The organism is Pseudochrobactrum albidum, from assembly GCF_051851455.1.
GTDB lineage: Bacteria > Pseudomonadota > Alphaproteobacteria > Rhizobiales > Rhizobiaceae > Pseudochrobactrum.
In genome coordinates this window covers 1-115,343 of record NZ_JBPVTR010000019.1, presented here as the reverse complement: position 1 = coordinate 115,343, position 115,343 = coordinate 1, and the positions used below count along the sequence as shown (strand labels likewise).

At 51.2% G+C, this 115,343-nt stretch carries 103 protein-coding genes, 2 tRNA genes and 2 pseudogenes (1 of these 107 running past the window's edge); 72 read left to right on the top strand and 35 right to left on the bottom strand.

Annotation, left to right across the window (positions count from 1 at the left end; all coding sequences use genetic code 11):
- The 16 genes from ACSTTO_RS04150 to ACSTTO_RS04075 form a co-directional block, all read left to right on the top strand.
- Positions 1-392: the 3' portion of a recombinase family protein gene (locus ACSTTO_RS04150; RefSeq protein WP_439271885.1), read on the top strand. Its footprint begins 985 nt before the window's first position; 392 of the gene's 1,377 nt are visible here — the last part of the coding sequence; the start codon falls outside the window, past its left edge; it ends in the stop codon at positions 390-392.
- Positions 361-768, top strand: a complete 408-nt coding sequence (locus tag ACSTTO_RS04145; protein WP_439271884.1) for a hypothetical protein — start codon at positions 361-363, stop codon at positions 766-768. Before ACSTTO_RS04150 ends, ACSTTO_RS04145 begins: the two co-directional genes overlap by 32 nt.
- A gap of 233 nt (positions 769-1,001) precedes the next feature.
- Positions 1,002-1,550: an RNA polymerase sigma factor gene (locus tag ACSTTO_RS04140; RefSeq protein ID WP_439271883.1), complete on the top strand. Its 549-nt coding sequence runs from the start codon at positions 1,002-1,004 to the stop codon at positions 1,548-1,550.
- A 196-nt stretch (positions 1,551-1,746) separates the two neighbouring features.
- Complete coding sequence (locus tag ACSTTO_RS04135) at positions 1,747-2,040, top strand: hypothetical protein (RefSeq protein WP_439271882.1); 294 nt, start codon at positions 1,747-1,749, stop codon at positions 2,038-2,040.
- A complete protein-coding gene (locus ACSTTO_RS04130; protein WP_439271881.1) occupies positions 2,037-2,948 on the top strand; it encodes an ATP-binding protein in 912 nt (303 codons plus the stop codon). The genes ACSTTO_RS04135 and ACSTTO_RS04130 overlap by 4 nt, the downstream gene beginning before the upstream one ends.
- On the top strand, positions 2,945-3,517 hold the full coding sequence (locus ACSTTO_RS04125; protein WP_439271880.1) for a hypothetical protein: 573 nt from the start codon (positions 2,945-2,947) through the stop codon (positions 3,515-3,517). The genes ACSTTO_RS04130 and ACSTTO_RS04125 overlap by 4 nt, the downstream gene beginning before the upstream one ends.
- Before the next feature lie 12 nt (positions 3,518-3,529).
- Positions 3,530-5,194, top strand: coding sequence for a DEAD/DEAH box helicase (locus tag ACSTTO_RS04120; RefSeq protein WP_439271879.1), 1,665 nt, complete (start codon positions 3,530-3,532; stop codon positions 5,192-5,194).
- Positions 5,191-5,385 (top strand): DUF6511 domain-containing protein, encoded by a 195-nt coding sequence (locus tag ACSTTO_RS04115; RefSeq protein ID WP_439271878.1) that lies wholly within the window; start codon positions 5,191-5,193, stop codon positions 5,383-5,385. Before ACSTTO_RS04120 ends, ACSTTO_RS04115 begins: the two co-directional genes overlap by 4 nt.
- The gene (locus ACSTTO_RS04110; RefSeq protein WP_439271877.1) at positions 5,385-6,134 is read left to right on the top strand and encodes a PD-(D/E)XK nuclease family protein; all 750 of its coding nucleotides are present in this window, start codon (positions 5,385-5,387) and stop codon (positions 6,132-6,134) included. The genes ACSTTO_RS04115 and ACSTTO_RS04110 overlap by 1 nt, the downstream gene beginning before the upstream one ends.
- Positions 6,131-8,308, top strand: coding sequence for an AAA family ATPase (locus ACSTTO_RS04105; RefSeq protein ID WP_439271876.1), 2,178 nt, complete (start codon positions 6,131-6,133; stop codon positions 8,306-8,308). The genes ACSTTO_RS04110 and ACSTTO_RS04105 overlap by 4 nt, the downstream gene beginning before the upstream one ends.
- Positions 8,305-8,661, top strand: a complete 357-nt coding sequence (locus ACSTTO_RS04100) for a hypothetical protein (protein ID WP_439271875.1) — start codon at positions 8,305-8,307, stop codon at positions 8,659-8,661. The genes ACSTTO_RS04105 and ACSTTO_RS04100 overlap by 4 nt, the downstream gene beginning before the upstream one ends.
- Positions 8,648-9,133 (top strand): crossover junction endodeoxyribonuclease RuvC, encoded by a 486-nt coding sequence (locus ACSTTO_RS04095; RefSeq protein WP_439271874.1) that lies wholly within the window; start codon positions 8,648-8,650, stop codon positions 9,131-9,133. Before ACSTTO_RS04100 ends, ACSTTO_RS04095 begins: the two co-directional genes overlap by 14 nt.
- On the top strand, positions 9,130-9,414 hold the full coding sequence (locus tag ACSTTO_RS04090; RefSeq protein ID WP_439271873.1) for a DUF6378 domain-containing protein: 285 nt from the start codon (positions 9,130-9,132) through the stop codon (positions 9,412-9,414). Before ACSTTO_RS04095 ends, ACSTTO_RS04090 begins: the two co-directional genes overlap by 4 nt.
- Positions 9,404-9,778: a DUF6362 family protein gene (locus tag ACSTTO_RS04085; protein ID WP_439271872.1), complete on the top strand. Its 375-nt coding sequence runs from the start codon at positions 9,404-9,406 to the stop codon at positions 9,776-9,778. The genes ACSTTO_RS04090 and ACSTTO_RS04085 overlap by 11 nt, the downstream gene beginning before the upstream one ends.
- Positions 9,779-9,907: 129 nt before the next feature.
- A complete protein-coding gene (locus ACSTTO_RS04080) occupies positions 9,908-10,492 on the top strand; it encodes a phage tail protein (RefSeq protein WP_439271871.1) in 585 nt (194 codons plus the stop codon).
- Between the two features lie 177 nt (positions 10,493-10,669).
- On the top strand, positions 10,670-11,920 hold the full coding sequence (locus ACSTTO_RS04075) for a DNA modification methylase (RefSeq protein ID WP_439271870.1): 1,251 nt from the start codon (positions 10,670-10,672) through the stop codon (positions 11,918-11,920).
- Here the strand turns inward: ACSTTO_RS04075 and ACSTTO_RS04070 are convergent.
- Positions 11,905-12,186: a DUF3489 domain-containing protein gene (locus tag ACSTTO_RS04070; protein WP_439271869.1), complete on the bottom strand. Its 282-nt coding sequence runs from the start codon at positions 12,184-12,186 to the stop codon at positions 11,905-11,907. The two genes, ACSTTO_RS04075 and ACSTTO_RS04070, sit on opposite strands and share 16 nt — an antisense overlap.
- A 117-nt stretch (positions 12,187-12,303) precedes the next feature.
- Here ACSTTO_RS04070 and ACSTTO_RS04065 point away from each other — a divergent pair, with 117 nt between their 5' ends.
- The 19 genes from ACSTTO_RS04065 to ACSTTO_RS03975 all read left to right on the top strand — a co-directional run bounded on the left by ACSTTO_RS04065 (position 12,304) and on the right by ACSTTO_RS03975 (position 29,695).
- Complete coding sequence (locus ACSTTO_RS04065) at positions 12,304-12,867, top strand: hypothetical protein (protein ID WP_439271868.1); 564 nt, start codon at positions 12,304-12,306, stop codon at positions 12,865-12,867.
- Positions 12,833-14,584: a phage terminase large subunit family protein gene (locus ACSTTO_RS04060; protein WP_439271867.1), complete on the top strand. Its 1,752-nt coding sequence runs from the start codon at positions 12,833-12,835 to the stop codon at positions 14,582-14,584. The genes ACSTTO_RS04065 and ACSTTO_RS04060 overlap by 35 nt, the downstream gene beginning before the upstream one ends.
- A gap of 7 nt (positions 14,585-14,591) precedes the next feature.
- On the top strand, positions 14,592-14,813 hold the full coding sequence (locus tag ACSTTO_RS04055) for a DUF6148 family protein (protein ID WP_439271866.1): 222 nt from the start codon (positions 14,592-14,594) through the stop codon (positions 14,811-14,813).
- Positions 14,806-16,371 (top strand): phage portal protein, encoded by a 1,566-nt coding sequence (locus ACSTTO_RS04050; RefSeq protein ID WP_439271865.1) that lies wholly within the window; start codon positions 14,806-14,808, stop codon positions 16,369-16,371. The genes ACSTTO_RS04055 and ACSTTO_RS04050 overlap by 8 nt, the downstream gene beginning before the upstream one ends.
- Positions 16,304-18,289, top strand: a complete 1,986-nt coding sequence (locus tag ACSTTO_RS04045; RefSeq protein WP_439271863.1) for a prohead protease/major capsid protein fusion protein — start codon at positions 16,304-16,306, stop codon at positions 18,287-18,289. The genes ACSTTO_RS04050 and ACSTTO_RS04045 overlap by 68 nt, the downstream gene beginning before the upstream one ends.
- A 25-nt stretch (positions 18,290-18,314) precedes the next feature.
- Positions 18,315-18,647 (top strand): DUF2190 family protein, encoded by a 333-nt coding sequence (locus tag ACSTTO_RS04040; RefSeq protein WP_439271862.1) that lies wholly within the window; start codon positions 18,315-18,317, stop codon positions 18,645-18,647.
- A gap of 2 nt (positions 18,648-18,649) precedes the next feature.
- The gene (locus tag ACSTTO_RS04035; protein WP_439271861.1) at positions 18,650-18,961 is read left to right on the top strand and encodes a head-tail joining protein; all 312 of its coding nucleotides are present in this window, start codon (positions 18,650-18,652) and stop codon (positions 18,959-18,961) included.
- On the top strand, positions 18,958-19,401 hold the full coding sequence (gene gpU, locus ACSTTO_RS04030; RefSeq protein ID WP_439271859.1) for a phage tail terminator protein: 444 nt from the start codon (positions 18,958-18,960) through the stop codon (positions 19,399-19,401). The genes ACSTTO_RS04035 and gpU overlap by 4 nt, the downstream gene beginning before the upstream one ends.
- A 39-nt stretch (positions 19,402-19,440) precedes the next feature.
- A complete protein-coding gene (locus ACSTTO_RS04025) occupies positions 19,441-19,833 on the top strand; it encodes a phage tail tube protein (protein ID WP_439271858.1) in 393 nt (130 codons plus the stop codon).
- A 10-nt stretch (positions 19,834-19,843) separates the two neighbouring features.
- Complete coding sequence (locus tag ACSTTO_RS04020; protein WP_439271857.1) at positions 19,844-20,221, top strand: hypothetical protein; 378 nt, start codon at positions 19,844-19,846, stop codon at positions 20,219-20,221.
- A 114-nt stretch (positions 20,222-20,335) separates the two neighbouring features.
- Positions 20,336-22,237, top strand: a complete 1,902-nt coding sequence (locus tag ACSTTO_RS04015) for a tape measure protein (RefSeq protein WP_439271856.1) — start codon at positions 20,336-20,338, stop codon at positions 22,235-22,237.
- Complete coding sequence (locus tag ACSTTO_RS04010) at positions 22,234-22,815, top strand: DUF2460 domain-containing protein (RefSeq protein WP_439271855.1); 582 nt, start codon at positions 22,234-22,236, stop codon at positions 22,813-22,815. Before ACSTTO_RS04015 ends, ACSTTO_RS04010 begins: the two co-directional genes overlap by 4 nt.
- Complete coding sequence (locus ACSTTO_RS04005; RefSeq protein ID WP_439271854.1) at positions 22,812-23,675, top strand: phage/gene transfer agent baseplate hub protein; 864 nt, start codon at positions 22,812-22,814, stop codon at positions 23,673-23,675. The genes ACSTTO_RS04010 and ACSTTO_RS04005 overlap by 4 nt, the downstream gene beginning before the upstream one ends.
- A complete protein-coding gene (locus tag ACSTTO_RS04000; RefSeq protein ID WP_439271853.1) occupies positions 23,668-24,162 on the top strand; it encodes a C40 family peptidase in 495 nt (164 codons plus the stop codon). Before ACSTTO_RS04005 ends, ACSTTO_RS04000 begins: the two co-directional genes overlap by 8 nt.
- Positions 24,155-27,901 (top strand): glycoside hydrolase/phage tail family protein, encoded by a 3,747-nt coding sequence (locus ACSTTO_RS03995; protein WP_439271852.1) that lies wholly within the window; start codon positions 24,155-24,157, stop codon positions 27,899-27,901. The genes ACSTTO_RS04000 and ACSTTO_RS03995 overlap by 8 nt, the downstream gene beginning before the upstream one ends.
- A gap of 46 nt (positions 27,902-27,947) precedes the next feature.
- Positions 27,948-28,628, top strand: a complete 681-nt coding sequence (locus ACSTTO_RS03990) for a DUF2793 domain-containing protein (protein ID WP_439271850.1) — start codon at positions 27,948-27,950, stop codon at positions 28,626-28,628.
- Between the two features lie 7 nt (positions 28,629-28,635).
- Positions 28,636-28,884: a hypothetical protein gene (locus tag ACSTTO_RS03985; protein WP_439271849.1), complete on the top strand. Its 249-nt coding sequence runs from the start codon at positions 28,636-28,638 to the stop codon at positions 28,882-28,884.
- Position 28,885: 1 nt separating this feature from the next.
- Positions 28,886-29,311 carry a hypothetical protein gene (locus ACSTTO_RS03980; protein WP_439271848.1) on the top strand — a complete coding sequence of 142 codons (426 nt, stop codon included), beginning with the start codon at positions 28,886-28,888 and terminating at the stop codon, positions 29,309-29,311.
- Positions 29,312-29,398: 87 nt separating this feature from the next.
- Positions 29,399-29,695, top strand: a complete 297-nt coding sequence (locus ACSTTO_RS03975) for a hypothetical protein (RefSeq protein ID WP_439271847.1) — start codon at positions 29,399-29,401, stop codon at positions 29,693-29,695.
- Here ACSTTO_RS03975 and ACSTTO_RS03970 read toward each other — a convergent pair.
- Entirely contained in the window at positions 29,692-30,633 is a 942-nt protein-coding gene (locus ACSTTO_RS03970; protein ID WP_439271846.1) for a COG2958 family protein, read from the bottom strand. The two genes, ACSTTO_RS03975 and ACSTTO_RS03970, sit on opposite strands and share 4 nt — an antisense overlap.
- An 83-nt stretch (positions 30,634-30,716) precedes the next feature.
- Between ACSTTO_RS03970 and ACSTTO_RS03965 the strand changes: the two genes are divergently transcribed.
- Positions 30,717-31,166 (top strand): lysozyme, encoded by a 450-nt coding sequence (locus ACSTTO_RS03965; RefSeq protein ID WP_439271845.1) that lies wholly within the window; start codon positions 30,717-30,719, stop codon positions 31,164-31,166.
- Here the strand turns inward: ACSTTO_RS03965 and ACSTTO_RS03960 are convergent.
- The 4 genes from ACSTTO_RS03960 to mads1 are packed head-to-tail and all read right to left on the bottom strand — an operon-like array spanning position 31,148 to position 38,696.
- Entirely contained in the window at positions 31,148-33,898 is a 2,751-nt protein-coding gene (locus ACSTTO_RS03960) for a DEAD/DEAH box helicase (protein ID WP_439271844.1), read from the bottom strand. The two genes, ACSTTO_RS03965 and ACSTTO_RS03960, sit on opposite strands and share 19 nt — an antisense overlap.
- Positions 33,899-33,900: 2 nt before the next feature.
- Positions 33,901-35,661 (bottom strand): site-specific DNA-methyltransferase, encoded by a 1,761-nt coding sequence (locus ACSTTO_RS03955; RefSeq protein WP_439271843.1) that lies wholly within the window; start codon positions 35,659-35,661, stop codon positions 33,901-33,903.
- Between the two features lie 10 nt (positions 35,662-35,671).
- Positions 35,672-38,515 (bottom strand): SNF2-related protein, encoded by a 2,844-nt coding sequence (locus ACSTTO_RS03950; protein ID WP_439271842.1) that lies wholly within the window; start codon positions 38,513-38,515, stop codon positions 35,672-35,674.
- Entirely contained in the window at positions 38,490-38,696 is a 207-nt protein-coding gene (gene mads1 / locus ACSTTO_RS03945; protein WP_439271841.1) for a methylation-associated defense system helix-turn-helix domain-containing protein MAD1, read from the bottom strand. Before mads1 ends, ACSTTO_RS03950 begins: the two co-directional genes overlap by 26 nt.
- 314 nt (positions 38,697-39,010) lie before the next feature.
- Here mads1 and ACSTTO_RS03940 point away from each other — a divergent pair, with 314 nt between their 5' ends.
- Complete coding sequence (locus ACSTTO_RS03940) at positions 39,011-40,204, top strand: DUF6538 domain-containing protein (protein WP_439271840.1); 1,194 nt, start codon at positions 39,011-39,013, stop codon at positions 40,202-40,204.
- Between the two features lie 76 nt (positions 40,205-40,280).
- On the opposite strand, the gene ACSTTO_RS03935 is transcribed toward ACSTTO_RS03940, so the two are convergent.
- The 8 genes from ACSTTO_RS03935 to ACSTTO_RS03900 form a co-directional block, all read right to left on the bottom strand.
- Positions 40,281-41,774, bottom strand: coding sequence for a mannitol dehydrogenase family protein (locus tag ACSTTO_RS03935; protein WP_439271839.1), 1,494 nt, complete (start codon positions 41,772-41,774; stop codon positions 40,281-40,283).
- Between the two features lies 1 nt (position 41,775).
- Entirely contained in the window at positions 41,776-42,546 is a 771-nt protein-coding gene (locus ACSTTO_RS03930; RefSeq protein ID WP_439271838.1) for an L-iditol 2-dehydrogenase, read from the bottom strand.
- Entirely contained in the window at positions 42,543-43,541 is a 999-nt protein-coding gene (locus tag ACSTTO_RS03925; RefSeq protein ID WP_439271837.1) for an ABC transporter ATP-binding protein, read from the bottom strand. The genes ACSTTO_RS03930 and ACSTTO_RS03925 overlap by 4 nt, the downstream gene beginning before the upstream one ends.
- 21 nt (positions 43,542-43,562) lie before the next feature.
- Positions 43,563-44,396 carry a carbohydrate ABC transporter permease gene (locus ACSTTO_RS03920; RefSeq protein ID WP_439271836.1) on the bottom strand — a complete coding sequence of 278 codons (834 nt, stop codon included), beginning with the start codon at positions 44,394-44,396 and terminating at the stop codon, positions 43,563-43,565.
- A 1-nt stretch (position 44,397) separates the two neighbouring features.
- Positions 44,398-45,270, bottom strand: a complete 873-nt coding sequence (locus ACSTTO_RS03915) for a carbohydrate ABC transporter permease (protein ID WP_439271835.1) — start codon at positions 45,268-45,270, stop codon at positions 44,398-44,400.
- A 138-nt stretch (positions 45,271-45,408) separates the two neighbouring features.
- Positions 45,409-46,725, bottom strand: a complete 1,317-nt coding sequence (locus ACSTTO_RS03910; RefSeq protein ID WP_439271834.1) for an ABC transporter substrate-binding protein — start codon at positions 46,723-46,725, stop codon at positions 45,409-45,411.
- Positions 46,726-46,935: 210 nt separating this feature from the next.
- Complete coding sequence (locus ACSTTO_RS03905; RefSeq protein ID WP_439271833.1) at positions 46,936-47,883, bottom strand: sugar-binding transcriptional regulator; 948 nt, start codon at positions 47,881-47,883, stop codon at positions 46,936-46,938.
- An 11-nt stretch (positions 47,884-47,894) separates the two neighbouring features.
- Entirely contained in the window at positions 47,895-48,542 is a 648-nt protein-coding gene (locus ACSTTO_RS03900) for an HAD family hydrolase (protein ID WP_439271970.1), read from the bottom strand.
- A gap of 176 nt (positions 48,543-48,718) precedes the next feature.
- Here ACSTTO_RS03900 and ACSTTO_RS03895 point away from each other — a divergent pair.
- Positions 48,719-49,377 (top strand): annotated as a pseudogene (locus ACSTTO_RS03895) (IS1595 family transposase).
- A gap of 244 nt (positions 49,378-49,621) precedes the next feature.
- Positions 49,622-51,931 (top strand): Tex family protein, encoded by a 2,310-nt coding sequence (locus tag ACSTTO_RS03890; protein WP_439271832.1) that lies wholly within the window; start codon positions 49,622-49,624, stop codon positions 51,929-51,931.
- A gap of 168 nt (positions 51,932-52,099) precedes the next feature.
- Here ACSTTO_RS03890 and ACSTTO_RS03885 read toward each other — a convergent pair whose 3' ends face one another.
- Positions 52,100-53,341 (bottom strand): ROK family transcriptional regulator, encoded by a 1,242-nt coding sequence (locus tag ACSTTO_RS03885; RefSeq protein WP_439271831.1) that lies wholly within the window; start codon positions 53,339-53,341, stop codon positions 52,100-52,102.
- Positions 53,342-53,531: 190 nt separating this feature from the next.
- Here ACSTTO_RS03885 and ACSTTO_RS03880 point away from each other — a divergent pair, with 190 nt between their 5' ends.
- From ACSTTO_RS03880 to ACSTTO_RS03860, 5 genes are all read left to right on the top strand, one after another.
- Positions 53,532-54,770 carry an extracellular solute-binding protein gene (locus tag ACSTTO_RS03880; RefSeq protein WP_439271830.1) on the top strand — a complete coding sequence of 413 codons (1,239 nt, stop codon included), beginning with the start codon at positions 53,532-53,534 and terminating at the stop codon, positions 54,768-54,770.
- A 144-nt stretch (positions 54,771-54,914) separates the two neighbouring features.
- Positions 54,915-55,796, top strand: coding sequence for a carbohydrate ABC transporter permease (locus tag ACSTTO_RS03875; protein WP_439271969.1), 882 nt, complete (start codon positions 54,915-54,917; stop codon positions 55,794-55,796).
- A complete protein-coding gene (locus ACSTTO_RS03870; RefSeq protein WP_439271829.1) occupies positions 55,796-56,641 on the top strand; it encodes a carbohydrate ABC transporter permease in 846 nt (281 codons plus the stop codon). Before ACSTTO_RS03875 ends, ACSTTO_RS03870 begins: the two co-directional genes overlap by 1 nt.
- Positions 56,642-56,709: 68 nt before the next feature.
- Positions 56,710-57,633: a carbohydrate kinase family protein gene (locus ACSTTO_RS03865; protein WP_439271827.1), complete on the top strand. Its 924-nt coding sequence runs from the start codon at positions 56,710-56,712 to the stop codon at positions 57,631-57,633.
- A 4-nt stretch (positions 57,634-57,637) separates the two neighbouring features.
- Entirely contained in the window at positions 57,638-58,708 is a 1,071-nt protein-coding gene (locus tag ACSTTO_RS03860) for an ABC transporter ATP-binding protein (RefSeq protein ID WP_439271826.1), read from the top strand.
- A gap of 122 nt (positions 58,709-58,830) precedes the next feature.
- Here the strand turns inward: ACSTTO_RS03860 and purU are convergent, their stop codons facing one another.
- The 5 genes from purU to ACSTTO_RS03835 all read right to left on the bottom strand — a co-directional run bounded on the left by purU (position 58,831) and on the right by ACSTTO_RS03835 (position 63,642).
- Positions 58,831-59,715, bottom strand: a complete 885-nt coding sequence (gene purU, locus ACSTTO_RS03855; RefSeq protein WP_439271825.1) for a formyltetrahydrofolate deformylase — start codon at positions 59,713-59,715, stop codon at positions 58,831-58,833.
- Positions 59,716-59,922: 207 nt separating this feature from the next.
- Positions 59,923-60,651: an SIS domain-containing protein gene (locus tag ACSTTO_RS03850; RefSeq protein WP_439271824.1), complete on the bottom strand. Its 729-nt coding sequence runs from the start codon at positions 60,649-60,651 to the stop codon at positions 59,923-59,925.
- Positions 60,648-61,820: an N-acetylglucosamine-6-phosphate deacetylase gene (gene nagA / locus ACSTTO_RS03845; protein ID WP_439271823.1), complete on the bottom strand. Its 1,173-nt coding sequence runs from the start codon at positions 61,818-61,820 to the stop codon at positions 60,648-60,650. Before nagA ends, ACSTTO_RS03850 begins: the two co-directional genes overlap by 4 nt.
- A complete protein-coding gene (locus ACSTTO_RS03840; protein ID WP_439271822.1) occupies positions 61,820-62,848 on the bottom strand; it encodes an SIS domain-containing protein in 1,029 nt (342 codons plus the stop codon). The genes nagA and ACSTTO_RS03840 overlap by 1 nt, the downstream gene beginning before the upstream one ends.
- Entirely contained in the window at positions 62,845-63,642 is a 798-nt protein-coding gene (locus ACSTTO_RS03835) for a GntR family transcriptional regulator (RefSeq protein ID WP_439271821.1), read from the bottom strand. Before ACSTTO_RS03835 ends, ACSTTO_RS03840 begins: the two co-directional genes overlap by 4 nt.
- Positions 63,643-63,907: 265 nt before the next feature.
- Between ACSTTO_RS03835 and ACSTTO_RS03830 the strand changes: the two genes are divergently transcribed.
- Positions 63,908-65,047, top strand: coding sequence for an alpha-hydroxy acid oxidase (locus ACSTTO_RS03830; protein ID WP_439271820.1), 1,140 nt, complete (start codon positions 63,908-63,910; stop codon positions 65,045-65,047).
- A 23-nt stretch (positions 65,048-65,070) separates the two neighbouring features.
- Here the strand turns inward: ACSTTO_RS03830 and ACSTTO_RS03825 are convergent, their stop codons facing one another.
- Entirely contained in the window at positions 65,071-65,532 is a 462-nt protein-coding gene (locus tag ACSTTO_RS03825) for an Lrp/AsnC family transcriptional regulator (protein WP_439271819.1), read from the bottom strand.
- Positions 65,533-65,785: 253 nt separating this feature from the next.
- On the opposite strand from ACSTTO_RS03825, the gene alr reads away from it, so the two are divergent.
- Positions 65,786-66,973 carry an alanine racemase gene (alr, locus tag ACSTTO_RS03820; protein ID WP_439271818.1) on the top strand — a complete coding sequence of 396 codons (1,188 nt, stop codon included), beginning with the start codon at positions 65,786-65,788 and terminating at the stop codon, positions 66,971-66,973.
- A gap of 54 nt (positions 66,974-67,027) precedes the next feature.
- On the top strand, positions 67,028-68,284 hold the full coding sequence (locus tag ACSTTO_RS03815) for a D-amino acid dehydrogenase (protein WP_439271817.1): 1,257 nt from the start codon (positions 67,028-67,030) through the stop codon (positions 68,282-68,284).
- A gap of 59 nt (positions 68,285-68,343) precedes the next feature.
- On the opposite strand, the gene ACSTTO_RS03810 is transcribed toward ACSTTO_RS03815, so the two are convergent.
- Positions 68,344-69,057 (bottom strand): autoinducer binding domain-containing protein, encoded by a 714-nt coding sequence (locus ACSTTO_RS03810; RefSeq protein ID WP_439271816.1) that lies wholly within the window; start codon positions 69,055-69,057, stop codon positions 68,344-68,346.
- 401 nt (positions 69,058-69,458) lie between these two features.
- Here ACSTTO_RS03810 and ACSTTO_RS03805 point away from each other — a divergent pair, with 401 nt between their 5' ends.
- Positions 69,459-70,721 (top strand): TIGR03862 family flavoprotein, encoded by a 1,263-nt coding sequence (locus ACSTTO_RS03805; RefSeq protein WP_439271815.1) that lies wholly within the window; start codon positions 69,459-69,461, stop codon positions 70,719-70,721.
- On the opposite strand, the gene ACSTTO_RS03800 is transcribed toward ACSTTO_RS03805, so the two are convergent.
- The 4 genes from ACSTTO_RS03800 to ACSTTO_RS03785 form a co-directional block, all read right to left on the bottom strand.
- Entirely contained in the window at positions 70,688-71,302 is a 615-nt protein-coding gene (locus ACSTTO_RS03800) for a class I SAM-dependent methyltransferase (protein ID WP_439271814.1), read from the bottom strand. The genes ACSTTO_RS03805 and ACSTTO_RS03800 overlap by 34 nt on opposite strands.
- Positions 71,303-71,311: 9 nt before the next feature.
- Positions 71,312-71,974 (bottom strand): RluA family pseudouridine synthase, encoded by a 663-nt coding sequence (locus tag ACSTTO_RS03795; RefSeq protein WP_439271813.1) that lies wholly within the window; start codon positions 71,972-71,974, stop codon positions 71,312-71,314.
- Positions 71,975-72,107: 133 nt separating this feature from the next.
- A complete protein-coding gene (locus ACSTTO_RS03790) occupies positions 72,108-72,653 on the bottom strand; it encodes a DUF924 family protein (RefSeq protein WP_439271812.1) in 546 nt (181 codons plus the stop codon).
- A gap of 157 nt (positions 72,654-72,810) precedes the next feature.
- Positions 72,811-74,142, bottom strand: a complete 1,332-nt coding sequence (locus tag ACSTTO_RS03785; protein WP_439271811.1) for an MFS transporter — start codon at positions 74,140-74,142, stop codon at positions 72,811-72,813.
- Between the two features lie 453 nt (positions 74,143-74,595).
- On the opposite strand from ACSTTO_RS03785, the gene ACSTTO_RS03780 reads away from it, so the two are divergent.
- Positions 74,596-76,641 (top strand): TonB-dependent receptor domain-containing protein, encoded by a 2,046-nt coding sequence (locus ACSTTO_RS03780; protein WP_439271810.1) that lies wholly within the window; start codon positions 74,596-74,598, stop codon positions 76,639-76,641.
- A 46-nt stretch (positions 76,642-76,687) separates the two neighbouring features.
- On the opposite strand, the gene ACSTTO_RS03775 is transcribed toward ACSTTO_RS03780, so the two are convergent.
- Positions 76,688-78,247 carry a D-aminopeptidase gene (locus ACSTTO_RS03775; RefSeq protein WP_439271809.1) on the bottom strand — a complete coding sequence of 520 codons (1,560 nt, stop codon included), beginning with the start codon at positions 78,245-78,247 and terminating at the stop codon, positions 76,688-76,690.
- Between the two features lie 342 nt (positions 78,248-78,589).
- Here ACSTTO_RS03775 and ACSTTO_RS03770 point away from each other — a divergent pair, with 342 nt between their 5' ends.
- The 8 genes from ACSTTO_RS03770 to ACSTTO_RS03735 all read left to right on the top strand — a co-directional run bounded on the left by ACSTTO_RS03770 (position 78,590) and on the right by ACSTTO_RS03735 (position 91,139).
- On the top strand, positions 78,590-79,669 hold the full coding sequence (locus ACSTTO_RS03770; protein ID WP_439271808.1) for an HlyD family secretion protein: 1,080 nt from the start codon (positions 78,590-78,592) through the stop codon (positions 79,667-79,669).
- Positions 79,666-82,458, top strand: coding sequence for a ribosome-associated ATPase/putative transporter RbbA (rbbA, locus tag ACSTTO_RS03765; RefSeq protein WP_439271807.1), 2,793 nt, complete (start codon positions 79,666-79,668; stop codon positions 82,456-82,458). The genes ACSTTO_RS03770 and rbbA overlap by 4 nt, the downstream gene beginning before the upstream one ends.
- Position 82,459: 1 nt before the next feature.
- Positions 82,460-83,572 carry an ABC transporter permease gene (locus tag ACSTTO_RS03760; protein WP_439271806.1) on the top strand — a complete coding sequence of 371 codons (1,113 nt, stop codon included), beginning with the start codon at positions 82,460-82,462 and terminating at the stop codon, positions 83,570-83,572.
- A 63-nt stretch (positions 83,573-83,635) separates the two neighbouring features.
- On the top strand, positions 83,636-84,859 hold the full coding sequence (locus tag ACSTTO_RS03755) for an acetate/propionate family kinase (RefSeq protein ID WP_439271805.1): 1,224 nt from the start codon (positions 83,636-83,638) through the stop codon (positions 84,857-84,859).
- Positions 84,852-87,242, top strand: a complete 2,391-nt coding sequence (locus tag ACSTTO_RS03750; RefSeq protein ID WP_439271804.1) for a phosphoketolase family protein — start codon at positions 84,852-84,854, stop codon at positions 87,240-87,242. The genes ACSTTO_RS03755 and ACSTTO_RS03750 overlap by 8 nt, the downstream gene beginning before the upstream one ends.
- A gap of 92 nt (positions 87,243-87,334) precedes the next feature.
- A complete protein-coding gene (locus ACSTTO_RS03745) occupies positions 87,335-88,270 on the top strand; it encodes a ribose-phosphate pyrophosphokinase (RefSeq protein WP_439271803.1) in 936 nt (311 codons plus the stop codon).
- Complete coding sequence (locus ACSTTO_RS03740; RefSeq protein WP_439271802.1) at positions 88,264-89,622, top strand: MBL fold metallo-hydrolase RNA specificity domain-containing protein; 1,359 nt, start codon at positions 88,264-88,266, stop codon at positions 89,620-89,622. Before ACSTTO_RS03745 ends, ACSTTO_RS03740 begins: the two co-directional genes overlap by 7 nt.
- Positions 89,619-91,139 carry a thymidine phosphorylase family protein gene (locus tag ACSTTO_RS03735; protein WP_439271801.1) on the top strand — a complete coding sequence of 507 codons (1,521 nt, stop codon included), beginning with the start codon at positions 89,619-89,621 and terminating at the stop codon, positions 91,137-91,139. The genes ACSTTO_RS03740 and ACSTTO_RS03735 overlap by 4 nt, the downstream gene beginning before the upstream one ends.
- A 70-nt stretch (positions 91,140-91,209) precedes the next feature.
- Here ACSTTO_RS03735 and ACSTTO_RS03730 read toward each other — a convergent pair whose 3' ends face one another.
- On the bottom strand, positions 91,210-92,493 hold the full coding sequence (locus ACSTTO_RS03730; RefSeq protein ID WP_439271800.1) for a solute carrier family 23 protein: 1,284 nt from the start codon (positions 92,491-92,493) through the stop codon (positions 91,210-91,212).
- 398 nt (positions 92,494-92,891) lie between these two features.
- On the opposite strand from ACSTTO_RS03730, the gene ACSTTO_RS03725 reads away from it, so the two are divergent.
- Positions 92,892-92,967: transfer RNA gene (locus ACSTTO_RS03725), tRNA-Thr, on the top strand.
- A gap of 207 nt (positions 92,968-93,174) precedes the next feature.
- Here ACSTTO_RS03725 and ACSTTO_RS03720 read toward each other — a convergent pair.
- Positions 93,175-93,894, bottom strand: a complete 720-nt coding sequence (locus ACSTTO_RS03720; RefSeq protein WP_439271799.1) for a hypothetical protein — start codon at positions 93,892-93,894, stop codon at positions 93,175-93,177.
- A 225-nt stretch (positions 93,895-94,119) separates the two neighbouring features.
- Here ACSTTO_RS03720 and ACSTTO_RS03715 point away from each other — a divergent pair, with 225 nt between their 5' ends.
- Together ACSTTO_RS03715 and ACSTTO_RS03710 are read left to right on the top strand one after the other, a co-directional pair.
- Positions 94,120-94,584, top strand: coding sequence for an Rrf2 family transcriptional regulator (locus tag ACSTTO_RS03715; RefSeq protein ID WP_439271798.1), 465 nt, complete (start codon positions 94,120-94,122; stop codon positions 94,582-94,584).
- A complete protein-coding gene (locus tag ACSTTO_RS03710; protein WP_439271797.1) occupies positions 94,574-95,473 on the top strand; it encodes an NAD(P)/FAD-dependent oxidoreductase in 900 nt (299 codons plus the stop codon). Before ACSTTO_RS03715 ends, ACSTTO_RS03710 begins: the two co-directional genes overlap by 11 nt.
- 76 nt (positions 95,474-95,549) lie before the next feature.
- Here ACSTTO_RS03710 and ACSTTO_RS03705 read toward each other — a convergent pair whose 3' ends face one another.
- Positions 95,550-96,329 (bottom strand): IclR family transcriptional regulator, encoded by a 780-nt coding sequence (locus tag ACSTTO_RS03705; protein WP_439271796.1) that lies wholly within the window; start codon positions 96,327-96,329, stop codon positions 95,550-95,552.
- Positions 96,330-96,714: 385 nt separating this feature from the next.
- Here ACSTTO_RS03705 and ACSTTO_RS03700 point away from each other — a divergent pair, with 385 nt between their 5' ends.
- The 8 genes from ACSTTO_RS03700 to menC all read left to right on the top strand — a co-directional run bounded on the left by ACSTTO_RS03700 (position 96,715) and on the right by menC (position 106,293).
- Positions 96,715-97,632, top strand: coding sequence for an ABC transporter permease (locus ACSTTO_RS03700; protein ID WP_439271795.1), 918 nt, complete (start codon positions 96,715-96,717; stop codon positions 97,630-97,632).
- Positions 97,629-98,528 (top strand): ABC transporter permease, encoded by a 900-nt coding sequence (locus ACSTTO_RS03695; protein WP_439271794.1) that lies wholly within the window; start codon positions 97,629-97,631, stop codon positions 98,526-98,528. Before ACSTTO_RS03700 ends, ACSTTO_RS03695 begins: the two co-directional genes overlap by 4 nt.
- Positions 98,529-98,538: 10 nt before the next feature.
- Positions 98,539-99,537 (top strand): ABC transporter ATP-binding protein, encoded by a 999-nt coding sequence (locus ACSTTO_RS03690; RefSeq protein ID WP_439271793.1) that lies wholly within the window; start codon positions 98,539-98,541, stop codon positions 99,535-99,537.
- A complete protein-coding gene (locus ACSTTO_RS03685) occupies positions 99,534-100,508 on the top strand; it encodes an ABC transporter ATP-binding protein (protein ID WP_439271792.1) in 975 nt (324 codons plus the stop codon). The genes ACSTTO_RS03690 and ACSTTO_RS03685 overlap by 4 nt, the downstream gene beginning before the upstream one ends.
- Before the next feature lie 18 nt (positions 100,509-100,526).
- Positions 100,527-102,110 carry a gamma-glutamyltransferase family protein gene (locus tag ACSTTO_RS03680; RefSeq protein ID WP_439271791.1) on the top strand — a complete coding sequence of 528 codons (1,584 nt, stop codon included), beginning with the start codon at positions 100,527-100,529 and terminating at the stop codon, positions 102,108-102,110.
- A complete protein-coding gene (locus ACSTTO_RS03675) occupies positions 102,097-103,494 on the top strand; it encodes a M20 family metallopeptidase (protein WP_439271790.1) in 1,398 nt (465 codons plus the stop codon). The genes ACSTTO_RS03680 and ACSTTO_RS03675 overlap by 14 nt, the downstream gene beginning before the upstream one ends.
- A 55-nt stretch (positions 103,495-103,549) precedes the next feature.
- Positions 103,550-105,079: an ABC transporter substrate-binding protein gene (locus ACSTTO_RS03670; RefSeq protein ID WP_439271789.1), complete on the top strand. Its 1,530-nt coding sequence runs from the start codon at positions 103,550-103,552 to the stop codon at positions 105,077-105,079.
- Between the two features lie 77 nt (positions 105,080-105,156).
- Positions 105,157-106,293 carry an o-succinylbenzoate synthase gene (menC, locus tag ACSTTO_RS03665; protein ID WP_439271788.1) on the top strand — a complete coding sequence of 379 codons (1,137 nt, stop codon included), beginning with the start codon at positions 105,157-105,159 and terminating at the stop codon, positions 106,291-106,293.
- 161 nt (positions 106,294-106,454) lie between these two features.
- Here menC and ACSTTO_RS03660 read toward each other — a convergent pair.
- From ACSTTO_RS03660 to ACSTTO_RS03645, 4 genes and pseudogenes are all read right to left on the bottom strand, one after another.
- Positions 106,455-106,637, bottom strand: a pseudogene (locus ACSTTO_RS03660) (IS3 family transposase); the annotation flags it as partial.
- An 828-nt stretch (positions 106,638-107,465) separates the two neighbouring features.
- Complete coding sequence (locus ACSTTO_RS03655) at positions 107,466-108,095, bottom strand: response regulator (RefSeq protein ID WP_439271787.1); 630 nt, start codon at positions 108,093-108,095, stop codon at positions 107,466-107,468.
- Positions 108,092-109,897, bottom strand: coding sequence for a sensor histidine kinase (locus ACSTTO_RS03650; RefSeq protein WP_439271786.1), 1,806 nt, complete (start codon positions 109,895-109,897; stop codon positions 108,092-108,094). The genes ACSTTO_RS03655 and ACSTTO_RS03650 overlap by 4 nt, the downstream gene beginning before the upstream one ends.
- On the bottom strand, positions 109,894-110,397 hold the full coding sequence (locus ACSTTO_RS03645) for a putative pterin-binding protein (RefSeq protein WP_439271785.1): 504 nt from the start codon (positions 110,395-110,397) through the stop codon (positions 109,894-109,896). Before ACSTTO_RS03645 ends, ACSTTO_RS03650 begins: the two co-directional genes overlap by 4 nt.
- Positions 110,398-110,599: 202 nt before the next feature.
- On the opposite strand from ACSTTO_RS03645, the gene ACSTTO_RS03640 reads away from it, so the two are divergent.
- Genes ACSTTO_RS03640 through ACSTTO_RS03625 form a run of 4 tightly spaced genes read left to right on the top strand, consistent with a single transcriptional unit; the run spans position 110,600 to position 114,956 of the window.
- Positions 110,600-111,586, top strand: a complete 987-nt coding sequence (locus ACSTTO_RS03640) for a hypothetical protein (protein WP_439271784.1) — start codon at positions 110,600-110,602, stop codon at positions 111,584-111,586.
- A gap of 23 nt (positions 111,587-111,609) precedes the next feature.
- On the top strand, positions 111,610-113,634 hold the full coding sequence (locus ACSTTO_RS03635) for a vWA domain-containing protein (protein ID WP_439271783.1): 2,025 nt from the start codon (positions 111,610-111,612) through the stop codon (positions 113,632-113,634).
- Positions 113,631-114,446 (top strand): SH3 domain-containing protein, encoded by an 816-nt coding sequence (locus ACSTTO_RS03630; protein ID WP_439271782.1) that lies wholly within the window; start codon positions 113,631-113,633, stop codon positions 114,444-114,446. Before ACSTTO_RS03635 ends, ACSTTO_RS03630 begins: the two co-directional genes overlap by 4 nt.
- Positions 114,447-114,461: 15 nt before the next feature.
- Positions 114,462-114,956, top strand: coding sequence for a hypothetical protein (locus tag ACSTTO_RS03625; protein WP_439271781.1), 495 nt, complete (start codon positions 114,462-114,464; stop codon positions 114,954-114,956).
- A 248-nt stretch (positions 114,957-115,204) separates the two neighbouring features.
- On the opposite strand, the gene ACSTTO_RS03620 is transcribed toward ACSTTO_RS03625, so the two are convergent.
- Positions 115,205-115,281 (bottom strand) — tRNA-Met (locus ACSTTO_RS03620).
- Positions 115,282-115,343 lie beyond the last annotated feature (62 nt).

Here is a 115,343-nt window from a genome sequence, read left to right as displayed (position 1 = left end):
ATTACAAAAAAGGTGGTTGCCCGGATTGCCCCATCAAACAGGTGACGGCCAGCGAGATTGAAACGGTGGTACTGCACCAACTGCAATCCATCTTTGCCGCACCGGAAATGATTATCGAGACATGGAAGCAGGCATCCCGGCTGGATGAAACCATTACGGAAAGCGAAGTGCGAGCCGCGCTAATGGATGTCTTTCCCGTCTGGAATGAACTCTTCCCCAAGGAGCAGGAACGGTTGCTGCACCTCATGTTGGAGAAGGTCGTGCTCTATCCGGAATATGTGGATGTGCGCGTGCGTGCAGAGGGTCTCGACAGCCTAGTGCGTGAGTTAGACAGTCGAACAAAGCAAGTGGAAAAAGGGTATGCATACAACAGTTGTAGCGGTTCAGAATAATATCATCTCCATCAAGGTGCCGATAAAAATCAAGCGGTATGGTGGCAAAAAACTAATGGTCCTGCCCGAAGGCGCACAGGCGGCTGCTCCAATACGTAAACCCGATGAAACCATGGTCAAGGCGCTGGCTAAGGCTCATTTCTGGCAGGCGCAGATGGATAAAGGGCAGTTTTCCTCCATTGAGCAAATGGCCAAACGTAAGAATATCAACCCTTCTTACATTTCACGCATCCTGCGCCTCAATCTGCTGGCCCCGCAAATCAAACAGGCAATCTTGGACGGCACACAGCCTCGTGGCCTGAGCCTGCAAGATATGCAAACCCCATTCCCCGACCTATGGCATGAGCAGCTCACCCATTTTGGTTTTGATGCATAAACCGTAAACCATAACGTTACGCTTTATGGTTTGGAATTCATCTCGGTGAGTTTTCACTGAACCACCACAAAGTTTTTTCAAAAAAATTTCATCACCGCAAAGCCCCGCATGTCGGGGCTTTTTTCGTTTTTGCGCCCTGAGTAACGCACCAATTTTCAGGGTCTCCGGTGAGTTTTCGCCAGTCCCAGTTGACCCGCCCCCGTGGCGGCTAACCGCAACTGGAGACGAAAACCATGAGCAAAAACAAGTACCAAGGAATTGACCCTTATGTAGTTAACCAAGTCCGATACCACGCACGCAGCCTGATGCGCCACCCGGCCATTCACGGCGTTGAGGTGGAAGATCTCGAGCAGGAGATAATGCTCGATTATCTCTCACGCAGTCAGGCGTTCGATCCTGAAAAGGCCAAGTGGTCAACCTTCATCGACCGCATCCTCAATCATAAATGCGCCAGCATTATCGAAGCCGCCAAAGCACAAAAGCGCGGTTCCGGCATCCGTGAGTTCTCACTGGATGCGTGGCTTGAGGATGAGGACGGCGAAAATGATGCGCTGCCTGATCCCACCACGGAAAACATGACGGTGCGCGATCTGCGTATCGACCTTGAAGATGCCATCCAGCACATGCCGCCGCATCTGGTCCTGCTGCTGGTCGATCTACGCACGCTCACCATGAGCGAAATCTCCCGCAAAACCCGAACACCACGCGCCACGCTCTACGGAACGCTGGCCGAATTGCGTGCCGATCTCGGGTCGCGGGGCATTGATGAGTACCTGCACTGACCGCCTCCGACAGTTCGTGAACCTTCTCGGTAAGTAACTCCTTGAAGGCACGAAAACATGCCGGGTTCTCGCGGAAATACAAGACCTCAGGGAAATACCGCGACCGCTTTGCTCTTTGGGCGGCGTCAGGACCCGGCAGCTAGAGCCGACACGACCAAAGAGCATTTCACAAATCATCGAAATCAAGGAGATCGATATGTTTAAACCTACCTTACAGAAGCTGTTGAAGGACAGCTATTATGGCAAAAATCTTCCCGCCTATATCCGTATCCCTGCATTGGGCGCGGTTGAGGAAGAAATCACCAAGCCCATTACCGAAGCAACGCTGGATGATCTGGAGTTTGCGGCGCAGGCGCTTGATAAAGAAAATGATGCCTTAACCAGCCGCTTATACGCCATTCGCAATCTTTACCGCGATGCTCGGAAGAAAGGTGCGCTGGGTGCGGAAAACATCGTTGATGCGCTTTCCCGCAAAGGAGGTGCTCAATGACACTTCCTATCATCTCAGCCGATGAACGCCTGAAAGAAACCAAGGGCATCAAAGGGTGCATCTTTGGTAAGAGCGGCATTGGCAAAACCTCACTGCTATGGACACTGCCTGCGGAAAAGACGCTGTTCTTTGACCTTGAAGCCGGTGATCTGGCGATTGAGGGCTGGCAAGGCGACACCATCCGTCCACGCACATGGCAGGATTGCCGGGATATTGCCGCCTATATTGGTGGCCCGAACCCGGCACTGCGCGATGAGCAGCCCTATAGTCAGGCGCATTATGACGCAGTTTGCCAGAAATACGGCGACCGCGCCGCGCTTGATAAATACGACACCATCTTCATCGACAGTATCACCGTAGCCGGTCGCCTTTGCTTCAATTGGTGCAAGGGTCAGCCGCAAGCGTTTAGCGAAAAAACCGGCAAACCGGACACTCGCGGCGCATACGGCCTGCATGGTCAGGAGATGATCGGATGGCTCACCCATCTGCAGCATACGCGGGGTAAGAACATCTGGTTCGTCGGCATCTTGGACGAAAAGATCGACGATTTTAATCGCCGCTTCTTCCAGCCGCAAATTGAAGGCAGCAAAACCGCGCTCGAGCTTCCCGGCATTGTTGATCAGGTCATCACCATGGCCGAGATGGTCACGCCGGAGGGCAAATCCTTCCGCGCCTTTATCTGCCACACCCTCAATGCTCAGGGCTACCCGGCGAAAGATCGCTCTGGCCGCCTTGATGAGATGGAGGAGCCGCATCTTGGTCGGCTTTGCCAGAAGATCTCCGGCACCGCCAAGCCCGCCGAACAGCGGCTCACTTATGCCGTCCCTGAACCCACCCAACAATCTGAAAATAACACGCGCTCAAGCAGCGAAGCGGTAGCGCAATCAAATAATGGAGGCCAAGCATGAGCTGGAACGATTTTAACACTGCTGATGATCAAACAGGTTTTGACCCAATCCCCAAAGGCACACTGGTAAAAGTGCGCATGTCCATCAAACCCGGTGGGCATGATAACGCCCAGCAAGGTTGGACTGGCGGCTGGGCCACACAGAATAACACCACTGGCTCGGTTTACCTGAACTGTGAATTTGTGGTGCTGGATGGCAAATATGCCCGCCGCAAAATCTGGAGCCTGATTGGCCTTCATAGCCCCAAAGGGCCAGACTGGGCCAATATCGGTCGTGCTTTCATCAAGGGCATTCTTAATTCCGCTCGCGGCATTTCCAATAAAGATAACTCACCTGCCGCGCAGAATGCCCGCCGCATCAATGGTCTGGGTGATCTGGATGGCATCGAGTTTTTGGCTCGGGTGGATATGGAAAAGGATCAGCATGGCAATGACAAAAACGCCATCAAGATCGCCATCACCCCTGACCACAAGGAATACGCCTCCTTAATGGGTGCTGTTGCGTCCACATCTTCTGCCTCGGCACAGCCACAGAGCAGCTCCGCTAACCTGCCTTCATGGGCGCAATAATCGGAGGCGCTCATGCTGCTTAGACCAAGACAGAAAGAGCTGGTGGGTAAAACGGTCGATGCGTTGATTGCTCATGGCAATACGCTGGCCGTCGCGCCCACCGGTGCGGGTAAAACAATCATGCTTTCGGCGGTGATCGGGCGCATGATGGGCAAGCATCTGCAAAACGCCTGCGTGCTTGCTCACCGTGATGAATTAACCGCACAGAACGAAGGTAAGTTCAAACGGGTCAATCCCGGCATTTCCACGAGTATTTTCAATGCCAATGAGAAAAGCTGGGATGGCGCAGTAACGTTTGCCATGGTGCAGACCTTATCCCGCGAAAGCAATCTGGTGCAGATGCCGGTGCTGGATGCGCTGGTGATTGATGAAGCGCATCACGCCCGGGCTGACAGCTACATGCGGGTGATTGACCACGCACGCAGCCTCAACCCCTCGCTCAAATTACTGGGCATGACCGCCACCCCCAACCGGGGTGACAAAAAAGGTCTGCGCCCGGTGTTCTCCAATGTGGCTGATCAGATAACGGTCAAGGAACTGATTGCTTCCGGCCATCTCGTGCCGCCGCGCACCTTTGTGATGGATGTCGGGGTTCGTGATGAGCTGAGCCGTGTTCGCAAAACCGCGCTTGATTATGACATGGGTGCGGTGGCCGACATCATGAACACGCGCCCCATCAATGATGCGGTCGTGCGCCATTGGCAGGAACAGGCTGGAGATCGGCAAACGGTCGTGTTCTGCTCCACTGTTGAGCATGCGAGTGATGTGATGGCCAGCTTTCAAAGCGCTGGTGTTACTACCGCCATGATCTGGGGTGACATGCGCGAGGCAGACCGGGTTGATACGCTGGCGGCTTACGGTCGCGGTAAGATTCAGGTCATAGTGAATGTCGCGGTGCTCACCGAAGGCTGGGATCACCCGCCAACCTCCTGCATCGTATTGCTGCGGCCCAGCTCTTACAAATCCACCATGATCCAGATGATCGGGCGAGGATTGCGTACTGTTGATCCGACAGAATTCCCCGGCATCGTCAAAAAAGACTGCGTTGTGCTGGATTTTGGCACTTCGACCATCATGCATGGCTCGCTGGAGCAGGAAGTGCAGCTGGATGACCAGTGTCAGGATGGCGATGCTCCTTACAAAGACTGTCCGGAATGTGCCGCAGAAGTTCCCATCGCGGTGAAAGAATGCCCGCTTTGCGGCTACATCTGGGAAAGCCAAGGCAGCCAGCAATCCGCGCCTACGGCTGATTTCCACATGACGGAAATCGATATTCTCAAGCGCTCCAGCTTCCTGTGGTGCGATCTGCGCGGTGACGATCATTATTTCATCGCGGCAGGGTTTGAGGCATGGGGCGGCGTCTTTTTCAAAGATGGCGAGTGGTATGCCGTGGGTGGCCGCAAGAATGAGCAGCCCAAGCTACTGGCAACCGGTGAGCGTGTAGTGTGTTTCGCCGCTGCCGATGACTGGCTCAACCTGTTTGAAACCGAAAGCGCCGCACATAAAACCCGCAGCTGGCTGCATCAGCCCGCTACAGAAAACCAACTGCGCTACCTGCCGCCTAAATACCGCAATGACTTCAGCCTGACCCGTTACAAGGCTTCGGCGCTGATGACGATGAAGTTCAACAATGCCGCCATCCAGCAGGCAATTGCATCCGGGAGGGTCGCCGCATGATTGACCCAACCGACTTTGAAAAATCCTGCATGGAAAAGGCATTGCGCCCGCTGGGTGAGATCGTTGCCGAGATAGGCCCGAACAAAGCCTTCGCTGATCTCAGCCGCGAACAGGCACTCACCCTCATTGAGGTGGTGGTTACGGCCTATATGGACGAGCTCTCCAAGGGCTCGGAGGAGATCCCGTTCTGATGCTGGATTTCAACCATAGACCCACATTCACTGAGCAGCTGAAGGAGAGGATTGACCATGCGCTGTGCGAGGCCAATGCCAAACAGCCTGCGCGGGATTATCTCGGTGCATCCCGGCTTGGCGTTAGCTGCAATCGCGCTTTGCAGTATGAATATCTGCATACACCGAAGGATGAGGATTTCTCAGGCCAAACGCTGCGCATCTTTGCTGCTGGTCATGTCTTTGAGGATTTAGCCATCCAATGGCTGCGTGCCGCCGGGTTTGAGTTATTCACCCATAAGCGCGACGGGCATCAGTTTGGCTTCTCGGTTGCCGGTGGTCGCATCCGTGGCCATGTCGACGGCATTATTAATAACGCGCCTGCAGAGCTGGGTCTGACATTCCCGATGCTGTGGGAGTGTAAATCGCTCAATGCCAAATCATGGAAAGATACGGTTAAGCGCGGTGTCGCTAAATCCAAACCGGTCTATGCCGCGCAGATCGCGATCTACCAAGCCTATATGGAAGGCTCGGTTCCGGGCATCTGCCAGAATCCTGCGCTGTTTACCGCCATCAATAAGGATACGGCAGAGCTGTATTTTGAGCTCATACCATTTGATGCCGCGCTGGCGCAAAAAGCCAGTGACCGCGCTGTGAATATTTTACGCGCTGCCGAGGCCGGGGAATTATTGCCACGCCATACGGCTGACCCTGAACATTTTGAGTGTCGCTTCTGCGCCTACCGCAACCGTTGCTGGGAGGGCGTATGACAAGCTGGACTGATTTTAACGATGCGCCTGCGCAAGGCTGGGAGTCTAAGCCGGAAACCATCCCCACCGATGAAGTGCGTCAAGCCTTATTGGATCGCCTCGATCAGGTGCTTGCCTATCTGCTGCCCGCTGGCCGTGTTAAGCGCGGCGTGTTTGAGGTGGGCGATATTCATGGAGTCAAGGGTGACAGCCTCAAGGTGGAGTTGAACAGCGGGAAAGCCGGTATGTGGCATGATTTTGCCACTGGTGAAGGTGGCGACATCTTCGAACTCTGGGCTGCCTGCAATGGCCTGAATACCAAATCGCAATTCCCGGAGGTGGTCAGCTCCGCGCAGGACTGGCTCGGCATGGCAAAAACTGCGCCGCAAACTGTGCGAACTTCTGCCAAACTACCAGCAGCGCCTGAGGATGAGCTCGGCCCGCACACGGCAAAATGGGATTATCTGGATGCCAATGGCAGGTTGCTCGCGTGCGTGTATCGCTATGACCCGCCGAGCGGTAAGGAGTTTCGTCCGTGGGATGTGATCGCCCGTAAATATAAAGCGCCGGAGCCACGCCCGCTCTATAACCAACCCGGATTAAAATTAACCAACCATGTGGTGCTGGTTGAGGGTGAAAAAGCTGCAGACGCGCTTATCGCCCAAGGCTTTGCCGCGACCACCGCTATGTTCGGCTCCAAGGCACCGCTTGAGAAAACCGACTGGTCGCCGTTGAAATCCAAGCATGTGCTGATCTGGCCTGATCATGATCAGGCTGGCCGTGATTACGCCGACAATCTGCGTTCCTTCTTACCACAGGCAGGCATTGCCTCACTGACCACGCTCACAATACCTGATGACAAACCGGAGGGCTGGGATGCCGCCGATGCGGTGGCAGAAGGTATGGATGTACGTGCCTTTATCAAGAAACAGCAAAACCAAACCGATCTCATCCAGCCAACGATCAGCGCCTACACGGTTGGTCATTTACTGGATGATACCAGCCCGATGCCCGAGGATTTGATCGCGCCGCGTGTGCTGACTCCCGGAGGCTTGCTGGTATTCGGCGGCGCTCCCAAGGTCGGCAAGAGTGATTTTCTCTTGGCGCTACTGGCTCACATGGCAGCGGGTGTATCGTTTCTTGGCATGACGCCACCGCGCCCGATGCGGATATTCTATCTGCAAGCGGAGATTGGCTACCATTACCTGCGCGAGCGTTTGCAGTCTTTGCGGTTTGACACAAATCTGCTGCCGCTGGTGCGCGAAAATCTGGTCATCACGCCCCAATGCAAAATGCTGCTCAATGCAGATGGTGTGACAGCTACGGCCAATACCATCGCTCAGCATTTCAGCGAGGCCATTGATATTATCGTGGTGGACCCACTGCGCAATGTGTTTGACGGTGGCGATAGCGATGCCGGTGAGAATGACAACGCTGCCATGCTGTTTTTCCTGCAGCAGCGGCTCGATGCTCTGCGTGATCGGGTGAATCCGGATGCGGGGCTTATCCTCGCCCACCATACCCGTAAGATTGAAAAGAAGAAGCTGGAGGAAGACCCGTTTCAGGCGCTCTCCGGTGCCAGCAGCCTGCGCGGATATTACACCACCGGGCTGATCATGTTCCAGCCGGACGAGCAGCAAAGCGTGCGTCAGATTATTTTTGAACTGCGCAACGGCCCCAAACTGCCAAGCAAACTGGTCGATAAGATTGATGATGCGTGGCGCGAACTGGAGCACCACTCCGAGCGTCTGGTCAATCAGGATTATGGTCAAAAGCTCGATGCCGAGCGGCGCAGAAAGCACGATGTGATCCTGCAGATCATCTACGAGCAGGCCCGCAAAGGCAATGTTTACACCATGAACCAGTTTTGTCAGGCGCTTGAAAATCACGCCGGACTGGGCGGTGAAACCTCCATTCGCAAACGCCTCGAGGTGCTCTCTACCAAGGGCTACATCAAGTTTTTCCGTGACGCGGAGGAATACGGCCTGCCCAAAGCCTCCCGCACCAAATACGGCTATATGTGTGTCGAGGGCATGCAGTTGGCTACCGGTGAGGATATAGTTGATCCGGAAACCGGCGAAGTCAGTTCCAAGCTACGGCAAGTCTATCCCAGCCATTATAAATGCAAGCTTTCTGCTGCGGCGCTACCGGTCGAGAATCCTCGGGTGTGGATATATGAGGAGGATCAGGCATGACCGAATTCCTCTTTTTCATCGCCCTTTATTACCCGATTGCCCGCGCAAAACTGCGCCAGTCCGTCACAAATCTGCGAACTGCGCAAAACTGGAAACAGGTCAAAACACCAGCAATAGCAACGCTTTGCGCGTTTTTTCCAGTCCGCACAAAAAATCTGCAAAACAAACTGCGCGGACTGCCAGAAAACCCAATGTTTTCAAAACTTTCAGAGCCTAATCCAGTTTCGGGTGAAACTCCCTCTCCCTACGGGAGAGTGTGTCCCTGCCGGGGACACATCTCCCCGGTCGAGGGTGATCCGCGCAGTCCGTTCCAACCATCAATCAATCCGGAGGTCACACATGAACAATCCTAATCCCATTATCCTGAGCCTCGATCTTGGCACCAAGACTGGCTGGGCGCTCTCGAATAAACATGGTCGCATCCTGAGCGGAACGGCGTATTTCCGTCCACGCCGATTTGAGGGTGGCGGCATGCGCTACCTTCGCTTTGAACGCTGGCTCAATGAAACCCGCAATATCGCTGGTGAGATTGAAGCGGTCTATTTCGAGGAAGTGCGTCGTCACCTCGGTGTCGATGCCGCGCACGCCTATGGCGGCTTCCTCGCATCACTCACTGCATGGTGTGAGGAATACCGCCTTCCTTACGAGGGCGTGCCGGTTGGCACGATCAAGAAATTCATCACCGGCAAAGGCAATGCGGGCAAGCAGGCTGTCATCCATGCAGTGAAATCGCTCGGCCATAACCCGGAAGATGACAACGAGGCCGATGCCATCGCGCTCCTTCATTACGCCATCCAGCAACACACTATCGGGAGGCCAGCATGAGCAACGCTACCAGACTATTACAACACGCGCTTACCATCGTGGAGGAACGTGGGCAGAGCTATGGCGATGCCGCCACATTATTCAACCAGATTGCGAAACGCTGGTCACTCACCTTGGGTGTGCAAGTCAGCGCCGAACAGGTGGTGCTGTGCATGCTGGATTTAAAACTGGCTCGCCTGAGCAATGATCCCACCCACACTGACAGCATGGTGGATGTCGCCGGTTATGCGGCGGTGCTTGCGGATGTCACCAAACAATCCGGAGGTGCGCATGGCAGATAAATGGACAGCAAAGGATGTGGCAGAGCATTTTGAGGAAGCGATTTATACGCTCAAGAAATTACCACCGGTGCGCGTGCAGGGTTATTTCAACCTTTGGCCGGACATGAAACACAGCCCCAATGAAATCATGCAGATGGAACCGATGCCGATGCGCCTTCGCGCCACACCGGATGCCATCACCCGGCTGGAGCAGACCTTTGACTGGATGCAATGGATTGAGGTGGAAGAACGCAAATTGATCTGGAAACGCGCCGCCAAAGTGCGCTGGAAAACCATTTGCTGGGAGCTGGGCTGTGACCGTTCCACCGCTTGGCGCAAATGGGTGATTGCCTGTACGAAAATCGCAGCGCGGTTAAATGGTTGAGGGATAGAGTAAAAAGTGTTGCAACACTTTAGTTCTCGACACTTGCAACATTTTTGAGCATAATCAACACCATAATCGCGAGAGGTGCGCACGCAGGCAGCCCCCCATATCGCGGTCGAGAGTTTCCCCATGGCATTCGATATTACCGTACAGCACGACCTCAAGAAATTGAGGCGCGGATTAAACGCGCTTGAAACCAAGGTTGCGCCACAGGCCACTATCCGCACGCTAAACCGTGTTGCTGAGAGCGCCAAGGTGGCCTCGAGCAGGCACATCGCCCCGCAGATGAACAGCAGACAGGCCGCTGTGAAGCGCCGCATTGAAACCCGCAAAGCCACGTTCAAACAGCTTTGGGCCACATTGGTGGCGCGTGATCGTGCGCTGCAGCTGATCGAGTTTGTGGTGGGCAGCAAGAAGCCCACTCAACAACCCGGTGGTAAGCGTGGGCTGGTGCGTGCCAAGGTCTATGGCAAGACACGCACGCTAACCGATGCCTTCATCGCGCCGCACAAACGTGGCTCGAGTAAGACCACCGTATATGTGCGTAAAAGTGGCAAACGTCTGCCGCTCAAGATGCTGTTTGGCCCGGGCATCATGCAGCTGTTCAGACAACGTGAGAACGATGCCATCATGCAGGCAAAGGTTCAGGAACGCTTTGAGCCTGAGTTTAGCCGCAATCTGGCCTTCTATCTGAATCGATACAAACAGCCCTGAACACCGCCGAATCACGCGGATTGAGCCACGGGTCCTCCCGGGGCGTCCCCTCACGGGTACGCCGAGGGCGCGGCTTTCCCCTAGGGCCAAAATGAAAAAATGCGTTTCGTTTCGCTGCGGCGAATATGAAAGCACCGGAAAACAAATACTTACAAACCCCAATAGCGAAATGAGATTATGAAAGTAGAACTGATCGACATCGGTCGGGTGATTCCCTATGCACGAAATCCGCGCCGCAACGAGCAAGCGATTGCCAAGGTAGCCGCCTCCATCAAGGAGTATGGCTTCCGACAGCCGATTGTGGTGGATGAAGAAATGGTCATCATCGCCGGTCACACCCGCTTACAAGCGGCGCAGCAACTTGGCTTGACGAAAGTGCCGGTACATACCGCGACCGGCTTAACCGCCACGCAGGTAAAAGCCTATCGCCTTGCAGATAATCGCACAGCGCAGGAAGCGGAATGGGATGATGAACTGCTCGGATTGGAACTGGGCGAGCTGGCCGAACAAGGCTTCGATCTTGATCTCACCGGGTTTGATGGTGATGAGCTGGAAAAACTGCTCGCTGAGATTGACGAAGGTGGTTTGACGGATGATGACGATGTGCCGGAGGCACCCGAAACCCCGGTTAGTAAGCCGGGCGATGTCTGGGTGCTGGGCAACCATCGTTTGATCTGCGGTGACAGTACCGATGCGGCTGTGCTTGATACGCTACTCGATGGTCAGCTGGTGGATATGGTGTTCACCGATCCACCCTACAATGTGAATTACGGCGATACAGCCAAGGATAAAATCCGCGCCAAAGGCGGTGCGAAGGCCGGTCGCAAGATTATGAATGATAATCTCGGTAACGAGTTTGAAGCATTCCTCACGGATGCCTGCGCCAACATGCTGCGCGTGACCAAAGGTGCGCTTTACATCTGCATGAGTTCCAGCGAGCTGGACACACTGCAAAGCGCGTTCCGCTCCTCTGGCGGCAAATGGTCGACCTTTATCATCTGGGCAAAAAACACCTTCACCCTTGGCCGCTCCGATTATCAGCGCCAGTATGAACCCATCCTCTATGGCTGGAAGGAAGGCAACGACCATTACTGGTGCGGTGCGCGTGACCAAGGCGATGTCTGGTTTTTCAATAAGCCGCAGAAGAATGATTTGCATCCCACCATGAAGCCGGTGGAGCTGGTGTGTCAGGCGGTCAAAAACTCCAGTAAGAGCAAGGATATTGTGCTCGATAGTTTCGGCGGTTCAGGCTCAACCCTGATTGCCTGCGAGAAGCTCGGGCGCTATGCGCGGCTGATTGAACTGGACCCGATTTATTGTGACGTCATCGTCAAACGCTGGGAAGAGTTCACCGGCAAAAGCGCAATGCTTGCCGGTGAAGAAAAGGATTTTGCAGCCGTAGCTGAGGAGCGTCAGTCTGCTGCCTGAGGCTCGATGATGCGATAGCTGCGGGTGCCATCCTCGGTAAAGCTGGGCTGGATATCCAACCCCTGCTTTTTACGCAGGTTGGAGAGATGGCCGCGCACTGAGTGCGGCTTCCACTCTGTGGCTTTAATCAGCTCTTGCAAGGTAGCTCCTTCCTCGCGTTTCAGCAGGTTGATGATAATCGCCTGCTTGGTTTCGCGCTTGGGTGCTTCAATCACCGCAGGTGCTTTGGGCTGAGACTTGGCTTTTGTTTTGGTTTTCTTGGTCATGGATAACTCCTTGGAGTGGTTAATGTTTTCCCCCTTAAGGACAATCCCATGAATGCTTGGAAACGGGTGCTTATCAAGTCAATTAGACAAGAAAATTCAATAATAAGAGAGCGTTAGATGACAACGTCCTATCCGGTTTCCACCATCGCCAAATTATTCGGCCTGACCGAGCGTCGTGTGCAGCAATTGGCGAAGGATGGCATCATCCCGAAACCGGAAAAGAACCAGTATGAGCTGGTCGGTAGCGTGCGTGCCTACATCAATTATTTGCAGCAACGCGCCTTCGGCAAAGGAGCTGCCCCGCGTGATACGCATCTGGAGCGTGCGCGGCTGATTAAGGCGCAAGCCGATATGGCCGAGATTGATCTGGCAGAAAAAACCGGTGCGCTGGTGACGGTGGATCGGCTGGAGGCTGACTGGATGGCTATGGTCAATGCCTGCCGTTCCAAGCTGCTCTCCATCCCCACGAAGGTTGCCTACCAGATTTCCAACCTCAAAGACCCGGAGGAAATCGAGAATTTTCTCAAACGCACCATCCATGAGGCATTAACCGAATTAGCCAGTTACGAGCATGATGAAAGCGAAGACCTACAGCCAGATGATCAGGACGGTGATATCGGCTTGGACGCCGCCACCGGAATTGACGGTGAGCCAGTGGGCCGATCAGCACAGGAGGCTTAGCCCGGAGGCAAGCAGTGAGCCTGGACGCTGGGTGACCGACCGCGCACCTTATCAGCGCGGTATGATGGATGCGGTGAATGAGCCGGGTGTGTCAGAGGTGGTCTATATGACTTCCTCGCAGATCGGCAAAACCGAGATTCTGAATAACATCCTCGGTTATTTCACGCATCAGGACCCGTCACCGATGCTGATGATTCAGCCCACGTTGGATATGGCCGAAACATGGAGCAAGGATCGCCTTGCGCCGATGATACGCGATACGGAAGTATTGACCGCGCTATTTAAGGACCCGAAATCCCGCGACAGCAATAACACGCTGCTGCATAAGAAATTCGCCGGTGGCCATATCACCATGGCGGGTGCTAACAGCCCGTCCTCACTGGCCAGTCGCCCGATACGGATTGTGCTGCTGGATGAGGAAGATCGCTATCCGTCCTCCGCAGGTGCGGAAGGCGATCCGGGTTCACTGGCGCAGAAACGCTCGACCACGTTCTGGAACCGGCTGTTGGTCACGGCCAGCACGCCCACCATCGAGGGCGAGAGCAAAATTGATGCGCGGTATCAACAAAGCGACATGCGCCGCTACTATGTGCCATGCCCGGATTGCGGCACCTATCAAACGCTCAGCTGGGCGCAGGTGAAATTCGACAAGGAACACCCCGAAAGCACGCGCTACGAGTGCGAGCATTGCAAGGTCAAGCTACAGGAAAGCGATAAAATATGGATGCTCTCTCACGGAGAATGGCGAGCCGAGGCACCGTTTAATGGTGTGGTCGGGTTTCATATCTCCGAGCTGTATAGCCCATGGGTTAAATGGTCAGACATGGTGGTCAGCTTTCTTAAAGCGAAGCGACTGCCGGAAACGCTCAAGGTTTGGGTTAATACCTCGCTGGGCGAGACATGGAAGGACAAGACGGAGGGTGTAGACCCGTCCGGCCTACTTAAACGCAAAGAAAACTGGGGACGCATCGCGCCCGAGGGCGTGATTGTGATTACCGCCGGTGTCGATGTGCAGGACGACCGGCTGGAAGCGGAAGTGATCGGTTGGGGCTTGGCACAGGAAAGCTGGTCGCTGCAATATCATGTGCTGCATGGTGACCCGGCGCAGAACAAGGTCTGGGAAGATCTGGACACTGTGCTGCACCAGACGATTCAGTCTGCAGATGGCCGCACCTTATCGGTGTCTGCCGCCTGTGTGGATTCCGGTGGGCATCAGACGCAGCGCGTTTATGAATATTGCAAAGCGCGTGAGCATGAGCGTGTGTTTGCCATCAAGGGTGCCAGCCAGATTGGCAAACCGCTGGTGAGCAAGTTCAGCAAAAACAACAAGCTACGCGTGAAGCTCTTCACCATTGGCACCGATACAGCCAAACAGATGCTTTATTCGCGGCTGAAAATCCATCAGCCCGGACCGGGATACTGCCACTTTCCGGCAGATTACCCGGAGGAGTATTTCAAGCAGCTCACCGCCGAGCGCATCCAGACCAAATTCGTCAACGGCCATCCCACCCGCGTATGGGTGATGCCCAAAGGCAGACGCAACGAGGCGCTGGACTGCCGGGTCTATGGCATGGCGGCATTGCACATTCTGAATCCGAACCTTGATGCGCTGGCACAAAGCCAAGAGCGCGAAAAGCTGACGCGGCAGGAAAAACAGAAAACCAAACAATCCCGCAGCTCCGAATGGATGGGCTACGAGGATTGGAATTTTAACTGAGGCAAGCATGGCACTGACATCAACACAGGCACAAACTGCGCTGGACGCATGGATTGCTGCTGATCTGGCTGTAGCCAAGGGCCAGAGCTATTCGATGAACGGACGCTCGCTGACCTTGGCCAATGCCAAGGAAATCCGCGAGCAGATTCAATATTGGGAACGCCGTGTCGCTGCCTTTGCTGCCGGTTCAACCGGAGGCGCGGCATTAGCGGATTTTAGCGATGCGTAATATTTTCGACAAAGCGATAGAGGCGCTCTCGCCGCAGGCTGCACTGCGGCGTGATACCGCCCGCAAGATACTGGCGGCGCAGCGTGCCTATGAGGCCGCGCAGCCCTCACGCCTGCGTAAAACCAAAACCGATCCCGGTTCCGGTGACGCCATTATTGAGCGTGCGGGTGAATCGCTGCGCCTGCAAGCGCGGCATCTGGATGAAAACCATGATCTGGCCGGTGGCGTGCTGGACTGTCTGGTGGCCAATGTGGTTGGACGCGGCATTACCGTTGAACCGCAGGTGAAACAGAAAAACGGTGAGCTGGCCAAGGAGATCAACGACCAGCTGGTGGAATTATGGGAAGAATGGATACGCTTCCCGGAAGTGACATGGGAATGTCACTGGAATCACATGCTACGCCTGCTGGCGCGGCACTGGTTCCGCGATGGTGAAGTGCTGGTTAAGCACATCCAAGGCACCTCGGCCAATATCGACCATGGCACACTGGTGCCATATTCGCTGGAGCTGATCGAAGCGGATTATCTGCCCTTTGATTACAATGATCAGAAGCGCAATATCATCCACGGCGTGGAAAAGAATGGCTGGGGTCGGCCCAAAGCCTACCATCTCTATAAAGACCATCCCGGTGACGCGCATGTATTGGCACTAAAACAGGATATAAAACGCTTCACGTCTGATAAAATCCTGCATCTCAAAATTACTAAGCGCATCAGCCAGACACGCGGCGTGTCCATCTTCGCCAGCGTGCTGACGCGCATGGAGGATATTAAGGATTACGAGGTGTCCGAACGCTTGGCCGCAAAGGTCGCTGCCAGCATTTGTGCCTATATCCGTAAAAGTCTCGACGGCCCGACCTCAGGGCTGCAGATGGATGATGCCGGCAACCGCTTGATGAAAATGCAGCCGGGCATGATTTTCGACAACCTGCTTCCTGGTGAGGAAGTCGGCATGATCGATAGCAATCGGCCCAATGCCATGCTGGAACAGTTCCGCAACAGCCAGTTACGTGCGGTTGCGGCGGGAACCAACACCAGCTTTTCAAGCATAGCCAAGGATTACAACGGCACTTACAGCGCCCAGCGGCAGGAATTGGTGGAGCAATCAGTGCATTACGCAGTGCTGCGCGAATATTTCATTGAACGCTGCGTGCGCCCGATCTGGGAGCGGTTCTTGGATATGGCCGTTTTATCAGGCCAATTAGATGCGCCGCAAAGCGCGATTAACCCGCGCACCCTCAAGAAAGCCGGGTTCCAAGGCCCAACCATGCCATGGATTGATCCACAGAAGGAAATTACTGCCGAGGAAAAAGCGGTGCAGTCCGGCTTCAAATCCCGGGCGCAGGTCATCCGTGAGCGTGGCGGCAATCCGCAAGATGTATTCGAGCAAATCAAGCAGGAGCGCGAGCAGGAAAACGAGGCCGGTATCAGTTTCACCACGTCCCAGCCTGCTAAGCCCGCTGCCGATAACCCATCACAGGAGAATGAAGATGAGCAAGACACAGGCGAAAAGCCAACAGGAAAAGATGCCGCAGGAGCTACTGACACGGCAGATTGACCTCAACCGAGACTCCATCATTGACCCGGAAAGCCGCCTCGTGCGGCTTTCTTTTTCTTCGGAAGAACCCGTCACGCGCCAGAGCTTTTTTAGCGAGCCATGGATTGAGGTGCTGGGTCACGGTAATGGCGAGGTCGATTTTGAGCGGCTGAATAACAGCGCACCGCTGCTTTACAACCATGACCGCTCCGAACGCGAGAACCGCATTGGCGTGGTTGAGCGTGCGTGGGTGGAAAAAGGCCGTGGCTACGCCGAAGTGCGTCTTTCCAAACGCGCTGAGGTGGAAGGCATCTGGCAGGATGTGCGCGATGGCATTCTGCGCAACGTGTCTGTGGCATACCGCATCAATGAGCGCAAGCTGCAGGAAGAAAACGAAAACACACCAGACCTCTATCGCGTGACCAGCTGGACACCGATGGAAATCTCTCTGGTCGATATTCCCGCCGACGCATCCGTTGGCATTGGCAGGAAACTGGAGGAGCGCATCCTCCCTTCACAACCTCAACTTAAGGAGAAACCTATGCCTGAGGCTACAAACGAGTTGCCCGAGCGTGCCGCGTCAGTGGAAATCATTGAGCCGCGCAAGGGTGAAATCACAAGAGGCGCGGAGTGCGTCAAGCACGACAGGGAAACCATAATGTCTGAAGGTGCCAAACGGGCGCTGGAATCCGAAAAACTGCGCCGGAGTGAAATCCGCGCACTCTTTATCAACTATGATGACCATACGGAGGTGCGCGATCAATGTCTGGATGATCCGGCCATTGATATCCATGAGGCTCGCAAATTGCTGTTAGAGGCAATCGGCAAGCAGGAGCAGCCAACCGCCGCCGGTCAGCGTATTGAAATGGGTGAAAGCGATGTCGAGAAATTTTCTCGCGCTGCCGGTGATGCCATTGCGTTCCGCGCAGGCATTGCTCCCAAAGACGCCAAACCCACCGACCTTTGCGGCTATACGTTGCTAGAAATGGCCCGCAAATCCTTAGAGCTGCGCGGTATTCGTACCGAGCGCATGGACAAACGCGAACTGGTAGGACGTGCCTTTACCCATAGCACCTCCGATTTCCCCAAAGTGCTGGAGAACAACGCCCGCAAGGCGATGCTCCGGGGCTATGAGGAAGCCGAGGAAGTGTTCCAGCGCTTTACCCGCTCCGGAAACCTGTCCGATTTCAAACAGCACACCCGCGTGGGCATGGGCGTGTTTGATACGCTGGATGAGGTCAAAGAAGGCGGTGAATACAAGCATGGAAGCCTTGGTGAACGGCATGAAACCATTCAGCTGGCCACTTACGGCAAGCTGTTTTCCATCACCCGTCAGGCGATCATCAATGATGATTTGACCGCCTTTACCGACATCCCTCGCAAGATGGGTCGTGCAGCGGCGCGTACCGTGGGTGATCTGGTATTCAATGTCATCACCAGCAACCCGACTATGTCGGATGGTACGGCGCTATTCCATGCTGATCACAACAACCTTGCCAGCTCAGGTGGTGCACCATCTGCTGCCACGGTGGGCGCTGGCCGGACAGCCATGCGTACCCAGAAAGATGGTGTGGCCACGCTGAATATCAGCCCGTCCTTCTTCCTTGTGCCTGCGGCATTGGAAGATACAGCGCGTGTGTTGATGGTGTCGGAAACTGACCCCAGCAAAACCAACAGCCGGATTCCTAATCCGGTGCGCGGTGCGGCTGAGATCATTGTCGATGCGCGGCTGGACGCGGATTCCACCACTGCGTGGTATCTGCTCGCCAATCCAAGCATCTTCGACACGATTGAAGTGGGCTATCTCGATGGTGTGGCGGCTCCATTCCTTGATCAGCAGGATGGCTGGTCGATTGACGGGGTCGAATACAAGGTACGCATCGATGCCGCAGCGGCTCCGCTGGAGTTCCGCACGCTTTACAAAAACCCCGGCGCTTAATCCATAACCTAACAGGAGAAAACCTATGGCTACCAACTATGTTCAGGAGGGCAAAGCCCTCAATTACACCCCTTCGGGCGCGGATGTGTCCTCCGGGGATTTTGTGCTGATCGGTACAATCGGCGCAGTTGCTAAAACCAACATTGCCGATGGCAAAACAGGCGCGGTGCATGTCAGCGGCGTGTTTAGCGTGCCGAAAGCCAGCGGTGCGGTCACCCAAGGCGCGAAGCTGTATTGGAACAGCACCAACAGCAATTTGACCACTACGGCATCGGGCAATACCATTGTCGGTGTGGCGGCAGAAGCGGCAGCATCCGGTGATGCCAATGTCAAACTGCTGCTTAATGTCGGGCTGTAATCATGGGCTTCATTGATGACATGGCCGATCACCACCTCTCTCTTCTGGACAGGCTGGATGGGCGCGAGATCACCTACACACCCAATGGCGGTGCGTCTCGCGTTCTTTCCGGCCTGTTTCAGGCATATTCCGAGCTAACTGGCGGCGAGAGCGTGGATGTAGTGATCAGCAGCCCGGTGCTGTCGGTGCGCACGCAGGATATTCCCGAGATCGCGGTGGGCGACCAGTTCACCATTGATGCCCAAGATTATGAAGTGGCCGTCATTCGCCCGGATGAGGAAGGCATTACCGAATTAACGCTGGAGAAGCTATGAGCCACGCACGCACACAGATACGTCAGGCAGTGATTGCGCTGCTCAAAGGCAACACCAGCGCGGGCAACAATGTGTTTGAGGCGCGTGTCTACCCCATCGATGACCCAAAACTGCCAGCCTTGCTGGTGTATACCAAGCTGGAAACACTAGGCGAACAATCCATGTCGCGCCCGCGCACCCAGCAGCGGGAGCTGCGCCTGAGCATTGAGGTCTATGTCAAAGCCCGAGGCAAAGTGGATGAGGATACCGATGCGCTGGCCTTGGAAATCGAGCAGCTGATCGCCGCCGATGTCACCTTGGGCGGTCTGGTCAAAGACATGGTGCTGGATACCACCGAAACCCAATTTTCAGACGATGGAGAGCGGCCTGTTGCCGTGGCGGTCATGAATTACGCCATTCTCTACACCGTCAAAGAACATCAGCCTCAAACGCTCGTCTGACGCTGCTGCATTTAATCAACCCATAACAGGAGAAACACTATGGCCACGCATGCCGGTAGCGAGGGTAAGGTCTTTATTGGATCGGACCAAGTCGCTGAAATTAAATCATGGTCGATGGAGATTACCTCCGACACCGTAGACGCATCCATCATTGGCACCTCATGGCGCAAAAACCAAGCCACCATTAAAGGATGGTCTGGCAGCTTTGACGGTTTCTGGGATGAAACGGATACTACCGGTCAAGGCGCACTTAGCGCAGGCGGCACCGTAACCCTAAATCTTTATCCTGAAGGCGATGACACCGATGCCACCTATTGGAGCGGCGATGCGATCATCACCTCCATTTCCTACAACGCCTCCTTTGATGGGTTGGTGGAAGCCTCGTTCAGCTTCACCGGCACCGGGGCGCTGACTGAATCAACCGTGGCTTAAGGAGGAGAATATGAGTGTTATTAATCGTGCTACTGCTCATTACGCGGCGCAGGAAAGGCTAATTATCTCGGTTCCTGAATGGGGTGATGAGGCTGGGCCACTTATGGTGCATGTGTTTCCGATGACCATGGCCGAGGTCAATCTGATGCAGAAGATTGCCAGCAAAAAAGCCAGCAATATCGAACAGGCAGCCAACATCATCGTGGTGAAAGCCAAAGATGAGAGCGGCAAGCGCATCTTCAGCGTCAATGACCGGGATAAACTGATGCAAGAGGCCGATTACCGTGTCGTCTCACGCATCGCTGAAAAGATCGAAAAACGGTTATTCGGTGATCTGGAAACCCATAAGGGAAACTCAGACGCGACCCGTTCCGACGCAACCAGTTAGCCCTGTCATGGCGGCTGTGTCGACCGCTGACTGAGATCGAAGCCATGGATACCCGCCAGTTCATGGAGTGGGTCGCATTTTTTGAACTTCAAACAGAACAAATGAGTAAAAACCATGGCAAGGTTCGCTGAGGCTAAATTTACGATACGTGCGATAAATAAGACGCAAAAAGCCTTCGCGCAGATCAATAATAACGTATCGAACATGGATCGCCGCTTCTCCAAGCTGGGGCGGGGATTGCAGCGCATTGGTGGGTTGATGGCCACTGCCTTTGTTGGCAGGCAATTGGTTGACACCATTACCAAGTTTGAAAAACTGGAAGCCAGCCTTCGTACCGTCACCGGTTCAGCGGATAAAGCAGCTGTGGCGTTTGGCTTTATTCAGGATTTTGCGGCTACCACGCCGTTCCAGCTGGAAGAAGTGACCGATGCCTTCATCAAACTGAAAGCGTTGGGACTGACACCATCCGAAGATGCACTGATCTCTTACGGCAACACTGCCAGTGCCATGGGCAAATCGCTCAATCAGATGATTGAGGCGGTAGCGGATGCCGCGACCGGTGAGTTTGAGCGCCTAAAAGAATTCGGTATCAAGGCCAAAAGCCAAGGCGATCAGGTGACCTTCACCTTCCAAGGGGTGAGCACCACCGTTGGCAAAAACGCCAAGGAAATCGAAGGCTACTTACAATCCATCGGCAATGTACAATTTGCCGGTGCGATGAAGGAGCAAGCAGGAACGCTCAATGTGGCTCTGTCCAACATGGGTGATGCCTTCTCCAAACTGGTGAAAGCAATTGGTGATGCTGGTTTGACGGATATTCTTATGGCGGTTGCCAATGCCATCAAATGGCTGGCCGAGAAAATTACCGCCGCCATTCCGCTGTTCAAGCTGGGATTTAAGGCGATTGTCGCGGAGGTGATCAAGTTCGGCAATCTGTTCATCGCCGTATTCAAGGGCGTTGGGCGGGCACTTCATGCCTTCGGTGAAACCATTTCCGCTCGTTTTGAGGCACTTGGTAAGGACCTTGCCGCCTTCATTGAAAATCCGCTGGGTGGCGTATCGTTTGATAATACCCGCGCAGCACTGGAAACCGGTCTGCTTGATGCCATGGGCAGCGCGTTTGATCAGGCGCTCACCGAGGCTCGGGAGTTTAACGCCGCCATTGATACGGAAATTCAGGGTGCTGCGCTTAAAATGGCCGAGGCGCGTCAGGCAAAGAACGCCTCGCTGGCCAGCCTGTTTGAAGAAACGCAGACACCAGAAAAGACCGAGGAAACCAGTAAGGCCACTGAGAAATTCACCAAGTTACAGCGTGAGGCGCAGCGCATCATTGAATCCACGCGCACGCCGCTGGAACGCTACAATAAGGAAATGGAGCTGCTCAATAAGCTGCTCAAAGAAGGCCATATCAATCAGGAAACCTTCGGTCGCGCCATGGAACAGGCGCAGGAACGCCTGCAGAAATCCTCTGAAAAAGTGGGCGATGTGATCGAGGGTGAGTTTGCCGATCTGGGCAAAACCATGGAAGGCAGCATTGCCGATTCGCTGGATGCCATTAATGGCCGGTTTGATAGCTTTGGCGATTTTGCCAAGGGGTTTCTGTCTGATCTGAACCGCTCGCTGCTGCAATTTGCGCTCAAAGACCTCGGCATCACCGGCAAGGGAGGCGTGATTGATGGGCTGTTTAGCTCCATCGGCGGTCTGTTCAAAGGTGGCGGCGGCTCAGGCGGTGGGTTTGGCAGCATCCTTTCCAGCGTGGGCAGTATGTTTGGCGGTTTCTTTGCCGATGGCGGCACACTGAAAGCCGGTCAGTTTGGCGTGGTTGGTGAGCGCGGGCCTGAGTTGGCCTTTGCTGGCAATTCCCCGATGAACATTATGCCAAATGGCATGGGCGCGGCACCGGTCAATGTCACCATGAATATTCAAACCCCTGATGCGCGTGGGTTCCGGCAAAGCCAAGGACAGATCGCCGCTGATATGGCGCGTTCGATTGAGCGTGCGAGGAGAAATCTATGAGTTTTGTTGAAGTCCAGTTCCCCACCGATATCAGCTACGGCGCAAGCGGTGGGCCGATTTTCATGACGGATGTGGTGGCTACCGTATCCGGTCATGAGCAGCGTAACAGCAAATGGAGCCAGTCCCGCGCTAAATATAATGTCGCATCCGGCATTAAAACCGAGGCGCAGTGGCAGGCATTGATTGCTTTTTTCCGCGCCCGCAGGGGTATGGCGATTGGCTTCCGATTTAAAGACTGGAGCGATTACAAGGCTGAGAACCAGCCGCTTAAATCGCTGGGCGGCAATGAGTATCAGCTGGTGAAGCAATATGTCAGCGGTGCGGCGGTCTATGAACGTGACATCACAAAGCCGGTGACCGGCACCGTTAAACTCTATGAGGACAGCATTCTGCAGGCCAGCGGGTGGAGTATCGACACCGCCACGGGGATTATTACCACTAGCCTTTCCGGTACGCTCACGGCAGATTTTGAATTTGATGTGCCGGTGCGCTTTGATACGGACGAGATGTCTATCTCCATGGATAGTTTCGATGCGGGCAATTGGGGCAGCATCCCGCTGATCGAGGTGCGCGTATGAGAGTCATCTCCCCACAATTAGAAGCGCATTTTGCCAGCGGCATGACCACGCTTGCTACCTGCTGGCTGATCACGCGCAGTGATAGCACCGAACTTGGCTTTACCGATCACGATCAAAACCTGACCATCGATAGCGTCGATTATGACTCCATCGCCGGGTTTACGCCCACCACAGTGGAGAGCAAATCGAACATGAGTGTGGATAATCTGGATGTGGAAGGCCAGATATTCCCCTCCAAGATCACCGAGGAAGATCTGCTGGCGGGTCTATATGACTATGCCGAGATTGAAATCTTCGTGGTCAATTATGCTGATCTCACCCAAGGCAAGCTGGTGGTCAAACGTGGTCGCTTAGGCGAAGTGACGCTCAGCAGCCAGATGTTTCAGGCCGAGGTTCGCGGATTAACGCAGCATCTTTCGCAGACCATTGGCGAGGTATTCTCTCCATCCTGCCGCGCTATCCTTGGTGATAGCCGCTGCAAAGTGGCGCTTGCCAGTTTTACCGTGTCGGCCACGGTGACTGAAGTCACCAACAACCAGACGTTCAAAGCCTCTACGCTTGCGCAGGCCGCAGGCTGGTTCACAGGCGGCGAAGTAGAATGGACCGGCGGCAATAATGACGGTCGGCGCATGGAGGTGAAGGAATTTGCCTCCACACAGGTGGTATTGGCGCTGCCGATGGGTAAGTCGATTCAGGTGGGCGACACGTTCGACATTATCGCCGGGTGCGATAAGACCCGCGAAACCTGCCAGAGCAAATTTGCAAACATACTCAATTTTCGTGGTGAGCCGGATGTGCCGGGAACAGACAAACTGCTCACCACGGCAGGAACTATGGATAAGACCAATAGAAATGGCTGAAATTAAACCCGAACAGATTGTCACGCAGGCACGCACATGGCTTGGCACAAAATACCATCACCAAGGGCGGCTCAAGAAGTCAAAACGTGGCCCGGGTGGCGTGGATTGCATCGGGCTGATTATTGGCCTGATTGATGAGCTGGGCATTCAGGATGGCAACGGCCATTCGCTGGTTGCCGCAGATGAGTTCAATTACTCCATGTATCCTGAGCGCGGGCGGCTGGTGGAAAGCATCTCTAAGCATTTACGTGAGGTGCCATTAGATCAGCGATGCATGGGTGATGTGCTGCTGTTTCGTACCTTCCGCGATCCGCAGCATGTCGGCTTGCTGACGGAATATCCCAGCGGCGGTGCGGGGTTAATCCATTGCAACTCCAGCGCCGGTCAGGTGGTGGAGCAACCGCTTTCCGAGACATGGCTGCGCATGCTGACCCATGTGTATCGCTTTAAAAAGAAACAACTAAAATCGTTAAAACCTCATGGCTGATATTGTTCTTCCTGTAGTCGGCGGTACCGTAGGCTTTGTGCTGGGTGGCCCCAGCGGCGCTATTTTGGGTGCCAATCTGGGCGGCATGGCAGCGGGCGCGTTCTTCCCAAAAACGCAGCGCGTACAGCTGCCAACACAGGAAGGCCCGCGCCTCGGTGATCTGCGTGCGCAGACATCAACCTACGGGAATATGATCCCGAAGGTCTATGGCACCATGCGGCTGGCAGGCAATGTCATCTGGTCCACTGATATCAAGGAAGTAAAAACCGAGAAAACTAGCACCCAGACCAGCTCTGGCGGCGGTAAAGGCGGCGGTGGCGGTAAAACCACGACCAGCCAGACCACGGTTACATATGAGTATTTCGTTACGCTAGCCATTGCCATCTGCGAAGGCCCGATTGACGAGGTCATCCGCGTATGGGCCGATAGCAAAGTGCTAACGGAAGATGTGCTCTCCAGCGCTCAGGGTAAATATAACGTGCATCTGGGCGATGAAGATCAGGCCGTGGATGATATCATGGCCAAATACCTCACCGCAGGCACGATCCCCGCGTATCGCGGCATGGCTTATGTGGTGATTGAGGATTTTCCGCTGGCAGAATATGGCAACCGGATTCCCAATTTTACCTTCGAGGTGCGCCGGTCGGTTAAATTCACGCCGAGCGTTGAGGATAAAATCAAAGATATCGTCATCATTCCCGGCGCGGGTGAGATGGTCTACGGCACCAATGTGCAGACCAAGCAGGATGGATATTTCGACTTTGGCGGCGCGTTTACGCCCTCTGGCAGCAAACAATACATCAACATGCATAATTACGATGGCAAGGCCGATGTGCTGGTTGCCGTTGATCAACTGCTCAAAGTGCTGCCCAATCTGGAATGGGTGGCCGTGGTGGTCACTTGGTTTGCTACCAGCACCGATGCGGGAGCATGCGAAATCATCCCGAAGATTGAGTTTCAAGGCACCACGCAGGTGTTGCCACAGGACTGGGCGGTTGCCGGATACACCCGCAGCACCGCGCAAAAGGTACTGTTCTTTGATGAGGATACACCGACCTATGGCGGCACGCCGTCCGATCACACAGTGGTGCAGATTGTCGATGAGCTAAAAGCGCGTGGCCTGAATGTCATGCTATATCCGATGCCGTTCGTTGACACCATCACGCCGGTGCCGAAACCGTGGCGTGGTCGTATCGAACCTGCCAATGCCACCGATGCGGCTAGCTGGTTCACCAAAACCAATGGCTATAACGCCTTCATCACCCATTACGCCAATCTGGTGAAAAACAAGGTGGATGCGTTTGTGATCGGCTCCGAGCTAATTGGCATGACTGGTTTTACGGATTCACCCGGGAGCTACCCGGCAGTGTCGCAGTTGGTCAGCCTTGCTGCCGCCGTCAAAGGCATCATGGGTGGCAGTACGCAGATCACCTATGCCGCTGACTGGAGCGAGTATCACAGCACCGATGGCTGGTTTAACCTCGACCCGCTCTGGGCCAGCGCCAACATCGATTTTGTGGGGATTGATAGCTATTTCCCGCTCACGCCCGATCTGCCGCAGATTCAGATCGATGAGGACAAGATCAAAGAATACTGGGAGAAAGGCGAAGGCTGGGATTATTACTGGAACGACGACCGTACTGTCCAGAATAGCTATGGTGGCGACCCCACCTATGCGTGGAAGAACCTTGAGCATTGGTGGAACAGCACCCATACCAATCCGGATAGCAGCGGCACCAGTTGGACCGCTAAAATGAAACCGGTCTGGTTTACGGAGTTTGGCTTTCCATCCGTTGATGGCGCAGCTAATCAGCCCAATGTGTTTTACGACCCGACCAGCTCAGAAAGCTATTATCCTCGCGGCTCTAAAGGCCGGGTGGATTTTCAGGCGCAGCGTGAGGCACTCAATGCCACGCTGGATTATCTGGAGGAACGCAGCCAAGAAGCAGGTAATGCCAATCTGGTGCCGCGCCGCTTCCTCTGGACATGGGATGCGCGGCCATTTTCCTTCTGGCCTGATCTGGAAGGCGTCTGGCAGGATTCCATCCTCTGGGCGACCGGTCACTGGGTGCAGGGCAAGCTGGGCAACTCGACCCTCGGTGCCATCGTGGGCGAATTGCTACAAGCAGCCGGTCTGACTGCCAGTGATTATGATGTGTCACGCCTGACCGATACGGTGGAAGGGTTTATTCTCGACCGCCCGATCACGGTGCGTAACGCCTTGGAGTTTCTCACTTCAGCGTTCTTTTTCGACATTGTCGAGAGTGACGGCATCCTTAAATGCGTGCCGCGAGGCGGTGAATCCGTCAAATCGGTGCCGGAGGATGATCTCATCCCAAGCGCCAAGAAAGGCGTGCAGGATGTGCTGGAAATCAATTACGCGCAGGAGCTGGAACTGCCGCAGCGCGTGAACGTCACCTATATCGACCGGCCCTTCAATTATGACCCGGTCACGCAGGTGTCGCAGCGTCAGGTCGTGCGTGCGGTTGATCAGGTGACCATCAATCTGCCCATCGTGATGGGAGCCACACAAGCCAAGCAAATTGCCGATATCACGCTCTATGGCACATGGAAGGAGCGCACCAGTTTCACGCTGACGCTCCCTCCGAAATATGTGCGCATTGAGCCGACCGATATCATCACGGTCACCGTAAAAAATGTGCCGCATGAAATGCGGGTGCTGAAAACGGACATGGAAGCAAATGGTGTCATGAAAATCAGCGCGGTAGCTGAGGATATCAGCTCCTACGATTTTTACACGCCGCCCGGTGAAACCAGCAGCAATCTTCAGCCGCCGGTTTTGGTGCCGGAAACATTGGTGCAGTTTGTTGATGCGCCGCCACTGCCTACCGATACGGTTCCCAATCAAGGTTTGCTGCGCATTGGCGTAGCCGCTGATGGTCAGAACTGGAACGGGGCTGCGATCTACCGTTCTGACGATGGTGGCGAGGCCGGAGGCAACACCTTCCAAGTGCTGGCGGGGTTGGATGGTGCTGCCACCTTTGGCGTGATCATCACCAATCTGCCGGAAGGCCCATTTGAGACATGGGATCGGGTGAATGGGGTGGAGGTCATCCTGACTTCCGGTTCCTTGGCTTCGGTCAGTGAATTGGCAGTGCTGAACGGTGCAAATGCCGCACTGATTGGCAATGAACTCATCCAGTTTGAGAATGCGCAGCTCATTGGTGAGAACACCTACAAGCTCACCAAGCTATTGCGTGGTCGTCAGGGAACCGAATGGGCAATTGGCACTCATGCGGCGGGTGAGCGTTTTATGGCACTTACCCCGGCGCTCTATACCACGGCTATTGCCAACAACCTGATCGGGCGGCAGTTGTTCTATAAAGCTGTTAGCGTGGGCAATTCACTGGGCAATACTGATGAAGTGGCCTTCACCTACACGGGGCGCAACCTGAAACCCTTCGCTCCGGTGCATGTGAAAGGTGAGCGGAATGGCTCCGGTGATCTTACCATCAGTTGGATACGCCGCTCTCGCGTGGATGCAGAATGGCGTGACGGCGTGGGTATTCCGCTGGGCGAGGAAAGCGAAGCCTACGAGATGGATATTCTGGATGGCAGCACTGTGGTGCGCACCATTGAGGTAACCAGCCCGACCGCCAGCTATAGCGTAGCCGATCAAACAACTGATTTTGGCAGCGCTCAGAGCAGTGTGGACGTCAAAATCTATCAGCTCTCTGCCGTCATAGGTCGGGGCTACGCCGCCAGCGCGACCGTTTAATCAATCAACATTGGAGCATGTTATGTCCTCAACCGGAAGGTTGGGCTTGCCGTATATTGTCACGAGCCAAGCCCAGAAAGAAGTCACGCATAATGACGGGCTGAACCGTCTGGATGCGTTCGTCACGCCCATTGTGGCCGATATTGCGGATGCGCCTCCGGGCAGCCCTGCGGTGGGTGATCTCTATATCGTCGGCACTAGCCCCAGCGGGGATTTCAGTAGTCATGCAAATGAGCTGGCGCAATATCTCACCGGCGGCTGGGTGTTCTACACGCCATTCAAATGGATGGATGCGGTGGTGGAGTCACTGGAAACCCGCATGGCCTATGATGGCTCCGGCTGGGTTCCCTTCGGCCTGATTATGAAGGATAGCGGCGAATATCTACGCGTGCAGAGCTGGCAGGAGGATGTCGATCTCAGTATTGGCAGCAGCACGACCACCAATATTCCCGACCGCTCCAGCGTGATTGCCGTCAACACGCGGGTCATCACCGCGATCACCGGCACCGTGACCACCTTCGGTGTGGGCGTGTCCGGCGACACCTCCCGCTACGGCAACGGCATCGGCAAGGGCGCGGATTCCACCAATATCGGCATGAGCTACCACCCGGTGACCTATTACAGCGACACGCCGCTGATACTTACGCCAGACAGCGGTGCATTCAGCACCGGCGTGGTGCGCCTGAATGTTCAGTATCTCAAACCCCACGGCCCATGGAATTGGTGAGGTGGTCATGGACGAAGAACTTAAGAAAACCATCCGCACCGCTGTGCGGGAGGGTATCGAGGATGCGCTGACCAAATACGGCGTGGACACCAATGATCCCAACGGCATGCAGGCCGACATGGTCTATCTGCGCAAAGCCCGAACCGGCTCTGACGAGGTCGTTAAGTGGATCAAACGTTCAGCCATCACCGCCGCGCTCACCGGAGCGCTGGTGGCGCTGTGGCAGGGCATAAAAACTATCATGCAGGGAGGCTGATATGATCACATTAATTGGAGCATTGCTGGGATTTATCAGCTCAGCATTTCCTGATCTGCTGAAAATATGGCGAGATGCGGCTGACCGGAAGCACGAGTTGGCGATCCTGCAAATGCAGATGGAACAACAACGCCAAGGCCACACGAACCGCCTCGAAGAAATTAACGTGCAGGCTGATATCGCGGAAAGCCGAGCACTCTACAAAACCTATCACACCGGCATCAAATGGGTGGATGCATTGAACGGCACTGTGCGCCCTGTCATCGCCTACAGCTTTTTCATTCTTTATGCCGTCGTGAAGATGATGCAGTTTTCTGCCGATCTGCCTTGGCTGCTCTGGACAGCAGAAGATCAGACGATCTTTGCAGGCATTATCTCCTTCTATTTTGGCCAACGCGCCATGAGCAAATTGAGGACTGGAAGATAGTTCGATTATTCCTTCTTATTCAGTTGATTAACCTGCCTGAAGAAGCATTCATGAACTAACAAAATAATGTAAAACAAGGAGATACGCATGAGTAAATTATTTTACAAAGCAATGATTGAGGACATTCAAAACGATAAATGCACCGATGCAGAGTTGGAAGCGTTAGTAAGCGCATTTGAATATAGTATTAAGAGAATGGCCAACACATTGGCTCGCAAGGCTTGGTATGAACTGAAAGATTACGCTACATCCAAGCAGCATGGCATTGAGGGATTTACTCTAGTGATTGAGCGCAAGAAAATACTCGGGCAAGAACAATGGTATGGTATTTTTGAATCCGGCAGCAAGAACCTTAAAGTGATTGCTACTTTGGAAAAGGATTAATCCTGATCAGCTACCATGTCCCAATCGGATTGGCGTATTTCGCCGGTTTGGTAAAATTGACGTATCAGCTTGATGTATTCCAGAAAATCTTTGTTTTCTTCGGTCAGCCTATTTGCTGTTTTCCAGTCTATCTCACTGCGTTCCTTAGCAGGTATCATAATCTGACTTTCTGAAGGGTTCTCAGCATCAAGCCGGATAAAGCCAATACCATGCAAACTTGCGAGCATACGAAGTTCTTTTAAGGTATCAGCACCCTCTATCTCGCTGGCCACCAAATATCCAAAATTTGCCCAAGAAGAATTGCTAACGGCTTGAAAAAACACTTCGCGCACGTTTGAACGATTGATTAAAATTTTCACCTCAAACGACCAGAGTTTAGTTTTCTTATCTGCATATTGCTGAACACAGTCTTTGATTTCACGGTGCCAGTCCGCGCTGAGATCTTCCATGCCAACAAGATCAGGATAAAGCCATTTGTTACCGCCAGCGCCACGAGAGTTACGGGAACGCTTTTCGTCAATACGCTTGCTGTATAGCTCAAGTTCGGACCATAGAAACTCAGATAATACCGCATATAGATCATGCTCTTTCAAAATAGAGCCATTTACCTTTGTAGCTGGTGAAGCCTCATTGCTCTCTGCGTGATCAATTTCAGCGCTGTCAGTAGATTTTGTGAAGTAATATTTCCGAGGTCGGCCCTCTGTGGTTTTAACCTCGGGATATCGTTTCTGAATACGCGGACGCTGGGAGCCAATTTCAGCAACTAGTTGCTGTAGGAGCGCAGTTTCATTGTCCAGAGGATTGACTGTTGCGGTCGAGCGCTTTTGCTTTTGGCGACATTCGTCTGGATAGGTTTCAAATATCCAGTTGGCGATTTCCCGAGCAGTAAATTTCTGCTCCGGGTTCTGCTGTAAAAATTCAGCGACAGTATTTGCCAAGCTTAGCGCCATGTTTTCTCTCTGGTTTTCGTACCAGCTCACAATATCAGCCACGATTGAAATTACAAGAAAAAAGGCGAAGTATGAGGAACATAACACAAAATGGAGTGGATTTAATTAAGCGGTTTGAAGGCTTCGAGCCAGAAATCTATCTTGATGCCGCCGGACTGCCGACCATTGGCTACGGCCATTTGCTGCGCCCGGGCGAGGCAGAAATGTTCACAGGCGGCATTTCCGAAGCTGCCGGTGAGGCATTGCTGATCAAAGACGTTGGCATCGCAGAGCGAGCCGTCTTGCGCCTGATCAAAGTGTCGCTCACAGACGGCCAGTTTGATGCGCTGGTGTCCTTCACCTTCAATCTTGGTTCCGGCGCTCTGCAACGATCAACCCTGCGCCGCAAGGTCAACCGTGAGGAGCACGAAGAAGTTCCAGCCGAGTTCATGCGCTGGGTCTGGGCCGGTGGCCGAAAGCTGCGGGGGCTGGTCAGGCGGCGAGCGGCTGAATCTGTATTATATCAAACTAACTCTGGCTGAACCATGTACTCACTCATCAATCCATCAAAGCTCCTATTTGAAGTGATGGCATTGTGTGGAATAAGGGCATAATGCCATGGCTTACCACCATTCTCTTGAGCATGTTGAGTAGCATACTGGCACCAACGTACAGCCGCTTTCTGTTTAGCTAGAACCGTGTCGCTCTTCATTTCTGAAGCCATCTTTGGCTCACACAGATATTTAGCATCAGCAGTTTCAACCACGAAATCCGGTTCGTATGAAACACCGTTCTTATATTCAATTTGGAAGAAACCCGGGGCTGGCTTCATCCAACGCGTGACTTTTTTATCATCTTCTAAAATTTGAGCAAAACGCAGTTCGCCATCTACTGAATCAAATTTCTGCAGTGGATAGCAACATTTTTTAAAGCCGCCAAAAACAATCTTCTTAACCTCGCTTTTCACTTCTGGAATTGATCTGAAATCTCGAGGCGTGGCACCTTCCTGAATAGTGCAATTAAATGGCTTCAATATTGTGAATCCACGGCTAACGCTTACCTGATAATCTGTCGGAGTTTCCCAGTAGTGTTGCATAAGTTGCGCGACGATAAAGTCCGTTATTTTGCCCTGATTATGGATCAGAACGTTCTCGACATCACTTTCTGCGGAAAGGTACGACTTAAAGCGACTAACAATCTGTCCTGCGAGTTTATACAGTAGTTCAGCATGCTCATCATAGTCGACTAGGTCATGATCAATAAGGCCACGAATGACATAATTTTCAAGGCTCTGCTCTCTATCATAACCACCGTCCCAAGACAGCAAGCTGCTTTTGCTAGTACGAAGCTGCCGGATCAATATTTCTTGGCTGACAGGCTGAAAGTTCAATCGTTCTAAACCATCAAGATCAAAATCATGGAAGCCATAAGTTACATCACGCGACGGTATTAAAACGATGTTTGGAATATCAATGGTCAGCTCTGCAAGGTTCTTTGTAACAGTTTCAACCACCTCTTTCACAACAGCGCTGGCAGTATCTGGCTCTAAGGCTAAGGAGCCTTGATCCGGCTTTATGATTTCTGAAACCTCTTTTATGATTTGCGCTTGAATATCAGGAGAGGATAACTCTCGTGAGCTTTTCAAACGCTCATAGCGTTTAGCCACCTCCATCGTTACTTCAGCCACGCGTTGGTGTTGCGGCGTCTTGATAATGGTTTGTGTTGATGTTTCAGACTGATGTTTATAATCGCTTCCAGACACAGAAGAACCAGTCAATGCCATTGAAGCCAAAGATGGAACGGCTATAGCTTGTGGCTTTTCAAATGGCACATCACCGCCGTTGCCAATCTCAATTTTCTTCTTAATGATGGAATTCGGATCGTTGGCGCGATCCACAATATCTTGGAACCTGTCATGGGCAATGATTGTGAGACGATCAACCGCTTCAACACCTGTTCTACGACCGTATGGGAGCCGCAAACCACGACCGATAGTCTGTTCCGTGAGGATTTCTGATGCAGACGCACGAAGAGGAACGATGGTGTAAAGGTTGGTAACGTCCCAGCCTTCTTTCAGCTTATTAACGTGTATAACGATTTCAGTAGGTTCGTTCGGGTCTTCAACGGAAATCAGGCGCTGGATATTTTCATCTTCTTCTGCACCGGACTGCTTCGAGTGAACCTCAGCAACCTTACCTTTGTAACGCCCTTCAAAAAATGCATCTGATTCCAGCAATTCGCGCAGCTGTCGTGCATGCTCGGTATCTTGCGCAACCACCAACATAAACGGCTTAACAATCTTTTTGTCATACTGACGCGCATAGACATCAAGCTCCACCTTCACATGCTCATGGTGATGGATACCATCTTCCAGCTTAATGCGCTCAAGTTGTTCAGGCGTATAGTTTTCAGGCTTAAAGTCTTTACGCGTAGCCACCGCTGGGTCTTTCACATACCCATCTTCCATAGCCTCTGATAGTGAATAGGCATAAATCGTATTCTTGAAATCAACTGGGGTTGATCCCGTGGTTTTCGGGGTGGCAGTCAGTTCAATCCCCAGCACAGGTTTAAGCTCATTAATAGCGGTTGCACCTGCCGTTGCGCGGTAGCGGTGCGCTTCATCCATTAGCATGACCAAGTCCGGCAGGTTGGAAAGATACTCAAAATAGCTCTCCCCAATAGTCTCTTGCAGGCGTTTAATACGCGGCGTGCTTGATTTTGCGGCGCCTTTTTTGTTCTCGGTCGCATTAATTTTCGAGATATTGAAGATATTGATAAACGGCGTATCGCTATCTTCGAACAATCGCCCCTGACCACGGAAATTGTTTTCATCGAAGCGAACACCTTTGCCGCTATCATAATCCTCACCTGTAATGATAACGGGTGGGTTTGCGATGAATTCCTGAATACCACGGAAGACGTATTTAGGGCTTTGTGGGCTAAAATCTTCTTTCAGCTTTTCATAGATGGTCAGGTTTGGTGCCAGCACGAAGAAATGGCGGCTACGGCTAGTCAAATATAAGTAGCTGATAAACGCCCCCATCAGGCGGGTTTTTCCAACCCCCGTAGCAAGTGCAAAACAGATAGACGGGAAGTCACGCTCAAAATCCTGAACGGATGGATACATGCTTTTGATGACTTCAAGATCGCGCTCAAGGTCTGGGTCTTTTGAAAGTTCGATACTCTCAAGCACACGAGCCAGAATATCAAGAGATTCATCCTGTGGTCGGCGTAGCGAAAGGCGAGCAGATATGTTTCTTACAGTACGGTTCATGATTATACCTCCTCACTTTCTTCGTTAAACAGGTCAGGCTCAGCTTGATCATCACTTTCTGCTGGCTGCAGTTTGGCGACATTCAGGCTGTAATCATCCTTGCCCCATTCACATTTTGTCAGAACCGCCTGCGGTATCTTTTTAAGGGTTAAATTATCAAAGGCTTCAGCATTGGCGTTAAATGCCTTGCAGCAGATCAGAAGTGTCCGGTTAGGGCCAACTTCTTCGCTGATTGCCCGTAACTGCTCATGCGTGAGCGAGCTGGTTGTGACATAGATGAAGTCGGTCTCCGTGGAGTGGCCATGCATCCAATAATGGCTTTCATCCGGCGCATAGGTGAAGCCCATATGCTTGCACATGGCTTCGGTCAGCATTCCGGCATTATAATCCTTGCTGATGACCCAATTGCCCCATTTATCCTTTTCCAGCATGGATGGTGCCAGTCGATAGTAACGGAATCCGCCACCACCTTTCCAATTAACGGCTTTTGACACTCCAGTTTGGTCTGTGCCTTCAAGCACATTCTGCATTCTCGGAATAATATGAGTGTGACAATGCTCTCCAAGCTCAACCATAACCCACCGTCGACCCATCTTATGAGCTACCGCTCCAGTTGTTCCAGATCCAGCAAATGAGTCTAGGACAATATCTCCCGGCTTTGTACTCATACCAATAATTCTTTTAAGTAAAGCTTCTGGTTTTTTGCTGTTTGGGAACAGGACCCCACCTTCTTGGCCGACTCCCCCTGTGGTTTTAATATCAGTCCAGAAGTCACCGGGATTTTGCATTAAATTGTCGTCAGCAAAAATAACCTGAACCCGTGGTTGCTTAGCAGATGGATCAAAGTCGGTTTTATAAAGATAGATCAGTCCAGTGGCGGATAACGCTGCGGATATTTCTTGATTATATTCAGGCTGCCGTTTGGCCAGATTAAAGACGCTCGAAGATCCTACTGCCTGAATAATTCTCCATGCATTCTCAAACTTCCACGAATCTTGTTCTTTTTCTTTAATATTGTGTTCTTTAAAATATTTATTGAGAGTTATTGTGGTAGCATCTTTGAGTAAGGCAATGCATTCATCGACATCATTCTGGCTACACGTTTCTTGGGCAATCAACTCTTTTATACGACCAATATCTTCCTTCGATATCCCTTCCAAAAGCGTCTTATATTCATTATTCCAAGCAGCAGCGGGAATTTTCTCGACATCAATGATAGGTGCCACATCTTTTTTGTAAGCTAGAATATACTCTTTTAATTTTGGCAGTCTTTTATCAACATGAGACATTTTAACGCCAGAAGCTTCGCTCATTTTTACTGCAATAACATTTAGCCTATTTTTTTTGTCAAAAATCTCATCCATCACAATGGCAAGATATGGGAACATTTCATCATCAATATGGACGAATATGACACCATCCTCTTTTAGAAGGTTATGAAGTATTTCTAGGCGGCTTCTCATAAGTGAGAGCCACAAGGACTGCTCAATATTATCCTCGTAAGGTACGCCAGCGGCATCAATATTAAACGGAGGGTCAATATAGATACATTTCACCTGTCCGGCATACTCAGATTCCAACGCTTTCAGCGCCAGCAAGTTGTCGCCAAAAATAAGCTTGTTATCAAAAATGTCGTTTTCGGTAACGCGCTCTTTGGCGTGATAAGACTTCTCAGGGTCTTCCAGCAGGATGCGCGGCTCCAGACGAGGACGTTTATCTTTCCCGATCCATGTTAATTCTAGTTTTTGTTTATTACGACTCATGTGATCGTCCTTAAATTAAATTCCAGCGGATGGTAAAAACTTCATCAGCTGTATGTGATAGCGCCAATTTTTCTTCAACTTCATCCAACAGGTCTTCGGTCTTTTTGTTAACTGCATCGCGGGTTTCAAAATACTGACTTTTCTTTTTCTCGTATTCCCGTTCCAGCTTTTTGATTTTTCGAGTTTGATCAATTTTTTCCTGCATAGTAGGAAGCTGGCGTTTTATCTTATTAGCTTCCTTAATTTGTTTATCGATTTCTTTGAGTTCCTGATCAATTGCGCTTTTTGCGTCCTCCGCCCAGCGATCAAGTTTTTCTTGCTCATCATTAAAGTATTGTTCGTTCAGGCGCTGCGCCTCTTCAAGATGCAGTTGGGTAGCAGACTGTTCGATCCGATGAATTTTATCCACGACTGCGCTATCAATGCCCACTGCGCTGCCTTGGCTGGCGGGGATGAGCATCAAACGTTCACATTGCTGCTGATCGAGAACTGAGCCATCATCGGCAATGGCGCTGAAAACCAGTTTTTCAACAGTGTCGATAGAGTCAATTTTTAGCTTGGATAGTCTTAGCCAGCCTGACTTGCCGCGCATGCTTCTCAAGTCAGCCAGCTGCATGCCATAACTATCATAATGGAAGGAGATTTCCGTTGGTGTAAGGTTATTTTGTTTGGCCGTATCTATCAGGTTTGTAACGAGCGGATTTTCAACCTTCAAAAAGTGGCCGTCTTGTTCCTCAGCCAGTTTCCAGTCACAGTAAAAACGCTGACCTTCATACATAAAGCCATCATCATAATGCTCAGCTTGCGGCAGCATACCCCGGCAGAAAGCGCGTATCTTACGACCATGCTCATCCAACATGCCCTGTATCTTTTGCTTGCGTGACTTAAGGCGAGATATGACCTCTTCATCAAAATGCTCTAGCAGTTTTTCCCGGGTGTTTTGTTCCTTTTCCTCAATCAGCTCATCCAGCTCATTTTGAAGGGCATTAAACTCGGCTTCAATCTCATCGGCGTGGCGGCACTTTTGTAAAATATCGTTGATACGCTTCTCGATAGAAATCTCAGATTCAATCGCCCCAAGGATTTCATCGCTGGCACCGAACACACCTTCAAACAACTGAAATTTACGGGCTAAAAGCTCAAACACCAGCTGGTCGGCCTTGTTGCCTTTATTGACAAAATTCACGACCACCACATCGCATTTCTGACCGTAACGATGCACACGTCCGATACGCTGCTCAACGCGCTGAGGGTTCCACGGCAGATCATAGTTTATCAGAAGGGAGCAGAACTGCATGTTTACACCTTCCGCACCGGACTCGGTGGAAATCAGGATTGTGGCTTTGTTCTTAAACTCCTCAACGATGGCCGCTTTCATATCAGCGGTTTTTGATCCTGATATTTTGTCGCTACCAGCATGGCGTTCGAGCCATTCTTTATATATCCGTTTGGAATCTGGATCACTGTTTGATCCATTGAGCAGTGCTAGCTGCCCCTGATAGCCGTTAGCCTCAAGCAGCTCCTGCAGGTACTTTTGCGTGCGGCAGGATTCAGTGAAGATAACTGCTTTACGCTGACCGCCAAGCTCTTCCACTTTTGAGAAGGCTTTCTCTAACACTGTTAGCAGTGCTTCACCTTTTGCGTTTTGCTGAATTTTCTGGGCAATAGCTTTGTAAGATTTAAGCTCTTCAATCTCTTCGCGTAGTTTGGCTTGGTCGATGGCGGCTTCATCATCTTCCAAATCCATTTCTTCCGCAACTTCGCCAGCTGTTTCATAATCATCAAGACTTTCAAGACCAGCTGCGGCGTTTTCTTCGAGCCGCGTGATCATCTTGTCGAGCGTCCCGCTGACAGCAAATGATGACGAGGCAAGGATTTTACGAATTACAAGAGTAACGAGGTGTCTTGCGCCGGGTTTAATAGAAGCAATGTCGTCACGCTGCAAATAAGAGGATATTTGATTATACAACTGCATCTCTTCGGCAGATGGGCGGAAGTCCTCGACCATAGAGTGACGGCGTGTGAAATTAATGCCGCCTTCTTGCTGAACTTGGCGACGCAGCGTTCTGTTGCAAACCTTAGAAAGACGATGGCGCAAAATATCTAGGTTATTAGCTGTTGTCTTAGCGCCAACGTATTGGGCCTTGAATGATTCAACGCTGCCGAAGAAATGAGGATCAATAATCGACACCAAACCATACAACTCAAGCAGGGAGTTTTGCAATGGCGTTGCAGAGAGCAGGATTTTCTTACGGTCTTCCAGCGCCTCCTGCAGGCGCTTTGCTATTTTCGCGCCATCTTTTCTCCATATATTGCGGAGCTTGTGCGCTTCATCAAAAACCACCAAATCCCAGTTAACATTTTTAAGGTCGATATTTTTACGCGAAGCAAATTCATAGGAGCAGATCAGAACGCGATCTTCCTTAAGGTCAAAAGGATTGAGAGCACCGGCTTTCTTATCAGCGTTATAGGACGATGATTCTAAAATGTAGGATGGGATATTAAATTTCTCGAGCAGCTCTTGCGACCACTGGTTTCTCAACATTGCAGGTACGATAAGGATAATTTTGCGCTGCCGCTCCGCCCACTTTTGCGCAATGATCAAACTGGCTTCAATTGTTTTGCCAAGACCCACTTCATCCGCCAACAAAACTCCCTGTGACAAAGGGGATCGCAAAGCAAATAAGGCGGCCTCAACTTGGTGCGGGTTCATATCAACCTTTGAGGAGGCAAGCGATTTTGAGAGGTTATCTTCTGCGGAGCCGTCAATAGTCAGGGCGTGCGCCAAGTAGGCCGCTTGATGCTCGGTATAGCTTTCTGTTTTTGCGCTACTCTGCTTTTGTGCTTGAGTCATATCTACCGCCTCTGCTTTGCTCTTTAGTCCATTGATCAATTTCCGACTTTCTGAATCGCCACGAACCGCCTATTTTGAACCCGGGGATACGGCCTTCAGATACAAATCGATAGGTGGTTTTCTCAGCAATTTTGAGGTAGCTGGCCAACTCTTTAATCGTTAGAATTTCATCGTCTGACATCGCACTCCGGCTCCATTTTGGGGAACAATGATGAAAATAAAGGAAAATAGGAATAATGCAAGCGTTGAACCGGTTATCTTGCAACTTTACCGCAATTCATCCAAAAAAGTGCCTATCATCCTCATAGGAAACGTGCGCTCCGGCAGCGTAGGCAGCTTCCTCTAGTCAGGACAGGGCTTTGCGGGTACTGTGGTGTTGAGGTGGTTCAGTTGTATTTGAGTCTATCCACCGCCATTTTACTAATATAAGCTATTGAAATCATTGATTTTCCACATATTCCATTATAAAATGGTACAAAAGGTGGTACAAAATCATTGAAGCGCTTCTCTCCTGATCTTCCCCATTTATACATCCGAGGAAAGAGTTTTGTCTTTCGTCTTGTCATCCCCGCGCATCTGCGTGGCCTGGCTGGAAAATCAGAATTTAAAGTCTCACTAAAAACCAAAGACCAATTAACCGCCTTACGAAAGTATGGCGAGGTCGAGCCTTATTATCAAAATCTCATGGACAAGCTGCGCAGCGGTGAAACACTCACCAGCGCCACCGACCTGAGCTATGAAGAGATCGTCCAGATGGCTTCGATACAAGGCCGCACCTATAACCCGATTGATCAACTCACTCAAAACCCTGCTAAGTTTATGCAAACTCATAGTGAGTGGTCAAAAGCAGGCAAACCAAACGGTCCCGAGTTTCAGAGTTATTTCAGCACGGCCACATCCACTATCAAACTTTCCGGTCTCGTTGCGTTTTTTGAAGCGGATCAAGTACATGAACTTAGCCGTTTTAGTGAGCGAGAGCGCTCGAAGAAAATTAGTCCCCTTCAAAATGCCGTTAAACAGCTAACCGCCTTTTTAGGGAAAGATATTGAGCTGAAATCTTTGACGCGCCAACAAGCTCGTGATTTTCATAAAAGCTTGAAAATTAAGATTGCATCGCAGGAAATTAAACCGAACACAGCCAGCAAATATATCACACATATGCGTGTTCTTATCAAAACTTATAATCTCGCACACGATAACGAAACTGAAACAGTCTTCGATCGCTTGAACTTTAAGGTCGATGATAATGCACGCCCGCCATTTTCTATCAAGTTCTTGAACGAGCACTGGTTCAAAGATGACGCTTTTGCACAGCTAAACCCATGCGCTAAAGCGCTCTTATTTGCTGTGATTGATACTGGCTGTTCATTCAAAGAACTATGCGGCCTTAATCCTGACCAAAACATTAAATTAACCGCAGCCATTCCTCATATTATCATTCAGGAAACTCAAACCCGAAAATTGAAGACGACACACCGTAGGCGCATCATTCCGCTCGTTGGTTACTCCCTGAGATCATTCCAAGCCTTTCCTCAAGGCTTCACCCATTATGCTACAGGTAACGGCCCATCCAATGCATCTGGACTGATAAATAAGTTCATGACTGGAAATATTTTTAGTTTTTCTCTCAGAAACACTGAAAATCCTAATAAATATAACGTTAGCGGGTCGCTTCAGAGCTCTTTCTGAAGAGCCTGCCATAACAGAAAGGACATCCATGAACTAATCAATGCACAGCAAATACCAGAACATCAACATCAGGCGATTATATCGCGCATTTATCTGCAATGGTATTTTGTGCCAAAAAACGGGCAATAACAGCCTGACTGCCGTTACGCCAAATCGCCTTAAGCGCGGCACTGAAAGCTTCAACCACAGCCGTATTTTCGCTTAAATCACCATAAATTGTTCGCATCGAAAGCCAGGCTAATGGATTATCGCGCGCTTCGATCGCATGGGTTCGTAAATAGTCCCAATTGGGATCATTAGGCGCAATTTCCTGACCATTTTCACTTACACCAAAACAATAACGGCACCATAAGGCTGATAATAAAATCAAACCCGATGCATCGCCACCCTTGGCGATTATATCCTGAATGGATGGAATTATAAATTTGGGCTGACGATTAGAGCCGTCAAGGCAAAGCCGGCGGATCGTATCCCCAATATCAGGATTGGAAAAACGCTCGATAATCAATGTTTTATAAGCGTTCAAATCCGTATTGGGCACAGGCGGCACAATCGGCAAAATTTCATGGGTTTCAACATAGTCCAGAAAAGCCCGGATCTGCGGATCTTCCATCGCCTCATGCACAAATTCAATATCGCGCAAGCCGGCCGGATAGGCAATAATAGCATGGCCGCCATTGAGAATACGGATTTTCATTGTTTCAAAGCGGTGCACGTCATCGGTGAAAGTGACACCAACCTTTTCCAATGCCGGACGACCGGCGGGAAAATTATCTTCCAACACCCATTGCCGAAATGGCTCACAGGTGACAGGCGCCTTATCATCAAGCCCTAAAGAATACGCCAATTCGCGTTCGCGTTGACCGGTTGCCGGTGTGATACGATCCACCATACTGTTGGGAAAAGCCACATTTTCGCTGATCCAATGGGCAAAAGCCGGATCAGATAATTGTGCCAGGCCGACAACGGCATCGCGGGTCACATCACCATTATGCGGCACATTATCACAACACATCACCGTAAATGGCGCATCACCATTTTGATGGCGGATTTTCAATGCAGCAATGATTGCTCCAAAAGCGGTTTCAGGCTGGTCTGGATGGGCGCCATCATAAAGAATATCGGGGTGATCCGGACTGAAACTGCCGGTTTTGGGATCAATGAAATAACCACCTTCCGTCACCGTAAGCGAGACAATGCGAATGGCAGGCTCTGCCATAGCTTTAATCAATGAGGGATTACCTGGTTCAACGGGTAAAAAATCCGTCATTGCGCCGATCACGCGTGCTTGCACGCCTTCAGGATCCAATTCAATCACGGAGGATAAGAAATCCTGGCTCATCAGCAAGTCGCGCATTTGCGCATCATTGGCGCGCACACCTGCCCCGATAATCGCCCATTCAAGATTTTCGCCCAGATTGAATAGATCATCAAGGTAAACCGCCATATGGGCGCGGTGAAAATTACCACACCCAATATGGACAATACCGGCTTTTAATTGAGTGCGGTTATAATTGGGTTGACGGATCGCTTGTGGCAATTGATCAAGTGTTGCATTTGAAAGTTTCATTTCAGTTCATCCAATTGCCGCCATCGACATTATATGTTTGGGAGACGATATAATCGGCATCTTTGGACGCCAGAAAAACCGCCATACCTGCTAAATCTTCCGCTTGTCCCATGCGGCCAAAAGGCACTTCTGTGCCGACAATTTTTTTCTTTTCGCCTAATGGACGGTTTTCATATTTTGCAAATAAGGCATCAACACCATCCCAGTGCTCGCCGTCGACAACACCTGGGGCAATCGCATTTACATTGATGCCATGTTTGATGAGATTTAAACCGGCTGATTGCGTCAATGAGATAACCGCGGCCTTGGTTGCGCAATAAACCGCCACCAGAGGCTCACCACGTCGTCCGGCCTGACTGGCCATATTGATAATCTTGCCGCCCTTGCCACGGGCAATCATCGAACGGGCAACTGCCTGCATCATAAAAAGCGTGCCGGAAACATTGACAGCAAACAGGCGCTCATAACTTTCACGGGTAATTTCAACAATCGGTGCCAGATCAAAAAGTGCTGCATTATTGATCAAAATATCAATCCCGCCGCGCTTTTCCTCAACGAATTTCACCGCCTGATCAATACTGTCTTGTTTTGTCACATCAAGATGAACGGCAAAGGCCTGCGGACCGATTTCTTTGGCGGCGGCTTCAGCGGCTGCCAAATTGATATCGGCAATTGCAACATGGGCGCCTTCGGCCACATAACGGGCGGCAAAAGCTTTACCAATGCCTCGTGCAGCACCGGTGATAAGCGCGGTTTTTTCTTGTAATTTCATGCTAATGCCAGTCCTTCGCTGTCAAAGCGGTGAAGTTGATCTTGATTGGGAGTTAAAAAGATCTGATCGCCCTTATGTGCAATGAATGTTCCATCAACACGCACATTGATGAGGCCATGTTCGGTTTGAACATGCAGATAGGTGTCAGACCCCATATGTTCAGCCATCACAACCTGACCTGACCACAGCCCCTCGCTCATATTTACGATTATATGTTCAGGACGGATACCAAGGGCATGGGCATTTTCGGCCTTTGCCAAAGCGCCTTCAATGAAATTCATTTTCGGGCTGCCGATAAAACCTGCAACAAAGCGGTTTTTTGGGTTGTGATAAAGTTCAAGCGGGGTGCCGATTTGTTCAATCCGGCCTGCTTGCAGCACCACGATTTTGTCTGCCAATGTCATCGCTTCCACCTGATCATGGGTAACATAAATCATGGTGGTTTTAAGCTTTTGATGTAGTTCGGCAATTTCAAGCCGCATATTTACCCGTAAAGCCGCATCCAGATTTGATAAAGGTTCATCAAACAAAAAAGCCGATGGTTCACGCACAATTGCCCGGCCAATTGCCACACGTTGACGCTGCCCGCCTGAAAGCTGACTGGGACGGCGATTCAGATAAGCAGAGAGATTTAAAGTTTTGGCTGCTGTTTCAACGCGTTTGGTAATTTCTTCCTGAGCCATTCCCGCCATTTTCAACGGAAAAGCAATATTTTTGCGCACACTCATATGCGGATAAAGCGCATAGGACTGAAAAACCATTGCCAAACCGCGTTTTGCCGGCGGCAGGTGACTGGCATCCTTGCCATCAATTGTAATATTGCCTGATGAAATATCTTCAAGACCGGCAATCAAACGCAAAAGTGTGGATTTTCCGCAACCGGACGGCCCGACAAAGACAACAAATTCACCTTTATTGATACTAAGATCTAACGGCTGAATGACTTCTGTGGAGCCAAAACTTTTGGTGACGCTTTTAAGTTCAATCTGTCCCATATTTTATTCCTTATAATCCGCTTATTTGACAGCGCCGAAAGTCAAACCACGCACCAGCTGTTTTTGGCTGAACCAGCCAAGAATGAGAATGGGGGCGATAGCAAGGGTCGAAGCCGCGGAAAGTTTGGCATAAAACAGCCCTTCAGGGCTGGAATAACTGGCGATAAATGTAGTGAGCGGGCCGGCTTTAGCCGTCGTCAGATTAAGCGTCCAGAAACTTTCATTCCATGCCAGAATAATGTTGAGCAATAAAGTTGAGGCAATGCCTGGAACTGCCATTGGTGTCAGTACATGAATGATTTCAGCGCGTAAATTTGCACCATCCATGCGTGCCGCTTCCAGAATATCGACCGGAATTTCCTTAAAATAGGTATAAAGCATCCACACAACAATCGGCAGATTGATGAGCGTTAAAATGATGGTAATACCAACAAGACTATCAAGCAGACCGGCATCGCGAAACAGCATATAAATTGGAATTAACACACCAACTGCCGGCATCATTTTGGTGGAAAGCATCCACATTAACACATCCTTGGTGCGCTTGCCCGGCACAAAGGCCATCGCCCATGCAGCAGGAATGGCAATCAACAATGCCAGCAATGTTGAACCTAATGAGATGATGACTGAATTACGAAAGTGCAGGAAATAATTTGAACGCTCCTGTACGGCGCGATAGCTTTCCAAAGTCCAGTCAAAAGCTAAAAATTTCGGCGGAATGGCAATGGCATCCGCTTCACTTTTAAAAGATGTTAAAATCGTCCACAAAATCGGGAAAAAGATGATAAAGGCTACAACCCATGCCAAAATTGTTAAGGCCAGCACGCGCCTGGAATGATTAGTGCGTCTGCTCATCTCACATCTCCAGATTACGCCCGATCATCCGCATCAGGAAGATCGCAACAATATTAGCCAAGATAACCGCAACAATCCCGCCAGCTGAGCCTAATCCGACATCAAATTGCAGCAAGGATTGCGCATAGACGAGATAGGTCAAATTGGTGGAGGATGTGCCAGGGCCACCATTGGTGGTCACCAAAATTTCTGCAAAAATGGACAATAAGAAAATTGTCTGGATTAAGATGACAACTGTCGTTGCCCGCGCCAAATGCGGCAGCATAATGTGATAGAAGCGCGAAAAGGCACCCGCACCATCCATTTCTGCCGCTTCCAATTGCTCACGATCAAGCGATTGTAAGGCCGTTAAAAGGATCAAAGTGGCAAAAGGCAACCATTGCCATGCAACGATGATGATAATCGACAGTAATGAATATTGCGCAAGAAAATCAATCGGTGCAAAACCAAGACTGCGTGCCGCCCAGCCAAACAAACCGTTCACCGGATTGAAAAACATATTTTTCCAGACCAGGGCTGAAACCGTTGGCATGATAAAGAAGGGGGCAATCACCAATACACGAACAATACCTTGCCCCAAAATTGGCTGATCAAGCAAAAGCGCCAGCAATGTACCGCCAATAGTGGTAATCGCCAGAACCCCTAAAACTAATATCAATGTATTGAATAAAGCCGGCCAGAAGGCAGGATCAGTGAAAAAATAATGATAATTTTCCCAACCGGCAAAACTAACCGCATCCGGCATCAAAAGATTATAACGCTGGAAGGAAAACCAGATGGTCATGCCCAGCGGTACAATCATCCATAATAACAACACAATGACAGCGGGCGAAATCATCAGGCGACTTGCCGAGCGCGATGCTTGTGTGGCCATGTCTTTCAGCCTTTCCAGCAAAAATGCGAAGCGGGTCTTGCGTGCAAAAAATGCGACGAAACCAAAATTAAAGCATTTAATAAAGCGAAAGATACGCCCTTATCATCACAGATAAGGGCGTATCCGAAAATGGGAAACTTATTTGATATAACCGCCGCGGGTCATTTCACGGGTTGTTAATTGCTGCGCGGTTGCACGAGCAGCATCACCAGTGACACTGCCGGCAAGTGCCGCAGAAAACTGCTGGCCAACCGCAGTGCCGATCGCCTGATATTCCGGAATAGCAACAAATTGACCACCGGTATAAGGCACATCCTGAACCGAAGGTTTTTGTGTATTGGCCGCCATAATAGCCTCAAGTGTAACCTTGGCAAATGGTGCTTGTTTCAAATATTCCGGATTTTCATAAAGTGAAGTGCGGGTGCCGGGTGGTACATTGGCGATACCTTCTTTTTCAGCCACCAAATCAAGATAGGCTTTAGAGGTTGCCCATGCAACGAAAGCTTGAGCCGCATCAGCCTTTTTAGAGGTTTTCGGAATAGCCAGATTCCACGACCACAGCCAGTTACCGTGATTGTCTATGCCTTCACCACTTGGCGACTTGGCAAAGCCAACCTTATCCGCAACGGTTGAATCTTTCGGATTGGAGATGAACGAGGAAGCAACAGTTGCATCAACCCACATGCCGCATTTTCCGGTCTGGAACAGCGCCAATGTTTCATTAAACCCATTGGATGAAGCTCCCGGAGGGCCGAAATTGGTCATCAAATCCAAATAAGTGTCAATGGTCTTTTTCCATTCTGGACTATCAAATTGCGGCTTCCAATTCATATCAAACATCCGCGCGCCCATGGAATTGGACATGGCAGGCAAAAGCGCCATATTTTCACCCCAGCCGGCTTTGCCGCGCAAGCAAATGCCAAATACGCCAGCAGCCTTATCGGTCATTTTTTCAGCCGCTTCCCGCACAAATTCCCATGTAGGATTTTCCGGCATGGTCAATCCAGCCTTTTCGAGAAGGTCAGTCCGATACATCAGCATCGAGCTTTCTGCATAAAATGGCACAGCATAAAGCTTGCCATCCATACTGACCGAAGCAGCAACCGGCGGTAAAAGATCGGCGGCATCATAATCATCGCCAAGCTTTTCCAATGGCAGCAACCAGCCTTGCTTAGCCCAGATCGGCACTTCATAATTGCCGATAGTTAAAACATCATATTGCCCGCCCTGAGTGGCAATATCGGTGGTAACCCGTTGACGAAGCACATTTTCTTCCAGGGTTACCCATTCAACATCAATATCTGGATGAAGTGCTTTAAACTCTGACATCAATCCCTGCATACGGATCATGTCACCATTGTTGACAGTTGCAACTGTGATGGTTTCAGCGCTCGCCGTCATCGACAAGGCCGCCAGAAAACCGGCTCCAACCAATCCACGTATTGTTAACGACATTTGCCCCTCCCAAGATAATTTTGAGCAATTATTCGGTCACTGATCAAACATTCGACAACGATATAATTCTGTCAAGTTCTATTTCCCGCAAAATTGTGATTAAAACATTTGCGCAGTAAAATTACCCAATGATTTTACCAATAAGCCGCCCTCCCACAGGCAGCGTTACACCTATGGCAATGTATAAAAATAATTTGAAAAAACAAAAGATTAGAGCAATGCTGCGGCAGTTGCCTCATCCGTTACGAGACCATTAATGATCCGCCCATTAAGCGCGCCACGAATAGCGTCGATCTTGCTTGATCCGGCCGCAATACCAATAGCTAAACGTTCCAATCCCGGTTCCACACGAATACCTGCCATGCGCCGGTGGATTTCATTGTCGATATAATGGCCGTTGGCATCATAAATATGCCCTGCCACTTCACCGACACCACCCAGTTTACGCACTTCGTGCAATTCTTGTTCACTGACGAAACCATCCAAAAACAGGGGGGCTTGATCGTTCATCTGACCAATGCCGACAAAGATTGCATTGGCTTTTTTGCCAAGACGATGAACCGCCTGAACCGGTTTTAAGGCTAAAAAAGCATCGCGTTCTTCACGGCTGCTACTGATCACAGGAACCGGCATTGGATAATGCGGGGCGTTCAGCCGCGACGCGATATAAAGGATGACCTCAAACATTGTGGCTGAGCCATCAATTGATATATTGCCAATAAGCGACACCAAACGATGACGGTCACAGGTGCCTTCCTGCAATTCATCAGCCATTGCCCGCAAGGCACGTCCGGTGCCAACACCGATGATTTGCGGTTCAGACCGGTTCAGAACTTTTTCAAACAATGCCGCTGCCGCAGGCGCAATCACCCGCGCGGGGTCCGCCCCCACGCCAAGCATTGGCGCAACACGGCACTCGCTTAATCCATAACGCTCACGTAAACGCGCTTCCAATTCCAAACAGGCGGCGATTGGATGTTCAAGCCGCACTTTAATCAAGCCATTGGCGACCGCACGACTGACCAGACGCTGGGCACGCTGGCGCGAAATGCCCATTTCCGCTGCCACCTGATCCTGTGTCATACCGCCAGCATAATAAAGCCAGCCAGCGCGCGCAACCGCATCATCTGATTTCAGGTCAGTATCATTTCGGTTCATCGAAGTGGCATTCATGATAAATTTTGCTCAAGCAGGATTGGAAAAGTGGAAAAATCATCAAATCTTAAATCAGGACGCAGATCAGCAGATTCGTTAAACTCCTGTCCCTTCATATGACTTCCCCCCATAAAGTACCAGACTTTCATGCCCGCAGCACGTGCTGCCCGAATACCATTAAGACTGTCTTCAATAACAAGACAGCGGCCAGGTGCAACACACATTTCTTTGGCGGCATATAAGAAAAGATCCGGCGCCGGTTTACCATTGGCCACCATACTGGCGGTAAAAAGCCTTTCCCCAACCAAGGCGCGCAAACCGGTAAGCTCCAGCGACTTTTCAGCACGCGGTAAGCTGGATGAAGTGGCAACACACCAAGGCAATATCATCTCACGCAATACCGGCTCAACACCGGGAATAATTTTAAGCATTTTATCAAATGCTTTTAAAAGCTGCTCACGATAATGAGTTTCAAAAGAAGCCGGCAATTCAACGCCAAAATCCGCACGAATTGTTGAAAATACCGTCGGATAACTGCGACCAAGAAAATGTTTTGCGACATATGGCCGGTCAATATGAATTTCAAACTTCGCCAGCTCCTCAATCAGCATATTGGCGCTGATAATTTCGCTATCAATTAATACGCCATCGCAATCAAAAATAACAAGATCGATAATTTTTCACCTCACAATCGTGGTAAATTATAGTATGCGGCACAAAATGCTTACGTCAAATCATTTGAAATGAAAAAAGAGGAAGGCGAGCTGTACATAACGACTGAAAAATAACCTTATAAAAAAGAGGCTGATATAGATAGCTGAAAAGGCTTTTTTGTCAGATGATTAGAGCACGGCGGCGAAGCAAGCTCTCGAGAAGTACGCAACTTAAGCCTTTGAAGTATTTTTGCGCAAGTATCATAGCCCGTTCAGCGGCGGAATTGACGCGCGTCAATCGCAATACGGCGATCTTGTTCTTTCACAAACTTCGCGAAGTGATTTTCGATGAGTTGGCTACATCAGAACCGGGTCTGATGGGCAGTGAAATTGAAGTCGATGAAAGCTATTTTGGCGGACACAGGATAGGTAAACACGGTCGTGGTGCAACAGGTAAGGTTCGGGTCTTCAGGCTATTGAAGCGGGCTGGTAAGATTTATGTCGTTGCCATCCCAAGTGCCCGTACAGACACGCTTTTCCCAATCATCAGGGACAAACTAAGGCCGGACTCCATCGTTTACACCGATCGTTTTGGTACCTATGATGTTCTGGACGTTTCCGAATGCCATTACGTCCGGATCAACCATTCAGAATTGTTTGCTGAGGGTGTCAATCACATCAACGGGATCGAGAACTTCTGGAAACAGGCCAAGCGCCACCTGCGAGGCTAGAACGGTATTCCACAGCAGCACTTTCATCTGTCATCAAAGAGTATGAATGGCGGTTCAATCACCGTCCTGTTGTTAATCTCATCAAGATTTTGCAACACTGGTGGTTCAAGTAACACTCACGCAATCTATGGCAGCCCCAAAAACATTTTCAGACACAGAATATAAAGCGGCGTTACGTCTGGATCATGCAATAAAATAAAATTCAGATCGTCTCCGGCGCACCTGTTCTCATCGCATCTGCGCACATTCATCCACATAAAAGATCAGCCTTCACAGCATCGCAAACGGTACCTATGCTATTTATGGTTCAGGACTGTTTGAGATTCCCTACTACAAAAACATATCACAGAGTTACATATGACAGAGATTACAAGACGGATTGCCACGCTGATTGCCAGCGAGATAAACGCAAAGCCGGAACAGGCACTTGCCGCCATCAGCCTTCTGGATGAAGGGGCTACCGTACCGTTTATCTCCCGCTACCGTAAGGAAGTAACCGGCGGTCTGGATGATACGCAATTGCGCAGCCTGTCAGAACGGCTCATTTATCTGCGCGAGCTGGAAGCCCGCCGCACGACAATTCTTGAATCCATCCGCACACAGGAAAAACTCACACCAGAGCTTGAACAAAAAATTGCCGGCGTCACCACCAAGGCGGAGCTGGAAGATATTTATCTGCCCTACAAACCAAAGCGCCGCACCCGCGCACAAATCGCCCGCGAGCGCGGCCTTGATGCACTGGCACAGGCCATTCTTGATAATCGCGCTGCAGTGCCGGCCGAACTCGCGGCGGCCTATATCACACCGGATGTTGCGGATATAAAGGCAGCTCTTGAAGGTGCCCGCGATATTATCGCTGAAAATATCACTGAAAATGCCGACCTTCTCGGCCGCCTGCGCACTTATATGAAAGATAATGCCGTGCTCCGTTCTCGCGTGGTTGCGGGTAAAGAGGCTGAGGGTGCAAAGTTTTCTGATTATTTTGATCACAGCGAACCATGGAATAAGGTGGCAGGGCACCGCGCCCTTGCCATGTTGCGCGGCCGCAATGAAGATTTTCTTTCGCTGGAAATTATCGTTGACGAGCAGGATATATCGCCGTTGAAACCGGTTGAGCGCATGATTGCTCATAGTTATCAGGTTGGCGGCACATTGCCCGGCGATAAATGGCTGACGGAAGTGATCGGCTGGACATGGCGGGTGAAACTCTCACTCTCCCTGTCGCTTGATCTGATGCGTGATCTGCGTGAACGGGCTGAGGAAGAAGCAATCAATGTCTTTGCCCGCAACCTGAAAGACCTGCTGCTGGCGGCTCCTGCCGGCTCGCGCGCCACAATGGGGCTTGATCCTGGCATTCGCACCGGTGTGAAAGTGGCTGTTGTGGATGGCACCGGAAAATTACTGGATACGGCTACCGTTTATCCGTTTCCGCCACGCAATGATCTGCGCGGCGCACAGGCAGAACTGGCCGCACTCATCCGCAAACATAAAATTGAGCTGATTGCCATTGGCAATGGCACTGCAAGCCGTGAGACCGAGCGCATGGTTACCGATTTGCTCGGCGATATGCCTGCACCAAAACCGCTTAAAGTGATTGTTTCAGAGGCAGGAGCATCGGTATATTCCGCTTCCGAAATTGCCGCTGCAGAATTTCCGCAGCTTGATGTATCACTGCGCGGTGCGGTTTCCATTGCCCGCCGCCTGCAAGATCCTCTGGCAGAACTGGTAAAGATTGAACCCAAATCCATCGGTGTCGGCCAATATCAGCATGATGTCGATCAAACCCGCCTTGCCCATATGCTTGATGCGGTGGTGGAAGATGCCGTGAATGCGGTTGGCGTTGATCTCAACACCGCTTCCGCCTCGCTGCTGGCGCGTGTCTCCGGCCTTGGCGCATCGCTGGCGGAAGCCATTATTGCCCACCGCAATGAAAACGGCCCGTTCAAAAGACGCAAGGATTTGCTCAAGGTTGCCCGTCTTGGCAACCGCACATTTGAACAGGCAGCCGGATTTTTGCGGATTCCCAATGGTACAGAACCGCTGGATGCCTCATCCGTGCATCCGGAAGCCTATGGAGTGGCTGCCAAAATCATTGCTGCCTGTGGCCGCGATATCCGCTCACTGATGGGCGATTCTGCAACGCTGCGTTCCCTTGACCCCAAACTTTTTGTCGATGAACGCTTTGGCCTGCCAACAGTAAAAGACATTCTGTCCGAACTGGAAAAGCCCGGGCGTGATCCGCGTCCGGAATTCAAAACCGCTACTTTTGCCGATGGCATTGATGATATCAAGGATCTCAAGCCCGGCATGATGCTGGAAGGCACAGTGACCAATGTTGCCGCCTTTGGTGCATTTGTGGATATTGGTGTGCATCAGGACGGGCTGGTGCATGTCTCCCAGCTTGCCGATAAATTTGTCAAGGATCCGCATGAGATCGTCAAAGCCGGCGATATTGTAAAAGTGCGGGTGACGGAAGTGGATGTGCCGCGCAAACGTATCGGCCTGACCATGCGCAAGGACGGAGGCGGTGAAACAGCACAAAAACCTGCGGGTGAGCGCGGCAATCGTCCGGCACAAAAGCACTTTACAGCCAAACCGCAGGAAAAAACTGCTCAAGTGCAAGGCGGGCTGGGTGCGGCTCTGCTGGAGGCCATGAAACGCAAATAAGATGAGAATCCGGAGCGGTTCCGGCTGAATTTAACAAGCTGAAGCCGCTCCGGATAATTTCTTTATTATCTGACAGGTTTATAAATATTCTGTTTGCAACCCGAACTGTAACAATACTGAGCGCACTTCAGCTTTTGTATAAAAATAAAGCGCCCTTATTATCAGTAATCAATCCTGATATTGTTCCGGATTGGTCTTCTGCAACGCAGAAAATCGCGGATCAAAAGCCTGATTGATCGGCTCCACCGCAGCCCCCAGTGCCACAGCCCAGGGGTCTGTCATCCCCAATTGCAGGCGTGGCAGAAAACGCACCCGCCGCTCGGTATTAGACGGATAAAGCGGCTGCATTGCATTGATCAGCCGCCGCCCCAATACCTCCGGCATATCCCCGCAAAGAATAATCGTCTGCGGGTCAAAAATCGTTTCAATCATCTGCACCGACCAGCGCAGGCTGCAACCGGCATTCTCAAGCCATTGCTGAAAACGCACATCGTCACGCTCAACCGCCGCCACCACTTTTTCCAGCACCTGCGGATCAGCTGCGCGTAAATCCAGCGCCTGATACAAGGAGGCCAGTGAAGCCTGATGTTCAATATTTGAAAATCTCTCACCTGCGGATGCAGGTGGTGCCAGCACCATGCCGATCTCGCCCGCATTGCCGTTAAAACCGCGATACAATGCCCCGTTAAGAATCAGCCCCGCGCCGATCCCGTAGCCCAGAAACAGGCACACAGCATGATCAAGCCCGTGAGCAGCCCCCACCATCGCTTCAGCCGTGGCGCAGGCCGCAGCATCATTCTGGATAGAGACCCGCAATCCGGTGCCCGCTGCAAGCCTGTTAACCAGCGGGTATTTATGCCATGCTGACATGGTCAGCGGATCATCCTTATCATGTTCCAGCCCGAAGGGTCCGGGCATGGCAACCCCCATGCCAAGCAGACGCTCTTCGGCACCAGGGCGCTGCGCACTCAGTTTTTTTCGCACATTTTCAATCAATGAAAAGATAACCCGCAGCCCTTCTGCGGGGCTGCCGTCACCCTGATCGTGATCAAGCAGCGCCTTTTCCCGCACCAGAATATTACCGGTAAGATCAACAGCGATCGCACGGGTAATATGCCGGTCAATCTGCAAACCGAGCGTAAAAGCCGCATCCGGCACAATGCGATAGGGCGTGGAAGGCTGCCCGCGCCCGCGTATTTCCGGCTCTAGCGAAACAACAAAACCGTTCTGCTCCAGCTCCTCCACAATATTTGAAACAGCCTGCTTGCTAAGCCCCGTGGCTCTGGCAAGATCAGCCCGTGATAATTGTCCGTTCAGATGCAGGGCATCAATCACAACCCGGCGATTATGCACACCGGTATCCTCCTGATTGCTTCCCCTGGCGGCTTTTATACGCCGTGGCTCTGTCATAGCGTTTCCGTTTATTTTCAGCTTGACTCCCACCCACTATTGTCAAATATTTAGTCCACGAACTTGACTAAAAAGAAATAGTCTGCGGAAAACAGTCTGATCCGGTTGAATGCCATCCCATTTGTCAAATGATCCTGATACAGATTGCAAGACCGCCCTGCGGGGATCTGGTTCAAAAGTGGAGGCAACGATGTTGAAATTAAAATCCAGGGCAATTATTGCTGCAAGCGTTTTTACCCTGACATGCTCTGTACATGCATATGCTGAAACCACATTGAATGCACTATTTATGGCACAATCGGCCTATAGTGAAGACGATGTGCGCTCTATGACTGAAGCTTTTACCAAGGCCAATCCGGATATCAAGGTGAATCTTGAATTTGTGCCTTATGAAGGCCTGCATGATAAGACCGTTTTGGCACAAGGCGCCGGTTCTGGCTATGATGTGGTACTGTTTGACGTTATCTGGCCTGCTGAATATGCCAGCAACAATGTCCTGCTCGATATATCAGACCGAATCACCGACGACATGGCCAAAGGGGTTTTGCCCGGCGCGTGGACAACGGTTGAATATGACGGCAAAAAATATGGCATGCCGTGGATTCTCGATACCAAGTATTTATTCTATAATAAGGAAATGCTTGAAAAAGCCGGAATTAAAAATCCGCCAAAGACCTGGGCAGAGCTGAATGAACAGGCCGCGATCATCAAGGAAAAAGGCCTTGCTGAAAATCCTGTTGTATGGAGCTGGGCGCAGGCAGAGGCTGCAATCTGCGACTACACCACACTCGTCAGCGCCAATAAGGGCAGCTTCCTCAAGGATGGCAAGCCTGTGTTCCAGAATAATGGCGGGCTTGATGCGCTTAACTATATGGTTGAGAGCTATAAATCCGGCCTGACCAATCCGAATTCCAAGGAATTTCTGGAAGAAGATGTACGCAAGGTCTTTGAAAATGGCGAAGCCGCATTCGCCATGAACTGGACCTATATGTATAATATGGCCAATGACCCCAAGACCAGCAAAGTCGCCGGCAAGGTTGGCGTTGTGCCGGCACCCGGCGTTGCAGGCAAGTCTGAAGTATCGGCCGTAAACGGCTCGATGGGGCTTGGCATCACCTCAACCAGCAAACATGCCGATGAAGCATGGAAATATATTACATTCATGACTTCCGCCGAGGTGCAGAACCAATATGCCAAGCTGAGCCTGCCGATCTGGACTGCATCTTATGATGATCCGGCTGTTGCCAAAGATCAGGAAGAGCTGATTGCCGCAGCCAAACTCAGCCTTGCCGCCATGTATCCGCGCCCGACAACACCAAAATATCAGGAATTGTCCAATGCATTGCAACAGGCCATTCAGGAAGCCCTGCTCGGCCAGACAAGCGCACAGGATGCCCTGAATGAAGCTGCTGAGAACAGCGGCCTCTGACATCGCCGATACGGGGAGCAGGAGATTGTTCCAATCCTTTCTCCCCGTATTATTTCCGCAGACCTTGCAACCATCTCCCGCCTGAGCCTTAACAGGGCGCAAGCCGGCAGACAGATGCAGTATTTTAAATTTATTGCCGTTCTCATGAACGATATGCGACTGACAATGCGAGCCTGGCTGATGATGCTGCCATTGCTCATCATCATGATAGCCATAATCGGCTGGCCGATGGCAGATACGGTGCGTCTGTCTTTCACCGATGCCAGACTGGTCGGCACGTCCGGTCAATATGTTGGTTTCGATAATTACACACGCTTGCTCTCCGGCAATAATTTCCAGCGCGCTTTATCTGCCACACTTGTTTTTTCACTTATCTCCGTCTCTCTGGAAATGATCATCGGCGTGCTCGCTGCCTTGCTGCTCAATCAGCAGTTTTACGGGCGCACCCTGCTGCGCGCATTGATGATTCTGCCCTGGGCATTGCCAACCGTGGTCAATGCCACTTTGTGGCGGCTGATCTATAATCCGGAATATGGCGCGTTGAATGCGCTGTTGACACAAACCGGGCTGACAGAGAGCTATCGCTCATTTCTGGGTGAACCGGGCATGGCAATGGCGGCAATCATCCTTGCTGATATCTGGAAGAATTTTCCGCTGGTCGCACTGATTGCGCTGGCTGCCCTGCAGGCTGTGCCGCGTGATATCAATGCTGCTGCACTTGTGGATGGCGCATCACCGTGGAAGCGGTTCCGCATTGTCACCCTGCCCTATCTTGTCGGGCCCCTGATGGTGGCATTGGTGCTGCGCACCATTGAGGCGTTCAAAGTCTTTGACATTATCTGGGTGATGACCCGCGGCGGCCCGGCCAATTCCACACGCACTTTATCTATTCTGGTCTATCAGGAGGCCTTTTCATTCCAGCGTGCCGGTTCCGGTGCCTCACTGGCATTGATTATTACGCTGTTTGTGAGCCTGTTGGTACTGGTCTACACAATGCTGTTGCGCAAATCGGGGAGATCCGGCTGATGGAACGCCAAAACCGCCTGTTTTCCGTCTTTATCCATCTTTGCGCAATCCTGCTGGCCATTATCATCCTTGCGCCGGTTATCTGGCTGTTCATCATGAGCATTTCACCGGCAGCGGATCTCAGCGCCAGACCCTTGCGCTGGTGGCCGCAGAATATTGATCTCTCGCGCTATCAGATATTGCTTTCCGCTGCGCAAAACAGTGCCGGCGCCAATTTCATGGCAGCCTTAAAAAACAGCCTCACAGTTGCCGGCATGGCAACCATTATGGCACTGTGCCTTGCCGTGCCGGCCGCATGGGCGGTTTCCCGCACCCCTCAAATCGGCTGGTCGCTCAATGCCATCATCACCACCTATATGCTGCCGCCCGTTGCCCTTTCTGTGCCGCTTTATATGGCGCTTGCAGGGCTGGGGTTGCTTAATACCACTATTGGTCTGGCATTGGTTTATCTCTCCATTCTTGCCCCCTTTACCACATGGCTGATGAAAACCGGCTTTGATCCTATCCCCCGTGAACTGGAAGCCGCAGCAATGATGGACGGGGCGAACCTGTTCCAAACCCTGCGCATCATCATTCTGCCGCTGGCCGCTCCCGTTATCGCCACGGCAGCCTTGTTTGCCTTTTTGCTGGCATGGGATGAATTCTTCTATGCCCTGCTTTTCACCTCCGATCAGCGCGCCAAAACACTGACTGTTGCCATTGCCGATCTCGCAGGCGGACGCGTCTCTGATTATGGCATGATTGCCACTGCCGGTGTGCTGGCTGCATTGCCGCCTGTGGCAATCGGCATGATCATGCAAAAGGCGCTGATCTCCGGCCTCACCAATGGCGGGGTCAAGGGGTGAGACAACCTAATCTTAATTTTAGCATGCCCGCCGGTTAACAATCGGCGAATTTTATACAAGGTACCGCAATGCGTCCACTTGCCATTATTGGTAACGTCAATGTTGATCTCATCCTCGGCCCTGCAGAACCATGGCCGCGCCCCGGCACAGAAATTATTGTTGATTATGACGAATTGCGCGTCGGCGGTTCCGCGGGCAATTCAGCGCTGGTCTGGGAAGCTTTCGGGCTGGATTATCAAATGGCAGCCAATATTGGCGATGATCATTTCGGCTACTGGCTGCGCGACAGTTTCAGCGATAAAGCCCGCAACTGGCCTGTGGAACAGGAAAGCACCACACTCACGGTTGGCATTACCCATCCTGATGGTGAGCGCACATTTTTCACCACACGCGGACATCTGCCCCATCTGCGCCTTGCACAGGTACAGACAATGATTGATACGCACAAATTGCAGGGCGGTATCGCACTTTTATGCGGCTCATTCCTCACCGATGGGCTGGTGGAAGAATATGACGGGCTTTTCAGCTGGGCAAAACAAAATCGCATCGCTTTGGCGCTGGATACAGGCTGGCCGCTGGACGGCTGGACTGAAGGCAATATCAATGCCACAAAAACATGGATCAGCCATTGTACAATCCTCATGATGAATGAGGTGGAGATTACGTCTTTGAGCGGGGTGGGGGATCCGGTAAAAGCCGCACAGAAAATTCATAAATTAATGCCGCAAAAGGCAATCGTGGTGGTCAAATGCGGGGCAGAAGGTGCACTTGCCATTGGTGAGGACGGAAAAATCTGCCGTGCTCCCGCTCCTGTTGTTGAGGTTGTTGATACTATCGGCGCGGGCGATGTTTTTAATGCCGCTTTTCTGGCGGCATTGGCCGGCGGCAACAATGTGCAGCACTGCCTGGAACAGGGCGTTCTCACCGCATCAACCGCTGTATCCACAACGCCGCGCATCTATAACACCAGTTTGCTGACACAAGAGGATTAAGCCGATGAGTGCCCTGGAAATCCGCAACCTGTATAAAAATTACGGAACAGTGCAAACGCTCAAAGGCATTGATTTTGCTTTGGAAAGCGGTGAGTTTCTGGTGCTTCTCGGCTCATCGGGCTGCGGCAAATCCACCTTGCTCAATATTATTGCCGGGCTGGCAGAGCCAAGCTCCGGCGATGTGCGCATTGGCGGGCGATCCGTGCTTGGCATGCATCCGAAAAACCGTGATATTGCCATGGTTTTTCAATCTTATGCGCTTTATCCCAATTTGAGTGTGGCACGCAATATCGGCTTTGGTCTAGAAATGCGTAAAGTGCCTAAGGAAGAGCGCGAAACAGCAATCAGACAAGCCGCCGGATTATTACAGATTGAAAATCTGCTGGAACGTAAACCATCAGAATTATCCGGCGGGCAGCGCCAGCGTGTTGCCATTGGCCGCGCTTTGGTGCGTAAACCGCAGATTTTTCTGTTTGATGAGCCGCTCTCCAATCTTGATGCCAAGCTGCGTATGGAGATGCGCACTGAAATCAAACGCCTGCATCAAATGCTCAAAACCACTGTGGTCTATGTGACGCATGATCAGATTGAAGCAATGACGCTGGCAAGCCGCATTGCGATTATGCGCAATGGCAGGATTGAGCAATTGGGCACACCGGAAGAGATTTATAATCATCCGGCAACACTTTATGTTGCTGAATTTATCGGCGCCCAGCCGATGAACCTGCTCAAAGTTACCGTTCAGGGCGACCGCCTGCATATTGACGGCACCCAATACACCATTACTATACCGGAACATTTTAAAGCCAGTATCAAAAACCAGCAAGAACTGATCCTCGGCCTGCGGCCTGAAGCCCTGCGCCACTGCGATGCAGTACAGGCGAAACTCAATGTTGTTGCAGAAATCGGCGAACTGACAGGGCCTGAAATTATTGTTTCTGCCCGATTGGGGCAACAACGGATAAGTTTGAGCCTGCCACCGCAGCTACAGATCAAAAGCGGAAAAATTCTGCCACTCGATTTTGATGAAAGTGCAATAAGGCTCTTCAACCCGCAGAACGGATTGAGCCTGTAAAATAAAGGCCGGAATTTTCCGGCTTTTGCTTTTTTCGCCCTGCGCAGCAACCAATGCAATAATATAGCAAACGGGGCAATTCTCCGTTTGCTACCCGCGAATGCGCAAATAGCGGCGGTTAATCAGCCCATGCGTTCAGAGGCATAGGAGCCGGGACTTGCAGGAAATACCACCGTGCGATTGCCATTCAAAAAGACGCGATGATGGATATGGGCGTGAATGGCACGCGCCAGAACCTGCGCCTCCACATCACGGCCGATGGAAACATAATCAGCAGCACTTTGGGCATGGGTGATACGGGCAACATCCTGCTCAATAATCGGCCCCTCATCAAGATCTGCAGTCACATAATGGGCAGTCGCTCCAATCAGTTTGACACCGCGCTCATAAGCCTGCTTGTAAGGATTGGCACCTTTGAAAGACGGCAGAAAGGAATGGTGAATATTGATGATTTTCCCGGACATTTTCTGGCTCAATTCATCAGACAGAACCTGCATATAACGTGCCAGCACCACCAGTTCCGTACCCGTATTATTCACAATATCCATCAGCCGCGCTTCAGCCTCGGCCTTATTGTCCTTGGTGACAGCAATATGGTGAAACGGGATATCGTGATTGACCACAACTTTCTGATAATCAAAATGATTGGAAACCACACCCACAATGTCAATCGGCAGCCCGCCGATTTTCCAGCGGTAGAGAAGATCATTCAGGCAATGGCCAAAACGCGAAACCATCAGCAGGGTTTTCATTGGTTTGCGCATATCATGAAAATCATAAGTCATGCCGAATTTGTCAGCCGTTTGCTGAAAACCGCCTGCCACTTCTTCAAAGCTTTTGCCCTGCTCCGAAATAAAGCTGACCCGCATGAAGAATTTATCAGCGCCCAGATCATCAAATTGCGCGCTGTCAACAATATTGCACCCCATACCCGCAAGATAACCGGATATAGCAGCGACTATACCAAGGCGTGACTGGCAACTGACGGTCAACACGTAATTTTGCATGGGGCATTCCTCAAGCTTCAATAATTTCCAACAGATCTGTGCCGGAAAACCGGATAATATGAAGCTCTTACACAGAATTTGCGCATATGACAGTCCCGATTACGCTTTCATATGACGGAATTCTGTCATTTGCAGACAAATATATCCCTCTTATATCCTCAGGGAATGAAGAAGATCCGGCGCCGCTATAAATTGCCTGTCCCGATATCATAAATGCGGATTGCGCAGCTTGTATTTTGCCACCAGCCGGTCATTAATCTGTGCGGCTCCGGGCATATTGGCACTGCAATAAACCGGTACATCGCCGCCCTCTTCCGCAAGCGTGGCAGCAGCGGCGGCAAAAACCGCATTGAGAATTGTAGCACCCACAGCCGTTGAAACCGCCCCCGCCTTGATTGTGCTGTTTGGCAATTGCAGGATTGCATCGCCAGCAGGGATCTCATTATCCAGCACAATATCGGCAAGTTCTGCAAGGCGCACACGGCCACTGGCCGCCGCTCTGGAATAGGCAACCGAGGTTAAGGCAATAATCGCAGCACCCGCCTTGCGGCCAAAACGGGCAGCCTCAACCGGTGCGGCATTGACACCGGAATTGGATACCACAATCAACACATCACCCGCACCAATATCATAGCGTTGCAACAAAGGCTCAACCATGCCGCTTATACGCTCAAACCGGGTGCTGGAGGATGCCCCCTCCTGAAGCATTGTAAAAGCCGAAAGCACCGGCACGGTAATTGCCAGACCACCGGCGCGGTAATGCACCTCCTCCGCTAACATATGCGAATGACCGGTGCCAAACACAAAAACCCGCTTATCCCGGCGTGCTGTCTCTGCAATAAGGTTCACAGCCTGCGCCATTGCCTCTGCCTGACTATCACGCACACGGGCAAGATGGGCAATCACATGATCAAAATATGCATTAATAATATTCATGACTGCTGATCCTGCCGCTGACCGGCAATCCACGTTGCCCTGACATGGCAGGCATCGTCCAGCCATACCATATCTGCCCGTTTTTGCGGCGCAAGAACGCCGCGATCACCAAGCCGCAAAAACTCTGCCGGATAAGATGTTGCCATGCGCAACGCCTCCTCGGCTGACAGGTCAAGCATTGCCATGCCGTAACGGATGGCAGATGCCATATCAAGATCGGAGCCGGCCAGTGTGATGCGGTCTTCCAGCACCAGTTTAGGGCAATATCCGCCCTGAACACGATAAATTATACGCCCGTTCAGCCGGAACCTGTCGCGCTTTGAGCCGACCAGCGACATGGCATCCGTCACAAAAAACAAGCGTCCCTGCCCGCGCTTTGCCCGCAACGCCACCCGCAGGGCGGCAGGCTCCACATGGTGACCATCGGCAATAATCCCGCCCCAAACCGACGGATGATCAAGCGCCGCGCCGACCAGATTGGGCGCACGGTGGCCAAACTGGCTCATGGCATTAAACAAATGGGTAACACCCCGCGCGCCGGCATCAAACCGCTCCATGGCCATATCATAGGAACTGTCACTATGGCCGATACTGATAATCACCCCGCCTTCTGCCAGTTCACGCACCTGTGCAGGTGTAACCTGCTCGGCAGCCATTGTTACCAGCAGGCAGCCGATTTTCTGCGCGGTTGCAATCATAGCCTTAATATCTGCATCTTCCACAGGGCGCATCAATTCAGCCAGATGCGCGCCTTTTTTGGCAGGGGCAAGATGCGGCCCTTCCAGATGCAGGCCGGCAACGCCCTTATCCTCCGCAATTGCTGCAACCGCGGCAGCCATGGCCTGTGCTGTTACCGCGCCGGTATCAGTGATCAATGTTGGCAACAGGCTGGTTGTGCCATAAGGCCGGTGCCCGGCAGCAATGGTGCACATAATCTCCGGCGACGGCCCGTCATTAAGCATTACGCCGCCGCCGCCATTAACCTGCGCATCAATAAAGCCCGGGCTGAGAATGCCGCCGGCAAGCTCAATAATCTGCGTATCCTGCGGCAATTCCTCACCAGCTTTGACAAGGCGGATAACCACACCATCCCTGATCAGCAGGGCTGTTTGCTCATGAAAGCGATTGCCGTCAAAAATACGGGCACCACGTAACAGCTGACAAGCCATCAGACCGTCTCCGTAACCTTGTTAAGATTAAGCGGCTTATCCGGATTAAAGCCCCTGCGGCGGGTAACCGCCTCAATAATGCGATAATAAGCGGCAAGCCCCACCAAAGGATCCAGCAAGGCAGAGCCTGTCTGCGGTGTCCTGATCTGCTGAAAAGGCAATTCCAGCGGCGAGATGGCCAGAATATTGCCGCCCAGCCGGTCAAGATGCTGCAAGGAATGCAGATTATGCTGCAGTGCCTGATCATCGGCAAGAAACGCAATGATCGGAAAGCCCTTTTCCACCAAACGCATCGGCCCGTGCATCACCTCTGCCAGTGAATAGGCTTCCGCATGAATGGCCGAAGTTTCCTTGGCTTTCAATGCAGCTTCCAGCGCAATCGCCAAAGACGGCCCGCGTCCGGCGGTAAAGAGCGACTGTTTTTCAGCCAGAATATTTTCAATCATATTGCCGGGCGCCACCTGCACTGCCTCCAGCGCCTGCGGCAATTTTCCAAGTGCATTCTGCAATATGCTCTGGCCGCTCACAGCCGCCACCACACCGGTCAGTGCCGCTGCAGAGGCAATAAAGGATTTGGTTGCGGCAACGCTTTTTTCAGGCCCTGCCCCAATGCCAAGAACAATATCCGCCTCCTGTGCAAGCGGGCTTTCAGTAACATTAACCACCGCAATTGTAACCGCGCCGCTTTTCTTTGCCGCACGCTGCATGGCCACAATATCCGGGCTTGCCCCCGATTGAGAAACCGTAAAATGCACCGCAGAGTTAAGCTGCAGCGGCGCATCATAGACCGAAGCAACAGACGGGCCGATTGCCGCCACGGGCAAACCGCAGACAATTTCTGCCAGATATTTAAAAAATGTTGCCGCATGGTCTGATGAGCCGCGGGCACAGGTTGAAATCAAAGCCGGTTTACGCTTTTTAAAAACAGTTGCAATTTCTTCAAAAACCGGCTGCTGCCGGTTCAGAAGATCAGCCACAATCTGTGCAGCTTGCTCTGTTTCCTGAAGCATAAGTGTTGATGCGGTCATCTGACCTCTCCCGTTTTCAATTCTGCAATAAAATCATAAGCATCCCCGCGATAAAGCGAGCGGGTATATTCCACGATACGATCCGTCTGCGTGCGTGAGACACGCTCCATCTGCAAGGCTGCGGCCTTATCTGCCACACCAAGCAAACGGGCATTGACCGGATCCAAAACCACAGCGGTAAGACGCTGCAAGGCGCGCACCGGCTTGTAACCATAATGTTCCAGCGCCGCATAAAGCGACAGCCGGCCGCTGAGCACAGATTGCGCAGGCTCTGCTCCCTCATCACGGCCAAGCAGACGCTGCGGCACAACAGCCCGCTCAATAGCCATCGGCAAATCATCGGCAAGGCGCAAACGCTCAACCCGCACCACCTGATCCTGCATGGAAATGCCAAGCTGAAACGCCTCCTCCGGTGAAGGATTACCAACACCACCAGAGAGAATGCGCACACCCGGCACCTTACCACGGGCGATCATATCCTGCGAAAAAGAGGTAAGCTGCCATAAAGGCTGGCTGATTTTTTGCGGCCGTTCACAAATATAGGTACCGCTGCCATGGCGGCGCTCCACCAGCCGGTTTTCCAGCAATGTCTGATAGGCTGAGCGAATGGTAACCCGCGCCATTCCCAGCGCCTGTGCCAATTCACGCTCGGGCGGCAGGCTGCTGCCGGGGCTGAGACTGCCTTCCTCAATCAGGCTTATCAGCACCGTTGCAACCTGCTTGTAAAGCGGGCCGCCATTGGTTTGTGCGGCCAGCCCGCGCTGTAAATGCGGAAGTAATCTGGTATTATCCATAAATCAATCATAATACCTTTTTAATACCACTGGCAAATGAATAATCGCCTTCACCGGTAAAATTGCACACAGCCCCTGCCTGTGGCGACAACAGGCCGGAAGGCTCAGATAAACATAACGCCACCATCTTATCACTTTCATTCTGCAAGCCGGTAACACGATGCCCTGCCGCTTTATCCGGTGCACAGGCAGATATTGCTGCCTGACTTATTCAACTTTAAATGATAAGATTTTATCAGTTAACATTTATCAGAAAGTCATCATTATGAGTCCCGTACTGGAGATCGCCGATCTGAAAAAACTGGCACGCAGACGTGTGCCAAAAATGTTTTTTGATTATGCAGATTCCGGCGCATGGACAGAATCCACCTATCGCGCCAATGAAAGCGACTTTGCCAGCATCAAATTGCGCCAGCGCGTATTGGTGGATATGACAAACCGCTCCCTGGCCACCAGCATGATCGGCCAGCCTGTCTCCATGCCTGTTGCCCTTTCACCAACCGGCCTTGCCGGCATGCAGCATGCTGATGGTGAGATGCTGGCAGCAAAGGCTGCAGAGGAATTCGGGGTGCCTTTCACCCTGTCAACAATGAGCATCTGCTCTATTGAGGATGTGGCCTCTGTAACCAAAAAACCATTCTGGTTTCAGCTATATGTGATGAAAGACCGTGATTTTGTGCGCAATCTCATTGAACGCGCCAAGGCCGCAGGCTGCTCGGCACTGGTGCTGACACTTGATCTGCAAATTCTTGGCCAGCGTCATAAGGATCTGCGCAATGGTTTATCAGCCCCACCAAAATTCACCCCAAAACATATCTGGCAGATGATGACACGCCCGCAATGGTGCCTTGCCATGCTTGGCACACAGCGGCGCACATTCCGCAATATTGCAGGGCACGCTAAAGGTGTCAGCGATTTATCATCGCTTTCTGCATGGACTGCCGAACAATTTGACCCGAAGCTGAACTGGGATGATGTGGAGTGGATCAAAAAACTCTGGGGCGGGCCGCTGATCCTCAAAGGCATTCTCGATGAGGAAGATGCGCTGATGGCCGCAAAAACCGGTGCCGATGCCATTATTGTTTCCAATCACGGCGGCCGTCAGCTGGATGGCGCACCATCCTCCATCTCCGTGCTGCCGCGCATTGTGGATGTTGTCGGTGATAAAATTGAAATTCACCTTGATGGCGGTATTCGCTCCGGTCAGGATGTTCTCAAGGCTGTGGCACTTGGCGCCAAAGGCACCTATATCGGGCGGCCTTTTCTCTACGGGCTTGGCGCCATGGGCAAAGCCGGCGTTACAAAAGCACTGGAGATCATTGCCCGCGAAATGGATATCACCATGGCGCTGTGCGGCAAACGGCATATTGCTGATATTGATGCTTCTGTACTGCACAAAGACTGACTGTTAACATAAATTGGGTGCCGTTATTTTAATGGCGCCCTGCTCAGCAACACACTGCGGATTGAAAAACTGGAATGAATGCGCACAACCCCGGGCAGGCGTGAGAGAATTTCCTTGTGAATGACCTCATAGGCCGCAGCATTCTCCGCCTCTGCACGCAAAATATAATCCGCATCTCCCGTCATAAGATAACATTCCTGTATCTCCGGATGGCGGCGCACCGCCTCTTCAAAACGATTGAGATATTCTTCCGTCTGGCGCTCAAGCGTAATACGCACCAGCGCCACCAGCCGGTCATCCGCATCAGGCGCTGCAATAATTGCCGTATAGCCGCGGATGACCCCGCTTGCCTCCAGCAATTGCACACGCCGCAAACAGGCCGATTGCGACAAGCCCACTTCCGTGGCAAGCTGGCTATTGGTCATGCGCCCGTCACGGCGCAGGCAGCGGATAATATTGCGATCGATAGCGTCCAGTGCAGACACGAAGAATCTTCCATTTCACAGTATTTTATCAGGGAAATTTCGCTATAAATCGCATATATTTCGAAAAATAGCAAAAACATTCGAAGACTATTCGACTAAACTCCGCGTCAGGGAGAGAGTCTGGAAGGGCGCAATGCCATAACCGGATTAAACAGCAAATACATCTTCTAATGAAACTGATAAACCAGGCTGACCATACTATAATGGCAGCCGCATTTTTGGTTTATACCAAAACGGGGCAAGGCGGGGTTTTATGTCTGCATCATTATCAAGCCGGAAAACAGACTGCGAAACAGTTTCCGGCAAAACGCTTGCCAATGGCGCACAAACTGCGATTAATCTTGCCGCCGGCGGCATTTTAACCATTGACCTTGCCGCCTTACGCACCAATTACAAAATTCTTGCCGAACAGCTCAGGCCAACACGCGCCGCAGCAGTGGTAAAAGCCAATGCCTATGGTCTTGGTATTGAGCGGGTTGCTCCGCAATTTTATGCCGCCGGATGCCGCGATTTCTTTGTTGCGCATCTGGGGGAGGCTCTTGATCTGCAGCCGCATATCGGAAAAGATGCCGCAATCTATGTGCTTAACGGATTGCAGCCGCAAACAGAAAGCCTGTGCGCTGATCACCATATTGTCCCGGTATTAAACTCGTTTGAGCAATTACAAAACTGGGCAAATCTGTGTAAAATGCGCAAACGCAAACTTCCTGCCTTGCTGCAGATTGATACCGGCATGTCCCGTCTTGGCCTTTCCGAAGCTGAACTGAACACGCTTCTGGCCGACATATCTGTGCTGAATATGATGGATATCAAATTCATTATCAGCCATCTGGCCTGCGCTGATAATGAACAAAACCCGCAAAACCGCGCGCAATTGCAACACATGCAAAATGTGCTGCAATTGCTGCCGGATTATCCGGTTGCTTTTTCCAATTCCGGCGGCAGTTTCATGGAAAATGCCTATCATTTTGATCTCGCCCGCCCCGGTATCGCGCTTTATGGCGGCGCGCCGCAGGAAAACAAGCCAAACCCGATGCAGCCGGTAGTTTCCCTGCAGGCGCGGGTTATTCAATGCCGCAGCGTTGCAGCCGGCACTGCAGTCGGCTATGGCGGCAGCTATATGACGCAAACAGAAACCCGTATTGCCACAATTGCTGTTGGCTATGCAGATGGCCTGCCGCGGCATTTGAGCAATCAGGGTGCTGCTTTTTACAAGAACACGCGCCTGCCAATTATCGGCCGCGTCTCCATGGATTCGATCACGCTGGATATCAGCGCCCTGCCGGACGGCACGTTAAAGCTCGGCTCTCTGGTGGAATTGATTGGCAAACATCAAAGCCTTGAACAGCTTGCAAGCGATGCCGGCACCATTTCCTACGAAATTCTCACAGGGCTCGGACAGCGATATCAGCGCAACTATATTAACGACATCCCTGCCTGATTAAATATAAAATCTGCAATCGCAGGTTCAGACAGGATATGACAGAGGCATAGCATGAAAGTTACCATTCTCGGCAGCGGTGTCATTGGTGTGACCACCGCCTATTATCTGGCCAAAGCCGGCCATGAAGTGACAGTGATCGACCGTCAGGAAGGGCCGGCGCTTGAGACGAGTTTTGCTAACGCCGGACAGCTTTCCTATGGTTATTCCACGCCTTGGGCAGCGCCTGGCATTCCGCAAAAAGCTGCTATGTGGCTGTTTAAAAAACATTCGCCGCTGATTTTCCGCCCAACCTGCAATCCGGCAATGTATAGCTGGCTGTTGTCCATGCTGGCCAATTGCACCGCCTCTGCCTATGCAGTTAACAAGGCACGCATGTTGCGTATTTCCAATTACAGCCGCGAATGTCTGGCTGAATTGCGCAATGATACCGGCATAACCTATGATGAAGGCTCAAAAGGCACCCTGCAGCTGTTTAGAAGCCAGAAAGACTTTAACGCGGTGATGACCAAAGATATTGAAAGCCTGCGTCAGGACGGCATCACTTTTGAAGTACTGGATGCGGAAGGCTGTATAGCTGCCGAACCGGCGCTGAAAAATGTGAAAAGCATGATTGCCGGCGGCCTGCGCATGCCCGATGACGGCACCGGCGATTGCTTTATCTTCACCAACAAGCTGGCCAAAATGGCCGAAGAGCTTGGTGTTAAATTTCATTACAACGTCACAATTAAAGGTTTTCAGCTCAATAGCGGCCGCATTGTTGCGGTTGAGACCAACAAGGGCAATTTCACTGCCGATCGTTACGTGGCGGCACTCGGCAGCTTTACCCCGCATCTGGTAAAGGGGCTTGGTCTCAATGTGCCGATCTATCCGGTTAAAGGTTACTCAATCACTGTTCCGATTATTGATGAAACACGAGCACCGGTTTCCACCATTCTGGATGAAACCTACAAGATTGCAATCACCCGCCTTGGTGACCGAATCCGCGTAGGCGGTATGGCTGAAGTGACTGATTATATTACCCGCCTCAAACCGGAACGCCGTGAAACACTGGAGCTTTCCCTCAACGGCCTGTTTGGCGGCGCCGGTGATGTTTCCAAGGCCACATTCTGGTCAGGCCTGCGCCCGATGACGCCGGATTCAACCCCGATCATTGGCGCAACCAAATATGACAATCTCTATATCAATGCCGGTCACGGCACACTCGGCTGGACAATGTCTGCCGGTTCTGCCCGCGTTATGGCTGATCTTATTTCAGGCAAAAAACCGGATATAGACACATCTGATCTTGGCCTGTCACGCTACCAATAACAGGCATATCCCTGCAAGGAATAAAAACACCGCCGCAAATATTGCGGCGGTTTTATTATTTAAAGAAGGCCAATAAGATGCGCCTTCATCACCGCATGAACCTTGTTGGATACAATCAGTTTATTGAGCACATTATTCATGTGAAAATGCACTGTGCGCGGCGTAATATTAAGAATAATAGAAATATCCTCAGCGGTTTTACCATCACCGGTCCAGCGCAATATTTCCCGCTCGCGCAGGGTAATAACCTGCTCTTCCGCATTGATGGTTTCATCCAGACGATAATAATCATAAAGTTTTGTAAAAAGCGTCAAACCGAGCGGACGCATCTCCTTCCCAAGCACTTCCAGCTCCGCCTTGCTGATCGGATCGGATGCCCGGCTGAAAGACAAAAATCCTGTAATCGACATCGGCCCCCAGCAGGATTGCGTTACCCCCACAGAATGACCATCGCGCTTCATTTCCTGCCACAAGGATTTGTTGTGGTTATAAAGCTTCTCCGTCCACACTACAGGTTTTGAACTGCGTGAGGAAAATTGTATGGCCGGATCTGTCAGCAAACATTCATTGGTCTGATAATAAGCACGCCACGCTTCAGAATAATTATCCAAACCTTTAACCTGCGGGCGTGTAAGTGATTGGGGAATACGCAATATAAAGCTGTAATACTCAAAACCGAGCTTCAAAGCATGGCTACTGATAATATCGACAAGTTCAAAATTCTGTATATCTGTTAAATTGACACTGTCAGAAAATGGTCGCGACATATTCATCAGAAAAACCTTATCTTATTTTAAAATATAAATAAAAATTCAATTCCGTAGAAAGTATGACCACCAATACATTAACAATACAAATAAAAAATGACAATCAATTAAGACAAATTAATACTTTTAAAGTTATATTTAAAAGAACATATATTTTTTAAATAAAAATGTATATTTTTTATTGAAAATCAAATATGAATATTCATAAACTTCTAATAAAATACTCAATAAAAAATCATTATTTTTAAAGAGTGACATTTTTATCATGCTAAAATCAGCGGTTTTATTGACCTGAAACACTATTACCCGCCATCATGATTCTTAACGTAAAATAGCAATTTATGGCCTGTCGCACTTGCACGGCGCGGGAACTTGGCTAAAAACACCCTGAACCATGGGTGAGCCAGATGAACTCCAGAAATATTGCCATTATCGGCGGCGGGCCTTGCGGCCTTGCGGCAGCAGAAATACTCTCAAAACAGGGACACAGAACCACTGTTTATGAAGCAATGCCAACGGTTGCGCGCAAATTTCTTCTGGCAGGGAAATCCGGCCTCAACATTACCCATTCAGAAGAGTATCACCGCTTCATTACACGCTTTGGCACCGCTCTGCCCCGCCTGCAACCGGCACTTGATGCCTTTACGCCAGAGGATGTCTGCCACTGGGTACAGGGGCTTGATATTGAAATTTTTACCGGCAGTTCAGGCCGCATTTTTCCCAAACATATGAAGGCCTCTCCATTGTTGCGCAATTGGGTTGCACGGCTGGAGGCTCAGGGCGTTAGAATTCTGCAACGCCATCGCTGGCAGGGTTTTAATGGCCATAATCTGCTTTTTTCCACACCATACGGCCCATTTGAAGCGCAACATGATGCCGCGCTGCTGGCACTGGGCGGTGCCAGCTGGCCGCGCCTCGGATCTGATGCCGCATGGGTGCCGTGGCTGCAGGAAAAAACTATTCACATTAATCATTTTCACCCTGCAAATTGCGGGTTTAACATGCGCTGGAGCCGGTTATTTCGTGATAAATTTGCCGGCGCGCCTCTCAAGTCCGTTGCCGCAACCTCTGCCGCAGGCCGTATTGAGGGAGAATTTGTTATTTCGCAACACGGTATTGAGGGCAGCCTGACCTATGCCCATAGTGCTGCGCTGCGCGATTGTCTTGAGCAAAATGGCAGCGCAAATCTTATGCTCGACCTCACACCCCGTAAAAGTGAGGAACGCCTGCTGCAAGCACTGCAAAAACAGGATCCTAAAAACAGTTTTACCAATCGCCTGCGCAAGGCGGCAGGGATTGAAGGGGTAAAAGCCGCATTGTTACGAGAGCTTATTCCCGATATCAGCCATATGAATGCCGCGCAGCTTGCCCGCCATATTAAAAATCTGGCTCTCCCTTTAATAAGTCCGCGCCCGATCATTGAGGCTATTTCCTCAGCAGGCGGCATTGCATGGGATGAGATAGATGAAAACTATATGCTGCGCAAATTACCCGGCGTGTTTGTCGCCGGTGAAATGCTTGATTGGGAAGCGCCGACCGGCGGCTATCTTCTCACGGCCTGCCTGGCAACCGGACGCGCCGCCGCCAGAGGGATTGATACATATCTGCAAAGACTCAGCCAAGCTTGCCCAAAGGCTCAGCCAAGCTTGGCATTGACAAAAACATCATAGCGCGTGCTTTTGCCTAAAATCTGATGTGACGGCTTGCGAATACCGGCCAATGGCGCTGCACGCAGCGGCCATTTCAGCACCACACGGGCACGTGCATGTTCAAGCGCCACCTGCATCAATCTTTCCGCATCAGGATCAGTGCCGACAATCTCGCGGATCTGTCGCATTTCCTTTTTCACCAATGCACTATTGCCACGCGGCGGATGCATCGGATCAACCAGCACCACCTGCGGGTTCAGATCCGGCAGCAACTGGCAGGAATCGCCATGCAGAAGCGTCATCCGCGCCACAGTTTGCGCATAGCGTCCGCCTTCAGCCGCTGCCCGCTCAAGCCCTTCGGCAAGCAACCGATGCATAACCGGCGAACGCTCGATCAGGGTCACTCTTGCGCCAAGGGAAGCCAGCAAAAATGCATCACGCCCAAGCCCCGCCGTAGCATCCACAATATCCGGTGTTGCCCCGCGCACCAGCCCTGCCGCTTTTGCCAGCGCCTGACCGCGCCCCTCGCGAGATCGAAAACGATGGCCAACCGCACCGCCAACAAAATCAACAATCAGATCCGTATTTTCTACCTGCTGCATCAATCGCACTCAAAACGGGCAAGGAATGGTAAAATGCATATCACGGCCATCGGGATGACAGAAACGTAATTGTTCTGCATGCAGCAACAAACGCTCCGCCGCTCGCAATGGAGCGCCTTGCGCATAAAATTCATCGCCCAAAATCACATGGCCGATAGCCTTCATATGTACCCGCAACTGATGGGTGCGCCCTGTGAGCGGTGATAGCCGCACTCTTGTGCGGTCCTGCCCGCGTTCCAGAACCTGCCAGCGGCTTTGTGCCGGTTTGCCATTGCGATAATCAACATGGTGACGCGGCTTGTTTTCCGGATCAATCGCCAATGGCAGATCAATCAGCCCTTCTTCCTGTTCCACCCTGCCCCATACCACAGCAATATAGGATTTTTCTGTTGTGCGGTTTTCAAATTGGGCAGCAATTTTGGCATGCGCCTTGCGGTTGAGCGACATCAACACCACACCGGACGTATCCTTGTCGAGCCGGTGAATCATCTGCGCCTGCGGAAATTCTTTCTGCACACGGCTGGCCAGACTATCGGCCAGCGCAGGATGGCGCCCTGGCACAGAGAGCAGGCCGCTTGGCTTATCCAGCACCAATATATCCGCATCACGATAGACCACGGTAATATACGGCTCCAGCGGCGGATTATAAACAGGAGAGAGAGACATTGTCATGCCTCCCTCTAACATGGTTTTATCACCACAGAGAAGTGCAGATATAACATGCATTGCATATCCGCCATCTTTATTCCCCGCTTTACAGCATCAAAAGCATCATGACTTTGAAACCAATCGTCGCGGTCAATTATCAAAAACCTTTATGTGTTTTTAAAAATTCAGCCTCCTGCGCCGTATTTTCCCGCCCCAATATGGCATTGCGATGCGGGAAACGGCCAAAACGCTGCACAATATCACGATGCTCACGGGCAAATCCCAGCGCATAATCATCACCCAGCGCCTCATAAAGCTGCACACAACGCTGTTGATCGGGCAGATTTTCGCTATGCATCAGCGGCAAATAGAAAAATGCCCTTTCTTTTACATTGACACGATGATCATAGGCATGATCCAGCGCATAATTTGCAATTTCACGCGCCTTTGCATCTGTCGCAAAAGCATTCGGCGTGCCGCGAAACATATTGCGTGGAAACTGATCGAGAATAATCGTCAGCGCCAATGCATTGCGCGCCTCCTCCCGCCATTGATCCAGCTCTCCGGCAGCTGCCTGCTCATAAACACTATAAAAACGCTGCTTTATCTGCGCATCAAGATCGTCTGAACGCACAAACCAATGCGCTTCTGTCGCCGGTAAAAACCAAAAATCCAGTATCTCCTGCGGGCTCGGCTGCGCCATTATTCATCTCCTCTGTCAGTAATTCTTTATTGTTACATAGGATAAACCGGCAGGCTTGCCAGCTCCATATGAGCGCGGCGCAATTATATATCTTGTTTCAATCAATAAAAAAGGGAACCATTTAGGCTCCCTTTTCTCAAAAACTCCGCTCCGGATATCAGGAGGAGAATTCTTTATCCTTATGGCCAAGAATTGCCAGAAGCGTGATTGCAGCAGCCGCCAGCAGATAAAGCCCCACATGCGAAAGGCTGTAAGTGGTGGCAAGCCACGTGGCAATATAAGGCGCCAGCGATGCACCGAAAATACTTGCCAGATTGAATGTCATGGAAGCACCGGTATAGCGCACGGCCGTAGGAAATGGTGAAGCCAGCGCCGCGCCGATCGGGCCGTAGGTCATACCCATTAACGAGAAGCCGATAACAGAGCACAAAACCGCACCGGCAAGGCCGGAGCCAAGCAGCGGCGCCATAACAAGGCCAAATAAACCAATGCCAATTGTGGTCAGGGTCATGATAAAGCGGCGGCCGAAACGGTCTGACAACAAACCTGATACCGGAATAAGCAACCCGAAAAACACCACACCGATCATCTGGATAAACAGGAACTGCTCACGGGAATAGCCAAGCCCTGCCTGCTCAACCGGACGCGTTGCCCAGGACAACATAAATACTGTCATCAGATAAAACAGCACGAATGTTGCCAATGCTGAAAATGTGCCGAGCACCAGCGCGCGCTTATGATTGCGGAAAACACTTGCAAGCGGCACCTGCACCCGTTCTTGCTTATCCATAGCCCTCTGGAATTCGGGTGTCTCAGTGATTTTAATTCGCACATAAAGCCCGACAAGCACCAGAAGAATTGAACCGATAAACGGAATGCGCCAGCCCCATGCCATAAATTGTTCATTGGTCAATGCATCTGTAAGGATGAGAAATGTGCTGGCCGAGAGAATAAAACCAATCGGCGCGCCAAGCTGGGGAAACATCGCATACCATGAGCGTTTGCCAGCCGGAGCATTTTCTGTTGCCAGCAACACAGCGCCACCCCATTCTCCGCCAAGGCCAAGCCCCTGCCCGAAACGGCACAAGGCCAGAAGCAAGGGCGCCACAACACCGATTTGCGCATATGAAGGCAGAAAACCGATAATCACGGTTGAAAGCCCCATTGTCATCAATGCCGCAACCAATGTGGCCTTGCGGCCGATCTTATCGCCAAAATGGCCAAATACCATTGCACCAAAGGGGCGCGCAAAAAAAGCAATTGAGAATGTTGCAAAAGACTGCAGCATTGCCGAAGTGGGGTCACTGGCCGGAAAAAATACAATCGGAAAAACCAGCACCGCAGCTGTTGCATAGACATAAAAATCAAAAAATTCAATTGTTGTGCCGACAAGGCTTGCAAACAGCACACGGGCGGGCGAATTCAATACCGGGGCTGCCTTGCCATCTCGGTTAACGGCAGCTTTCCGGGAAGAGCCGGAAACACTCATTCCTTATTATCCTGTTCAGCGCAGACCAATGCCCAAAATCTGTAAAAAAATTTCACACAGCCTGCAAAATAACGAAGCAGATCACCGCCTTATCAGGACAGCTTTCTGAATATTCAGATCACACCGCACAAAATCATAAGCCGGCGCACGAAACGCCGAAGTTTTATCTGATAAGGCGCAATAAAACTATCTTGAATTCACATTTTTCTTTTTAAAATTACGCATTATTATCATTTATTTTCATATTATTGCTGTCATGCAACATCCGCGCGTTTTTGCGGCGTACTTATAAGCCGCAGGTAAAAATTATTGCCCGTATTGCGGGGTGTTTGTTTTAAAAACTTCTGCACTTCTGCCGCACAAATCATGGATTTGCCAAGATTCAGACTTGATCAATTATTGCCAGATATTAATATGATAAAAAGACTCATATTTAATCAGGTAGCAATAATTATGAAACAAGCCCCTGCCGTAAAACCACTTTACCTCATAACAACCAGCTTGTTGGCATTCAGCCATCCTGTTCATGCCCAACAGGCGCAAAAGGATAAAGCGCAAGCCCAAAACGGCACTATAGTTCTGGAGCAGATTGTTGTTACAGCCTCATCGGTTGCCACCAATATCAAGGATGCGCCTGCCAGCATTTCCGTTGTCGGCCAGGAGCAATTGCAGCAAAGCGGCGCGCCGGATATCAGCGAGGCATTAAGAACAGTGCCCGGGCTTAATATCGGCTTTGGCAGTGACGGCACACGCGGCATAAGCATGCGCGGTATGGGGCGCGGCTACACACTCATTCTTATTGACGGCAAACGCGTTAATGCCGGGCTTACAACCATGCGCCATTATAATGGCGATCTCGACTGGGTACCGGTGGATGCCATTGACCGTATTGAGATCGTGCGCGGCCCGATGTCCACCCTATACGGCTCGGATGCCCTTGGCGGCGTGGTTAATATTATCACCAAAAAATCCGGCAATAACTGGACAGGCTCCCTGACAACAGAATGGATTCAGCCAGAAAGCAAAGCCACAGGCACCGCCAAGAAAATCAGTGCCTATGTCAGCGGGCCAATTGTGCCGGATGAGCTGACTTTCACGGCTTTTGGTAATATCAGCCGGAAAAAACCGTCAGATCCGTCCCGTCATGATAATATTCAAACACCGGGCGGCAGTGATGATTATGATATGACCGGCCGGCTGACATGGACACCAGCCAGTCATCATATGTTTGAGCTGGAAGCCGGCACAGGCAAGGAAAAATACCGCCCATCACTCGCATCAGGCAAAATAGATACCAGCAAAACCTCAATCCGCCGCAACACGGCCTCTTTGCGCCATGTTGGCGAATGGGATTTTGGTACGTCCACAATCACTGCCTTTATAGAGGATGCCAATAATCATCACAATATCACCAATCGCGCAGGTGCTGTTACCGGCGAGACGACAATCAATGTGCGCAGCTACACAATCGATGGCAAAATCTCCATGCCGATCGATTTTCTTTTTGAACAAAATCTGACTCTCGGCGCAGAATACCGTTATGAAAAAATGAAAGATCCGGAAAATCTCGGCAAGAAAAATTCTGTGACCAATACAACCGGCCTGCCTGAAACAAACATGTGGACGACCGCCATTTTTGCTGAGGACCAGATCAGACTGACAGACAGCCTGAAGCTGACCGCAGGCCTGCGCATAGACCAGCACGAGAAATTTGGCACCCATGCCAGTCCGCGCCTGTATTTGAATTACGATGTCAATGAGCACCTGACCCTGAAAGCCGGATGGGCACAGGCCTTTAAAGCCCCCAATATGCGCCAGCTCAATCCAAACTGGGTGCAGACATCACGCGGGCGTGGTTGCGGGGCTGTGGGCGGCCCTTGCGAAATGGTCGGCAATCCTGATCTTAAACCGGAAACCAGCAATAGTTTCGAAATCGGTGGTATCTATCTGCAGGATAACTGGGAAGCAGGTCTGACCTATTTCTACAATGATATTGATGACAAGATCACCTCAGCACGCAAAGCATCGCTCATCACCCCCAACGGCACCAAATATGTACAGCAGATCAATATTGACCGTGCACGCACACAAGGTTTTGAGGGTAACCTGACTATAACGCCGCATCATGACTGGACATGGGCAAACACCTTTACCTATCTTATTGAGAGCCGCAATCTTGAAACCGGCATGCCGCTCTCTGCCGATCCGAAATATTCAATCAATACCGATTTGACATGGCAGCTTCGCGAAAATTTCAGTCTTACCGGCGGCCTCGCTTTCTACGGCAAACAGGTGGATTATGTGGCAAAACCGGAAACCCTGACCGCGCAAAACGTATCAGCCTATCATATCGCCAATATTTCTTTGAAATATGATCCGGCCGAGCATGTCACATTACGTGCAGGGGTGAACAATATTTTTGACAAGCAACCCAGATCAGAATCCAACTTTGTTGAAAACGGCCGCAGCTATTTCCTATCGCTGACATCCAAATTCTGATCAGATAAAAAACGCCGGTCTAACCGGCGTTTTTTTTAAAATAGATTTACTGCTTTTTATAGCTTAGCCCGCGTGCCAGCCAGCAGCCTATTTTCAACCCTGTAACCGTGCCCTTCACATCGCGTTCAACAACCACTGTCCAGTCTCCCGGCGCCGGTGCATCCATACCGCGCTGGCAGGGCAGCAGCCAGATATCTTCAGCAATCGCATAAAGCGGCTGCATCGCCCCTTGCCCCAGAAAACCTTCAAATGCGGCATACATGCCGGCGCCAACAACCTCACAGATAAAATCCGCATCCATTTCCGCGCAATGGTAGCGCCCTGCAATATCCCTGCGCCCTTCTCCCGCCACGCGCTGCATCTGCGCCGACAGATTTTCACCATTGCGTTGCAGCAAGATAGTATCGCCATCACGCTGCAATTGCATGCCTGATGAGCGCAAAGTGCCGTCTTCCTGCATATCCATCAGCTCTGGCGATGTGGCAAAACGGGCATGCACCTGCCCGTCCGGTGCCGGCGCAAGGCTAAGGCTTAAACCGCAAACCGGATCAAAATAATTGCCATACCAGCCCGCATCCACGGGCAAGGCCTGCTGCTTGATTTTTGACTTACCTAATGCCGCGCGCATCAGCTGTTCTGCAGCGCCATAGGCACTTCCCTGATGGTTAAACATCACAATTACGGAAAGGCGCGCTTCTGCCGCATGAAAACGCTGGCAGCGCCATCCGCGTAACGCGCCGCCATGACCGGTAATTTTCACCCCGTCAAATTCCACATGATTAAGCCCGAAACTGTAGCAGGCAGGCTTGCCGTCTTTATAGAATTGCGGGCGGGACAAGCGACGATAAAGCCCGTTTTCATCATCACGCGTGGCATCAATAAACTGTTCCCAGGCAATCATATCATCCAGCGAAGCACAAATACCGGCATCTCCGCTCCAGTGAATATTATTCACCGCCGGTATAAAACCGGCTGTAATATTGCCTTCATAGCCAACAGCGCCGCCCGGCGTGACGGAAGTATCAGGAAATAATCCGGCTGTTTTCATACCCGCAGGCAGGAAAATACGCTCCTTTAGCAACGCATCCAGCGAACGGCCGGTTTTTTCCTCAATCAAAAATGACAGCAGACGAAAATTACCATTGCTATAAGAATAATGCGTGCCGCTTTCAAAATGAGTGCTGCGGATTTTGCCGAGCAGTTTTCTCGCATCATCTGCAGTAAATTTTCCTTCAGGATCAGCACCGCAAATCACTGTAAGCGCCCAGTAATCGCGCAAACCCGACTGATTATTGCACAGATCAGCAATATGCGGGCGCTCGCCTTCAAAATCCGGCAGATAGGCAGCCAATGCCGCATCAAGAACAGAAATATCCGCAAAACTGTCCAGCAATACAGCGCAGGTAAATTCCTTGCTCACAGAGCAGATCGGCATCAAGGTCTCGCTGCTCATTGGCACGCGCTTTTGCATATCTGCAAAGCCCCAGACCTGTTTTGCAATCACCTCACCATCTTTAAGGACTGCGGCCACGCCCCCCGGCCCCTTATGATGCTCCGGCAAAGCACGCATCACAGCATCAATTGCGTTTTTATCAACAGCCTGCATAATTTCATTTCCCAAAAAGCAGTAAAATTGCCGCCCTCCCAAAAAGAACAGCAAGACAGCAACCCTTATCGTCTCTGTCCTTAAAACTCTGCATTAGAATATTTGCCGCACAGATGTGAAGCGGTTTTAGCCGGCAAGCACACAATTATGCTCTTTCAGAGCCTCTGCAGCCGTTCAAGATGACGTCAAGTCAAAATTTCGTGAAAATAAATGTTATTAATCACATCATACAAATGGATGATATGGTAAAAGAAAAAATTAGTATTGATTAGAATCAATGACAGCTCAGCCTTACCAGAGCACTTAACAAATAAAATTTTCTTGAACAGTCAGGCGCAGTAAATGACACAAAATCAATCAGGCAGGTATAAAAAATACATTCTTGTTACGGCTTTGGCATTGATAGCAGCCGGCAGTTACTATGCATGGGACAAGCTTAACAATAGCGGCCTGCCCGCTGGCATTGCCTCCGGCAACGGGCGCATTGAAGCGGTTGAAATTGATATTTCCACCAAAAGCCCGGGGCGCATTCGCGATATTTTAGCCGATGAAGGCGATTTTGTGAATGAAGGCGATATTCTTGCCCGTATGGATACAGATCAGGCCGAGAGCCAGCGCCGGCAGGCAGAAGCGCAATTGCGCCGCGCGGAAATCGGTGTTGAAACCGCCCGCAGCCTTGTTGCCCAGCGCGAGGCTGAATATAAAGCCGCAGAGGCCATCATCGCCCAGCGTGAAGCACAGCTTGATGCCGCCAAGCGCAGGCTCAGCCGTTCGCAGCAATTGAGTGAATCGCGCACCGTCTCCCAGCAGATTCTTGATGATGACCGCGCCAATGCCCAAGGGGTGGAAGCTGCTGTCAGCGCCGCCAAGGCGCAGCTTGCCGCCACCAATGCCGGTATCAGCGCCGCCAAAGCGCAGGTGGTTGATGCCGAAGCCGCGGTTGATGCCGCCAAAGCGGCTATTGCCAGCATCAATGTCGAGATTAATGATGCCACGCTCAAGGCACCCAAGCCCGGCCGTGTGCAATATCGCGTGGCACAGCCAGGCGAAGTGATCCCCGCCGGCGGCCGCGTGCTCAATCTGGTTGATTTAAGCGATGTTTACATGACCTTCTTCCTGCCCACAGCGCAGGCCGGTCAGGTGGCAATCGGCGCGGATGCACGCATTGTGCTCGATGCGGCGCCGCAATATGTCATCCCCGCCAAAATCAGCTTTGTAGCCGATGTGGCGCAATTTACGCCAAAATCGGTTGAAACTGAAGAAGAGCGTCAGAAACTCGTCTTCCGCGTCAAGGCAAAAATCCCGCAGGAATTGCTGCAAAAACATATTCAAATGGTCAAAACCGGCCTGCCCGGCATTGTTTATGTCAAACTCAGCGAGCAAGCTGAATGGCCACAACATCTTGCGGAACCGGTAAAATGAACAGCCCCCTCGCAAGTCATCATAAGGCAGACGGCGATTTTGTCGTCCGCACAGAAAATGTCAGCCTGACTTATAATAACAAGCAGGCATTGCGCGATATCACGCTTAATATTCCCGCAGGGCGGATGATCGGCCTGATCGGGCCTGATGGGGTGGGTAAATCCAGCCTGCTCTCACTGATTGCCGGCGCACGCATGATGCAGCAGGGAAAAATTGATGTTCTTGGCGGCGATATTGCGGACAAACGCCACCGCCAACAAGCCTTTCCGCGCATTGCCTATATGCCGCAAGGGCTTGGTAAAAACCTTTATCCAACCCTTTCCGTTTTTGAAAATATTGAATTTTTCGGCCGGCTATTCGGCCATAACAAACATGAGCGCGAGCGCCGCATTGCTGATTTGCTGGCACGCACCGGCATGTCCCCCTTTGCTGATCGGCCTGCGGGCAAGCTTTCCGGTGGGATGAAGCAAAAAACCAGCCTGTGCTGTTCACTCATTCATGATCCGGATTTGTTGATCCTTGACGAGCCGACCACCGGCGTTGATCCTTTGTCACGGCGCCAGTTCTGGGAGCTGATTGACGATATCCGCAAAGACCGCCCCGGCATGAGCGTGATTGTTGCCACCGCCTATATGGAGGAGGCTGAGCGTTTTGATTGGCTGGTTGCCATGAATGACGGGGCAATTCTTGCCACCGGCACCCCGCAAGAGCTGATGCAGCACACCGGCACGCCCAATATTGATGCCGCTTTTATCGCCCTGTTGCCGGAAGAATTGCGGCAGGGGCACCATGAGGTGATCATTCCCCCGCGTGATGCGCAAGCAACCGCCGGCATTGCCATTGAGGCAGAACATGTCACGGTGCGTTTTGGCACTTTCACCGCGGTAGATAATGTCAGTTTCCGCATTCCGCGCGGCGAGATTTTCGGCTTTCTCGGCTCCAATGGCTGCGGCAAATCCACAACCATGAAAGTGCTCACCGGCCTGTTGCCCGCCAGTGAGGGCACCGCAAGGCTGTTTGGCCGCGAGGTGGATCCCAAAGATATCGATATCCGCCGCCGCGTCGGTTATATGTCGCAGGCGTTTTCGCTTTATTCTGAACTGACAGTGCATCAAAATCTCACGCTGCACGCCAGATTATTCGGCATGGAAGAAGCCAGAACCACAAAACGCATTGAAGAACTGTCACAGCGTTTTGATCTTACCAATGTGATGGATGTTTATCCTGATGATATGCCGCTTGGTATCCGCCAGCGCCTGTCGCTGGCGGTGGCGCTCATTCACGAGCCGGATATTCTCATTCTTGATGAGCCAACCTCCGGCGTTGATCCGGTGGCGCGTGATGCATTCTGGCAAATTCTGGCTGATCTCTCCCGCAAGGATAATGTGACAATTTTCGTCTCCACCCACTTCATGAATGAAGCGGAGCTTTGCGATCGTATTTCCCTGATGCATGCAGGCAAGGTGCTGATCAGTGACACGCCAAAGGCAATCACCGCCAGCCGGTCTGCAACAACATTGGAAGAAGCCTTTATCGGCTATTTGGAAGACGCTATTGGTGAAACAGCCCCCGCCCCGAAGCCGCAACAAATTGCGCCTTGCGCGCCAGCATCCCCGATAGCGCAACCGGCACCCAAAACGCCCAAAACCTCCTCCGGCTTTTTGCCGGATCTGCGGCGTATGCTTGCCTATACAAGGCGGGAGGGGCTGGAATTGCGCCGCGACCCGATCCGCGCTGCTTTGGCGATGCTTGGCAGTGTTATCCTGCTGTTTGTGATCGGTTATGGCATTAATCTGGATGTGAATAATCTCAGTTTTGCGGTGCTTGACCGCGATGATACCACCATCAGCCGCGATTATATTCGCCAGTTCTCCGGCTCGCGTTATTTTATCGAACAGGCGCCAATCCTCGATTATGATGATCTGGATAAGCGCATGCGCAATGGCGAAATCAGCCTGGCCATTGAAATTCCGCCCAATTTTGCACGCGATGTTGAACATGGCCGCCCGGTTGAAATTGCCGCCTGGATTGACGGCGCCATGCCGGTGCGTGCAGAAACCATCCAAGGCTATGTGCAAGGCACGCATCTGAACTGGATTTCCCAAAAAGCCCGGGAACTTTACGGCAATACATCCGCACTCACCCGTTTCAATATGGAGATCCGCTATCGCTATAATCCGGATGTGCAAAGTCTGGTCGCCATGGTGCCGGCGGTCATTCCGCTTTTGCTGCTGGTTATTCCGGCCATGCTTTCCGTGTTAAGTGTTGTGCGTGAGAAAGAGCTTGGCTCCATCATTAATTTCTATGTGACACCGGTCACAAAATTCGAATTTCTGATGGGCAAGCAACTGCCCTATATTGCGCTGGCCTTTTTCAATTTCTTAATGCTCACCGCCTTTGCTGTCTTTGTCTTTCGGGTGCCTTTCAGCGGCAGTTTCCTCACCTATGCCACGGCAGCACTGCTTTATGTGGTGATTACCACCGGTATGGGGCTGGTTATTTCCACCTTTATGAACAGCCAGATTGCCGCCATTTTCGGCACCGCCTTGATGACGCTGATCCCTGCGGTGCAATATTCAGGCATTATTGATCCGGTCTCCTCCCTGCATGGGGCGGGCGCGCTCATCGGGCAGATTTACCCGACAACCTATTTCACCATCATTTCCCGCGGCACTTTCTCCAAGGCGCTCAGCTTCTCTGATCTGGGGCTGCCTTTCCTGATGCTGCTCATCACTGTTCCGGTGCTGCTGGTGCTGGGAATAGTTCTACTCAAAAAACAGGCACGCTGACATGAGGATATCCAATATATGGCGGCTTGGCATCAAGGAATTGCGCGGTCTGGCGCGTGATCCGATGCTGATTATCCTGATTATTTATGCTTTTTCGCTGGCAATTTACACCGCCTCCAAAGCAATGCCGGAAAATCTCAATAATGCGGCCATTGCTATTGTGGATGAAGATCAATCGCCAATCTCCGGCCGCATTACCTCTGCTTTTTATCCGCCTTATTTTGTGCCACCCAAACTCATCTCCGCCTATGAGATGGACAGGCGCATGGATACGGGGCTTGATACATTTGCGCTGGATATTCCCCCAAGCTTCCAGCGTGATCTTCTGGCAGGCCGCAACCCGACCATTCAGCTCAATATTGATGCCACCCGCATGAGCCAGGCCTTTACCGGCGGGCGCTATGTGCAGGCCATTGTCACCAATGAGGTGAGTGAATTTCTCAACCATTATCGCGGGGCAACCAAATTGCCGGTTGAGCAGAATCTGCGTGCCCGCTTCAATCAGGATCTTAATAAAGGCTGGTTTGGCGCGGTCACCAATGTGATTGCCTCTGTTACCATGCTTTCCATCATTTTAACCGGTGCGGCACTGATCCGCGAGCGGGAACACGGCACAATTGAACACTTGCTGGTCATGCCTGTCACGCCGGTTGAAATCATGATCAGCAAGGTCTGGTCGATGGGGCTGGTAGTGCTCGTTGCCACCGCCTTGTCACTGATTTTTATCGTCAAGGGTGTGCTGGCAGTGCCGCTCAATGGCTCAGTCCTGTTGTTTTTATGCGGTGTGGCGCTGCAACTTTTTGCCACCACCAGCCTTGGCATTTATCTGGCCACCATTGCCGGTTCCATGCCGCAATTCGGGCTGTTGATTGTGCTGGTGCTGTTGCCGCTTCAGGTGCTTTCCGGCGCAATGACCCCGCGCGAAAGCATGCCGGAAATCATCCAGACGATTATGCTGGCAGCACCCAACACCCATTTTGTCATCATTGCCCAGTCGGTTTTGTTCCGTGGTGCAGGTTTCAGCGTTATCTGGCCGCAATTTCTGGCGTTGTTAGCAATTGGTAGTGTGTTGTTTTTCTTTGCGCTGCGCCGTTTCCGCAATTTTCTGAGGTAAGAGACGCAAGATTTGATTGTTTATCCAAGCTGAAAAAGCGCCGGTTCATCATAAAGGTACAAAATGAGTGGTTTAATTCTCACATTCAATACGGGATCATCCACCGTTAAAATCGGCGCTTTTGAACAGCAAGGCACGGCTCTTCGCAAATCGGCCAGAGCCGGCATTGATTTTGCCGCCTCTCCTTTGAATTTTCATCTGGAGCACGGCACAAACCGGCTGGATATTGCCCTGCAAGCGCAAGCTCATGATGATATTGTCATGATTATGGGCGAGGTTTTTGAAAAACTTTCCCCCCATATGGATCTAAGCCGCATTACCGCTATCGGCCACCGTATTGTGCATGGCGGCGATCTGTTTGACGAGCCGGTAAAAATTGATGATCAGGTGATTGCCGCCATTGATCAGCTTGCGGTTTTTGCGCCCTTGCACCAGCCAAAAAGCCTTGCGCTGATCAGGGCTGTCCGCCGGCTTTTTCCGCAAATTCCGCAATCCGCCTCTTTTGACACGGCTTTTCACCGCACCATGCCGGAGATTGTGCGCCGCTTTGCCATTCCCCGCGTCATGCATGAACAGGGTATCAAACGCTATGGATTTCACGGCCTGTCCTATCAATCCGTGATCAATGATTTTGCTGATCGGGAGCCGGCTTTAAGCAAAGGCAAGGTCATTATCGCCCATCTTGGCAGCGGCGCCAGCCTTTGCGCACTTTCTGGGGGCAAAAGCGTTGATACCAGCATGAGTTTTTCAACGCTTGATGGGATTCCCATGGCCACGCGCTGCGGCAATATTGATGCCGGCGTGCTGCTGCATCTGCTCACACAGAAAAATATCAGCAATGACGCTCTGACAGATCTGCTCTATCACCAATGCGGGCTCCTTGGTGTTTCCGGCATGAGCGGCGATTGCCGTGAATTAATAAATAATTCTGCCGCACCAGCCATAGAGGCAATTGAACTTTTTACACTGCGCATTGCCGGTGAAATCTGCCGCCTCGCTTCCGTTTTAGGCGGGTTTGATGCGCTTATTTTCACCGCCGGTATTGGCGAGCACCAGCCGGCTATCCGCGCAGCCATCTGCCGCAAATTAAGCTGGCTCGGTGCAAAGATTGATGAGAAAGCCAATCATGCAGGCGCTTTCCGCATCACCACACCGGCAAGCCGCATTGCCGCTTTTATTCTTGCAACCGATGAAGAACGCATCATTGCGCAGGATACGTGCAAAATCCTCAATATCTCCCCGCAACCCATTTCCTCCCAACAGGTTAAGGATTTCCGGAATGAATAATCAGACTGGCACCCAGCCTCTTTCTCCCCAGCAATTGCAGCTTATTGACCGTTACTGGCGCGCAGCCAATTATCTTTCGGTCGGTCAGATTTATCTGATGCAAAACCCGCTTCTGCGCAAGCCGCTGAAGCCCGATCATGTCAAACCGCGCCTGCTCGGCCATTGGGGCACAACACCGGGGCTCAATTTTGTTTATGTGCATCTCAACCGTATCATTAAAGAGCGTGATGCTGATGTGATCTATATTTGCGGCCCCGGCCATGGCGGCCCCGGCATGGTGGCCAATACCTATCTGGAAGGCACCTATTCGGAAATTTATCCCGATATCAGTGAAGATGAGGCGGGCATGCGCAAGCTGTTTCGCCAATTCTCATTTCCCGGCGGCATACCAAGCCATGTGGCACCGGAGACACCGGGCTCCATCCATGAGGGCGGCGAGCTTGGCTATGCGCTTGTACATGCCTATGGCGCGGCATTTGATAATCCTGATCTTGTGGTTGCCTGTGTGGTGGGCGATGGCGAAGCCGAAACCGGCCCGCTTGCAGCAGCATGGCATTCCAACAAATTTCTCAACCCGCAGCGCGATGGCGCCGTGCTGCCGATCTTGCATCTTAACGGCTATAAAATCGCCAATCCGACCTTGCTTGCACGAATGCCGGACGAGGAATTGCATAGCCTGTTCACCGGCTATGGCTATGAGCCGTTTTTTGTTGAGGGCAATGATCCGCAAATCATGCATCAAATGATGGCCGCCACGCTGGATATGGCTTTTGACCGTATTAAAGCAATCAAGCAACAGGCGGATGTCAAATCCCCTGCCCGCCCGCGCTGGCCAATGATTATTCTGCGCAGCCCGAAAGGCTGGACAGGCCCCAAAAATGTTGACGGCAAAATGGTTGAAAACCACTGGCGCTCCCATCAGGTGCCGGTTGCCAATTGCCGCGCGGATGATGCCCATCGCAAAATCCTGGAAGACTGGATGCGCAGCTATCATCCGCAAGACTTGTTTGATGATACAGGCAAACTGAAACCGGAATTGCGGGCATTGGCGCCAAAGGGCGAAAAACGCATGAGCGCCAATCCGCATACCAATGGCGGCCTGCTGCGCAAGGAACTGAACACGCCGGATTTCCGTCAATATGCGGTTCAGATGACTGAGCCGGGTGCCGTTGTGGCGCAAACCACCAAAATTCTGGGTGATTATTTACGCGATGTTTTGCGCCTTAATGCACAAGAGCAAAATTTCCGTGTTTTTGGTCCGGATGAAACCGCATCCAACCGCCTTGGCAGTGTTTTTGAAGCGACAGACCGCGTCTGGATGGCGCAAACACTGGAAAGTGATGACCATCTTGCTGCCGATGGCCGCGTGATGGAAGTGTTGAGCGAACATTTATGTCAGGGCTGGCTGGAAGGCTATCTTCTCACCGGCCGGCATGGTTTCTTTTCCTGCTATGAAGCTTTTATCCATATTGTTGATTCCATGTTCAACCAGCACGCCAAATGGCTGCAGGTCGCACGTGAGCTGCCATGGCGCAAGCCGGTCTCCTCACTCAATTATCTGCTCACATCCCATGTCTGGCGGCAGGATCACAATGGTTTTTCCCATCAGGATCCGGGCTTTGTGGATCTGGTAGCCAATAAGAGCGCCGATATTGTGCGGGTTTATTTTCCGCCGGATGCCAACAGCCTGCTCTGGGTGGGGGATCACTGCCTGAAAACATGGAACCGTGTGAATGTGATTGTGGCCGGCAAACAGCCTTCTCCGCAATGGCTGACCATGGAAGAGGCGGAAAAACACTGCAAGGCCGGACTTGGCAAATGGGACTGGGCAGGAACAGAAGACGGGTCAGAGCCGGATCTGGTCATGGCCTGTGCCGGTGATGTGCCGACCATGGAGACACTGGCGGCAACGGCAATCCTGCGTGAGGCATTGCCTCACTTGCGCATTCGTGTGGTCAATATTGTTGATCTGATGGCGCTGCAATCTCCCCGGCATCACCCGCATGGTATTGCAGATGATGCGTTTGATGCGCTGTTTACCACCAACCGGCCGGTAATTTTTGCCTATCACGGCTATCCTTATCTCATCCACCGGCTGGTTTATAAGCGTACCAATCACCCCAATTTCCATGTGCGCGGCTTTATCGAAAAAGGCACCACCACCACGCCTTTTGATATGGCGGTGATGAATGAGCTGGATCGTTATCACCTCGCAATTGAGGCGCTGAACCGGCTGCCACCGGATAAAGCACAGACAGAGCCGGTCATTGCCGCATTGCAGCAGAAATTGCGGAAGCATCATGATTATGTGCGTGAAAACGGTGAGGATATGCCGGAAATCCGTAATTGGAAATGGCCATACAAACGCAGCGCAATGGCCTGATAATCCGGACAAGAAATTTGGAAACGGGCAATCCTTAGCCCGTTTCCGTCTTTGCTCATTTGATACATGATTTTAATTGATGGATGCGTGATATGGCTTCGACCCCGGCTGAAAAACGTTTGATTATTCCCCTTCCCGGCAATGAGGAACTGGCACGCGCCATTGCTCTGGACGGCAATTACCGGCTCGGCTCCCTGGAAACCCGCCGCTTTCCCGATGGTGAAAGCTATATCCGGCTGCTGGATGATGTTGAGGGGAGTGATGTGGATTTTATCTGCACACTTGCGCAGCCCGATGATCAGTTTTTATCGCTGGTGTTTGCCGCCGATGCCGCACGCGATCTGAAAGCGCGTTCAGTTAATCTCATCAGCCCCTATCTGGCCTATATGCGTCAGGATATCCGCTTCAAATCCGGGGAAGCGATCACTTCACGCAGTTTTTCCCGCCTTGTTTCTTCAACTTTTGACAGTTTACTGACCATTGATCCGCATCTGCACCGCTACCATTCCCTGGCGGAAATTTACAATATTCCTGCTCTTGCGCTGGAATCAGCCCCGGTGCTGGCAAACTGGGTCAGCCGCCATATTGAACAGCCATTGCTGATCGGGCCGGATGAAGAAAGCGAACAATGGGTCAGCCGTATCGGCGAATATTGCGCGGCTCCTTTTACCGTTTTGCGCAAAACACGCTTTGGTGATCGCAATGTGGAAATTCACATTGGTGATCTCTCTGAATGGAAAAATAAAACACCGGTTCTGGTCGATGATATTGCTTCTTCCGGCCGCACCATGATTGAAGCCGCCAAACAGCTGCAGGCACAGGGTTTTGCCAAACCGGTCTGTCTTGCTGTCCACGGGCTTTTCGCCGATGATGCCTATGAACGCTTAAACGCAGTTGCCGCAAAAATCATCACCACTGATTGTGTACCGCATAGCAGCAATAATATTTCCGTTGCAGGATTGATTGTTCAAGGCATCAGGCAACTGGCCGCAAAGGCAAAAAACGCAGAAAAGAGTGTATCATGCTGACATTCAAACCATTAGGTGCTGCGGGCACTGTAACCGGTTCCAAACATTTACTGTCTAATGGCCGGCATCATGTGCTGGTTGATTGCGGCCTGTTTCAGGGTTTTAAAAACCTGCGTGAACTGAACTGGGAAAATCTTAGCATTCCTGCCCGCGATATTGATGCGGTTATTCTCACCCATGCCCATCTCGATCATAGCGGCTATCTGCCCCGCCTTGTTAAACAAGGATTTCGCGGCAAGATTTATTCCACCCCCGCCACCCGCGATGTTGCGGAACTTATTCTCAAAGACAGCGGCCATTTGCAGGAAAAAGATGCCGATTTTCTCAACCGGCATAAACTCACCAGACATTCTCCCGCCCTGCCGCTTTATGATGCGCATGATGCGGAAAAGGCGATCGGCCATTTTTCCACGGTGGAATTTAACCAGACCATCACCATTCTCGATGATCTGCGCTTTCGCTTCCGCTATGCCGGCCACATTCTTGGCGCCGCCAATGTGCAGATCGACTGGGGCGGCAAACGTATCGTGTTTTCCGGCGATATCGGCCGCTATAATCACCCGTTAATGCCGGATCCCGTTACACCGGAAAAAGCCGATTATGTGATTGTGGAATCCACTTACGGCAACCGCCTGCATGAACAGGGTGATCCCGCCGAAGCATTGGGCGCCATTGCCGAAAAAACCGTACAGCGCGGCGGCACCTTGGTGATCCCGTCTTTTGCGGTGGGGCGGGCACAGGAACTGCTCTATTATTTCTGGAGGCTTAAACAGGCCGGACGCCTTGCCTCCGTGCCGATCTTTCTTGACAGCCCGATGGCCATTGATGCCACCGCATTAATGGCCAAACATATGCAAGATCATAAATTATCGCCCGATGATGCGCGTGAAGCTTACAGAATTGCCCGTTATACGGAGGATGTGGAGGATTCAAAGGCAATCAATAATAATCCCTATCCTAAAATTGTCATCTCCGCTTCCGGCATGGCAACGGGCGGGCGCATTCTCCACCATCTGAAAAATTATGCACCCGATGCGAAAAACACCATTCTTTTAGCCGGTTTTCAGGCAGCGGGCACCCGCGGGCGCGCCTTGCGTGAAGGGGCAAAGGAGCTGAAACTGCATGGCATGTGGGTGCCGGTCAATGCGGAAGTGGCGCATATTGATACGCTTTCCGGCCATGCTGATGCCAATGGCCTGCTGCGCTGGCTTTCCGGTTTTCAAATTCCACCCAAAAAGACCTTCATTATTCACGGCGAGCCGGATGCTTCAGAGGCCCTGCGCGTCAATATTGACCGCCAGCTTGGCTGGGAAAGTGTTGTGCCGCGCCAGGATCAGGAATTTAAACTATGAACAGCCCGCTTTGTGATCATCCGCCGCTGAAAGCCAAACGGCTTGGGCTTTATACCCATGATCAGGCCGTTGTAATCATGCGCACCGATTGCCCCGCCTGTCATTCTGCCGGTATCACCTCGCGCTCGCATATTCAGGTCAGTGCCGGTGATCGCTCGGTTTATGCGGAGCTTTTGCAAATCGACAGTGATTTGCTGCCGCTTGATACAATCGGCCTTTCCCAGACAGCGTGGGAATTATTAGGGGTTGAGGAAGGGGATGCTGTTGCAATCAGCCACCCGCCGGCTCTTGCCTCATTATCTTTTATCCGCAGCCGCATATATGGCAATCGTTTTGATTATCAGGGCATCAGCGCCATTATTGATGATGTGGTGGCGCGGCGCTATACGGATGTGCATCTGGCCGCTTTTTTAACCGCCAGCGCCACGCCGCCGCTGGATTTGCAGGAAACCATCTATCTTACCAAAGCCATGATCGGTGCCGGTGAGCGGCTGCACTGGGACAAGGATATTGTTCTCGACAAACATTGTGTTGGCGGCCTGCCCGGCAACCGCACAACGCCAATTGTGGTGGCTGTTGTAACCGCACATGGGCTGACAATGCCCAAAACCTCATCACGGGCTATCACCTCACCCGCCGGTACCGCCGATACAATGGAAACCCTCACTCCTGTTAATCTGGAGCTGGACAGGCTCAAACAGGTGGTGCGCGAGCATGGCGGCTGCATGGCCTGGGGCGGCGCGGTGCAGCTCTCGCCGGCCGATGATGTGTTCATTCGTGTGGAACGGGATCTGGATATTGATACAGAAGGCCAGCTTATTGCCTCGGTGCTTTCCAAAAAAGTTGCCGCAGGCTCTACCCATGTGGTGATTGATATTCCGGTAGGCGCAACAGCCAAGGTGCGCAGCCATGAAGCCGCACATCAGCTAGCAAACATGCTGACCAATGTGGGCAAGGAATTCGGACTGACCATAACCTGTGTTTATACCGATGGCAGTCAGCCGGTTGGCAGGGGTATCGGCCCGGCTCTGGAGGCGCTGGATGTGCTGGCCGTGTTGCGCAATGAAGACCACGCCCCGCAGGATTTGCGCGAGCGTGCGGCAACACTTGCCGGAGCCGCACTTGAGATTGGCGGAGCAGCGGCTGAAGGCCACGGCAAGGCCCTTGCCCTTGCAACCATTGCGGATGGCAGGGCATGGGAAAAATTCCAGGCTATTTGCCTTGCACAAGGTGGCCTGCACACTCCTGAAATTGCCCCGCATTTTTACACGATAACCGCACCGCATGACGGGGTGATTACCAATATTGACAATCGCAATCTGGCGCGTGTTGCCAAACTTGCCGGAGCGCCGCGCTCAACGGGTGCAGGGCTTTATATGCATGTGCGGATTGATGATATTGTGCGCAAAGGACAACCCCTGTTTAAAATCTATGCTGCGGCACAGGGAGAACTGGCTTATGCGGTGCAATTTGCCCGCGAAGCCGAAACACTGATTGCTATCAGACCGGACAGCTAAGAAAAGCTTTTATGGATTAAACCGCCGGTCAAACTGACTGGCGGTCTTTTTTTAAACATGCATTTGCGCTTCACGCATGTGCCTTGCGGCCAATTCCAAGAAGCTGATAAAGCACCAAAGCCGCAAAGGTTGAGGTGCCGATACCGCCCAATGAGAAATTACCGATTGTAACAGTAAAATCACCAGCACCAAATATCAGCGCCACACCAACCGTGAACAAATTGCGCGGATCGGCAAAATCCACTTTGTTCACCACCCAAATACGCGCCATGGCTGAGGCAATCAAACCAAAAACCGAAACGGCAAGACCTGCCAGAACCGGTGCCGGTATGGTCTGCAGGATAGCGCCGAATTTGGGCGACAGGCTCAAAGCAAGCGCCACTGCAGCGGCAATAACAAAAACCAGTGTAGAATAAACTCTGGTCATCGCCATAACACCGATATTTTCTGCATAAGTCGTCACACCTGTACCGCCGCCGGAACCGGAAATCATGGTTGCAAGCCCGTCAGCAAAGAAACCGCGCCCAATATAGCGATCCATATTTTGTCCGGTAATAGAGCCAAGGGCTTTGATATGGCCGAGATTTTCCGCAACAAGAACAATGGCAACCGGCGCAATCAATGTAATGGCAGGCCAGCTAAACTCCGGCCTTGTAAAATGCGGCAGGCCAAACCATGCGGCATTGCCCACAGCTGAAAAATCAATAGCAGGAACAAAGGCAAGACCATTGCCGAATATCAGCACCAAAATATAACCAAATGCCAATGCCAGCAAAACTGCAACACGCCGTGTTGCCCGCGGGCCATAGGCCGAAATCACTGCCATACACAGCACCGTCATCAGCGCAATGATAATATGGGCATAAGTGCCTTTAAGCTGGCTCACAGCAACCGGCGCCAGATTAAGGCCAATAGCCACACCAATTGCACCGGTAACAGCGGGCGGCATCAGTTTCTCAACCCAGCCCGTGCCAATTCCCATCACCACAAGGCCAATCAGGGCATAGAGTGCGCCGCAAACGATAATACCGCCCAGAGCCACGCCAATATTCGGATTAGGCCCGCTGCCGCTATAGGCTGTAGCTGCAATCACGACGGCAATAAAGGCAAAAGAAGAGCCCAGATAACTTGGAACACGCCCCCCTGTAATCAGAAAAAACAACAGTGTGCCGATGCCGGAAAAAAACACCGCCACATTAGGATCAAATCCCATGATCAGCGGTGCCACAATTGTTGAACCTGACATAGCCAGCAAATGCTGGATCCCCATCGGCACTGCCGCAGATGCCGGCAGGCGCTCATCGGGCAATATCACGGCGTTATTGCTCAAACGCCATGTTGGAAAATAGGCCATAACTCCCCCTGAAATATTAAGCTGAAAACACAGCCCTTTTTAATACTACAGAGATTTCCAGAAACCAGAGCCTTCACAGGCACAGGCTGCATTTTATGTGCAAAACCCTCCGGCCGCATTGCAGCGGCATTTTTCTGATTCATAGCTTTAGCCGGAAATGATTTTTATTGAGCCAGACACTGATAGCATCATGAGTGGTTCTTTAGTCCCGTTAGCTGGCAGGATGATATATTAACTTCACTATATAAACCGGCAAGCTATCCTTATTTCACCAATAAAAATCCTGTTTTTGGTTATCGTGGCACTGTTTTTCTGCCTTGCATTTCAATGATGTTTTGGCTATCACCGCCGGTAACAGCCTGTTTGCAAAAATTGCCTGAACAGGCTGCGTATTTTACGCCGCTTTAGCTCAGTTGGTAGAGCACATCATTCGTAATGATGGGGTCACGTGTTCGAGTCACGTAAGCGGCACCAATAAAATCTTCTGAAATCATTCATATTACATATGGCACGATATTTAAAAACATATGTAAATTTTGCACTTTTAGCGCATCAATCACTTAATATTTTTTATAAATAAACATCGCCTCTATAATTTTCAGAGGCGATGTTTATTATAATTCATATATACAGCTTTAAAATTTCGAAAAATTATTTTAAAAAATTAAATATACTCTTCATTTATATATCTAAACATTCTTCTATATTGTTAAGCATTCTTTCTTTCTTATTTTCGTCTTTTTCCGCCTCAAGTTCTTTCTTGAAACCCTGCATCCAGAAATACATATCGACAAGCTTCATCAAAGGATATTCAACCTTGCCTGCAGCTACCCGTTTTTTATTAATTTCCTTTTGAACCTCATCAAAGTGCGCTTTATTATCACGAACCCAGTCAAGAAGATCTTTAAAATTCTTCTCATTTAAATACGAATAAGGAAGTCCGGCATCTTTTATTCCGGAAATAAAAAATCTGTCATAAGCAGGTATACATCCCAATGTGCCAAGTAATATTTTTGTAATAAGCGTATTTGTTGCAGAAATTTCGATATTATCATAACACTCTTTGATCTTACAAATAAGTTCAAACAGCAAATCTTTTTCACGATATATTATATCTAGGCCTATGTTATAGAGAAAATCATATTTTTCACTTAAAATAATATCAACAGCGTCCTGATGAATTTTATAGTCTTTCCAGAGAATCGCCGATGAGCCGCGATACATCCCCCAACTGGCTAAATAAAATGCAAGATGAAGGCAGGCATAATCCCTGTATTCATCAGTGCTTTCCTCAGTTCTCCTGGCAAAAAAAGCATAGCAATGCTCCCATGAGTTAAAACGATGATTGGGAGAATATGAACATTTGTCGAATTGACATATTTTATCTTTTATATCAGACATATTTTATTTACCAGATTAATCTTTTAAATATACAACGCATATTTATTTATTATTTTCAATAGAAATGTATTTCTCATAAATATTCTCATAGCTCCGATAAATATACTTAGTTTCCGTCATACCAAAACACATTGATGCAGCGTGTATCGCCTTGCCGGCATTGGTTCAAAAAAATTTGAATGTCGCATATTGACTCTGGCGAAGACTCGCAACATATGAAGTTACATGAGGCGAGATAGTAAATTATCAGGTGTGCTGCACATCCTTCTCCATATGGCTGAAATTGATGGTTCAGTGACATCAGAAACCATGGCAAAAGTGATGCAGACAAATCCGGTGGTTATTCGCCGCCTCATGGCCGGATTGCGTGATGCTGGGCTTGTTCATTCTGAAAAGGGGCATGGCGGCGGCTGGAAGATTACAGGCAACCTTGCCGAAATTACCTTGCTCGACATTTATACCGCGCTTGGAAGCCCTGAGCTTTTTGCTATGGGCAACCGTACAGAAAAGCCGGATTGTCTGGTTGAGCAGGTTGTTAATGCTGCGCTTGATACAGCTTTTCACGATGCAGAAGCATTATTGCTTAAACATTTTGGCACGGTAACGCTGGCACAATTAAGTGCTGATTTTCATACGCGCATAGTTGCGGATAATTTAACCATTCATTGCGAGACAACACATGCAACATGATGCTATTATTGTTGGCGGAAGCTTTGCCGGCCTGTCTGCCGCGATCTATATTGCGCGGGCACGCCGTTCTGTCTGCGTTATTGATGCAGGCAGTCCGCGTAACCGCTTTGCGGAGGCTTCACACGGGTTTTTCGGTCAGGATGGCAATGCGCCTTTGACGATGATTGCCAAAGCGCGGGCGCAATTGCAAGCATATCCCACATCGCGCATCGTGATGGGTGAAGCACATACAGCACGGGCAGTTGATGGCGGGTTTGAAGTTACTTTGACTGATAATACCGTGCTTACGGCCGCAAGACTTGTTTTGGCTTTTGGTATTTCTGATATTTTGCCCGATTTACCAGGCCTTGCTGAACGTTGGGGCAAGAGCGTTCTTCATTGCCCATATTGCCATGGTTTTGAATATGCAAACCGGCGGTTAGGTGTCTTGTCGACAATGCCAATGTCATTGCATCAGGCGCTGTTTATCCCGGAATGGGGAGAAACAACCCTGTTTCTTAATGGCGCGAGTGCAGCGGATGCCGATATGCAGGCCAAATTAGTTCAGCGTGGTGTAACAATTGAACCAAAGCGGATTATAGCACTGCAAGGTGAAGGGACTGAATTATCATCGGTATTGCTGGAAGATGGCAGAAGCATATTGATCGATGCGCTTTATCTGGCGCCGCGCTCTCACTTAAATAGTCCGATCGCTGAACAACTCGGTTGCGCATTGGATGAAGGCCCGTTCGGCGCGGTAATCCGCACTGATGCGGCAAAGCTCACAAGTGTTGCAGGGGTTTATGCTGCGGGCGACATTGCGCGTGTGCCACATAATGCAAGCTGGGCATCAGCCGATGGCGTGACGGCAGGAATGTCGCTGCATCAATCTTTGGCATTCGCAACTTAAAATATAAAACGCCGCTTGAGATAATGATCGATATTAAAACAATCTGGCTCGGAACGCATTTAATTAAAGAGATATTTTAATCCTCTTCTCCCGGATCAAAAAAAGTACGTGCGGCGTCCACCAAGATGGGAGCTATTTCTTTATGTACTCGCTCCAGAGACCAGTCAGCCATAGAAACAGAGCAATGAATCGCTGCGCGGGCTTTGCCCGTTGCAGACTTCACAGGCGCTGCAATACCTATTTCATTGAGTAACACTTCCTGTACAGACACGGCGTAACCATCCTGACGCGCCTGCTCAATCAGTTCTGCAATCCGTGCGCGATCCACAGTTGTACGTGGCGTGTATTCTGTCAATGGCCAGTTTTGCGCAGCATCTTTTCTATCTGCCATATCCCACGTTGAGACAATGGCACGGCCACCGGAAGTATTCAGCGCCGGATGGGTTCGTCCCACCAAAGTACCTTCAAAATTCGTACGCTGTACAGGCAAACGTACCGAATAAATAATCGATGTATCACATATTTCAGCCAGATTGAAAGACTGCCCCGTCTGCTGCTGTAATGCAAATAAACGTGGCATCACCTGTGATGTCAGGGGTTCTGCAATATAATGCGCATATGCCATATGCAACCACTGATTAGACAAGCGATACCGTCTGCTGTGATTGTCCCGATTAAGCATGCCTTCCGAATATAGCGTTGCCAATATGCGTTGTACACTGCTCTTTTCCATACCCGTAATGCTAACAAGATCAGAAATACCTAATACCGCATTGCTTTCATCAAAGGCTTTCAACAAAGTTATAGCTTTTACTAATGAGCTGATAATTAAAGGATTTCTTTCACTTTTACTCAATGAAACGCTCCAATTGTAAAAAACTCTTGACGTTGAGGGGGAAACCATGTTTCGATATTAATATGCAATTACAAGTATTGCAATACAATACAATAGGAGGGGCAATGAAAAATTACAAAATCTCTGCAAAATGTTTCAACACATCAAATTTGCCACTGGAAAAGCTCTGAAAATCCAGTTTTGTCATTGAATGACTGAGAAGTAATTCCGGATTAAACCATGCTGCATAACCCGTTTTGAGTATGGCAACGACACGGCAAACCGCCAGTACAAGCGACTAGCTATAGAGTTCCGGAAATATCACCCAATGCTCTGCCGATGCATTTTGCATTATCGCTCTCAGCCATAGTCTTCATATCCTAAAAGATTTTTGACGGAGCAAAACTTGTTTGGTTTCATCTTCAAGCGGCTTAGCCTTGCCTTACTGGTTGCGCTGACCGTATCTTTTATCAGTTTTTGTCTGCTTTACCTCAGCGGCGACCCTGCCACTGCCATCGCAGGAGAAGGAGCAAGCGCGCAAGATATTCAGACAATCCGTGAGCTCTACGGTTTTGACCGTCCAATGTTGGTACAATATGCGGAATGGCTGTGGAATGCAGCGCATTTTAACTTCGGGCAGAGTTATTATTTTAAGCTGCCTGTTGCAGATCTCATTTCCAGCCGTCTTGGCGTAACTATGCGTCTTGGCTTGGCGGCTATAGTTTTTGCTCTACTGGTTGCTATACCACTTGGCGTACTTGCTGCCAAATGCCCGGACTCGCTTCCTGACAAACTGGCACTATTTATTTCTGTTGCGGGACAGGCAATGCCGAGCTTCTGGTTTGCCCTTGTGTTGATCTCGGTTTTCTCCATTGACCTCGGCTGGCTGCCCGCTTCCGGCTCCAAAACATGGCAGAACTTCATCCTGCCCACCATTGTGCTCGGCTATTATGCTATGCCTGCAATTATGCGCCTTACACGCGCAGGTATGCTTGAAGTTCTCGCATCCGATTATATCCGCACTGCCCGCGCCAAAGGGTCATCGGAATGGCGAGTATTGTTCACTCATGCTTTGCGTAATGCGATAATTCCTGTCGTATCACTATCAGCGGTTCAGATGGGCTTCATGCTCGGGGGATCGATCGTTGTTGAATCCGTCTTTGCTCTACCAGGTGCCGGACTGCTCGCATGGGAATCAATCACCCGTAATGATCTGCCGACCGTTCAGGCACTGATCCTGCTGTTTTCCATGTTCTACATCGTCTTCACACTGCTCGCCGACATCATAAATGCCTGGCTTGATCCCCGCATGAGGACCTCATGATCACATATTCTTCTACACCGACCGCAGAACAGGTTCTGGAACCGTCGCCGTCAGTAATCTTACGCCGCCGTATTTTCGGGCATAGCGGCTTCATGATTGGCACAATTATCGTGGGAATGATTGCACTTGTTGCGGTCTTTGCTCCGATGCTGCTCAAATATGACCCCTATATGCAGGATTTGGTGAACCGTATGGTACCGCCAGTATTCTTAGACGGCAACTCTGACCACGTTCTGGGAACTGATCAACTTGGCCGAGACTACCTCGCCCGTCTACTGTATGGTGCACGTGTATCATTGTTTATCGGTCTATCGGCAGCACTGATCTCCGGTATTATTGGTACAGCGATGGGCGTTGCGGCAGGTTATTTCGGTGGCCATGTTGATGCGGTAGTTACATTTCTCATTAATGTGCGTCTTGCAATGCCGGTTGTTCTGGTCGCACTGGCTGTTGTTGCGCTATTTGGCGGTTCTCTGACTGTTGTTGCCACAATTCTCGGCCTGTTGTTGTGGGATCGCTATGCAGTGGTTATGCGCGCCTCAACATTGCAGGTCGCACGACGGGAATATATCGCAGCATCTTATGCCATCGGCACATCCACGCCGCGTATACTGATCTCCGAAATCCTGCCTAATCTTATGAACAACCTGATTGTTGTTGCCACTTTGGAAATGGCACATGCCATTTTGCTAGAGGCAGCTTTGTCTTTTCTCGGACTTGGTGTGCAACCGCCGACAGCCAGTTGGGGGCTGATGATTTCAGAAGGCAAAGACATGATGCTGTTTGAGCCATGGCTTGTAATGATCCCCGGTGCGGCACTGTTTTTTCTGGTACTGGCAATCAATCTCATAGGTGATGGTTTACGCGATATTACCGCACCAGGCGGACGGAACTAAGGAGAAACCAATGACTGCTCCTATTCTGAAGGTTCAGGATCTGACACTGGACATACCCACTGCGGCGGGGACACTTCATGCCGTACGCAACATCAATTTTGAGATTAAACCTGGAGAGACACTCTGCATTGTCGGCGAAAGCGGCTCCGGTAAATCGCTGACTTCACTGGCCATTATGGGGCTTTTATCACCGGGCATTCAGCGTAATGCGGCAGAATTAAGCTTTAATGGTATTGACTTGCAAAAGGCCTCTGCACGGGAAATGCTGGGACTGCGCGGTAACCGCATGGCAATGATTTTTCAGGAACCGATGACCAGCCTGAATCCTGCCTATACGATAGGCAGCCAACTCGCTGAAGCATTGCGTCTGCATAAATCTGTCAGCAAAGCTGAAGCGTTAAAACGCGCCGCTGATTTGTTACGTATGGTCGGGATTACCGCTGCAGAAAGTCGTCTCAATCAATATCCGCACCAGCTTTCCGGTGGTTTGCGCCAGCGCATCATGATTGCCATGGCGTTGATGTGTGAACCGGAACTATTAATCGCCGATGAGCCGACAACAGCTCTGGATGTAACCATTCAGGCACAGATCCTGCGGCTTCTCAAAGACTTGCAACAGAGAATGGGCATGGCAATGATCCTGATCACCCATGATCTCGGTGTCGTTGCGCGTATCGCTGACAAAGTGGCTGTGATGTATGCCGGTGAGCTGGTTGAGGCCGGTCCGGTCGGAGAAATCTTCCGCAATCCTGCACATCCTTATACGCGCGGTTTGCTTGACTGTATTCCGATACCGGGGCGAATAAAACGCGGAGAACGGTTGGGCACAATTCCGGGTATTGTCCCTAATCTGGTCGGACACCACACCGGATGTATCTTCAGAGACCGTTGTCCTGAAGCGATTGCAACCTGTACAGGTGACATTCCGCAGCGTGATCTCTCCGCACATCATAAATTACAGTGCATTCATACAAACGGCATGCGTCAGCCTGCGGAGGCTTTGTTATGAAACAGACAGTTTTGCAACTCTACAATGTCTCCAAAATCTATCAGGTACGGCAGGGCTTTTTCTCCGGTAAAAAGCCGCTGGCCGCGCTCAGTGACGTTTCTCTGACGGTAGAGCGTAGCTCAGTTCTGGGTCTTGTGGGGGAATCCGGCTGTGGAAAATCAACTCTGGCCAAGATCCTGCTCGGATTGGAAAAACCAACCAGTGGACGCATCGAGATCAACGGCGAAGACATCACCAAGCAAAACCGTTTTGAACTCTCGCGCCGTATTCAGCCGATTTTTCAGGATCCTTATTCCTCACTTAATCCGCGCAAAACTATCCGTCAGATCATTATAGCACCGCTCGTGGTGCATAATATCGGCAATCAGGCATCACGAGAAAAGAAAGTTAAAGACATCATGGATGTCGTCGGCCTGCCTTCGCGTATGCTCAACGCTTATCCGAACCAGATGTCAGGCGGTCAGCGTCAGCGTGTGGCTATTGCCCGCGCTCTGATCATGAAACCGGAAATCGTCATCTGCGATGAGCCGACATCCGCGCTTGATGTTTCTGTACAGAGCCAAATACTTAACCTGCTGGGTGATCTGCAACGTGAACTCGGTCTGACTTATCTGTTCATCAGTCACAATCTGGCTGTCGTTGAATATCTCGCGACACAGGTTGCTGTGATGTATCTCGGTCGTATTGTTGAAGAGCGTGAAACTGAAGATATTTTCCGCAATGCCCGCCACCCTTATTCGCGCGCGTTATTGGATTCCGTACTAACACCAGAGCCGGAACTCAGCGTTCCGGACACACAACTCGGCACTGAATACCCCAACCCTATCAATCCTCCTTCCGGTTGCGCTTTCCATCCACGCTGTCCTGACCGCTTTACTCCCTGCGATCAATCCCGTCCTGTCTTGCAGGAAAGTGGCAGCGGCTGTGTCGCATGCCACCTTTATTCCAGCGACACAGCATTGTCTGCTTGAACTGATTAAGGAACTGAAATGCAAACCAGTCTTTCTCGTACACAAGTTATCCGCAAAAATGTTATTCGTACAAAAGGCGGTGTTGTTGCAGCGCAAAACAGCCGTGCAGCGCAAATTGGTGCGGCAGTACTTGCGGCCGGTGGAAATGCAATGGATGCGGCAACGGCTGTTTCCTTTGCTATCGGTGTTCTTGAACCGTGGATGTCAGGCCCTGCCGGCGGCGGTGCAATGATGGTTTGGGATGCAGCTGCCGGAAAAGCTCATGCTGTGACCTATGCCATGCGTGCCCCGCGAGAGTTAAATCCTGCTGATTACCCGCTTTCCGGTGCCGGTAAAAACTCCGACCTGTTTCCATGGGAAGCCGTGGTTGATGACCGCAACGTCATGGGGGCAACAGCAGTTGCAGTGCCGGGGGTGGTCGACGGTATCGGTCAGGCACATGCACGCTGGGGTACTATGCCATGGGCGGAACTTCTAGCGCCGGCTATTAAACTGGCAAAAGAAGGTCTTCCGGTTGACTGGTATGCAGCGCTTGTGATCGCGGGAGCAACGCGGGAACTGGCCAAAGATCCGGATGCTGCAGCGCTGTTTTTAGAAGATGGCCAATGGCCTATGGTCAATGGCTGGACAAACTTATCTGAGAAACGCGTTGATATGTCAGGCTATGCGCCTTCGTTAACCGAATTGGCGGAACAAGGCTACCGCGCATTCTATGAAGGCGATTTAGCTCAGGCACTGGTTAAGGATGTACGCAATAAAGGCGGATCATTGTCCATACAGGATCTGCGTGATTACCAAGCAACCATTGCTGATCCACTTAGTTTTAAACGTAACGATGCAACATTCTATGTAACACCGCATCTGACCGCCGGACCGACCATAAAACAAGCCTTCGAAGCTCTGGTGGAAATCAGCAAAGGTCAACCGGACGCTCATGCCTATACCGGCTATGCCAAAGCCCTGCGCCATGCTTATCAACAGCGGCTGGAAAATATGGGCGATGATGGCGAAGTTCCAAAAGCACCCGGTTGCACAACCCATTTCTCCGTGGTTGATCGTCATGGCAATATGATTTCGATGACACAGACTTTACTGTCATTGTTCGGTTCAAAAGTCGTTTCGCCCTCCACCGGTTTTTTACTTAATAATGGCATCATGTGGTTCGATCCTGTTCAGGGAAGACCAAACTCCCTAGGAGCCGGACGTCAGTGCTTGATGAATGTCTGCCCAACACTGGGCGAACAAGGTGAGCGCCGTTTTGCCATTGGCGCATCTGGCGGGCGTAAGATTGTATCTGCTGTTACCCAGCTTTCTTCTTTCATTGTCGATCATGGTATGGATATTGAAGGCGCCTTCCATCAGCCGCGCCTCGATATGTCATCTGCCGATGCCATCATCGCCGATGATAGCCTGCCGGTAGAAATAATTACGGAACTGAATAAAATCGTCAGAACCGTCTCTACTCGCCGCACTGTCTGGCCTTTCGCCTTTGCATGCCCTGCCGGTGTAATGCGTGAAGGTGATCTAAACTCCGGCTGTACTGAAATTATGTCGCCATGGGGGGATGCAATTACTCAGGAGGACAGCCATGTCTTTGCGTGAGACCGTTATCAGCCGAATCGAAGCCTATTTCGATAATGGCACGATGAAATCCGAACTGGCCTCCTTAGTTAGCTACCCAACTGAAAGTCAAGTTCCGGAGAGAATGCCGGTACTGAATGACTATCTGGGCAAGGCTCTAGCTCCGCGTCTGCAGGCAGCAGGATTTGAGATAAAAGTCTATGACAATCCCAGAACTGAGGGTGCTCCCCTGATGATTGCCCGTCGTATGGAAGACGCTACTCTGCCAACAGTGCTGATTTACGGTCATGGCGATGTCGTTCATGCGCAAACCGAGCAATGGCGTGAAGGTCTGTCACCTTTTGTTTTAACCGAAGAAGGTGATCGTTGGTACGGACGCGGTACGGCAGATAATAAAGTACAGCATCTGATCAATATTGCTGCCCTTGAAACCCTGATTTCTGTCCATAAGAAACTCGGTTTCAACGCCACCATTTTGTTGGAAATGGCCGAAGAAAACGGCTCTCCGGGGTTACGGACTTTTTGCGCATTACATCAACAAGAACTCAAAGCTGATGTGCTGATTGCCTCTGACAGTCCGCGATTGCAACCTGACAGAGCCACTATTTTCACGGGAGCACGCGGTGCGGTTACAGTCGATCTCATTGTTGCAAAACGTGACGGCGCACATCATTCTTGTAATTGGGGCGGCTTGCTCGTAGATCCGGCAATGCGGCTTGTGCAAGCTCTTGCAAGCATCACCGATGAGCGCGGCCAGATCCGTATTCCGGAATGGCGACCGAACAGCTTGAACGATAAAATTCGTGCTGCGCTACATGATTTGCCTATAGATATGGAAACCAGCCCGAATGTTGATAGAGATTGGGGTGAAGCCGGGCTGACACCTGCCGAGCGGGTCTATGGCTGGAACAGTTTTACCATTCTTGCCATGACATCCGGTATACCTGAGGCACCGGTCAATGCGATCTCCGGCAACGCACGGGCAACCTGTCAGCTGCGTTACGTTGTCGGTACTAATGCGGATGATATTATACCGGCACTGCGACGCCACCTCGATCAACATGGCTTTGAAGATGTCAAAATCACCCGTCGGGAGGATGACGATTTTACTGCAACACGCCTCGATCCTGATCATCCGTGGGCACAATTTGTCTCACAATCTCTGACAGAAACCTCCGGCAATCCGCCGCATATTCTACCTAATCTTGGTGGTTCACTGCCCAATGATTGTTTCTCGGAAACACTTGGCTTGCCGACTGTTTGGGTGCCGCACTCTTATCGTTCCTGCTCACAACATGCGCCTAATGAACATGTTCTGAAAACAACTTGCCGTGATGCCTTGCGCTGTATGGCTGGAATATTCTCTGACATTGCTGAGGGGAAAAGCCCACAGCCCTCAGTTTAATAACAATAAAGAAAATTGCCAGTCTTTTTTAACCTTGGTCGAAGTGGAGCGACACATGAGCTTCTATAAGTGTTTCACAATTCTAACTATCGTTACCGCCAGTGTCTATCTGGGCGTATCCGGTGCAGTACTGGCCGATAAGTCGGATGACACCGTCAATATTGCATTCACCAAAGAGCTGGACAATCCTAATACATATTTCAGTTCAGCCCGTGAAAGCACCATTTTTGGTTATGCCGTATGGGACACTCTGGTTGAACGTGATCCGAAAACTCGTCAATGGGTCGGTAATCTGGCTGAAAGCTTCAAATGGGTGGATGATCTTACCCTCGAGTTCAAGTTACGTCAGGACGTAAAGTTTCATAACGGCGATACTTTTAGCGCTGACGATGTTGTGTTCACATTGAACCATTTCTCCGACCCCAAAACACCAGTTGCCATGCCAAATACGGTTGCATGGATCAAGAATGCAGAAAAGGTTGATGATCATACCGTTCTTGTTCACCTGAAAGCACCTTTCCCGGCAGCGCTCGATTTCCTTGAAAGCGCCATTCAGATTTATCCTGCAAAATATTATCAGGAAGTCGGCGATGAGGGTTTTTCCAAGAAGCCAATCGGCACAGGTCCTTATATGGTGGACAAGATCGAGCCAGGAAGCGGCTATACGCTGAAAGCTTTTCCTGACTATCACGTTGGCGGCCCGCGGCAAAAGCCACAAATCAAAAATGTAGAAGTCCGCAGCATTCCGGATACCAATACGCAGATCGCAGAAATAATGTCCGGTTCCATAGATTTTATCTGGCAGGTGCCAGAAGATTTGACACAGAAACTTAAAACCCGCGACAATTTTAACGTTGTTCAGGGCGAAACTTTACGTTTTGGTTACATTTCCATGGATGTGTCCGGCCGCTCCAGCGCCGATACACCGTTAAAAGATGTGCGCGTGCGGCGGGCAATCAATCATGCGATTGACCGTAAAGCTGTGCGTGATGCATTTTTTGCCCCGTCTTCACAACTAATCAATTCCATCTGCAGCCCTTTGCAGTTTGGTTGTGAGCAGGATGTGACGTCCTACAATTTCGATCCAGTAAAGGCCAAAGAACTACTGAAAGAAGCAGGCTATGAGAACGGCTTTACGACCACGATATATTTCTATCGTGATAAAGCTGCCGCAGAAGCAATGGCGCAGATGCTGGGTAATGTTGGTGTAAAAGTTGATCTGCAGATGCTGAAATATGCAGCGCTTGCAGATAAGCAACTAAAGGGTGAAGTGCCGATGGGATTTGTGACCTGGGGTTCAGGCTCAGTAGCTGATGCATCTGCTTCGACATCCAAATTCTTTGATGGCTCTGATATTGATGATGTACAAAATGCTGAACTTACCGCTACCCTCAAACAAGCTGACACCACAACGGATCCAGAAAAACGCAAAGAATTGTATAGTAAAGCTCTGCGTCAAATTGCTGATCAGGCCTATTGGGTGCCGTTGTGGACCTACACAACCAATTATGTAATGGCGAAAGATCTGAACTTTACACCAACACCGGATGAATTCGTGCGTTTTTACGATATGAGCTGGAATTAATCCTCATGAGGTCGCAGCCTGTGTTGCGACCTCACCGGTACCCCCATTTTCCCATACAAAAATTACAGAGATCAATTATGTTACTTCAGCCCTCGTCACAGCTTCGTCCCAATATCCGGATCGACAGTGCAGAATTACGTATTGTAGAACTGAAACTTCTCAACCCGTTTCGCATTTCTACTGGCATCGCAACCAAAAAAACCTTTCCGCTTTTAATCCTACGTAGCAGCACTGCCGAAGGCTATTCAGAAGGGGTCTGTGATACCTTGCCTGACTATCTGCCTGAAACCACTATTTCATCTATGATGATGATACGAGATGTTTTTCTACCACAAATCATCGGTAAAGAATTTTCAACACCTTATGAGTTAACTCAGATGATGCGGCACTGGCGCGATCATCAAATGGCCAAAGCCTGTGTAGAAATGGCCTATTGGGATTTGTGGTCTAAGACCCTTGGTTTATCACTGTCCCATGCACTTGGCGGTACTCGTAGAAATGTTGAAGTTGGTGTATCATTGGGCATCAAAGAAATTCTGGATACTCTACAGGATGTTGAGCGTCATGTGCAGCAAGGCTATCGTCGCATTAAGCTGAAAATCATGCCGGGTCATGATCTGAAGCTGCTGGAAAAGGTGCGTAATCGCTTCCCTGATATTCATCTGACAGTTGATGCCAACAGTGCCTATACATTGGCTGATCTCGCTTTACTGCGCCAGTTCGATGATTTCAATCTGGATTATATCGAACAGCCACTGGCATGGGACGACTTACAGGATCACGCAAAACTACAATCCATGATGCGCACAGCTATCTGTCTGGACGAATGTATTCGTACACCAGAGCTTTGTAGGAAAGCCCTGACCATTGATGCTGGCCGCGTCATTAACATCAAAGTCGGCCGTGTTGGCGGCCATGCCAATGCACGTCAAATTCATGATATATGTCAGGCGCATGATGTACCGGTCTGGTGTGGAGGCATGCTGGAATCCAGTATCGGTCGTGCCCATAATATTCACCTCTCGACACTAGAACAATTTAAACGTCCGGGCGACACTTCTTCTTCATCACGATATTTCGAAAGGGATATTGTGTGTGAAAAACTGGAGGCCGAAAACGGCATTATGCCGATCCCTTCCAACGGGGCGGGTATTGGCGTTACTCTCGATTATGATTTTCTTGAGACAGTAACATTGTCAAAAGAAATATTGTAAGCGTCAAAATAAATCAGTCACTTAATACAAAAATAGTCAGGTTCTTGGTCTTGATCGACGGGCATCGGGTTGATTACTCTTATATCACAAGAACCGATTATACAGGAACATGTATGATCGGTGCTGACCTTGCTTTGAAAGAGCAAAGAGGCGTTTTTCATTTATGCGCTCATCCGCTCGAACTGAGCTGGGCTCATATCGTCGAGTGAAGAATGTCGCCTTATTGGATTATAGAAGTCGATAATATATTAGGCAATTGCTATTTCTGCATCGTACCTTGTCCGGAATACCGTCCCCCGCCCCCCCCCCCGCCAGATCAGCTCTGATTTCAACGTCTTAAAGAATAGACTTGCTTCGTAAAAGTGGAGAAGTTTTTTGAGTTGAAAAGAAACCTCTTCACTTTTACGAAGCAAGTCCAGTTAAACTCTCAAAGCTTGCTCAAAAAAATTTCCTGTGAAGCGCCAAAGCCGTCTCTTCATTAACCTCAGCAAGATTATTAATATGCAAGCGCGTTTGTTTCATTACGTCATTCGCCAGCATAGCGAGGCTGTTAAACGGTACCGCTATACATATATATTCATATATAAAATCATTTAGTGGAACAGGTGCGGCTGGGGATAAGCTGAAACTCACGGTCGCTATTCTGCTCGCATCGCTTCAATTCGACGAGCCATTTTTATTATATGCTTTTGAATAAGGGAAGGTGATTGGTGTTCGGTATACTGCATTGACCGCTTGTGTGGACGGCAATATTGTTTTTTGCGTTTGCAGGTTGTTCTTTCAACGCAGCCGATTAAACAAAACCTTACGCCTTAGAGGTCGGCTAAGAGCCAGCTACGCCGTCACAACGGATGCGACATAATGGCTAGGTCTGGTGTCGGTCTTTCAGGATGAAACGGGGCTGCCATTATTGGTGGGCATTGTCTGGTGTTGATAATTGATGCCCCTTTTCTGCCCCCAGAACGCAAAAAGCTCCAATCATTGAGATTGGAGCTTTTCTATAAGTAACTGTTTTCACAGTCTTTATTTTGGTTGCGGGGGCACGCAACTACCGATACCGACATTCATTAGAAGTAACCATATAGCAGCGCATAAGTACGATATATCACTAAGTCGTTTCAACTAACTCATGCAGATCACTACACCAGAGCTCATTTATATGATTGATCATCTTATCTCTTGAGTACCAAAGCTACCAGTTCCGTCTGCCGGCCGGTCTCCGTTTTCTGGAATATATTGCGCATGTGAAAAGCAACAGTAGAACGCGAGACGCCGAGGTCAGTCGCGATCTGCGTCAATTTGCTACCTTGAGCGAGCGCTTGCGTGATCCGTAGTTCTGCGGGTGTAAGGCCATAGACTTCCGAAAATTTTGTAAAATTAGGAGCAGCTGACCGTAATGGGCGCGCCGAACGGATGCGTCTGATCTGTCGCAGACGCGCTTCGATGGTCGCCAGTAAGAGACCATAATCGATTGGCTTCACGAGGTAATCATCTGCACCAAGACGCTTGCCATCAACGATATGCCTTGGATCGGCAAGGGCGGAGAGGAAGACAAAAGGAATTTCGGCATAGTCAGGCCCTCGTTCTTGCAGCGCATCAAGCACGCCATAACCATCAAGTTCGGGCATGGAGATGTCGCAAAGAACCAGATCGGGGCAGACACGTGCCAGCTCGCCAAGCGCTTGCCTACCATTACCGGCTTCGACGACATCATACCCCGCCTCGACCAGTTCGTCTACGATGTCACGCCGCAATTGCACTTCGTCCTCAATGCAAAGGATCACAAAAGGCTCCGCGATCATACCCTCACCTTTCGAAAGATCATGGGCCTACCAGCACCGGATGCAGAACGTGGCAGCGACATCGCCATTCGAACAACGCCTGTCTCCGAATCTTGTAAACACACGTCGCCGCCCTGCAAGCGCGCAAGCGCTTTCGCCATGTAAAGACCAACACCAATACCGGGGCAGCCTTCAGTATTGCTGCCACGATAATAGCGATCAAACAGCACGTCCCGCTCGAACATTCCGCCCAATGAGCCGGTATTCGTTACGATGCAGGTAATAAGCGACTGATCGACGGTAAAACTGATACCGATCAACGTCTCCTTCGGAGAATATTTCACCGCATTGGACAAAAGGTTTGTCAAAATGTGCTCCGCATGAACCGGATCGCAATAGGCAATCGGCGCCCCATCAACCGGCGGCATGACCGTGATCCTGCGTCCACCCATGTCCTCAGCCTGCCGTGCGCAGATGTCTGCAACAAGAAGGCCGAGATCGCAGGCCTGGCTGCGGACCTCAATCTGGCCGGCATCAAGCCGCGCCGCGTCGAGGGTGCTCTCTACCAGCCTGACCAGGCGTGCGATGGCACTACGGGCTTGGCTACCCCGCTCAGTTATCTCTGCCGGCGTTAGTTGTTCGCGCCGGCGGATCAACCGCTGAAGCGCAGAATCGACGAGCGCAAGTGGAGTGCGGAACTGGTGCGAGATCATCGTGCCGAAGTTGCGGTATAGGTCAGCGGTGGCACGTTCCCTGACCAGCGCCGCCTCAAGCTCCTGCGTACGCGCTTGCACCAATTGCTCAAGATAGTCGCGATGATCCGCGATTTTACGCTGGACTGCTCGTCGTTCTGTGACGTCCGAGATCAGAAGGATCGTGCCTATGATGCAGCCACCATCGCGCAGCGAAAAACAGCGCAGATCGACATAGAGCGGCTCAGACTGATCATCTGGAAAAAACGGCTGATCGAGCAATGCGACAGCCTGGCCCTGCAGAGCCTCGCCGATGGCCATCTCGACCCGGTCTACCGCGAAAAAGCCTGATAATTCTCCCAGCGCACCACCTGTTGCCCGATCAGCACCAACACGGAACAGCCGTTCGGCAGCCTCGTTCCAGACCGTGCAGCGTCGATCCATATCGACAGCGATAATGCCTTCATCGCTGGATCCGATCAGGAGTTCGGAAAATGCTTTTTCTTTATTGAGCAAGCGAGTCCGTTGCCTTGCATCACGGATCGCCAGCAGAAAATGAACGCAAAGCATCGAGCCTGCCAATGTTATGCCGATCATGGAGATAATGATTTGCCACAGCTGCTTGCGCGTGACATCAAGCGTCGCGCCAAGATCGTCCCATTCGGCCACCATTGCCTTGTTGGCAGCTTCAGTGAGCGTCGCATTGTAAGGATCCAGCAGAGCTCTGATGCGCGGCATTGTCGCCGAGCTGGGGCTTTTCAGCAACGAGCCAAGCTCGTCGATGTTTTCCCGCAACTCATCCAAAGGAGCCAACGCACCAAGCGCTTCCATCCGCCGACGTTGCGGGCCATCATCAAGTAAGGCTAGCCGGCTGAGGAATATGTTCAGGCGCAACTCTGTTTGCGTGTGATCAGCCTCTCCGGCAGCGTTGACCGCGATGGCTTCGCTCAGCTGTAGGCTTGAAATATGCGCCTGAGCGATTACCCAAAGCATGTTCTGAGTGGCCTCAATGCGCATGTTACGCTCGACATCAGCCAGGCGCATCAGAGAGAATGCGAGCAGAACGACGAAGATAGCGATGGCCGAAACAGGCAGCGCGACGCCCAGCAATGCACGTGCGCGCCTGCTCATCGAATATCCAGCGATTTCAATTGCCAAACCCAACGATAATCAAAGCGGATATCCTGCAGCTCGGCATGCTGGTCACGCGGGTAGACAATCCATAGCGGCCCCTTCTCGCTCGGCAGCAGCGGTTTGCCGTCCATCTCATAGGCAACAAGAACGTCGAATTGGTCAAATTCCTCGACTGCGAATTCAATCGCGTAATCATTCAGGGCTCTCGCAGTCACGACTGTGCCGTGAGAGCCTACATGCGCCAAAATATCTCTCATTAAAACGCCGTCAAAGCGGTGCACGCCATCTGTGACGGCGGTGGTTGTTTCGAGCCGCGCTTGAGGAAGTGTCCGCAGCTCCACGATGTCGAAATGTGCGACCCTTTCCGCATTGCCTTTCGAAATAGCGCCGCTCACCTCAAGTATGGAGGAAGGCAATATTGACTGATCCTGACCACTGGCTTCAGAAGAAAAGTAAAACAACATGGCTGTCAAAATAGAAAAGAAAAATACTTGCAAATCTACGCTTCCCTCCAGGCTGCCCCTAATTCTTTGTGCTCACTTATTTTATATATTTATCCATTTTGGCACATTTTGATTAATTATACTCAGTTTTTCTGACATGTCCCTATCCAAATGGATGGGGCATGCCTGCTTTGCTTCTGCTAAAGTTTCCTGAACGGATGTAAAAGGCAAGGTTATATAGAAGGCGGGATAAGGCATGTGGGATTTTAGAGTCGGTGGCGTGCTAGCAATGATGGCGCGGACCATGCCGTTCATCGTGCTGCGGATAGCAGTCTACTTCGGTATTGCGGTTGGCTATGTTTTGCTGACGGGGACCGGCGCCGGTATCGGCTATGGCGTGGGCGGCTTCGGCGATGAAGGGTTTCAGGCAAACACAACGCTATGGGGCGGCGTTATGGGCTTTGGCCTGTTTGGCGCCATCATGTACTGGGCGCGCGAATATATACTTTATATCGTCAAGGCGGGCCATATCGCGGTATTGGTGGAACTAATCGACGGCAAGCCAATGCCGGATGGCAAGTCACAGATCAGCCATGCGACAACGGTGGTGAAGGAACGCTTTGCTCAGGCCAGCGTCCTGTTTGCTATCGATCAGCTGGTGAAGGGTGTGATCGGAGCAATCACCGGGCTGGTGCGCGGCATCCTGACCATCCTGCCCATACCGGGAGCGCAGCAGCTTTCGGGTATCCTGCACGCCTTCCTGCGGGTTGCTGTTGGTTTCATCGACGAAATCATTCTCGCCTATGCAATCCGCACAGGCGCGACAAACCCTTGGGGATCGGCCAGAGAAGCGCTCGTGCTTTACGGCCAGAACTACCGTGTCATGCTCAAGAACGCCGCCTGGCTAGCAATCATTGTCTACCTTCTGAGCTTTTTGGTGTTTCTGGTGATGCTCGCGCCAGCAGCTCTAGTAGTCTACGTGATGCCTGGCGCGTGGGCAGCCGGTGGCTTCGTGTTCGCGCTTTTGTTTGCCTGGAGCGTTAAGGCGGCATTGCTGGAGCCGTTCGCCATCGCCTGCCTGATGCAGGTGTTTTTCAAAACCATCGAAGGTCAGCAACCCGACCCCCAATGGGACGCAAGGCTGGAGCAGATGTCGGGCAAATTCCGCAAGCTGAAGGCGCGCGCCATGGGAGCGTCAGGTTCTTCCGGTCCGCGTAGCGACAGTGATGTGCAGCCTGCATGAAACAATTTACGGAACGAAACACCATGATGAAAGCTTTGAAAACGGCACTGATCGCGGCTACCGCCATCATCCCCCCTCTGTCGGTCGCCGTAGCGGCAGAAGATGTGGTCATCGTTTATGACGCCTCCGGCTCGATGTGGGGCCAGATCGACGGCACCAGCAAGATAGAAATCGCACGCGACGTGATGGTCGATCTCGTGACCGGCTGGTCCGACGACATCAATCTAGGTCTGGTCGCCTATGGACATCGTTCAGAAGGCGACTGCCACGACATCGAAACATTGATCAAACCGGGCGCGCTCGACAAGGCAAACTTCATCAGCACGGTGAACGGCATCCGCCCGAAAGGAAAGACGCCGATTTCCGCAGCCGTCCAGCACGCCGCAGAACTCTTATCTTATCGTGACAACCCCGCCACGGTCGTGCTCATTTCTGATGGTCTGGAAACCTGTCAGGCCGATCCTTGCGCGGTTGCCGAGCAGCTGGCACGGCAGGGCGTGAAGTTCACGACCCATGTCGTTGGTTTCGATCTTGAGGACAAGGCTCATGCCAGCCTCGCCTGCATTGCCGAAAACACCGGTGGCGTCTTCGTTCCGGCCCAAAATGCTGCTGAGCTGAAAGAAGCGCTGGCGCATGTGCAGTCGGTCATGGATTTGCAGCCAATGGTGGAGCAACAGCCCAACTCAACGCACGAACCCATGCAGGAAGCGGAAATTGATATCCAAGCTCCAGGACAGGTGACCACCGGCTCAAGCTTCAAGGTGACATGGTCAGACTCGATCCATCCGGAAGACTATGTCACTATCGTTCCTGCCGGAGCTGAAGAAGGCAGATATACCAATTATCAGCGCGTGCGCGATGTCACCGAAAACAGTTTGATCGCGCCCGCCGAGCCCGGCTTTTACGAGGTGCGTTATGTGCTGCGAGAAGGTGGGCGCACAATGGCCTCCGCTCCTGTGGAAGTCATTGAGGCCGAAATGGCTATCACTGCCCCCGAAGAGGTGATCACCGGCGCAAGCTTCAAGGTGACGTGGTCAGCTTCCATCCATCCGGAAGATTATGTCACCATCGTCCCTGCCGAAGCTGAAGAAGGAAAATACACCAATTATCAGCGCGTGCGCAATGTCACTGAAAACAGATTGATCGCGCCCGCCGTTCCCGGCTTTTACGAGGTGCGTTATGTGTTGCGAGAAGGTGGGCGCACATTGGCTTCCGCTCCTGTGGAAGTCATTGAGGCCGAATTGGGCATCAGCGCGCCCAGCGAGGTGGCCACCGGTGCAAGCTTCAAGGTGACGTGGTCAGCTTCCATCCATCCGGAAGACTATGTCACCATCGTCCCTGCTGGAGCTGAAGAAGGAAAATACACCAACTATCAGCGCGTGCGCGATGTCACCGAAAACAAATTGACGGCACCTGCCGAGCCCGGCTTTTACGAGGTGCGTTATGTATTGCGAGAAGGTGGACGCACAATGGCTTCCACCCCCGTGGAAGTGGTGACCGCCGAAGTGACAGTCAGCGGTCCGGAAGTCGCCCGTGCGGGAAGCAAAATTAAAGTCACCTGGTCGACTTCAGTCCACCCGGAAGACTATCTCACCATTGTCCCTGCCGGAACCGCTGAAGGCAAATATGCCGACTATATCCGGGTTCGGGACGCACGTGCAGCCGATATGAAAACTCCGGCCGAAACCGGACTTTACGAAATCCGCTATGTGCTGCGCGAAGGCGCTCGCACCCTTGCCAGCCACCGGTTGGAAGTGGTGGCGGAAAACGCCCCGCTGGATGACGGAGCTGGGCTCAAGGTACCGGCGCAGGCGGGTATAGGCGAAACGATCACCGTGTCGTGGAGCTCGGAAGGCGGAAGCGCAGATCAGCGCATCGCTATTGCCCGCACCGATCAGGCCGATTTCAGCTGGATTGCGGCGCACAAGGTCGGAGAGGAAAAGTCGTTGGAACTGCAAATGCCGGCACAGGCCGGAACCTATGAAATCCGGTTTCTTAATGTCGGTGACCGCAAGGTTCTGGGTCGCGCGATCGTAGAGGTGAAATGACCATGACACACACATTTAAGGCCGCACTGCTTGTCATGACACTCGGTCTGGTCGCATCTCACGCCCATGCCGAAATCGATGGCCACGGACCGGATGCCTGGCGCGTCACCAATGTGACTGTCGGGGACGTGCTCAATGCGCGCATGGGACCGGGCACCAATTATCCGGTGATCGAGGCTTTCAGCGACTATGAGCGCGGGCTACAGCAGATCACCTGCGTGCCATTTTACACCGCGGCACACTATACGAAGATGACGAGAGCGCAGATCAAGGCGCTGCCGCCACGTTGGTGCCTGATGCGCAACAAAGAAATGAGCAAGGCTGGTTGGGTAGCACAACGCTACATCACGCCCGATAATGAGCCGCTACTTGTCTCTCCAGCGCGAAAGTCTGTCGAGCACCCGACCGAGCCATTCTTACCCGAACCAGACATCGATCCTGTTGCTCAGGCGCAGGATCTGGTTCGTGAGATTTATGAACGCCAGTTCCAGTCCGAAAACGGCAATTTACCGAGCGCGTTCGATCCGAAGGTGTCCAAAAACTACTTTACCGACGAGATTGTGACCTGGCTGGCCTCAGGCAAAGTTGGTGCACATCCTCTATACGGCGCTCAGGACTTCGATGTCGTCTTAGAAGATCCGACGCCTGATCCTCACCAGCCGATGCTGCGTGGTATGATCACCATCAACGTCGATTTCACCAATTTCGGCAAGAAGCAGCGCGCGGTTTTCTACCTGCGCGCCGACACCACCAAAGCCGGCGCTCCGTTGCGGATTTTCCGCGTCGAGCACGATGGCTGGTCATATCCATAAGCACTGGAGAGCGAAATGTTCACGCAAAACCCCAAAACGAAGAAGCGCCGTACGCGCATCGCTCTCCTGATCGCTTCGTGCGGCAGCCTTATGCTTGCAGGGTGCAGTGCAGAGGCGGAAGCACCGCCAGTAGAGAGCGTTACTGGGGCTGGATCAGGTATTCTGGAAACTACAGCTGGTCGCTACGAGTTGACGCCGACAACATGCGCCTTTTATGAGCAGGATGGAGCCTACGATATTGAGCTCCGGGGTCCCGGAACGACGCCAGACGGCGAGAAGCTCTTCTTCGAACTGTCGTCAACGGCGAATGCACTGACCATTGGCCTCGGCGTCGATCGTCCCTACGCCAGCCCTGAGCGACAGCTCAAGGCCGGACGCATCTATTCACAAGAGCTTGACATCGTCGTCGCCGGCGAAATGCTGTCGATCAACGATCTGGTTCTGGTCAACGAGGATGGCGCACCCGTCGTGAATGGCGCCACCCTCAGCATCAATTGCAGCGCACAGTAAGAATGTATTTAACTTCAACGAAAAGCTACGGTAACGCCCTACCGAATATTTGCGGTCAGCCCTGCTCCCATCACTGTCATTAAGTATTGTATGTGGTTGCGTGGTTCCTTACCCTTGATTTGAACCTGTTTTCAGTAAGATATTGTTATTATTAACAAAATGAGATTTTGGCGCGTTTTAAGGATTTTTGGCAAACGAAAAAACCTTCAGTCAACCGTTTGAATTGATTGAGGGTTTTTGTTTTTATTTGGTTGCGGGGGCAGGATTTGAACCTGCGGCCTTCAGGTTATGAGCCTGACGAGCTACCGAGCTGCTCCACCCCGCGATAAAAGTGTTACGAGCTTGACAGCCCGGGAGCGAAGTCAGGCGTAGCCTGATGAGGTGAGG

Excerpts from the sequence above, each read along its gene's own strand:
- ACSTTO_RS03780 (WP_439271810.1), top strand. The coding sequence starts at position 74,596 with ATGAAACAAGCCCCTGCCGTAAAACCACTTTACCTCATAACAACCAGC.
- ACSTTO_RS03670 (WP_439271789.1), top strand. The coding sequence starts at position 103,550 with ATGAGCTTCTATAAGTGTTTCACAATTCTAACTATCGTTACCGCCAGT.
- ACSTTO_RS03720 (WP_439271799.1), bottom strand. The coding sequence starts at position 93,894 with ATGTCTGATATAAAAGATAAAATATGTCAATTCGACAAATGTTCATAT.
- ACSTTO_RS03750 (WP_439271804.1), top strand. The coding sequence starts at position 84,852 with ATGAATAATCAGACTGGCACCCAGCCTCTTTCTCCCCAGCAATTGCAG.
- ACSTTO_RS03960 (WP_439271844.1), bottom strand. The coding sequence starts at position 33,898 with ATGAACCGTACTGTAAGAAACATATCTGCTCGCCTTTCGCTACGCCGA.
- ACSTTO_RS04140 (WP_439271883.1), top strand. The coding sequence starts at position 1,002 with ATGAGCAAAAACAAGTACCAAGGAATTGACCCTTATGTAGTTAACCAA.
- ACSTTO_RS03790 (WP_439271812.1), bottom strand. The coding sequence starts at position 72,653 with ATGGCGCAGCCGAGCCCGCAGGAGATACTGGATTTTTGGTTTTTACCG.
- ACSTTO_RS03875 (WP_439271969.1), top strand. The coding sequence starts at position 54,915 with ATGAACGATATGCGACTGACAATGCGAGCCTGGCTGATGATGCTGCCA.
- ACSTTO_RS04085 (WP_439271872.1), top strand. The coding sequence starts at position 9,404 with ATGGCAGATAAATGGACAGCAAAGGATGTGGCAGAGCATTTTGAGGAA.
- ACSTTO_RS03680 (WP_439271791.1), top strand. The coding sequence starts at position 100,527 with ATGCAAACCAGTCTTTCTCGTACACAAGTTATCCGCAAAAATGTTATT.
- ACSTTO_RS03860 (WP_439271826.1), top strand. The coding sequence starts at position 57,638 with ATGAGTGCCCTGGAAATCCGCAACCTGTATAAAAATTACGGAACAGTG.
- ACSTTO_RS03640 (WP_439271784.1), top strand. The coding sequence starts at position 110,600 with ATGTGGGATTTTAGAGTCGGTGGCGTGCTAGCAATGATGGCGCGGACC.
- ACSTTO_RS03770 (WP_439271808.1), top strand. The coding sequence starts at position 78,590 with ATGACACAAAATCAATCAGGCAGGTATAAAAAATACATTCTTGTTACG.
- gpU (WP_439271859.1), top strand. The coding sequence starts at position 18,958 with ATGAGCCACGCACGCACACAGATACGTCAGGCAGTGATTGCGCTGCTC.
- menC (WP_439271788.1), top strand. The coding sequence starts at position 105,157 with ATGTTACTTCAGCCCTCGTCACAGCTTCGTCCCAATATCCGGATCGAC.
- ACSTTO_RS03755 (WP_439271805.1), top strand. The coding sequence starts at position 83,636 with ATGAGTGGTTTAATTCTCACATTCAATACGGGATCATCCACCGTTAAA.
- ACSTTO_RS04070 (WP_439271869.1), bottom strand. The coding sequence starts at position 12,186 with ATGACCAAGAAAACCAAAACAAAAGCCAAGTCTCAGCCCAAAGCACCT.
- ACSTTO_RS03715 (WP_439271798.1), top strand. The coding sequence starts at position 94,120 with ATGAGGCGAGATAGTAAATTATCAGGTGTGCTGCACATCCTTCTCCAT.
- ACSTTO_RS03885 (WP_439271831.1), bottom strand. The coding sequence starts at position 53,341 with ATGACAGAGCCACGGCGTATAAAAGCCGCCAGGGGAAGCAATCAGGAG.
- ACSTTO_RS04000 (WP_439271853.1), top strand. The coding sequence starts at position 23,668 with ATGGCTGAAATTAAACCCGAACAGATTGTCACGCAGGCACGCACATGG.
- ACSTTO_RS04105 (WP_439271876.1), top strand. The coding sequence starts at position 6,131 with ATGACAAGCTGGACTGATTTTAACGATGCGCCTGCGCAAGGCTGGGAG.
- ACSTTO_RS04045 (WP_439271863.1), top strand. The coding sequence starts at position 16,304 with ATGAGCAAGACACAGGCGAAAAGCCAACAGGAAAAGATGCCGCAGGAG.
- nagA (WP_439271823.1), bottom strand. The coding sequence starts at position 61,820 with ATGGCTTGTCAGCTGTTACGTGGTGCCCGTATTTTTGACGGCAATCGC.
- ACSTTO_RS03980 (WP_439271848.1), top strand. The coding sequence starts at position 28,886 with ATGATCACATTAATTGGAGCATTGCTGGGATTTATCAGCTCAGCATTT.
- rbbA (WP_439271807.1), top strand. The coding sequence starts at position 79,666 with ATGAACAGCCCCCTCGCAAGTCATCATAAGGCAGACGGCGATTTTGTC.
- ACSTTO_RS03965 (WP_439271845.1), top strand. The coding sequence starts at position 30,717 with ATGAGGAACATAACACAAAATGGAGTGGATTTAATTAAGCGGTTTGAA.
- ACSTTO_RS03685 (WP_439271792.1), top strand. The coding sequence starts at position 99,534 with ATGAAACAGACAGTTTTGCAACTCTACAATGTCTCCAAAATCTATCAG.
- ACSTTO_RS03925 (WP_439271837.1), bottom strand. The coding sequence starts at position 43,541 with ATGGGACAGATTGAACTTAAAAGCGTCACCAAAAGTTTTGGCTCCACA.
- ACSTTO_RS03920 (WP_439271836.1), bottom strand. The coding sequence starts at position 44,396 with ATGAGCAGACGCACTAATCATTCCAGGCGCGTGCTGGCCTTAACAATT.
- ACSTTO_RS03995 (WP_439271852.1), top strand. The coding sequence starts at position 24,155 with ATGGCTGATATTGTTCTTCCTGTAGTCGGCGGTACCGTAGGCTTTGTG.
- alr (WP_439271818.1), top strand. The coding sequence starts at position 65,786 with ATGTCTGCATCATTATCAAGCCGGAAAACAGACTGCGAAACAGTTTCC.
- ACSTTO_RS04135 (WP_439271882.1), top strand. The coding sequence starts at position 1,747 with ATGTTTAAACCTACCTTACAGAAGCTGTTGAAGGACAGCTATTATGGC.
- ACSTTO_RS03905 (WP_439271833.1), bottom strand. The coding sequence starts at position 47,883 with ATGAACCGAAATGATACTGACCTGAAATCAGATGATGCGGTTGCGCGC.
- ACSTTO_RS03635 (WP_439271783.1), top strand. The coding sequence starts at position 111,610 with ATGATGAAAGCTTTGAAAACGGCACTGATCGCGGCTACCGCCATCATC.
- ACSTTO_RS03650 (WP_439271786.1), bottom strand. The coding sequence starts at position 109,897 with ATGAGCAGGCGCGCACGTGCATTGCTGGGCGTCGCGCTGCCTGTTTCG.
- ACSTTO_RS03630 (WP_439271782.1), top strand. The coding sequence starts at position 113,631 with ATGACCATGACACACACATTTAAGGCCGCACTGCTTGTCATGACACTC.
- ACSTTO_RS03890 (WP_439271832.1), top strand. The coding sequence starts at position 49,622 with ATGACAGAGATTACAAGACGGATTGCCACGCTGATTGCCAGCGAGATA.
- ACSTTO_RS04025 (WP_439271858.1), top strand. The coding sequence starts at position 19,441 with ATGGCCACGCATGCCGGTAGCGAGGGTAAGGTCTTTATTGGATCGGAC.
- ACSTTO_RS03815 (WP_439271817.1), top strand. The coding sequence starts at position 67,028 with ATGAAAGTTACCATTCTCGGCAGCGGTGTCATTGGTGTGACCACCGCC.
- purU (WP_439271825.1), bottom strand. The coding sequence starts at position 59,715 with ATGCAAAATTACGTGTTGACCGTCAGTTGCCAGTCACGCCTTGGTATA.
- ACSTTO_RS04005 (WP_439271854.1), top strand. The coding sequence starts at position 22,812 with ATGAGAGTCATCTCCCCACAATTAGAAGCGCATTTTGCCAGCGGCATG.
- ACSTTO_RS03930 (WP_439271838.1), bottom strand. The coding sequence starts at position 42,546 with ATGAAATTACAAGAAAAAACCGCGCTTATCACCGGTGCTGCACGAGGC.
- ACSTTO_RS03740 (WP_439271802.1), top strand. The coding sequence starts at position 88,264 with ATGCTGACATTCAAACCATTAGGTGCTGCGGGCACTGTAACCGGTTCC.
- ACSTTO_RS04120 (WP_439271879.1), top strand. The coding sequence starts at position 3,530 with ATGCTGCTTAGACCAAGACAGAAAGAGCTGGTGGGTAAAACGGTCGAT.
- ACSTTO_RS03745 (WP_439271803.1), top strand. The coding sequence starts at position 87,335 with ATGGCTTCGACCCCGGCTGAAAAACGTTTGATTATTCCCCTTCCCGGC.
- ACSTTO_RS03730 (WP_439271800.1), bottom strand. The coding sequence starts at position 92,493 with ATGGCCTATTTTCCAACATGGCGTTTGAGCAATAACGCCGTGATATTG.
- ACSTTO_RS03675 (WP_439271790.1), top strand. The coding sequence starts at position 102,097 with ATGTCTTTGCGTGAGACCGTTATCAGCCGAATCGAAGCCTATTTCGAT.
- ACSTTO_RS04040 (WP_439271862.1), top strand. The coding sequence starts at position 18,315 with ATGGCTACCAACTATGTTCAGGAGGGCAAAGCCCTCAATTACACCCCT.
- ACSTTO_RS03955 (WP_439271843.1), bottom strand. The coding sequence starts at position 35,661 with ATGAGTCGTAATAAACAAAAACTAGAATTAACATGGATCGGGAAAGAT.
- ACSTTO_RS03785 (WP_439271811.1), bottom strand. The coding sequence starts at position 74,142 with ATGAGTGTTTCCGGCTCTTCCCGGAAAGCTGCCGTTAACCGAGATGGC.
- ACSTTO_RS04015 (WP_439271856.1), top strand. The coding sequence starts at position 20,336 with ATGGCAAGGTTCGCTGAGGCTAAATTTACGATACGTGCGATAAATAAG.
- ACSTTO_RS04035 (WP_439271861.1), top strand. The coding sequence starts at position 18,650 with ATGGGCTTCATTGATGACATGGCCGATCACCACCTCTCTCTTCTGGAC.
- ACSTTO_RS03850 (WP_439271824.1), bottom strand. The coding sequence starts at position 60,651 with ATGAATATTATTAATGCATATTTTGATCATGTGATTGCCCATCTTGCC.
- ACSTTO_RS04065 (WP_439271868.1), top strand. The coding sequence starts at position 12,304 with ATGACAACGTCCTATCCGGTTTCCACCATCGCCAAATTATTCGGCCTG.
- ACSTTO_RS03830 (WP_439271820.1), top strand. The coding sequence starts at position 63,908 with ATGAGTCCCGTACTGGAGATCGCCGATCTGAAAAAACTGGCACGCAGA.
- ACSTTO_RS04115 (WP_439271878.1), top strand. The coding sequence starts at position 5,191 with ATGATTGACCCAACCGACTTTGAAAAATCCTGCATGGAAAAGGCATTG.
- ACSTTO_RS04090 (WP_439271873.1), top strand. The coding sequence starts at position 9,130 with ATGAGCAACGCTACCAGACTATTACAACACGCGCTTACCATCGTGGAG.
- ACSTTO_RS03710 (WP_439271797.1), top strand. The coding sequence starts at position 94,574 with ATGCAACATGATGCTATTATTGTTGGCGGAAGCTTTGCCGGCCTGTCT.
- ACSTTO_RS04130 (WP_439271881.1), top strand. The coding sequence starts at position 2,037 with ATGACACTTCCTATCATCTCAGCCGATGAACGCCTGAAAGAAACCAAG.
- ACSTTO_RS03800 (WP_439271814.1), bottom strand. The coding sequence starts at position 71,302 with ATGCAGCAGGTAGAAAATACGGATCTGATTGTTGATTTTGTTGGCGGT.
- ACSTTO_RS04110 (WP_439271877.1), top strand. The coding sequence starts at position 5,385 with ATGCTGGATTTCAACCATAGACCCACATTCACTGAGCAGCTGAAGGAG.
- ACSTTO_RS03625 (WP_439271781.1), top strand. The coding sequence starts at position 114,462 with ATGTTCACGCAAAACCCCAAAACGAAGAAGCGCCGTACGCGCATCGCT.
- ACSTTO_RS04145 (WP_439271884.1), top strand. The coding sequence starts at position 361 with ATGCATACAACAGTTGTAGCGGTTCAGAATAATATCATCTCCATCAAG.
- ACSTTO_RS03810 (WP_439271816.1), bottom strand. The coding sequence starts at position 69,057 with ATGAATATGTCGCGACCATTTTCTGACAGTGTCAATTTAACAGATATA.
- ACSTTO_RS04075 (WP_439271870.1), top strand. The coding sequence starts at position 10,670 with ATGAAAGTAGAACTGATCGACATCGGTCGGGTGATTCCCTATGCACGA.
- ACSTTO_RS03805 (WP_439271815.1), top strand. The coding sequence starts at position 69,459 with ATGAACTCCAGAAATATTGCCATTATCGGCGGCGGGCCTTGCGGCCTT.
- ACSTTO_RS03735 (WP_439271801.1), top strand. The coding sequence starts at position 89,619 with ATGAACAGCCCGCTTTGTGATCATCCGCCGCTGAAAGCCAAACGGCTT.
- ACSTTO_RS03795 (WP_439271813.1), bottom strand. The coding sequence starts at position 71,974 with ATGACAATGTCTCTCTCTCCTGTTTATAATCCGCCGCTGGAGCCGTAT.
- ACSTTO_RS04125 (WP_439271880.1), top strand. The coding sequence starts at position 2,945 with ATGAGCTGGAACGATTTTAACACTGCTGATGATCAAACAGGTTTTGAC.
- ACSTTO_RS03690 (WP_439271793.1), top strand. The coding sequence starts at position 98,539 with ATGACTGCTCCTATTCTGAAGGTTCAGGATCTGACACTGGACATACCC.
- ACSTTO_RS03865 (WP_439271827.1), top strand. The coding sequence starts at position 56,710 with ATGCGTCCACTTGCCATTATTGGTAACGTCAATGTTGATCTCATCCTC.
- ACSTTO_RS03935 (WP_439271839.1), bottom strand. The coding sequence starts at position 41,774 with ATGAAACTTTCAAATGCAACACTTGATCAATTGCCACAAGCGATCCGT.
- ACSTTO_RS03880 (WP_439271830.1), top strand. The coding sequence starts at position 53,532 with ATGTTGAAATTAAAATCCAGGGCAATTATTGCTGCAAGCGTTTTTACC.
- ACSTTO_RS04010 (WP_439271855.1), top strand. The coding sequence starts at position 22,234 with ATGAGTTTTGTTGAAGTCCAGTTCCCCACCGATATCAGCTACGGCGCA.
- ACSTTO_RS03775 (WP_439271809.1), bottom strand. The coding sequence starts at position 78,247 with ATGCAGGCTGTTGATAAAAACGCAATTGATGCTGTGATGCGTGCTTTG.
- ACSTTO_RS03840 (WP_439271822.1), bottom strand. The coding sequence starts at position 62,848 with ATGACCGCATCAACACTTATGCTTCAGGAAACAGAGCAAGCTGCACAG.
- ACSTTO_RS03985 (WP_439271849.1), top strand. The coding sequence starts at position 28,636 with ATGGACGAAGAACTTAAGAAAACCATCCGCACCGCTGTGCGGGAGGGT.
- ACSTTO_RS03975 (WP_439271847.1), top strand. The coding sequence starts at position 29,399 with ATGAGTAAATTATTTTACAAAGCAATGATTGAGGACATTCAAAACGAT.
- ACSTTO_RS04080 (WP_439271871.1), top strand. The coding sequence starts at position 9,908 with ATGGCATTCGATATTACCGTACAGCACGACCTCAAGAAATTGAGGCGC.
- ACSTTO_RS03870 (WP_439271829.1), top strand. The coding sequence starts at position 55,796 with ATGGAACGCCAAAACCGCCTGTTTTCCGTCTTTATCCATCTTTGCGCA.
- ACSTTO_RS03760 (WP_439271806.1), top strand. The coding sequence starts at position 82,460 with ATGAGGATATCCAATATATGGCGGCTTGGCATCAAGGAATTGCGCGGT.
- ACSTTO_RS03910 (WP_439271834.1), bottom strand. The coding sequence starts at position 46,725 with ATGTCGTTAACAATACGTGGATTGGTTGGAGCCGGTTTTCTGGCGGCC.
- ACSTTO_RS03655 (WP_439271787.1), bottom strand. The coding sequence starts at position 108,095 with ATGATCGCGGAGCCTTTTGTGATCCTTTGCATTGAGGACGAAGTGCAA.
- ACSTTO_RS03915 (WP_439271835.1), bottom strand. The coding sequence starts at position 45,270 with ATGGCCACACAAGCATCGCGCTCGGCAAGTCGCCTGATGATTTCGCCC.
- ACSTTO_RS03950 (WP_439271842.1), bottom strand. The coding sequence starts at position 38,515 with ATGACTCAAGCACAAAAGCAGAGTAGCGCAAAAACAGAAAGCTATACC.
- ACSTTO_RS04100 (WP_439271875.1), top strand. The coding sequence starts at position 8,305 with ATGACCGAATTCCTCTTTTTCATCGCCCTTTATTACCCGATTGCCCGC.
- mads1 (WP_439271841.1), bottom strand. The coding sequence starts at position 38,696 with ATGTCAGACGATGAAATTCTAACGATTAAAGAGTTGGCCAGCTACCTC.
- ACSTTO_RS04020 (WP_439271857.1), top strand. The coding sequence starts at position 19,844 with ATGAGTGTTATTAATCGTGCTACTGCTCATTACGCGGCGCAGGAAAGG.
- ACSTTO_RS03835 (WP_439271821.1), bottom strand. The coding sequence starts at position 63,642 with ATGGATAATACCAGATTACTTCCGCATTTACAGCGCGGGCTGGCCGCA.
- ACSTTO_RS04055 (WP_439271866.1), top strand. The coding sequence starts at position 14,592 with ATGGCACTGACATCAACACAGGCACAAACTGCGCTGGACGCATGGATT.
- ACSTTO_RS04095 (WP_439271874.1), top strand. The coding sequence starts at position 8,648 with ATGAACAATCCTAATCCCATTATCCTGAGCCTCGATCTTGGCACCAAG.
- ACSTTO_RS04050 (WP_439271865.1), top strand. The coding sequence starts at position 14,806 with ATGCGTAATATTTTCGACAAAGCGATAGAGGCGCTCTCGCCGCAGGCT.
- ACSTTO_RS03695 (WP_439271794.1), top strand. The coding sequence starts at position 97,629 with ATGATCACATATTCTTCTACACCGACCGCAGAACAGGTTCTGGAACCG.